Below are 114,375 nucleotides of genomic sequence, written 5' to 3' on the forward strand. Positions count from 1 at the left end.
CAAGACCAACTTTTTCAAGGAAATAGTTTGCTTTTTTCTTCGCTTCTTCTTTCCCCATCTTTTTCACTGTAACGAGCCCTTCCATTACATTTTGAAGTGCTGTTAAATGCGGGAATAGATTATGGTGCTGGAATACCATACCTGTTTGCGTACGAAGATTGACAATATCTTTCTTCGTTACTTTTTGAGAGAAGTCGAGTTCTTTATTACCGATACGAATATGACCAGCGTTTGGCGTTTCTAACACGTTAAGACAACGTAAGAATGTCGTTTTACCAGATCCAGACGGTCCGATAATAACAACAACTTCGCCCTTCTCAACTGTTAAATCTATATGCTTTAGTACGGTATTATCTCCGAAACTTTTTTGTAAGTGCTGAATTGAAATCATAAAAACAAAAACTCCTTTTGTAAAAGGATTATTTTAATGTGTAGCGTTCTGAACGCTTTTCTAACATCTGTTGTACGATTGATAATAAGAAACAAATAACCCAATAAATAAGACCTGCTTCGAAATAAACAATTAAAAACTCATAGTTCATTGCCGCAATTTCCTGCGCTTTTCGGAACATTTCTGTTACTAAAATTAACGATGCTAATGAAGTATCCTTCACTAAGCTAATAAATGTATTCGAAAGCGGCGGGATTGATACGCGCGTCGCTTGCGGTAAAATAACACGTTTTAACGCTTGTGGGTACGTCATCCCAATTGTGTAAGCTGCTTCCCACTGCCCTTTCGGAATGGAAAGGATCGAAGCACGAATAATTTCAGATGCATACGCACCAACATTTAATGAAAATCCAACAACTGCTGCTGTATATGGCTCAACTTCAATATTAAGAGTTGGAAGACCATAGAAAATAATAAATAACTGTACAAGAAGTGGCGTTCCGCGAATGATAGATACATAGATACGAGCAATCCATTGTAAAATACGACTACCTGAAATACGTGCAAGCGCCGTTAACGTCGCAAGTATAATCCCGATAATAAATGTAATAAGCGTTAATGGAATTGTCGTAAAAACAGCTTCCTTCAGCATAGGCATGAAGGAAGACTGCATAATATCTATCCAAGTAGACAATCGATCTGAAACTAATGCACTACTTAGATACATTTTCACCGAACCATTTTTTCGCTATTTTGTCATACGTACCATCTTTTTTCATATCTTCTAACGCTTTATCTACTTCTTGTACAAGCTTAGTGCTACCTTTACGGAATAAGAATCCACTTTGTGACGCTTCTTTTTCTGTATCTACAATTTTAATTTTTGCATCTTTTTTCGTTTCTAAATAGTTTAACACTGATAATTTATCATTAATTGTGAAATCAACGCGGCCAGTGTTTAATAATTCCGCCGCTTGGCTAAAGCCTTCTACATTCGTAATTTCCGCACCATTTTTCTTAGCAATATCTGCATAGTTACTTGTTAAAGATTGTGCTGCTTTTAATCCTTTTACATCAGCAAATGTAGCAGGTTTATCTTTATCTTTTGCAATAACTAATACCGCTGAAGATGAAACATACGGTTTAGAGAAGTCATATTTCTTTTGACGATCTTCACGAATACCAACTTCATTCGCAACCATATCGAAACGTTTTGCATCTAAACCAGCAAGTAAGCTATCCCATTGTGTTTCTTTAAATACAGGTTTTACTCCTAAACGTTTTGAAACTTCTTCTGCTAATTCAACGTCGAATCCAGTTAATTTATTGCTTGAATCGTGGAACGTAAATGGTGGGTATGTACCTTCTGTACCAATTACAAGTTCACCGCTTTGTTTAATCTTTTGTAACGCGTCTTGACTAGCTGTATCTTTTTTCTCTTCTTTACCGCAGCCCGCTACAATCCCGATTGCTAATGTAGTTACTGCAAGTACTGAAAATAATTTTTTCATGATGATAATCCTCCAAGTATTCTGATAGGAATTTAAAAACTATATTGATTGTATGCAATCTTGAACAATTTTTCAATGAAAATGTTCTTATTTAGTTTATCCTTTTTCTTCATAATCAAACAAAAGGGAAAAAAACGTTACATACAAAAAATAAGTAACATTTTTTAATATAGCATTTATTGTACGAAAGGTAAAATAATACTTCTTATTTAATTCCCCTGATTCATTAAAAAAAGAACTTGTGAAAATCACAAGTTCTCCGCCATACATATTAAGCGCTCTGGTTCCCTTCCATTTGCGTTTTGTACATATCGTAATAACGCCCGCGCTTTTTCATTAGTTCATCATGAGATCCTTTTTCTAAAATTGTCCCTCTATCCAGTACGATAATTTGATCTGCGCTTTTAATTGTTGAAAGTCGGTGAGCGATAATAAATGTCGTTCTTCCTTTTTTCACAACTTCTAACGCTTGTTGAATCATCGCTTCTGTTTCTGTATCGATACTAGATGTCGCTTCATCTAAAATTAAAATGGCTGGGTCAAATGCAAGTGCTCTAGCAAACGATATAAGCTGACGTTCTCCGGTTGAAAGGGTACTTCCTTTCTCCGTAATTTCTTCATTTATATTGTTTGCAAATCTTTCAGCACCAACATCACGCAAAGCTTTTACGATGCGCTCTTTTGAAATGTTTTCATTTTCTAAACTTACATTAGATGCTACTGTTCCGCTAAATAAAAACGGATCTTGCAATACGATTCCCATATGTTCACGAGTTGCTTGTTTCGGCATCTCTTTTACATCATGACCATCAATCGTAAGCTTTCCTTTTTCAAATTCGTAAAACTGAAAGAGTACATTCATAATGGAACTTTTTCCTGAGCCAGTATGACCGACAAGCGCGACTGTCTCGCCTTGTTTCGCTTCAAAAGAAATATTTTTTAACACTTCATCTTTTCCATTATAAGAAAACGACACATTATCAAACTTCACATTTCCTTGTAAGCGAGGCATACGTTCTTCTTCTACTGCTTCCCCTTTTTCCTCTAACAATTCAAAAACACGTTCTGATGCAACGCGCGATTGTTCTAAGTTAGCAAGCTGATTTACCATATTTGTAATCGGTGAGAACAATCGTGTTAAATAATCAACGAACGCATACAGTATCCCTAGAGAAATGACGCCTGTAGCACTTAATGAAGCACCACCGAAATACCAGATTACACCTGTGAAAGCGATATTTCTTAATACGGATACTAAATTATGAGAAGTTGCTGCATTTAAATTCAAAATTTTATTTTGATACTTAAAATAATCTCCATTTAATTCATCAAACTCTTTTTTCGTTTCGCGCTCTTGACGGAACGCTTGAATAATTGGCATCCCTTGAATGGATTCATTCACTGTTCCGTTAATATCAGATAAACGTGAACGCATTTTATGATTGTATACAGACGCATACTTTCTATAAAGAATTGCCCAAACGATTAATATCGGGATAATAAGTAAACATATCGTTGCTAATTTTACATCGAGTAAAAATAAAGCCGCAAATATCCCGATAATATAAATGATACTAGAGACGAATGTCGCAAGTACCGTTACATATAAATCACGAATGGCTTCCGTATCATTCGTTACACGCGATACAATTTTCCCTGCTGGTAAATGATCAAAATAACGAATCGGCAACGTTTGAATATGAGAAAAGACATCTTCCCTCATAATTTGAATAATTTTGTTCGCCGCCTTCTGTAAGAAAAACTGCTTTCCGTATGCAAACAAGGATACGACTACTAATAAAGCGAAGTATCCACCACCAAGTAATAATAGACGGTTTATTTCTGGTTTATAAAACGCAAACACTTCTTCTTTCGTCAATGCTTTCGCTTTATACACTTGCACCGCCTTACCGTTTTGAACGGTAATCATATCACCTTTTACAGTCCGTGACCCTTCCAGATTTACTTTATTCGGTACAAAGTAATATTGAAAACCGACTTGCATCACACGTACTTCTTTTCCTTTTTTCTCACCTTCCTGGAAGCGATCGCTTCGCTTATAAAAGGCGCCATTATACGAAACAGCCTCTTCACTCTTTTCTGTTTCATACCAAGGCTTCTCTATTCCAACGATATGATCGTCAATCATCGTTTTCGCGACGAAAGGACCCGCAAGCTCTGCGATGACGAAAATAAATAACATTAGCATCGCTGCAAAAATCGTCCCTTTCACCTTCATCGCATATTGAAACAATCGTTTTGAAACGCTCATATTTTCACCCCACTATCCGCACTTTCACTTTCCCCTTGTTGTCTTTCAAACTGCTCAGCATACCAGCCTCCACTCTTAACAAGCTGATCATGCGTACCTTCTTCTATTACTTGCCCGTCATCCATAACGAGAATCCAATCCGCATGTTGTACGGCAGATAAACGATGCGTCGTAATAATCGTCGTCTTTCCGCTTCTTTCTGTTCTTATATTGTCAATGATCGCAGCTTCCGTACGAGCATCAACAGCTGATAAAGAATCGTCCAAGATTAAAATTTCTGGATTTTGAATAACAGCTCGCGCAATCGAGATCCTTTGTTTTTGTCCTCCTGATAAAGAAACACCTTTCTCTCCAACGAGCGTTTCTAACCCTTCTGGTAAAAACTCTAAATCCTTTTTAAACGCCGCGATTTCAATCGCTTTCTCGAGTTCTTCTTCCGTCGCTTCCCTATTTCCGAATAAAATATTTTCTCTCGCTGTTTTTGAGAACAAAATATGTTCCTGCGGTACATATCCAATCCAGCCGAGTACATTTTCATTCGTCATTTTATCTAACCTCACATCAGAGACTGCAATATCCCCATCTCCAAGCGGATATTGACGAAGAAGCTGACGGACAAGCGTCGTCTTTCCGCTTCCTGTTTTCCCGACAACACCAAGCGTTTCTCCTTGTTTTAATGTAAACGAAACCTTCTTTAAATTTGTTTCAGTTGATGAAGGATATGAAAAGGTAACATCATCAAACTGAATATAATCCGGCTCTTGTACAACCTTTGGATGTTTCGGATCCTTTACATCTGGTTCATACGCTAACGTTTCATTTACACGGTCTAATGAAGCATTTCCTCTTTGCATAACATTGATTAATTCGCCAATTGCGAACATCGGCCAAATCATCATCCCTAAATACACGTTAAATGAAACGAGTTCCCCAAGCGTCACCTTTGATTGAAATACAAGATATGCACCGTACACTAAACCAATTAAATAACTAAGGCCAACAAGCATTTTCACAGTTGGTTGGAATAGTGCATCGATTCTTGCTACCTTCATATTCTTTTCGTAGACGTCATCTCCTAAATGATGAAATCTTTCCTGATCTGCGTTCTCTTGTACATACGCGCGAATAACGCGCACACCAGCGATCGATTCTAATACTTTATCGTTCATATCACCGAACGCATCTTGCGCAACTGTAAATCTTTCATGCAATTTCTTTCCATATATATTCATCGCATATGCCATAATCGGAAGCGGTATAAGTGCCGCAAATGTAAGCTCCCAACTAATTGTAAATCCCATCATAAAGACAATCGTAAGCATATATAAACTCGAATCCACGAGCGTTAATATACCGAAACCAGCTGTCATAGCGATTGCTTTTAAATCATTTGTCGCTCTCGCCATTAAATCGCCAGTACGATTTTTTTGATAAAAAGTCGGCGTCATCTTAAGTAAATGCCCCATGAATTTAGAACGCATCGTTTTCTCAAGTACGAATGCACCGCCAAACAATTGATGCTGCCATACGAAAGTGAGGCCATATCCAACGATCGTAACCCCAATTAAAATAAGAATAGACTGTATAATAGCTTCGTTTGATAACGTTCCTGTTTTTATATTATCAATCGTAACCCCGAGTACTTTCGGAGGAATAACTTCAACTATATTTACAATTAAAAGTGCACCAATGGCGATACTATATCTCTTCCAATGTTCTTTAAAAAACCATCTTAACTTTAGTAATACTGAAAACAATATAACCTCTCCCTTCTCATTCTCGTTTACCTCTCGTTTCTTTATCCACTATCCAGACCCATCACATTTACATTTCGTAACCCATACAATCTCATCACATTTTTCCACCTTCCAAAATTTTATTTAGTAACATGGAAAATAAACAAAAAAAAGCATACCGCCGCTTGACGATATGCACAAAAATGCATAAAAAGCGTACGTTACGATATACGCAACGTACGCTTTTTATAAGACAAAGATGCCCTATATATCCGTACGGGTTGCGTAATGATATGAATGTTTTCTGCCGTTTAACAGAGCTAAACCCATTACATTTACGATTACAATCATTACGCACACCCCCTTCATTTATTTTCCATTTATAATCTTACAACTTTATTGAGTATTCTGTCAATTACTTTTTTATAGACTGAATGAAAATATACGCTACATCTTTTTGAAATAAGGGAATATTCTGTAAGAAAGGGCATACAAAATAAAAAAGAAATAAGAAATCGTTTTCACAAACATTTCATTTGAAAAATGTTATCAAACCCCCTACAATCACCTTATACTCACTCTTACAAGTTGCTATTTTAGGAGGACTAATCATGACAACTAGCAATACGTACAAATTTTATTTAAACGGAGAATGGAGAGAAAGCTCTTCAGGAGAAACAATCGAAATTCCATCTCCATACTTACACGAAGTAATTGGACAAGTACAAGCCATTACTCGCGGAGAAGTAGATGAAGCAATTGCATCTGCAAAAGAAGCTCAAAAATCATGGGCAGAAGCTTCTCTACAAGATCGCGCAAAATATTTATATAAATGGGCTGATGAGCTCGTAAATATGCAAGATGAAATTGCCGATATCATTATGAAAGAAGTCGGTAAAGGATATAAAGATGCGAAGAAAGAAGTTGTTCGTACAGCTGACTTCATTCGTTACACAATCGAAGAAGCTTTACATATGCACGGAGAAAGCATGATGGGCGATAGCTTCCCGGGCGGTACAAAATCTAAACTTGCGATTATCCAACGCGCACCACTTGGTGTTGTATTAGCAATCGCGCCGTTTAACTACCCAGTAAACTTATCTGCTGCAAAACTCGCGCCAGCATTAATTATGGGTAACGCTGTTATTTTCAAACCGGCAACTCAAGGTGCAATTAGTGGTATTAAAATGGTGGAAGCACTTCATAAAGCTGGTCTTCCAAAAGGTCTTGTGAACGTAGCGACAGGACGCGGTTCTGTAATTGGTGACTACTTAGTAGAACACGAAGGCATCAATATGGTATCGTTCACAGGTGGTACAAACACAGGTAAACATTTAGCGAAAAAAGCTGCAATGATTCCACTTGTATTAGAACTTGGTGGTAAAGACCCTGGTATCGTTCGTGAAGATGCTGACTTACAAGATGCTGCAAACCATATCGTAAGCGGTGCATTCTCTTACTCTGGTCAACGTTGTACAGCTATTAAGCGTGTACTTGTACACGAAAACGTAGCGGACGAGCTTGTTAGCTTATTACAAGAGCAAGTAGCTAAACTATCAGTTGGATCTCCAGAACAAGACAGCACAATCGTTCCATTAATCGACGATAAGTCTGCTGACTTCGTTCAAGGTTTAGTTGACGACGCTGTAGAAAAGGGTGCAACGATCGTTATCGGTAACAAACGTGAGCGTAACTTAATTTACCCAACATTAATCGACCACGTAACAGAAGACATGAAAGTTGCTTGGGAAGAGCCATTCGGCCCAATCCTTCCAATCATCCGTGTTTCTTCAGATGAACAAGCAATTGAAATTGCTAACAAATCAGAGTTCGGTCTGCAAGCAAGTGTCTTCACTAAAGACATTAACAAAGCATTTGCAATTGCTAACAAAATCGAAACTGGTTCTGTTCAAATTAACGGACGCACAGAGCGCGGCCCTGACCACTTCCCATTCATCGGTGTAAAAGGTTCAGGTATGGGCGCACAAGGTATTCGTAAGAGCCTTGAGTCTATGACACGTGAAAAAGTAACTGTATTAAACTTAGTTTAATCTTATATGTAGAAGCTGATCTTAAATTAGATCAGCTTCTTTTTATACAGTTTAGTTCACGAGTTGTTTTTCCATAGGTAAATTCACACATTTTACAGAAATTTGATATCCTAGCCATCTCTCCGCAATATGTTCAAATGATGAAACAGAGCCTGTTGTAAAAAATCGATGCTCCGGATTCAAATTGTCAGACAGAATTCCTTTGTGCTGCAAAATTGTGCTTAACTCTATTGCTGTTTCTTCTGCAGAACTAATAATCGTTACATTCTCTCCTAGTTCCTTTTTAATATAGGACTCTAAAAGTGGATAATGCGTACATCCGAGAATTAGCGTATCTATATCTTCTTTCGTTAATGGCAGTAAAGCTTGTTTCACTTGCTCGGTTACATATGCTGTATCTTCTAATTGATTTTCTACAACTGTAGCTAAAGTCGGGCACGCATGACTATGCACTTTCAAATATGTATCAAGCTCATGCAATGCTTTTTCGTACATATTAGATTTTATCGTACCTACAGTTCCAATTACCCCGATTTTCCCTTTCTTCGTCACTTTAATTGCCGCTCTTGCTCCTGGATGTATAACGCCAATAACTGGAATAGAAAGTGCTTCTTGTAGCGCAGTCAATGCAGCAGCTGCAGCAGTATTACATGCTACAACTAGAGCTTTTAACGGAAACTGTTTGAGGAACTCAACCATTTCAAATACGAAAGATTGTACCTCTTCTACACTTCTTGGCCCATACGGACAACGCTCATTATCACCAATATAATAAATGCTCTCTTTAGGCAATTGTCTTATAATTTCGCTCGCAACTGTTAATCCCCCAACTCCCGAATCTAACACACCTATTACTGAATGTTTATGACATACAGACATATACTTCATCCCCTTTTCAATCATCTAGCGCCAATAACATTTATTATATTATGAAAATTCAATATCGCATAATAATCCCTCTTACTTTTAATAACAAACTCTTCTCTATAATCTGATTATTACTATATCCATTGACGTATAAAAATTCATTTGTTACTCTTAAATACGTTAAATTAATATTTAAATCCTCATTCGTATCTCGGTGAGGTAGAGGTTGCAGTCATTAAGAGTATCATTTCAGGAGATGTAGTGGCATTGATGAACGAATGAGAAAGGAATGATTGCCGAAGTAAGCCCGTGTCCACCATGCACGCTTGCTGGGTCTGCTATTTAATAAGTGCAGAACTGTCACAAACGTTTCGTTTGTGGAGAGCTATCGAGAGGTATGTCGTGGGTTTCTTATAAGATAGAAAGCATGTAACGGCAAATTACGTGCTTTTTTTGTTTTGTTTGGGACTTCTCTTCCTGACTCAGGAAGACATACATATCTCCTCGCTTGACTTGGTTATACTAACTTTGGAGGTATTTTCTATGCAACAAAAAAAATGGGGCTTTTGGGTACTAACAGCTTTCGTTGTCGGTAACATGGTTGGCGCTGGTATTTTCATGGTGCCAAGTACGTTGGCACAAACAGCAAGCCCTCTCGGTGTCACTTTAGCTTGGTTAACAACAGGGTTTGGTGTTTTAATGCTAGCTCTTGTTTTCGGTAATTTAGCAATTCGTCGTCCTGATTTAACGACAGGACCACAAAGTCATGCATATGCTTTATTCTCAACACCAAAAAAGAAAAAAATGGCTGGTTTCAGTATGGTATGGGGATATTGGGTTGCAAACTGGGCAAGTAACGTTGCCATCATTACATCATTTGCGGGATATTTATCTCTCTTCTTCCCGATTATGAAAGATACACGACTACTATTTTCAATCGGTTCTTTTAATGTAGAAGTCGGAAAACTAATTACATTTACGATTTGTTCCATCTTACTTTGGGGAACTCATATTATATTAACAAACGGTGTAAGCGGAGCTGGAAAGCTAAACTTCTTAGCAACAACAACGAAAGTAACTGGATTCCTATTATTCATCGTCGTTACGTTATTTGCATTCGAAGCTTCTAAGTTTGGACAATGGTACACACCGATGATCGATAAATCAGGTGTATCACATGGCCTTCTTTCACAAGTAAACTTAGCTGCTCTTACGACGCTTTGGGCATTTATCGGAATTGAATCAGCGGTTCTTTTATCAAACCGTGCCGTTTCTCCAAAAACGGTAAAACGCGCAACAGTTGCGGGATTACTTATTACAGTTGCGATTTACTTAGGAATTACAATTTTAACAATGGGTGTACTTCACATTGATAAATTACAAACTTCTGAACGTCCTTTAGCAGACGCACTAAACGCTGCAATGGGTCATGGCGGAGGGAAACTGATGGCATTACTTGCTCTTACTTCCCTATTCGGTTCCATCTTAGGCTGGATTTTATTAAGCTCAGAAGTACCGTATCAAGCAGCAAAAGAAGGTTTCTTCCCTTCCTTCTTCACAAAAACAAACAAAAAAGGAAGTCCAATTTATTCATTACGATTAACAAACATTATGTCGCAAGTGTTCTTATTCTCAACATTATCAGGAACAATTGCGGAAGCTTATACATTCGTTATTACCGTATCAACACTGGCCTACCTCATTCCATATCTCGTTTCACCAATCTTCCAGTTAAAACTAGTCGCAACTGGTGAAACGTATAAAAATGAAACGCGGGCAAGAATTACAGATGGCATAGTCGCAGTGATTGCACTTTGCTACGCACTATGGGTTATTAAAACCGGTGCAGCCGATATAAAAACATTCCTTCTCGGAATTGGTTTATTCGTAATCGGTTTTGCCTTCTATCCATTAATGAATCGTGATCAGAAAAAAAATAACGAAAAGAAAAACGGGCAAGTTGCATAACGCAATTTGCTCGTTTTTTCTTTTGTAAAACATATATAATAGAACAAAGAGGTGAAAAACATGTCAATTGAATCACTATGGAGCAGCCGCTTCCAACAACATATGCAAAATATCATTACATACTTTGCACGTATGATTAACGGTTTACTATATAGCTTTATCTTTATTTCATGCGTTGGTGCATACTACTATGCTCAGTTTCTAAAAGCATCTCCTTCTAAAGGAATATCTTTACTACTCATCACGATTGTACTTACATTCATTATAACGAGATGCCCGATCCGTACATTTATTCAAAAACCTGATGCTGTCTATTTACTAGCACTAGAAGAGAAATTAACATCTTATTTCAAAAAATCTCTTCTATATAATTACATCATTCAGCTTTTCCCATTATTATTTACATTCCTTATTCTCGTTCCACTTGCACTGCAATCATTACAAGTAACTGTACCTTTCTTATGTACAATCTTTATCGTTTTAATGATTACGAAAGCTTGGAACATGTACATACATTGGATGTGGCGTGATAGTCATGAAAACGGCATATGGTTCATTATTCGTATTACTTGTAACGCACTCATCATTTACATGCTGTTTTACTCAGCAAATGTTCTCATATTAGGCGGATTACTCTTACTACTTGCTTTCCTGCTTCTATATACGAAAAAGCAGCCTACAAAACGAATACCGTGGGATTACATAATTGAACAAGAAGAAAAAATGAACGTTCGTTTTTATCAATTTGCTAGCATCTTCACCGATGTTCCGCAACTAAATAAGCAAGTAAATAAAAGAAAATGGCTTACAACTTGGATTGAACCTTTATTACATAAAAAACGAGCAACTTTCTTCTATTTACATACACTAGCTTTTTTACGCGGGAATGATTATTTCGGTATATATATTCGTTTAGGATTGATCGGTGCCTTCGCCTTATATTTTATACCAAACATATACGTAAAAGGCGCTATCGCATATATCGTTCTATATATGATCTCTATGCAGCTCCGTTCCCTATGGAAATATTTTTCGGGAAATATTATTGCAGCATTATATCCAATTCATACTGAGAAACGAATGAATCAATTTCTTCACTTAATCTTTATATTGCTAAGCATTCAACTCATTGTATTTTCAATTGTTATACTCATTGCTACAGGTCAATTTTTACATAGCCTTATCATTATGATTATCGGGTTACTTTGGATCAAATTTATTATTGTACCAAAAACGAAGCAACGCGTTTCCTCGTTTTAACGAAAAGAATTATCTTAAAAGCTAAGGAGAGAATAAATTCTCTCCTTAGCTTTTTATTTTTCCTTCTCAAACAAGAATCACCGATACAATCGATATTTTTATGATTTTTACATAAAAAAATGATAATACATGTTTACGTCCTAATAAAAAGGGTATGTACTAAATTAACAAGGGAAACGAACTGGGGGGATTAGAAATTTAAAAGGAAATAGACAATACGACAAATTGCTCAAAGACGATTCTGGAACCGACAATATAATGTAAGGAGCGGATGAGAATGAGTAAAAAAATTGCTACTTTAATAACAGATTATTTCGAGGACACAGAATACACAGAGCCAGCAGAAGCTTTTAAACAAAAGGGATATGAATTAACAACTATTGAAACTGAAAAAGGGAAAACGGTACACGGTAAACAAGGAAAAACTGAAGTCGTAATTGATAAAGGTATCGATGATGTTTCTCCAGAGAACTTTGATGCCCTCTTCATACCAGGCGGATTTTCCCCAGATATACTTCGTGCAGATGAACGGTTTGTTCGCTTTAGCAAAGCATTTATGGATACGAAAAAACCTGTTTTTGCTATTTGTCACGGACCTCAATTACTCATCACTGCACAAACACTTGAAGGACGCGATGTGACTGGATATAAATCCATTGAGGTCGACTTGAAAAATGCCGGCGGAAATTTTCATGACAAAGAGGTTGTCGTATGCCAAAATCAGCTAGTAACAAGTAGACAACCTGAAGATATCCCAGCGTTTATTGAAGAATCATTGCGTATACTAGGATAGTTATTATAGGTTAGCCAAAATAGCTGTTTAGCTACTTTGGTTAACCTTTTTATTTGTATGAAAAATAAAAAGGAATGTCATTTTTAATGGCCTACGGATTCCCCCCTTCTTCGTCCCCAAATTTCTAATCACTTTTCATAGGCATTTCTCATATAGTGAAAATGACTATACGATTCCTATCCATAAGTTAAATAATAATTTTACACATATATAAATAAAAAAAGATGGGAGCCTTAATCATGAATAACAATCCACCTTCAACGCCCCAAGACAATTCCGAAAACAGTAGCCGTGACATTACACTGCAAACATTAAGGGTCATCGGACTCGTCGTCCTTATTAGTGGTTATATCCTCGTTGCGCTCTCTGAAGTAGGTGAGCTGAAAGTCTTATTAACAAATCCAAATAGCAATCCTGATTTAGCTGAAGTTGATCCATTTTAAAAGCCATATGAAAAGCGATTTCTAGCATCGCTTTTCATATCGTTTTATCCAATCTGAGAAACCTCGCCCTCATACTTCTCTTTCCCTATCGCTTTCATAAATAATAAAATACTGCTCATACCAACGATAAAGTACAGAGCACTCATCCCCCAAGATGCAAGAAATGAACCTAGCATAACACCTAATGCCCCGTTCATTTTTGCCACTTGAAAGACCATTCCGTTAATCGCCATATATGAACCTCTCGCCTCATTTGGCACCATATCTGCCATAATAGATTGACGTACTGGCACATACATCATCTCACCTACTGTTTGGAAAAGTCCTGCAAATAATAAAATCCATAAGCTATTGCTCGTTCCGAGTATTGTAAATCCAATTGTATAAATGAACAAACCTACATATAAGATTTTCAAATCGTTGAAGCTTTTTAGCATTTTAATAAGCAGAGCTGAACATAACACTACTAAAATTGTATTCTCTGCTGAAATCCAGCTCAGCATGCGAATACCTGTTAAATCAAACGTAACACCATTCCCGAATAAAAAGTGTACCGTTTCAAATTCCTTCTGCAAACGTACTCCTAAATAATTATTAATTTGAAACTCTAATGATAATGTACATATACTCGCTGCACAAAAAATTAAAAACGCTCTATCTTTCATTACAACTTTATAACTATCTGCCATATCTTTTAATATATTTTTCTTCTCTACTGTTTTTCTCGCTACATACACCTCTTCCATATATACAGCCATCACATATAAAGTAATAATTGCAACTACTGTTAATACGATAAACAATTGTAATCTATAGTTTTCAAATAGTAGTCCTCCAAATATCGCTCCAATTGCAATGGATAAATTAATCGCCCAGTAGTTAATGCTGTACATCACTTTTCGATTTTCCGGTGTACTCACATCAATTAACATCGCCTCTGTCGCAGGATTCATAAGTCCAGATCCTAGGCTATTCACTAGCATAAAGATAAATGTTAACCACGGTGAATCTACATAATCCGAATTCGCAACTCCCATACAAGCAATGGAAATGACTTGTATACTTTGACCGATAATCATAACCTTTTTACGCCCAAGCCGGTCTCCAACATATCCACCGTATAGACCAATTACTAATGAAGCTATGACATTAATAAGTAGTAACGCACCAGCAATCGCACTACCTAACTTTATTGAAAAATAAATCGCCATAAATGGAAAAATCATCGTGGATACAGTTCGTGTTAAAAACGAAGTTATAATTCTAATTTTTATATTTCGATGCATACTCCAAAATCCCATTGTTTCCCCCTCCTTATGCTTACTTATTTTACTTTGAAAAAAAGGAAGAAAAAGGTTAGAATATTCTAAAGAGTTTCCCCTTTTATGATAGAAGGAAGTGTATATATGAAAATTATGGACTATTACATTAGACTAAGACTACATGCACAAGATCAACAACATATGCGAAATAGCTTACAAGAATTAGCGGATGTTTTATATTGCAGTACAAAAAACGTAAAGATTTTATTAAAGAAAATGAGCGAGGAGCAATTAATTCACTGGACTCCAGGTCGAGGCCGCGGGAATAAAACGGAAATTCTATTTATACATAATTTCGTAGAAGCGATTGAGTCCTATACAGATGAACTGTTAGCTCAAGAAAAATTAAAAGATATCTTTCTTCTTTTAAAAGAACCCCTACCCCTTGCACTTCAAAAAAAGATAGAAAATAAACTACATCATCATTTTGGATACGAACCTTCAAATGATATGTACGACATATTAAAGATTCCTATATCGAGAAAGCTATTCCCATTAGATCCGGCTTTTGTAGCTGTAACTACAGAGAGCCATCTTACGGGTCAAATTTTTGACACGTTAGTCGTTTATAACGATGTTACTGAAAAAATGGAACCACACATTGCGCATACGTGGGAATTAAGTGAAGACGGGCTTACGTGGACTTTTTATTTACGAAAGGATGTATATTTTCATAACGAAACAGTTTTAACTTCTAAAGATGTACAATTTTCATTTGAAAGACTAAAAGAAGTTCACTCTCCTTTTGAATGGTTAACAGAAGAAATTGTTCAAATTGAAACGCCATCACCACTGCAAATTCGATTTCATTTAGCAAAACCAAATTTATTTTTCTTACACTATGTAAGTTCCATACAATTAGCAATTTTACCGCGTGATGTGAGTATCCAAAATCATCATTACATAGGTACTGGACCTTTCAAACTTGCTCATTACTCTGAAGACAATATCGTACTCGAAGCGTTCACCCACTATTTTAAAGAACGCGCATTATTAGACCGTATTGAATTTTGGGGTATTCCTGATCATATACAAATCGATGCTGATTATGAACTACCAAATGAGGAGAAAAATGAAAGGTATAATATACAAATAGAAGAAATAGGTTGTATTTATGCTGGCTTCAACTTTACAAAATCTGGTCCTCATCACGACATTTACTTTCGAAAGGCTTGGAGAGAACTATATGACGTTGAAACGATACTTCGTAGCATAGAAGGCAGACGGACAATTGCTGCATCAAGCTTTTTCCCTGAAAGAAGCCGCAAAAGTCCTACAAGGTCCTACTCTTTAAAAAAAGCGAAAGAGTATTTAAAAAAGAGCACCTATAATGGAGAGACGATACATATTTACTTCTTCGCATTTAAAGATAGTGCAAATGATGCATATTTTCTAAAAGAACGATGTGAAAGTTTAGGTATACAAGTAGAGCTTCACCCCTTTCTCGTTTCAGATTATATGAACCGTTCTATCGATCAACATGCCGATATTATTTTCATGGGAGAAGTATTTGCTACCGATCATGAACTTGCATTCTTAAATGTATTTAAAAATAAAAGTTGCTTCGTAAACCGGTTCATGGACCCGCACTATGAAAAACAAATTAACTGCTTACTTGATACTTTTTTATTAGAAGAAAATAAAGAGAAGCGCTATGAGCTCATGTATGAGATCGAAGAATTTTTACAAACAGAACACATCATTTTATTTAACTATCACGTTTTAAAAAGAAAAACATACCCTTCTGCTTTGAAAAACGTAACAATTGATTCATTCGGCTGGGCAAATTTTGCGAAGTTATGGATACAGCCATCCACGTATTAACATGCAAGTTTTTATAAAAGGAGAAGGTACTACATCCTTAGTAGTACCTTCTTCACATACAAATATAAACTATTATTTAATTACTTCATCTAAGTGATCTTTCAAGTTTAATAAAAACTTCTCAATATCCGGATTCTTCACCACATCATAACAAGCAAAACTCTTTAACGGACTCATTCCAAGAAACTTCTGCACGCGGTGTAAATGACTAAGCGTTGATTCTAGACTTTCCCCTTCAAAGAACTTCGTCTTATCTCCAAATGAATTTTCAGGTGCATTCCAAGTTGTAGAGAACATATACTCTTTCTCTGTTAATAAACCACCTGTTCCATATTCATCTGCACCTTTAAAGAACAAACCGTATTCATACACTTCATCCATATACGTTTTAAATAATCCTGGAACACTAAACCAATAAATCGGTGTTTGATAAATCACAACATCAGCCCATAAAAACTTCTCTTGTTCTTCTTTAATACTATAGCCATCTTGAATCGTTGTTGTTTTCACATGATGCTTCTCACTTAATACCGTTACCATATAATCAACTAACGTTCTATTTAATCGTCCTTCTTTCGTACCGTATTTTTCATGCCCATTTATAATTAATATATTTTTCATCGCTTTTCTCTCCCTTATTTTTATTCTTCAGCTATTAACCCAAGTTGCTGCTTCAGCGTAAGATTATCTTCTAAATGCCAGTCTTCTGTAATCTTTCCGTCTTTCACATGTAAAATATCAATTGCAAAAAAATCGATTTTTTTATCGTTATGCGTTCCTGTAAAAGAAAGACGAGCTGTTACTTTATCACCGACGACTAATAAATCTTCAATCTCGCAATGTATGTTAGGAACAACTTTATGAAAGTTTTGCGCCGCAAACTTTAATCCTTCCATGCCTTGTGGTCGCCCTTTCGGCAATGTATGATCGAAAAAATCTTCAGTAACAGTCTGCGGAATAAGTTCCTCTTTACCTGTATCCCAAAATGCATAAAAACGCTGCGCTGCATGAACCATTTCGGTCGCTTCCTTTTGACTTAGTGAGGGATCAATTGTCATCGCTTTTGGCTTTGGCATTTCTTTTAATAACTGGACTTCCGTTTTTTCTTCCACGCCACATGCTACAAGCACAATGCAAATGACAAAAAAACTAAGGAACGCAAACAACTTTTTTATACCCATGGAAATCACCTCCCCTACTACAAACTCTTTATATTTCTTATTGCTATTGTATATGCAATAGCTTCCCTTTCGGAAGTAGTGATATTTTTTTCATATAGTTACCAAAAAGATAGTTTTGTGATACTATAAAGCAAATTCACTCAAAAAATTTTTATAGGAGGGCTAGTTCCATGAGCAATATAGATCCGGTTATGTTAACGAAAGGTTTACCTGGAATCCCATGTCCTATCGCCAAGACACTTGACGTTATTAGTACAAAATGGACTTTTTTAATCATTCGTGACCTTCTTATCGAAGGAACATTACGCTTTAGTGATTTACAAAAGTCAATGGATGGTATTAGTCCAAAAACATTATCGCTTCGACTAAAAGAATTAGAGTCTCAAGGCATTATAACGAGAAAAGTATATCCAGAAGTTCCGCCTCGTGTAGAGTACACATTAACGGATAAAGGAAAGCAATTAGAGGGGATATTTATTGAATTAAAACGGTTTGGATTAAGCTTATAAAACAAAAACCCCTTACCGTCGTAAGGGGTTTTATTACTTCGCAAAACTTTCAGCTAGCTGTTTCTCTCTCCACATAAATGTAATAGCGAGACCAACTATTAAAACAACTCCTGAAAATGCATATGGATAATGAATGTTCATATCAAATAATATTCCGCCCATCGCCGGTCCTGCTATATTTCCTAAACTCGTATAAGTTGAGTTCATACCAGCAACGAACCCTTGCTCTTTTCCAGCTGCTTTTGATAAAAACGTCGTTAAAGCTGGACGAAGTAAATCAAATGCAAGGAAAATGAAGCACGTAACGAGAAGTACAATCCAATAATTAAAGACTACAGTTGAAACGAACGCTAATACTGCACCTACAATTAAACATATTTGAATTAACACTTTTTCACCGAATATATCAACCAATTTACCAAACATAAATACTTGCACAACTACCCCAAAGATTGAACTAATTGTAATAATTGCTGCAATATCTTTCGGTGTAAATCCAAACTTATGATCAGAAAACAGACTAAACACAGTTTCATACGCTGATAAACCAAACGCAAGTACAAATACGATAATAAATGCGATTGCATACATTGGATGTAATGATTTCTTTAAATCACCAATAAAGCTTGATTCTTTCGTATTAGAAGAAATCTCTGCAAGCTCCTCTTTCGTTAACGGTTCTTTTAAAATAAAGATCGAAATTACACATGCTATAAAAGCAATTGCTGCTGCAACGAAAAACGGCACACGTATACCGTATTCTGCAATAAATCCGCCGATTCCAGGACCTATAATAAAGCCGGTACTAATAGCAGCAGATAAATATCCCATCGCCTTTGGACGTTCCTGCATAGATGTAATATCCGCAACATATGCCGTAACACCAGGCATAATAAACGCAGCACTAATTCCGCCTAACACCCTCGCTGCATATAGCATCCATACATCTGTTCCTAATCCAAAAAGAAGCTCTGAAACACCAAAAATAAATAATCCAATGATGATCATTTTCTTCCTACCGTAAAGATCGACCCATCGGCCTGTAATAGGTGAAGCAATAAGCTGAGCCATTGCAAACACTGCAACGAGATATCCCATCGTCTTACCTGTTAAACCCATATCATTCATAAAGGACGGCATAACCGGAATGATTAATCCAATCCCTAAAAAAGCGATAAATATATTACTCAAAAGAATGACCAATACCATCTTTTGTTCTTTTATCGGTTTCTTCACTTTCAACACCTCTTCCCGTAAGCTCCCCTCAAAAAAATAATGCCCAAGAAGCTTTTTCTTTATCCTGCTATTTGTGGGCTAATCATGAGTAGAGATGCCCCTACTCGTTAGAATTTCACTGTATCCTTCCACACATACATACGCATTAGGTGAATGACTATCATTCAGTTTTCCTCAAAAATGAACCTACCTTCTCAGACAGGTTCATCTCACTATTTCTTTATATGTAATGCATGTGTTAAAAAATCTAGTACTTCTGCCTTTTGTAGCTCAACTTGCTCATCATCTTTATGATCATATAAATACACTTGTTCCGCTGCTGATTCAACAAGAGCGATAAATAACTTCGCTGTTCGCTCTGCGTGAACCGAATCACGAATTTCACCAGCTTCTTTCGCCGCATTTAAAAACTCGCTTAACCACATATAAAGAGGCTCATACACAGCTTCCCATTCTTTTATATGTTCTGTAGATGCAAGACCAGCATACATTAAAGCTTGTATTTCACGATATTCCGCTATGAAGTGAAACACCGCATCTATTACTTGCGTCACTTTACTTGAAAAAGGCGCATCGTTTTGCACTTTTTCTTTCACTGCAAGTATCATCTTCTCAACCATCACTTCTGCTATTGCAGGCATAACAGATAACTTAGAAGGAAAATATAAATAGAAAGTTCCTTGTGCAATGCCAGCTAATTTCACGATATCAGAAATCTTCGTTTTTTCAACGCCCTTTTCCTGAAACACTTCAATAGCTGCATAGACAATTTTCTCTTTTTTATTCATCATCTAAACCCTTTCACACGCGTATTGAATGACTGTCACTCATTTTATAGAATAACTAGCTATACTGTCAATTATCGTGTACTTTTTACGATAAAAATCTCCTAACGACTTGTTAGGAGATACAGTATATCTTTACGAAAGAGCCTTTAACCCTGTCACGCCACATACAATAAGAGCCACACTAATGATACGTGCTTTACTTTTCGACTCCCCAAACAGGAACATGTTTAATAAAACGGCACCTGCTGTTCCAATACCAATCCAAACCGCATACGCGACACTTACTTGTAAAAATAAGAAAGATGTATACAAGAATGCAAAAGATGTAGCAAACCCACCTATATAAAGTGCACCATTTGCTAACGTTTTATCTTTACTATACATTTTAAGACCGATCACACCGACTATTTCACTAATTGCAGCACAAAATACGAAAAACCAACCCATCTTTAAGCAGCTCCTTCCACAGTTTCTTCTTTATTATCAGCTAGTTTTAAACCGATAACGCCGGCTACAACCATCACGATAAAGAATAATTTCCCTACACTGAAACTCCCGCCGAAAAGGAATACATCCATTAAGAAAGTACCTACCGTACCAGCTCCGGCGAAAACAGCATATACAGTCCCTGTTGCAAGATGCTCACACGCTTTAGAAAGGAAGTGAAAATCAACAGCGATAACGCCTAAAATAATAATCCAATGCCACCAAGTATCGGCTGTATTAAAACCAAACACCCAAAAAATTTCAAAGATACATGTTAATATGACATATAACCAAGCTCTATTCTTCATACCTCTCACCTCTTATGACTGACTATCAGTCATTTTTGTTTTAAAAAAATATACTCTTTCATCACTACTATATAAACAACTATCATCCTCATTTACCATTTATATTTGTTCCGTTTTCAAGCAAATGGCATCCTGCTACACAAAATGACTGAATGTCATTCATAAATATTGTACATGAATATTTAAAAAACTGTCAATGCCAAAAATTTATTCCATCCGATTTGTATATTTCCTAATAACCTGTCAATACTGCTAGTAACATAATATTTTCTCCACTCCCCCTTGGAGAGATCCCTTGAATATGAACTGCACCCCAATTGTTAGACACAGTCTAACAATTGGAGGTGCAGTTTTTCTATGGCTAAATTTACAGCTGATGAAAAAATACAAATCGTTCTACGTTATTTGAAAGGAAATGAAAGTTGTCGAGAAATCGGTATAAGTAACACAATCATTCTGAATTGGGTAAACCAATATAAACAGAATGGTGTGGAAGCTTTTCTAAAACGGTGTACAAATTACACACAACAATTTAAACTAGACGTACTAAACTTTATGATTGAAAACGGTATGTCCTTATTTGAGACGGCAGCTATCTTTAACATTCCTGCCCTTCAACGATTTCTGTTTGGAAAAAACAGTTCGAAATACAAGGAATTGATGCCCTTCAATCTAAGAAAAAGGGGCGTCCATCCATGAAAAAAGATTCAAATAAACAATTAAAACAAGCGTTAGCTGAAGGGTCAGTTGAGGCACTTGAAGCACGTGTTCAACAGCTTGAAATGGAAAATGAGTACTTAAAAAAGTTGAATGCCTTAGTTCAAAACAAGGAAAAATCACGAAACAAGACAAAGCGCAAGTAGTCTATGAATTAAGGCATAAATATTCGGTGAAGGCACTCGTGGAGCTAGCTGGTATTCCACGGATTACGTATTATGATTTAGTAAAAAAAATGAATCTTCCGGATCAAGATGCCGATTTGAAAGCTGAAATTAAAGCGATTTATGAGGAAAATGAAGGTCGTTATGGCTACCGTCGCATTCGTGATGAATTAATGAATCGTGGTCAGAAAGTGAATCACAAGAAGATTCAGCGCATTATGAAAGAGCTTGGATTAAAGTGTGTTGTGCGTATGAAGAAATATAAATCCTATAAAGGAAAAGTCGGTAAAATTGCACCTAATATGTTAGAGCGTAATTTCTACACAGATGCCCCGAATCAAAAATGGGTAACGGGCATCACAGAGTTTAAATTGTTTGGAGAAAAACTGTATGTATCACCTGTATTAGACTTGTATAATGGTGAAATGATTACCTATACAATTGGTTCTAGACCGACGTATTCACTTGTTTCAGAGATGTTAGAGAAGGCATTAGAACGTTTACCTGAAAACCACCAACTACTGATGCATTCGGATCAAGGGTGGCATTATCAAATGAGACAATACGTCCGTACACTTGAATCAAGAGCGATTGTCCAGAGTATGTCTCGAAAAGGTAACTGTGACGACAACGCAGTAATAGAGAATTTCTTTGGGATTATGAAGTCGGAGTTCCTCTATATAAAAGAATTTGAAAGTGTAGAACATTTTAAAATAGAATTAAAAAAATATATCGATTATTATAATACGAAACGGATTAAGGCAAAATTAAAAATGAGCCCGGTACAATACCGGATTCCCTTTTATCAAGCTGCCTAATGAAATAACCGTGTCTAACTTTTAGGGTTCACTTCACTTTATAGCTGCTCTTTTTATTTTCATCTTTCATAATCCCAATCGCATGTTCACTTGATTCAAAATAAATATTTACTTATGCAATACTGTCACGATATTCCTCTCTATAAATTCCCAAAAAGCCATTTTGAATTCTTTTTAAATCTGATTTTCTTCGTTCTAAATCAGTAATGAGATGTGTAGCTTCTTCAGATTTCAAGCTATACATTCCTTTCTACAAAATAGCATTTTCACTCAATTATCATTTCACTTTTTTGTTCTACAATTCGATATGCAATATTTCATATTTCATTATTGCAATATCACTTTATTAACCATCTCATTATATAAACGCGTTTCTATTGTGCGTTAAATCAGCATTTGTAATTTAATTCCTTATTTAAAATATCTAGTTTTTATTTTTAAACACTATATTCGGATAATTATATTGGAATTTCTTGCTCTACACATCCAAATACATATTGTGTATTATGTAGGAGAAGAGTAATTAAAAGACTTACTCTTTGCTATTGAGGGAAGAGCCTGAGAGCCATATCAGGCTCTTCTTTGTTTATATGTCATGTATTTGAATTTTACAGTATGAAAAACTAATTGAAATTCTTAACAACATTTCATATTTGACTAAAATATAGATACCCACTATTACATAAATAATAATGGGCCCTTTTCTCCCTGAAAACTTCACCCAACATACCGAATCATCGCTACTTCATCACAATAATCTACCTTTGGACAATGCCTACAATCAATCCATACTTTCTCTGGCAATGCATCTCTATTCACAAAATCAAACCCGCACTTTTGAAAAAATTCCGTTTCATATGTTAAAGAAATAACTTTACTCACTTTTATTTTCGCTGCCTCATTTATTACATGGTTTACTAACATACGTCCAATCCCTTTCCCTGCATATGTATGCGAAACGACTAACGACCGGACTTCTGCAAGGTCCTCCCCTAACACATGTAAACCAGCAACTCCGACGATTTCCCCCTCTTCTTTCACAACATACAAACACTGTAAATATTGGTAGAGAGATAAAAGAGAACGCGGTAAAACCACTCCCTCTTTTGCGTAAATCTCAATGAGACCATAAATTTCTTTCACATCACTCGTAACCGCATTAAAGATTTTCATATTCTATCCCCTTGCCCCTAATATTAATATTTATAATTTAAAATGAATTTTAATACACAATTTTATATAATAATACATCTCTCTTTTCTCCTCGTCAATCACTTTATACAAACAAAAAAACAAGCGATCTAATCGATGCTCGGTCCCTCATTTCGTATCGGTAATACGGTCGAATATTTAATTTCACGAAGTGCTAAACTCGTCTGTATCTTTGTAATACCAAGCTTATTTAGCTTTCTAATAAACTGCTCTAATTCTTTACGATCACGATTTGCAACCTTTAATAAATAATCATACTCTCCTGTTAAGCAGTGACATTCTAACACTTCAGGCATCGCTTCTAATTCTTTTTCCAGCACTTCCAACTTGTCAAATTGATGAATATTCGTACTCATAAAAATAAAGCATAACAAATCAAAACCAAGCTTTTCTTGATTTAAAATGGCTACTTGCTTATCAATGAATCCTTCTCCATCTAATCTTTTTATTCTCGCATGCATCGCAGCTGGTGATAAATTAACACGTCGCGCAAGCTCTGCATTACTTACTTGTGACTCCTTCTGCAATATATCTAAAATTTGTACGTCCAAATCATCCAACACTTTAATAACTGACGACTCCATTACAATTCCCCCTTTTTCTTACCGATGATTATTCGAAAAAACACCTTACAACTTATATAAAACTGAATATCATTTCCAAAACACTATCTAAAACAAAACATTTTATCAACTTTTATTCATTATACAAAATAATATATTACACAATAAAGAAAAATGCTAAAATTATTTACAATTCACATTGATTACAACAAAGGGGATTTTAATATGCCTTATTTTTATGTCTTTTTACTATTACTAACGAGCTTATTATGGGGAGGAAATTTCGTCGTTGGAAAATCACTCGTTGATCACGCATCTCCAATGACACTTACAAGTTTAAGATGGATGATTGCGATCGTTTGTTTATTACCGATGGTATGGTTTAAAGAAAAGAAAATCATTCCACCTCGTGCTGCCATACTTCCTTTAATACTAATGGGGATTTCAGGGGTCGCTCTTTTTAACATCTTTCAATTTCTAGCACTAGAGAAAACATCCGCAACGAATGTAGGGCTTATTTCTACATTAAATGCGATTTCAATCGCACTATTTTCTGTCTTATTTCTAAAAGAAAAAGTAAATACACTTCAAATTTTATCTATGATTCTTTCATTCTTCGGGGTTATCCTCGTCCTATTAAAAGGTAACCTTGCACTTTTATTTTCACTACATTTTAATAGCGGTGATTTATGGATGATTGCGGCTGTTTGCATTTGGGGAATGTATTCTGTTTGTAGTAAATGGGCAACAAAAACAACGACACCACTCATGGCCACATTATACTCTGGTATTTTCGGCGTTATTTTATTACTGCCATTTAACATTGGAAGCTTCACTGTTACAAATATCAACACTTCTTTTATAACATCACTTTTATATACAGGACTCATTTCCACAGTTCTTTGTATGGTATTTTGGAATGTTGGCGTACAAAAATTAGGAGCAACTACATCTGGTATTTTTCTAAACTTTAATCCCATTTTTACCGCTATTTTAGCATTCCTGTTCCTCGGTGAAGAACTAACATGGATACAAATTGTAGGGACAATAATCGTTGTGACAGGATGTTATTTATTTTCTCATTTCAAAACAGTTGCTGTTCAGCCAACTAGAGCTTTAATAAGAAAACATTCGTAATGAAAAAACATCGTCATCTGAGTTGGCGATGTTTTTATTTATTCTTCATTTCTTTTATATACTGCTTTTCCTCTTCTGGTGATAAACGTTCTGTTGCCTTGCCAGTATCTCCACCTTGAAGGCTCCATAAAAAATTGTGCTCCTCAACAGTTTGAGAAAAATCTCCTCTTTCCCATCTATTTATAATAGAAAATAACTTCATTTTATATTGAAAACCTGTACTATTTTCAATATCTCTTTTCACATTAGAAATTTCCTTGTTTGTCATTTCTACAAAACCCCATTTTTCAGAGGATTTTACCTTTTGGTGTACCATTTTGTGCATAGTAGAAATCATTTCACCTTCACTAACTTGTGAAAATTCTTCTGCAACTTTCTTCTCTTTTTCGTTTGCCACTTGCTGGGTTTGAATATTTTTATTTTCTTTTTCCACATATGCAAGCAATTTCTTTCCGCCAACTATAGACGAGAAAATTACTATAATTGTAATGCATATACCTACGCCCCATTTAAAAAGCATTATCTCTTCATCGCTTCTCTAACAAGATGACTATCTACATACTGCTTAAACTTCACAATTTTTCCGTTCTCAAGTTGCCATACATGAACAAATTCTGCTTCAAATGATTTTCCCGTGTCTTTATAAACTCCTGAATACATACCTTCAGCAATAATTACATCTTTTCCGCTTACTTCATGATATGTATTTACACTCGCTTTATAATCATCCCATTCTGATCCTAATCGGCTAAATACATTTTCCATTATTGCTTCTACACCGATATAAGTTCCCCCGTACGGGAACCCTTCCGCCTCTGTCCATTCTACTTTTTCAGAGAGGGCTTCTGCTAAATGTTTTGCATTCGAAGAAGCTGATCCTTCATATGTACTTCGAATAATTTCTAAATTTGATTTAGGCATGTTACTTCCTCCCGTTTTATTTATTTTTTACACACAGTGTAACTACAACTGTTACACTTTGTGTAAAAAAATATTTAAATTGTTGTATTCTTACTCTACACGTTGTAATCATTATAGTTACAATAATGATTCAAGTCAACAATTTATAAATAAGTTTACTTCGTTTTCATTACTTTCTCTTTTAAGAAACGATCTACATATCCTTCTGCTTTTACAACGAATAAATACGCACCCATTGATAATAATGCAAGATCTAATTCATATCCTGGATTCTTTCCATCTCCTAATAAACCGGCTGCTCCATTTACCTTTACGATAGCTCCAGCTAAAATAAGAGCGAATAGCAATCCTACATATCGTACGCCTAAACCGATAATTAATAATATACCACCAACTAATTCAACTGTTGCTACGCCATATGCAAGACCGCCTGGTAAGCCAATGCTTGTAAACCAGCCTGCTACGTTATCGATACCTGATTGAAACTTCGCTAAACCATGTGCAAAGAACGTTACTCCTAACACGATACGAATAATTAAATTACCAATGTATTGATTCATTTTGAACTCTCCTTTTTGTTTTGTTATGGTGAACTTTTATTCACAAGTCAAAACAATACGGTATTTCATTTCATTCGTCAAATACTTTTTAAAGAAAACAAAAAACATTATCCCTTTTATGGATAATGTTTTCCTACAAAGTAGCGCTAATTCAAGCTTTTACTCTATTGCACAAAAAAGTTGAAACATTTTTCCAGCGCCAACATACGGCAATAAAGATATATCCTCTTCTACAACCATGCCAACAACGTTCACTTTCTCATCTGCAGGCAAATCATGTATAGCAACTTGCACCTCTCCAGCATATCTACCGTACAATTCATTATCAATTGTAATGCTGCCTTTCTTTCTTGCAATTGTATGCATCGGCTGTAAAATCACTTTATGTTCTTCTCGCGATTCTACTGAGCGAATAACATCACGAGCTGGATCTAATCGATTCGTATGCACTTGCTCTACCATTTTTAATACTTCTTTATCAGTTATAAACGATTTGTACCGCAGCGGAATAATCCCTCTACCCGCACTCGCTATCTCTTGTACACTTTCTAAACTCGCGCTTATATCCCCGATTAACACTTTATCGACATCACAATCTTGTACAAGTTCTAAATACGCTTCAAGCGGACGCATATTGCGGTGCTTTTCTAACGTTGGTAAGCCTTCATATAGCGGGCCCCGTTTCTCCCCATCCCCTGGAATAAATGCCATCGTTTTTATTCCGCACTCATGCAAATATTGATTTTGCTGTTGCAAGAAGGACTTCGCTAGTCCTGTTTCTGGACGCGGATAAAAATTATGCCACGCTTCTACATTCTTTACTCTTATATTTTCCGAAAGTAACTCTTTCCAAAATGAATCTGTAATTGTACTTGCATTTAAAGCTACTTTCATCTTATGAGATACGCGTGCGATTTCTTTTGGCGCAATGCCGTAGTCCATTCTTAAGCCTGTAATGCCCCAGTCCAATAGCTCCTCCACATTTTCATACGTCATCCCTAAATGGTGTAACGATTTTGGAGAAACATCGACCATTAATTCCATGTCATTTTCAAGAGCTTGCTTCCCAAGTATTTGAATTAACTCTTTATACGTACCAGGGTCATCTTCTGGTATATGAAGTGATGTAAAAATAGATGAAAACCCGTTTTTTTTCGCTACTTTTAGCCATTCTTCTTGTTTCTTTACTCGCTCTTTTGAAAGATAAATTGATACTCCTAGCATATGAATCTCCCTTTCTATGAATAAAAAAAGAGAAAGGAATCCCTTTCTCTATATGTTTTCTGCCATTTCTTCTTTAAATCCAAAGAAGTACGTAAAGATGAATCCGAACGTATATGCCACTACTAATCCAAGGAAATATAATAAATATTTATTATCAGCAATTAACGGAATTAATGATAATCCAGATACACCGATTCCGAGTGCAGCTGTTTTCATAACTGCCTGGAATGCACCGCCGACAGCTGCCCCTAAACAAGCGGTAAGAAACGGTTTCCCAAGTGGTAATGTAACCCCGTATAATAACGGTTCACCAATTCCTAAAAATCCAACTGGTAATGCCCCTTTAATTACGTTACGAAGTCGTTTATTTTTTGTTTTTACAAAAATCGCAATGGCTGCACCTACTTGACCAGCTCCAGCCATTGCGAGTACTGGTAATAAAGGTGTTACGTGCGTTTGATTAATAAACTCCATATGAATCGGTGTTAAACCGTGATGTAATCCGACCATAACGAGCGGTAAAAATGTTCCTGCAAGTACTGCTCCCGCAAACGCGCCACCAATACTTAAAATACCATTAATTCCGCTCGTAATTCCTTCAGATAAGAAACCTGCTACCGGCTGAATGGCTAACATCGTTACGATACTTACGACTAACACAGTAATAAGCGGCGTTATAATAATATCAACTGCATTTGGTACAGCTTTTCGAACTTGTCTTTCCACTACAACCATAAGCCATGCTGCAAAAATAACTGCAAATAATCCGCCCCGTCCAGGTACAAGCGCTTCACCAAATAATTTTACGTTCGCCATCGCCGGATTGAAAATTAAAATACCAGCAATTGCCCCAAGAACTGGTGTCCCGCCAAACTCTTTCGCTGTATTCCAACCGACTAAAATGCCTAAGAATGTAAAGATACCGCCGCCAATAAGTAGTAACATTTGTAGCCATGTTGCATTCGGATCAGCACCTGCGTTTTTCGCAAAGTTAGCAACCCCGTTTATAATACCTGACGCAACAAGACCCGGAATTAACGGAATGAAAATACTTCCTATTTTTCTTAAAAAGTTTTTCACCGGTGTATTATTTTTCTTCTTCATCTCTGACTTCATCTCTTGCCCAAGATCTTCAAGGTGATGATCCGCCACCTCACCAATTCGCAGTCCCGTTAAACCTTCCATCTCTGCTGCTACTTTATTTACCGTTCCCGGACCAACGACAACTTGAAGCGTCTCATCTTCAATAACGCCCATAACCCCTTCAACCTTTTTCAAATGGTCCATGTTTACTTTACTTTCATCATGAAGCGTTAATCGTAGTCTCGTCATACAATGAGCAATGCCACGAATATTTTTTACTCCCCCAAGTTGCTCTGAAATTTCTTTGGCCATTCTCTCTTCTTTCTTCATAATAGAATCCCCTCCCTATTATTTTATAGTGCCTTCTTCACAAACCCTTTTGCTTCTTTTAGTTTCTCCAGTGCTTCCCCATACTCACACTGCAACAACACCATAACAATCGCAGCTTTCACGTTACGTCCTGCTTTTTCATAATGCCCTGCTGCTACTTCATAACTAACCCCTGTTGCTTCCACAATAATTCGTTTTGATCGTTCTACTAACTTTTCATTCGTAGATTGCACATCTACCATTAAATTTTTATATACTTTTCCAACACCAATCATAGAAGCTGTTGAAATCATATTCAGTACTAATTTTTGCGCTGTACCAGCCTTCAACCGCGTTGAACCTGTTAAAATTTCTGCGCCTGTTTCTACTTCCACATTTAGTTTTGCATATTTACTTATTTCAGCATTTTTATTACAGGAGATACTAGCTGTACTCGCTCCTACGCTATTCGCGTACTTCAAACCGCCAATTACATAAGGAGTTCGACCACTTGCCGCAATTCCAATTACAGTATCTTTCTCGTTTAATCCAATACTTTTTAAATCTTCTTCTGCTAACTCTTCGCGGTCTTCGGCACCTTCCACCGCTTTAGTAAACGCTTTCAATCCACCTGCTATAAATCCTTGTACCATTTTATCATCTGTGCCAAATGTCGGGGGACATTCCACTGCGTCCAAAATACCTAAACGGCCACTCGTGCCAGCCCCAATGTAAATTAATCGGCCTCCTTCTTCAAAAGATTGAATAACAGCCCGTACAACCTTTTCAATATGTTCTATCTCTTTTTCAACTGCTAACGCAACAGTTCGATCTTCTTCATTCATACTTTGTAGAACTTCTTTTATGCTCATCTCATCTAAATTCATCGTCTTCTCATTGCGATGTTCTGTCGATAAATTTTCTAACATATTACCACCTGCTTTGAAATTTAATTTCATACTTTTATTATAACTTTAAGAAATTTAAAATCAATATTACTTTATTATTTTATGAAATTTCATTTCTCTTCATGACGAATTTATGTCCGTATGCAAAAAAAAAGATGGGGTCCCCATCTTTTCATTTTAACTTCCGTAACCGCAAAGCTTCTTCTCTTGTCTCCATAAATTGATCCAATACTTTATTACCAATACGATTAAACGTAATGACATATAAAGCATCAATCATATTCAATTGTGTCATTCTCGAAGCAATACTTGCAATACGATGATCTTGTTCTACATCTGGCATACAAAGACGAATATCCGCCTCTTTATATAACGGTGATGACTGGTCAAGCTTCGTAATCGCAATAACTGTTGCACCTTGTCTCTTCGCATATTGCGCCATTTCGAGTACATCTTTCGTACGACCAGATGTTGAAATCGCTACAAATATATCGCCCTCTTTTAAATTCGTCACAAGCGGCAACATCATATGAAAATCAGATAGCATCATTGCAGTAAATCCGAGTCTTGTAAATTTATAAGCCCCGTCCATCGCTGGAGGAGCTGATCCACCGACTCCGTAAAATATAATCTTATCCGCATTTACAATACGATCTGCAGCTTTCTCAAGTTCTTTTTTATCTATAGCCGTAACACTTGCCTCAATTGCAGCTTTATTCACATATGTAACTTTATTAAACAAGTCGTACGGTCCATCTTCCGTATTCATCACTGAAAAATCGTTAATATTATAATCAGCAATCGTTAATTCGCGAACGAGCGCGATTTTAAATGCTTTAAAACTTCCGATTCCAATCGACTTACAAAAGCGAACAACACTCGCCTCACTTGCGCCCGCATTCGTTGACACTTCTTTCGTCGTTAAGTTCGGAACAATCTCTGCATTCTCCGTTATGTACATGGCAACCTTCTTTTCAGCTGGTGAAAATTGATCCATATTACTTTCAATTTTAAATAGTAACGTTGAAGCTTTCACTATTTAACCTCCACTTCTTACGGTTGCGTTTACTTATTTTCTCTTGCTTCAAGAAGGTAAAAACCATCATCGCCAGGAGGATGAAACACATTTACAATGCGATTCCCTTTTTGGTAAACAGTTCTTTCCCCTTCTGTCCACTTCTTTTCCCAACCGTTCATCCAAATCGCAACATCAGGTAAAAAAGCAGTATATTTCAGCTTCTGGTCGTACTCACCATCTGCTTCTTCCGAGAAAATAGAAACCGGAAAATCTTTCACTTTTGATTCTTTCCATGCAGTAAATGGTATGCACAATAAAAGAAGTATAATTACACCTATAATCTTTCCCTTCGTAATCCTCAAACACATCCTTCTCCTTGTCATATCACATACATAGATTTTACCATAATTACAAACCTTTCATGCCACATGACTATTGCTTTTCCAATAAAAAAAGAGCTTACCTACATCAGATAAGCTCTTCCTCTTTACACGAAATATTTCTTTAAAAGCGGCGGCGTAATAATCGTCGTCAATATAACAACAATTACAATCGCTGTGAAATTTTCTTTCGCTAATAAATTCGCCGTAAGTCCATTTGCTGCGATAATAAGTGCTACTTCTCCACGCGACACCATTCCCGCACCGATACTAATAGAAGATTGAAGGTTGAATCCTGTTAACCTTGCTCCTAAACCTGATCCGATTAACTTTGTGAAAATCGCAATGAGCGTCATAATGATAATGAACCAAAGCTGACTTCCAATGCCTTGAAATGTAATTTCCATTCCGATACTTACGAAGAACACCGGCACAAATATCGCATAAGCAATCGGTTCGATTTTATGTTCTACTTCGTGCTTATACTCTGTTTGAGAAATGGCAATTCCAGCTGCAAATGCTCCAATAATACCTGCAATTCCCATCATTTCACTGTAATACGAAAAAGAAAAACAAATAATAAGAGCCGCGCTAATTAGCGCTTCTGTTACACGAAGCGGCACGAGCATTTTCATAATCCAAGGAACAACTTTCCATGCAATAAAAACAATACTAACAAAGAAGATAATTTTCTTTACGATAACAAGTGTTATATTCACATCTTGCGTTCCTAAAAAGCTCATAACAAACGCTAATAAAATAACGACGATGACATCATCAAATACGGCAGCACCTAAAATCGTTGTACTTTCTCTCGTATTCATTTTTCCTAAATCTCTTAGTGTTTGCACCGTAATACTAACTGACGTTGCGCAAAGTAATAATCCTAAAAAAATTGCATGAGATTGTATTAATCCAAACAGCAATCCTGTTACATAACCACCGATGAAAGGAAAAATAATTCCACCGGCCGCTACTGCAAATGATGATTTCAAATTCCGATTTAACTCTTCTAAATCTGTTTCAAGTCCAGCCATAAACATAAGTAGCAAAACACCAATCTCACTCAGTTCATCGATTAATTCAGAACTATTTATAATACCAAGTACAGCTGGACCGATAATAATACCAATAATTAATTTACCAAGTACAGAAGGCTGGCCAAGCCTCACGCTAATATCACCAGCTAATTTCGTACAAAGTAAAATGACGACAAGTTCAAAATAAAATAACATAACATCTTCTCCTACTTTAACTTTAATCAGTGGGTCGTTAACCCTCGTCCATTCCTGCAAGTAGTTTCTCCTATTCATCCGCATTTTATTTGTCATATTTTTATTTGACAAAATATTCTGAATTATATTAAGATTAATCCAGCAATTTTAAAAACTACGCACCATAACTGTACCTCGATTTCCTTACATACTCTTTTCTAGTGGGCTCATACTACATTCGCAGTTATGGAAATGAAAAACGGGGGGAGAGTCCAAAGTGAAATCATTATTACGAAAAAAGGCGATTACTACTGAATCACCACGACAACTACAAAGAACATTAACCGCACTTGATTTAACGTTTTTAGGAATTGGCGCCGTAATTGGCACAGGGATTTTTGTATTAACAGGTATTGTTGCAGCGAAACATTCTGGTCCTGGTATTATGTTATCATTTCTTATTGCTGCATTTACTTGTGCTTGTGTAGCCTTTTGTTATGCCGAATTTGCTTCTTCTATTCCTGTCTCAGGAAGTGTGTATACTTACGCATACATGACAGTCGGGGAAGTCGTCGCCTTCATCGTCGGATGGTGTTTAATGCTCGAATATTTACTGGCAGTCGCAGCAGTAGCTGTCGGTTGGTCTGGTTATTTACAGTCTTTACTACAAGGATTTAACATCCATCTGCCCGCCATAATCGCCTCGGCACCTGGCGTAGGAAAAGGTGGTCTCATTGATTTACCAGCTGTTTGTATTTTACTCATCATTACTGGTCTTTTAAGTTTTGGTATACGTGAAAGCGCACGCATTAATAATATTATGGTTCTGATCAAGTTAGCCGTTATTATCGCCTTTATCGTAGCAGGTGCAAAATATGTAAAACCTGAAAATTGGACACCGTTCATCCCATTCGGATACGACGGTATTATTACTGGAGCTGCTACTGTATTCTTCGCCTTCTTAGGCTTTGATGCAATCGCAACCGCTGCGGAAGAAACGAAAAAACCACAGCGTGATTTACCAATTGGCATTATCGGTTCCCTTCTTATTTGTACTGTTTTATACATGATTGTATCTTTCGTTTTAACAGGTATGGTTCCGTATACACAATTAGATGTTTCTGATCCAGTTGCGTTTGCTTTGCATTTCGTTGGTGAAGATACGATTGCAGGACTACTCGCTGTTGGAGCGATGACTGGAATGACAACTGTTCTCTTAGTCGTTATGTATGGACAAGTTCGCGTTTCATATGCGATGAGCCGCGATGGCCTACTTCCAAAAGCGTTAGCACGTGTAAATAAAAGAGTGAAAATCCCTTTATTAAATACGTGGATTACTGGTGTTGTTGCCGCTTTATTAGCAGGACTTTTAGATCTGCACGTATTAGCGAATTTAGTAAATATCGGTACATTAACAGCCTTCACATTCGTTTGCTGCGCAGTACTTATTTTACGAAAAACACACCCTGACTTGAAACGCGGATTCCGTACACCTTTCGTACCTGTATTACCAGTTGTCGCTATTCTTTGCTGTTTATATTTAATGGCTAATTTATCTAAAACGACATGGATTAGCTTTATAGCTTGGCTTATAGTCGGTTTATGCTTCTATTTCTTCTACTCTAGAAAACATAGTCATTTAGCTACTGAAAAAGCAAACGATGAACAGAAAAAAGCATAACAAAATAGCTCGCCAATAAAACGGCGAGCTATCTTTCTGTATTATTATATTTTTTCGTTAACGATTGTAAAATGAAAAATATGCCGATGCAAGCTGTAAACGATGCCCAATTTCCTATCGGTGTTGAGTATTTAAAAACGCCAATACCTACAAGCAATAGAAAAATAATCACCTGATATATAAGCTTCCACTTTTGCATATATTCCCTCCTTTACTTCGTTCCCTTCTTTTTCTTCTTCCATGCATTTAAACTATCAAAGAAGAAGTTAATAAATAACGTGCCTAAACCCGCTAATAAGAACGTCATTAAAAATAGAACCCATATACTTTTTTCTTTTAAGAAATAATATCCTACAAGGAGCACAACCGCGATCCATACATATTCAAGAATTCTTTTTAACTTTTTCTCTTCCAAATTATTCGCTCCTTCATTCTATGCTACTTTTAGTATAACAAAAAAGAAGCCTATCATGATAAGCTTCTTTCTCTTCTCTCTTATTTGTTTATGCTTTTTTCAACGAGTGAAATCGCATATTCCATCGTACGATTCATCGTTTCTACTTGTGTATCTTTTACTTTCGCATCTTTTAACACAGATTCTGCCACTGTAATTTTTTGACTCAATGATTTCACTGAACCGTCTGTTACATTTGCAGCTTGTGCTTTTTTCACTACTGCTTTTGCAGATTCAATATTCATTTGTAATTTTTCTTTCAATGTTTTCGGTTGTTCTACTACTTTAGATTGTATAAATGTTTGATTTGCAGTTTTTAATTCATTATATGCTTGAACAATTTGTTCTCCCGTACTCGCTACATTTTCAAACACTTGTTTTGCATTATTATAGCTTTTCTCTAATTCTTGAAATGCTTCCTTTGAATATTGACCTGGCTTATCCCCAAACTCATACGTACCAGCTAACACTTCTTTTACTTTTCCAAGTTCTTCAAATAACGCATTTACTTGCTCTAACTTCGTACGGTTATAAAACTCATTGTACGCTGCTAATACTTCTGAAGAACTTAACGCTTTACTATATAATTTCGCAAGCGCGATTTGTCCATTTAACGGAATGCCACCATTTCCATTGCTATCAGGATCCGCTCCAAGTGCAAATGGTACATTTGGATGATACACTTTCCCTGTAGCTGGTTGGCTATTTACTTTTTTACCATCGACATAAATAGCTACTTCACTTCCGTTATACGTTCCTGTTAAATGGTACGTTTTATTTGCCGCTAATTGAACGCCAACACGCTTATAGCTACCGCCAATATGAGCCCATAATTCAACATATCCACTTCCTGTAGATTCAAAACCAATTCCACCGCTCTCTGTATTTTGTAAAATACCTTGTCCGCGGATTTCATTCATTGAAAATACAGTTTCTAACGTAAACGTATTTGCTACTTTCTCTTTTTGTGCTGCTGAAAACGGAAGATATCCAAATGTATTTGCTTTTCCGTTTAGCTTCATAACATTCTTTTTCAATGCTTTATCATATTCAATAGTCACATTGCCCTTAACATCACCTTTTGTACCAAATGATGAATTGTCTTTAAATGTACCATCTGCAAAGTTCACATCAAAAACATCCGCTTTTGGTACTTTCACATTCGGGTCAATATTATCTTTTTTCGTAGTAATTTCTGCTGTTAACGGCTGTACACTCTCATTGCCAAATGAATCAATCGCAACGACTTCTAGTGTATATGCTTTCCCGCCATCTAGTCCTGCAAGTGTAAATGTCAGTTCTTTCGGCACTGGATCACGATAAAACTCTGAGAATGCTAACAATTTATTCTTTATTTCACCTGTTTGCTTATCTCTAGCTTGTACACGGTAAGAATGAACAAGAAGGTTGTCCAATGCTTGTTGGAATGTTACTGTTGCTGCATTTTCTGTTACATTTGATACCGATAACTTCGCATCTTTTGCAAAATAAGGCTTTTCTTTATCACGATCTTCTACATGTGTAAATGTTTCTTTCTTTGATGGTAACTGAATTTTCCACGGTTCGCCTGTCCAAGAATTTGTATGGAAATCGCGGCGATTAATTGTTACCTCTTTATCATCCACTTCTACTAATAAACCTTGACTTAACGTGCTAGCTCCTGGCGGGATAGTCCCTTGTACTTTACCACCTTCAACTTCCATATAACTTACAGAAGATGTACCAACTGATGTAAAGTCTTTTTGATGAATCGATCTCGGATCATCTAACGGATAGTGTGAATGGCCAGAAAACGTAATAACTTGTGGGTATTGTTTTAATACCTCATTAATTTTTGCACTATCTTGCGTTCCCCATTCTTGGCTACCGTATACTGTATCTTTAATATGTTGGTGTAAAAATACGAAAATTGGTTTTTCTGGATCATCCTTTTGTGCCTTTACCATTTCTTGTTTTAACCAATTAATTTGCTTGTCTGAATAATATCCGTGAGTTGTCCCATCCTCTGGAGACATAACTAGGAAGTGATACCCTTTCACCACTTTATGATAGTAAATCGATTCCATACCTGTTTTTTCTAAGAAACGCTTCTGTGCTCCCTCTACAGATAAACCGTTCCAATAATCATGGTTTCCTAGAGAATTCATTCGTACTGCATCTTTATTTGCATTTTCATTATATACTTGCATGAAACGATCATATTGCTGCACTGATCCTGTATCTGTGAAATCACCTACGATAACAAACGCATCTTGCTTTGGTGCAAGCGTATTGAACTGTTCAATCGCTCGTTTCCAGCGAAACGTATCATCCGTTCCACTATTTTTAATATGTACATCACTTACAACTGGAAAAACTATCTTCTTTTCACTTGGTGCCGCCTTTTCTTGCTTCTTCTCTTCCGCTTTGACTGATGTACTCCACGGAAATGATACGAATGCTAATACAAAAACCATTAATAATCCAATAAGACCTTTTACTTTTCGTAAAGCTGTTCTTTCCACATGAATCCTCCTCATATAATAAATTAATTACACTGGTTATTGTATCGAACATATATTAACTTCATTTAAACTAAAAATGTATTTTATTTAAATTTTGTAAATATACAGTCAATTTTATTTTAAATGCCACATTTACATAAAACAAGTACTTTTTGTCTAATAGAATTCTTTATTATGAGTTGGAAGCCTATTAAACAAACTTTCATAAAATTTTTGCCCCTTTATTTAACACAACTATCGTTTTACAACATTTAATAGTAATAAAAAGAAACTATGAAGGGAGGAGCTATTAATGGCTTGTAAAAAAATATCGGCTGTTATGCCCCTTTATCTATCATTTGCCCTCCCTATGATCCACCTACTCCCCCTGACCCACCATCTTGTGAATTAGTCAACAATGAATTCGCTGGTAATTTCTTTATAACAAAAGAAATTCCACCGCCTTCTGAAAGTTCTACATTAATCTTATGGGAAGGAGATGGTATACTTAAAATATCGGGTAATATTTCTGTGTATAATAGCACTAGTAGTACTGAAGCGGTTACGGTTCAAATTATTGGACAGGTGACAAATACTTTTACTGTCTATCCTGGCAACACAATGTCATATACAGGTCAATCATTACAATCTGTGGCAATTATTAATCTCCCAAATAATCCAATTCGGTATATAGAAGGAAAATATTGTTGTCAATTCTCATTTTGCTTTTAAAGTGATTTATGACCTCAACTTACAAACTATAAGAAAAAGCATACCATTTTGGTATGCTTTTTCTTATGAAATTGGATAACGTACTGTTAGACATAATTGCCCTTGACTTACTCCCGTTCCCGTTGTTACGATTTGAATTGTAGTAAAGTATCTTACTGTAAATGACCCACTACTTTGTGGTTGTACAGTAATTGTATTCACTACTGTCGTACCTACTAGAAAGTTTACTGTAACTGGATTTACACCTACATCATATTTTACATATCCAGATGCATATAAATCTTGTGTAATGTTATTCGTATACACTGTTTCAGTTACCGCGCCAGTAGCAGCCCAATCTATACATACCTGATCTTGAACAAGTGTTTTACTGGAACAGCATGATAAGTTAGAATTGCACATCTTAGCCCTCTCCTTTTCTATTATGAAAGTGGATAACGTGTAGTTATACAAAACTCTCCTTGATATGTTCCAGCTGTTGCAGCAGGTAAAGTGACTTCAATTGTCACGAAACGACGGTACGTAAAAGCTATACTTGTTCCTGGGTTTAATGTTTGTGTATCAATTGTAGCTCCTGCTGCATCTAAAATTGTCAGTGTGATTGGAGCAGGTCCGACGTCATATCGAACAAACCCTGTTCCAATCATATTTTGATTAATATTATTGTTGTACAGTACATTCGTAATAGCAGTTGCTACTACAGTTCCTGACCACGGACTACACACTTTATCTTGCACATAATTTTTATCTGGACAACAAGTTAAAGCTGACCCTGAGCACTCACAAGACATAGTTGTTTCCCCTCTCTCTTTTATATTCCCTATATGTGTATGTCCCCCAGAGTCTTTTGCCTGTACTATTCGTCTATTTTCAAAAAATATTCATGTGACTAGATAGATTCCGTTTTGTTTCTTTTTTTCATAAATTTATAGATAAATATACCACCGACAACAATAATCACGACTAATAATATCGGTAGCATATATTGTCCAACAATATCCGCAGCCTTTTCCCAATGTGGACCTAATTTCATTCCAAAATAGACATATAAAGTCGTTAACGGGAACATTGCTACAAATGTATAAATACTAAATTTCCATATATTCATTTTTGCCATACCACATGGAACAGAAATAAGTGTTCGAACTCCCGGTACAAAGCGTCCAACAAATGCTACAACTGGTCCATATCTCTCAAAGAAATCATCTGCTTTTTGAATTTGTTCTTCTTTAATCAAGAAGTATTTCCCATATTTTATTAATAGAGGACGACCACCGTAATAACCGAGTGCATATAACGTTAATGGTCCTGTCGTTCCCCCAAGTGTTCCAGCTAATACAGCTAGCCAAAAATTCATATCGCCCTCGTACACCCAATACCCAACCATAGGCAAAACTACCTCTGCTGGAATAAATTCAAACGTTAAAGCCAATACAACTCCAAAATAAGAAAACTGCTTTAAAAACTCGATTATATCTAAAATCATTTGCTCCATATTTTCTACTCCAACTCCTATCCTACGTTTACGTTATGCTTTTCTTGTAATTGAACTGGCGCCATCTTTACAATTCGGTTCAGAATAAATAACACAATTCCAATATCATCTAAAATACCGATAAACGGTAAGAAGTCTGGAATTAAATCGAGCGGCATCGCTACATAACCAACTAAAAAAGCAATGGATAAGATTTTCTTCTTTATTGAAACCTCTTTTGAAGTAAAAAAGTCAAATAGGAATGGAACAAATCGACGAACATGAAATACAACTCTTAATCTACTAATCAGTTTTTTCATTTTTATTTCTCCTCTCTTTGTATACAAAAAGGCCCCTACCAAATATGGTAAGGGTCCTAAAAAAGACAATAAGGGGCCTTTACCATTGCTGGTAAAGGTCTCACTAACAACGAAACGTTGCCAATAAAGCCGAGGGTTTCTCCCTGTAATGACGACTTTACTGTAATAAGTTACTCCCCTTTATATACACAATTTTATACAATCACATTAAAATATTTTGGAGGGCTTGTCAATATATTTTATATCCCAATCCCTTCCGTAAAAAACAAAAAACGTATAGGAAATTTCTTACTATCTCATAATATACATAATCATTTTTGAACGAAAGGAGATGTTTCATTTGCATACCGTCTGGAAAGGTGCACTTTCACTTGGACTATTAAATATAGGAATTAAACTATATAGTGCCGTAAAAGAAAACGATATAAAATTTTTAAGTCTCCATAAAGAGTGCTTGACACCTATTAAATATAAAAAATTTGCTCCTGATTGTACGGATGAAGAAATTGATGATAAAGATATTGTAAAAGCCTATGAATACGCACCTCATAAATACATTATTATGGATGAAAAAGAATTAGCTGCGTTGCAAAAAGCTCACGAACCACGATCCATTCGTATTATATCTTTTGTCCAAAATGACGAAATCGATTCTGTTCTTTATGACCGCTCTTATTTTATAGGCCCTACCCCAGGACATGAAAAATCATATTTGTTATTAAAAGAAGCTCTTGAACGTACAAATAAACTTGGGCTTATTCATATTGCTATTAGAAAAAAACAACATTTAGCTATTATCCGTAACTTTGAAGATGGACTTATGTTGCAAACCATTCACTACCCTAATGAAATTCGCGATATAACAAATACACCTAACTTACCAAGTAACGAAAATTATCCGATTCAAAAACAAGAACTCACCGCAGCAATTAATTTAATCCATCACCTTACAAACCCTTTCGAACAAGAGTTATATACAGACGAATATAAAGAAGCTCTTACCGAATTAATCGAAAATAAAATTGAACAACAGGAAAAAACGGAAACAATCTCTCCTGCCCCAAACATCATCAATATTATGGAGACATTACAGGCAAGTATTGAACAAGCAAAAATAAAAAGAAACAATAAAACAGAAAAAGAGGCCAAATAAAATTGACCTCTTTTTCTTTAAAGCGGATTACATTTTGGCATTTCAAGTCCAGACGATTGAGCCAATTTTAATAAGTAATAACATTCCTCTCTTGCCATATGGTCTGCCATTCTAGCTGATAATGTACTTAATACTTCATTTGATAACTCCAATTCTTCAACTTCATGTAAAAAATGTGAAAATAATTTCAATTCAAGTGAAACATCTTTTGTAAACTTCTTTAATGCTGGAAAATGATGAAGCTCCGTTCGTAAATATCCAGTCATCTCAACCGCCTTTAAGTAAAATTGTTCAAAATGCTTCGTAAATTCTTCGCTTTTCTCTTTTAATCTTTTTTCAACAAGATCTAGCCCACCAGAAATAGAACCCGCATGACCAGCCGCATCCGTTAACCAAACGAGATGATAGTGCAGTTCATGAAAAACAGGCGGAACTTCCCCTTTCTTTAAAAACTCTAAAACCGTTATATACTCTTCCACTTCGTTTACCATATGATTAATAAAAGTTGGCGTAAAATGAATTGTAATTTTCCCTTCCAACTGTTTCTGTATAATATTTAATTTAAACATTCGTATTTCCTTAGCTGCTTGTTCTGCTTCTTTTGAGAATTCCACCAGATTTACATTCCGAACTTTATTTAACAAATTCGTAAATAGCTCAACAAAAGAAGTAGCTTTTTTTATATCCTCTTTTTCCTTTGGAGCTAACGCATCAAGTAAAAATTGCGCATGATCACTCAGCACTTTTAGCCAAAATTGATGCTCAAATAACGCACTTTCTTCATAATTTCTCTCCACTAAATCCCCTCCTTTTATTCACCCTTCTCTACTACTTGAAGTTTATATCCATCTGGGTCTTGTACTACAATACTCCTCGCACATTCATTTTCTGTATATAAAATTTCATAAAACGCTAGCTTCTTTTTCAATTTCTCTATGTTAGAAATCGTAAATGTTAAAGCCTCACATGAATCTGTAATACTTTTTTCCCGTCCACCTAACATGCGATTCATAACAAAACTAATTCTCGTTGAATCAGCATCATACCAAACCCCCGTTACATCTAATTGCGGTCTTTCTAAACTAGGTTTAATTCCTAAAATCCCTTCGTAAAAATACAACGTTTCCTTTAAATTTTTCACTTCCAATACAATGAATTGTTTCACAGTCTCCACATTCATTCCCCCCGTACCTATTACTTTTTTATATGTGTCATAAATGCCTATTATGTCTGAATACAATACGTAGTAATGAACATGTAAGGAGGTTTATTCGTGAATAAATATATGAGATCATTCGTGCCCTATCATAGTCCTCTCGATCCTTGTCCTCCGATCGGAAAAAAATATTATTCTACTCCTCCTAATTTATTTTTAGGCTTTCAACCGCCAAACTTACCACAATTCACACCAAAAGAAGCACTACAAAAAGGGACTTTATGGCCTGTTTTTTATGACTATTATGAAAATCCTTATAAAAAAGGGCGGTGACTACTGACGTGAATCAATCGCTACCAGAAGAATACTATCAGCTTTTACTGGAGCTCCAAGAACTAGACTTTGTACTAGTTGAACTCACTCTTTATTTAGATACACATCCAGATGACACCGCTGCAATTAATCAATTTAATGACTTTTCCTATAAACGAAGAGTATTAAAACAAAAGATGGAAGAAAAATACGGGCCACTCCAACAGTTTGGAAATAGCTATTCTAATGCCCCTTGGGAATGGAGCAAAGGTCCTTGGCCATGGCAAATATAAAGGAGAGAAACTATGTGGATTTATGAAAAAAAATTACAATACCCTGTTAAAGTAGGAACTTGCAATCCAGCACTTGCAAAATTATTAATTGAGCAATATGGCGGTGCAGATGGAGAATTAGCTGCTGCACTCCGTTACTTAAATCAACGTTATACAATTCCTGATAAAGTCATTGGTCTCCTTACCGATATTGGTACAGAAGAATTTGCTCACCTTGAAATGATTGCTACAATGGTTTATAAGCTGACGAAAGATGCGACTCCTGAACAAATGAAAGCTGCTGGTCTTGACCCTCATTACGCTGATCATGATAGTGCACTCCACTACCATAACGCTGCTGGTGTTCCATTTACTGCAACCTATATACAAGCTAAAGGTGATCCAATTGCCGACCTATACGAGGATATTGCGGCTGAAGAAAAAGCACGCGCAACATATCAATGGCTTATTAACTTATCAGATGATCCAGATATAAATGACAGCCTACGCTTCTTACGTGAACGAGAAATCGTCCATTCACAACGTTTCAGAGAAGCGGTTGAAATTTTAAAAGAAGAACGTGATAAAAAAATATTTTTTTAAAACACGTATCCTAAGGATATGTGTTTTTTTACGTTATAAGTTAAATCCTTCCTATTAAACATATAAATAGTATATTTATTCGATTTAATGCATTATTTTTTAATTTTTTCAAAATTCCCTATTGCTTTCTAGTCATCAGACCTTTAAAATAATAACAGTTACTCGACAAATTGTTTGAATTTTCGACAAAAACACTCAGTAGGAGGATTTTCTTTATATGCGTACAACTTTAAAACCAGCGCAAATACTTTCGATTAGTTTATTACTATTCGCAGTTTTCTTCGGTGCTGGTAATATGATTTTCCCGCCACTCCTTGGACTTTCTTCTGGAGAGAACATGTGGATCTCCATTACAGGATTTATTATTACAGACGTCGGTTTATCTTTACTAGCTATCGTTGCTGTTGCCCTTGCCGGTGGTAGTTTTAACACGTTAGCAAGCCGTGTTCATCCAAAATTCGCAGCAGTATTCGCTATCATTATTTATCTTTCAATCGGCCCACTATTTGTTATTCCACGAACTGGATCTGTATCTTACGAAATTGGGATTGCACCACTTTTCCCAGACCAATGGTACTCTATGTTAGTTTTTAGTGCGATTTTCTTTACAGTCGTCTACTTCTTATCATTAAATCCATCAAAATTAGTAGATCATATCGGAAAAATATTAACGCCCATTTTACTTGGAATTATTGCAATTATGGCAACAAAAGCAATTCTTTCACCAGGAACGTTTGCAGAACCTGTTGGTGACTATAAAGAAATTCCATTTTTCAAAGGATTTCTTGAAGGGTTTTTAACGTTAGATGCAATCGGTGCTCTCGTACTATCAACAATCGTTGTAAATGCAATTCGTCAAAACGGTATACAAGAGAAGAAATCTATCGCAAAATATACAATCATTTGCGGAAGCATCGCTGCTCTATTCTTAACAATTGTTTACTTCTTACTCGGTTATATCGGAGCTTCAAACGGAAACTTAGGGCAATTCGAAAACGGTGGTCAACTATTAGCTACTGTTATGTATCACTTCTTTGGGACAAGCGGTAATGTTTTATTAAGTATCGCCATTATCTTCGCTTGTTTAACGACAGCAATCGGTGTTGTAAGTGCATTTGCAAACTATTTCGCAACAGTACTAACAAATGTTTCTTACAAAAAGCTTGTACTATACGTTTGTATCTTTAGCTTCGTGATTTCAAACTTAGGTTTAAGTTTATTAATCAAAATTACATTACCTGTATTAATTATTTTATATCCAATTACAATCATTTTAATTTTCGTATCATTTATTGATAAATATACGAAACGTAAACCTTCTGTCTACATCGGAGCAATGATCGCAGCATTCATTATTAGCTGTATTCACGCACTTGATAATGTGGAAATGATACCAAGTTTTATTGCGAATATCGTACACACCATTCCTTTTTATAACTTAGGAATTGGCTGGATTATTCCAGCAATCATCGGTGGTATAATCGGTTACTATATTCCCCAATCAGAAGCTGAAGGTGAAGTTTCTACAAAATAAAGAAAAGAAGCAAGCATGAAATACATGCTTGCTTCTTTTCACATCGTATGTTTAAATGTAAACAGCTCTTCTTTTGACTGCACAGCAGATTGTTCCTCTTCTGCAACATCCTTCTTTAGCTCTCCTCCTAACCTTACTTTCATCATCGCCTCTTCTATGCTTTTTACAATCATATTTCCTGAAAAAATAGTAAGTCCAAAAAATGTAATCGGAACGAGAGGGATCCACGGATTCACTGTTAATGACCTAAAGTATACTCCAATTAAACCTGACCATTCATGCGTATAAGATTCCACCTCTTTTATTTGTCCACCAAACATTACAGTCCCACCAAAGAACACTTCAAGTAATCCTAAGTGCAGTAAAATAGTAAGAGTCTGCGTAAACTGCTGAAGAAATACGAGTATAAACGTCATATAGAGGTGCGGAAAAAGATGTTTTATAACAATATGTCTTCTCGATCCACCTAATATGCGTGCGGCATCAACAAATTCTTCCGTTCGCAATTTACGAACTTCCTTCGCAACATACAGTGCAATAACTGGCATTACAAGCAGTACAAGTAATACCACTTGAAACGAAGCCCTTTCAAAAAAGGTTGTTGTCTCCTCTCCGCTTCCAAATGTATTTGCAGATTGAAGAAAAAAATACGCAATCATAACTGTCGGAATAACTGTAAAACTATCAAAGAAAGCCTCAATTTTTGAAAATCCTCTTTTTATGTACGTTCCGAGGACGACACCGAAAAACACACCTATTACCATTCGAAGTGCCGCAATTAAAATAGATATACCAATCGTCCACTTTGCGCCTTCAATGACTAAATGTAACAGGTCGTACCCTTTCCGGTCTGTCCCGAGTAAAAATTGTAATGAAGGTGAAAACGGTGGTACTTGCGGATTTTCATCCGCATCATATTGCAATGTAACTTGTCTAATATGTCCATCATTCCATATCGTATTTCCGATGCTCAAAAGAACTAATAGGAGAAGAAACCCAATGCTTATCCAAAATCTTTTATCACGTTTTATATACGTCCACATATTATAATCTCTCCTTCATCGCAGCCGGAATGAGATAATGAAACAATTTAAATAAAATAAAAATCGGAATATATATAAGAAGCACACTAACAATGAAAACCTCAACTCTAATACCGAAATACGATTTCAAAAACATAAAAATACCACCCGTATTAAAAATCCATTCTATAATATATAAATTAGATAACATAAAAAAGATATTCGTTTTCGCAAAGAATAATGTACTAAGCAACACATTTCGTAAAATATGACGATTTAAAATATGAAAGCGCCCCAGCCCTTTCGCCTTAGCAAATAGTACATAATCTTTTTCTAGTTCATTTTCAAAACGAAGCACGATCATTTTTACAAACATAATCGTAGTCGGGATGCTCAAACACAATATTGGCAACCCCCTAATCGACTCGCCTCCAATTGAAGCAATTTGAAAAGGTAAAAAACCTGTTTGTTTAAAAAACCATACAACTAAAATTTGTGATACTAAAATAAGAAGGATATCTGGAATGGATTCTAGGAAGATAAGAAATGATTTAATTCGATGTTGTATACGCGGTGAACTACTCATAATGACATAAACAATACAAAATGCTACAAATAATGAAATAAAAAAAGCAGCTAAAAAAATAATAATCGTTTCTTTATAATGGACGAACAGCTGCGGAAATAAAAATTTATCTCCCACATATTTAAAATTGGAGATGTCCATTAAATTCACAAACACTTCTTGTAAACTCTGTATGTACTGTGATGCATGCAGCTCAAATCCATAAAATAGTTTCGGCAATGTTCCTAAACAAATAATACCCAAAATTGAAATAAGAAATTGAAACGTCACTTCCATCCCATTCAAAAATACTTTTTTGACCATTTTCGCCCTTCTCTCTCTATAATTTACCCCTTAATTTTATTCTTAATTTTCTGAATTGTAAATATTTAATATATAAAAAATCGCTAGGTTATGACCCTAACGATTCTTTGTGTAACTGTTTTTCTCTTTTCGCAAATGGCATATATAAAATAAAACACCCAATAAGCGCTGCGAGTTCTAATGAAATAATATAGTAAGGATGTGGTCCTAACATATCAAGTAATGAAGCTGTTTCTGGCTTATGAGCTAAAAACATATAATTACCACCTGTTTTGTAATTTACAAACGAAACAATCGGAATCAATATGTTTAAAAATATCATTGTGCGTTTAATAGATTGTACTGTCGGACGATATCCTTCCACCCAAGTCATAAAGAGTGGCGCCCAAATGAGCAATATATGCGCGATAAAATATTCAATGAACCGAAAATGCGGAAAAGCATACTGCAAGTTTGGCGTTAAAATGGCTTGTGATGCACCAATAATTCCTGTAAAAAATACAATCTCATATATACGGTAACTTTTCGTTATGATCATAATTGACGCTAACAACAAACTAATCGTACATAACTCAAACGGTAATGAAGTGGCTAGCTCAAAAATCCCTGCTTTCCACTCCCACATATGAAGTCCAATTTCACTCCCTATAAATAGAAATGCAATCGCATATCGAACCGTTATATTCCACTCATTTTGACGTAATACATCTTGGTATTGATATAAAAAAACGATTCCCACCAACAGAATAAATAATATAATGGCATGTTGCCTTGAGTAGGGAATAAACGGTTTTAATGGATGCGCACTAAAATAAGCTTCCATCTTCCTTCCTCCTCTCCTTCATACAATATTATTGTAAGAAAAAAAACACGCGTCAATTCATTTGCTTACACTGGGACAAGCTCTACCTTACATTTACATATTCATACCTTACAAAACTGTAAGGTTATTGTAAGCTAAAACGATTTGTCAGATTCTTTACCTCTTCTATACTTAATGTAGATACTAAAACGAACGAAAAGGTGATAAATAGATGAAGAAGAAAAATAAAGTGTTAATTACTAGTGTAGTAGCAATCGGAATTGCAGCTGGATCATACTTTGCATTTGCTGGTGGCGGTTCAGAAGTAGCAATGGCATATAGCGGATATAAAGTAACAGAAAAACAGATTGAAAACGCGCAAAAATTTGGCGGTGAAGTCATTCCAAACGGAATTGAAACAATTTCATTTGATCCAACAAAAGGTACGTATGAATTAGCTGTAAAAAAAGGTGATGAAGTGAAAAAAGGGCAACTCCTTTTTAAATATAATGACCCTACTGCGAAACAAGGTGTAACAGAAGCAGAAATGCAAAAGAAAATCGCACAAAAAGAAGTAACATTGTTCCAAAAGCAAATTGATGCTGCGAAACAAAAATTGCAAAAAGATAAAAATGCAGGCCTTCCTGCTGAAGCATTAAAAGCATCAGAAATTGAAGTACAGCAATTAGAATCACAACTTGAAATGAAGAAATTTGAAGTGGAAAAAGCTGATGAGATGATTAAAGCAGCAAAAGAGAAAGTAAACACACTTTCAGTAACGAGCCCTGCCGATGGCGTAATTGATGATATCGTAAAAATCGCTGATGAAAAAACAGGTATGAGCGGCATTACACTTCGTCACGCTGGCCCATTTAAAGTAAAAGGTCAACTTTCTGAATATGAGCTTGCTAGTATGAAAGTTGGGCAAGAAGTAACTGTTTCATCAAAAACGGTCGCTGGTAAGACTTGGACAGGAAAAGTAACAGAAATTGGTTCTACACCATTAAAGAGTATGGATGAAAACAAAACAGTTTCTAACTATCAATTCACTGTCACATTAGATAATAGTGAAGAATTACAAAACGGCTTCCACGTTTACGTAACAAGTAAATCTGGCGAAGCAACTGGCACAATTGTTCCAAAAAGCAGCATCGTGAAAAAAGGTGACAAAAATGTTGTCTTCGTCGTAAAAGACGGTAAAGCGAAAGAACAAGCAGTTACTGTTGAATTCGAAACTGATAGTGAAGCAAAAGTTTCTGGAGTGAAAAAAGGAGAGGAAATTATCTCTAAACCGGAAAAAGACTTAAAAGATGGTATGGAGGTTGTCGCCCAGTGATTAACTTAAAAGGCATCACGAAATCCTTCCAAAACGGTGCAGAATCCGTTCAAATATTACACGGTATTGACGTAACACTGAACCAAGGAGAATTCACCTCTATTATGGGACCATCTGGTTCTGGTAAATCAACATTAATGAACATTATCGGTTGTTTAGATAAACCGACGACAGGTACGTACGAACTAGCCGGTCAAAATATTTCAAACATGTCTGAAACAGAACTTGCACACGTACGTAATAAGGAGATCGGATTCGTATTCCAAAACTTCATGTTATTACCGAGACTTACAGCGCTTCAAAATGTAGAACTACCTCTTATTTACGCTGGAGTCGATAAAAAAGAAAGACGCGAGCGCTCATTAGCTGCTTTAACAAAAGTCGGTTTAGCTGATCGCGCTACTCACTTACCGAACGAATTATCAGGTGGACAAAAGCAGCGTGTCGCTGTTGCACGTGCAATCGTAAATAATCCAAAGTTCATTTTAGCCGATGAACCGACAGGCGCACTTGATACGAAAACGAGTACACAAATTATGGATCTCTTTTACGAATTAAACAAACAAGGCTCAACAATCATTATGATTACCCACGATCGTGAAATCGGGGAAGCTGCAGCACGTCAAATTGTAATTCGTGACGGAAATATCGTCCAAGATTGGAGAGGTTAATTTTGAACACGAGTGAAAATATACGCATGGCCCTTTCCTCTATCTTTGCCCATAAAATGCGTTCTATCTTAACGATGCTAGGAATTATTATCGGTATTAGTGCCATTATTACTATCATTTCAATGGGTGATGGTACAAATGCAAAGTTTAAAGAAGAATTAGGCCAAGGAAAAGATAATGAAGTAACCATTTACTACAAAAATCCCGATTACGGAACAGATAGTGCAAAAATCACACCTGATATGCTAAACCGTCTGCAAACTGTGTCAGGAGTTAAAGATGTGTATCCAGATGTAAGTATGAAAGTGAAAGCATCTGCCGGTTCAAAAGATGTAAATCTTGATTTAAAAGGTGGAACAGGCGCCTTTATGACAGATTCAAAAATAAAATTAGTTCACGGTCGTGAATTAAACGACAGCGAATTAAACCAAGCAATCCCTGCTGTTATATTAAATGAAGAAGCTTTCAATAAATTGTTTAATGGTTGGGAATCAAATTTATACACAGATATAAAAGGAAAGCCGTATAAAATAGTCGGTGTATACGAAACAAAAAACGAATTTGGAATGGCTATGCCTGAAGGTTATACATCACTTGAAAACGCTCCTGTCATTTCAGGAGTAACTGAGTATGACTCTGTAAGATTAACAATGACCTCTCCGACAGAACGTAAAAATGTAGAAAAACAAGCCGTTTCTGTTTTAAACGAAATGAAAGCTCCTAAATTTGAGCACAAATTCGAAGCACAAGACTTAGGTGAATTTACGAAGCAATTAGATGAGTCAATCGGTATGATGAAAATGGTATTCGGTGGTATTGCCGCTATCTCCTTACTTGTTGGTGGTATCGGTGTAATGAACATTATGCTTGTATCTGTAACAGAGCGTACACGTGAGATTGGTATTCGTAAAGCTCTTGGTGCAACGCGTGGTAAAGTATTAACACAATTCTTAATTGAATCTTGTATTTTAACAGGACTCGGTGGTTTTATCGGATTCATGCTCGGCATCTTCTTCGCTTGGATCGTCTCCATCTTTGCTGGATGGCCACTCGTTGTCTCAAAAGAACTTGGACTTCTTGCAGTAGGTATCTCCATGTTAATCGGTATTATATTCGGTTTACTGCCAGCTAACAAAGCTGCCAAACTGGATCCAATTGAATGTTTACGATATGAATAAACAAAAACGTAGGAGTTTACACTCCTACGTTTTTTATTTATCCCGCTTTAATGGGCAGTAAGACCCCCACCTCAAAATTCAGTGAAAGCAAAGAAGTTAGGTGGGGGTCGGGCTGCCCATTAAAGTCCGATTGGTTCAACTAATAATCAGTGGAAGCCCCCCACCGATTAAAGTTTCACTTTATCTATTAAATCGTGTTTCTTCTATTATATATATTTCACGTTATCAACACTTTTAATTATTTCAACCTACTAAAGCTATTATAGAATCCTATTATTGCAAAAATACTATGTGATAAACCAAAATCAAGGCGTAATTTTTTCCATACCTCGACTTATTTTGTAACAATTATAGCGATTTTTTATTAAATTTCACCTTATTTCTATTTCTCCACAACTGAAATAGTTATTTTTACATAACTAGTTACCTGCTCCAACAACAAAATACGCATTTTTTGTAATGTATACGAAACAATTATGTAACACCTAGGAAACATTATTAATCTATTAGAAATTGAAATACTCTTTATTTTATGTATCACATGCTCAAACCTCCCCTGAAAACTATAAGAAAGCGCTTTTAGGATATTACTGGAATTATTACAGAATATTAATGAGCCGTTACGAAAGCTTTGTAATTCTATGTTTTTCGCAAATAAGAAAATAATGGTTGCTATAATGAGGTCAACGAAAACAAATGCAATGGAGGCTATTATGAAAAAATTTATGGGTATAGCAACAGCAGCGGTTTTTGGTCTTGGGATTTTCACAACATCTGCTAAAGCAGAAACAATCGTAACGACTGATGTACTAAATGTACGAGAAAACCCAACTACTGAATCAAAAGTTGTAGGAAAATTATTAGATGGATATAAAGTTAACGTTTTACATACAGAAAACGGATGGTCAAAAGTGAAATTGAATAGCGGTAAAGAAGCTTTCATTAGCGCTGACTACACAAAAGACACTTACTACGTAACAGCTAACGTATTAAACGTACGTGCTGGTGCAAACACAGACTCAGAGATTCTTGGTAAATTGAAACAAGATGACGTAATCGAAACAACACACCAAGTTGAAAATGGTTGGATCCAATTTGAATATAACGGAAAAACAGCTTATGTTCACGTTCCTTACTTAACAGGTAAAGCTCCAGTTAAAGTTCAACCAGTAGTTAAAGCTGAAAAAACAACTACAGTTCAAGATACAGCTAAAGCCGTGGCAACAACTAAAGCTCGTGAAGTAGCTGAAACTCAAGCAAAAGCTAAAGCGGAGGAAGCAACTAAAGCTCGCGAAGCAGCTGAAGCTCAAGCAGCGGCTAAAGCTCGTGAAGCAGCTAAGGCTCAAGAGGCAGCTAAAGCTCAGGCAGAAGCTAAAGCTCAAGAAGAAGCTGAAGCTCAAGCAGCAGTTAAAGCTCAGGAAGCAGCTAAAGCTCGTGAAGCAGCTAAAGCTCAGGCAGAAGCTGAAGCTCAAGCAGCAGCTAAAGCTCAAGAGGCAGCTAAAGCTCGTGAAGCAGCTAAAGCTCAAGAGGCAGCTAAAGCTCGTGAAGCAGCTAAAGCTCAAGAAGAAGCTGAAGCTCAAGAGGCAGCTAAAGCTCGTGAAGCGGCTAAAGCTCAAAAACCAGCTACACAACAACCTGTCGCAAAAGAAACTGAAACAAGTGCACCATCATCTTCTCGTGAACTACGTGTTGTAGCAACAGCTTATACAGCAGATCCACTTGAAAATGGTTATAAAGCAGGCGACCAAGTAAAATCAGCTTTAGGTCACAACTTAACAGCTAATCCAAACATGAAACTAATCGCGGTTGATCCAAGTGTCATTCCATTAGGTTCAAAAGTATGGGTTGAAGGTTACGGAGTAGCAATCGCTGGTGATACTGGTGGGGCTATTAAAGGAAATAAAATTGATGTTTTAATGCCTGATAAAGGTACATCAAGTAACTGGGGACGTAAAACAGTTACAGTTAAAGTATTAAACTAGTTCGTATAAAAAAGAGTCGGTCTCAATGAGGCTGACTCTTTTTTTATGATTCTTACATTCTTTCTCCTTCACTCCCGTCCGATTCTATATACGATAGACTACCATTTCAACAGAAAAAAGAGGATGCCACAGCATCCTCTCCTTCTCTCCCCTATTCCACACAAGTAAACTGCGTCCAAGCTCCTACATAATCTAGTAAGAATAACTCTTCTTCTGCAATTGTACCTACAATATTTTTCCGTTCATCTATCGGCATTTCTTTTAGAATGATTTGTAGTTCACCTTTATACTTACCAAATGAATTGTTTCCAATTACAACTTGCCCTCTTTCCTGTCGTACACTTTCGCGCACCGGGAAGTCATAGTCTTTGTATTTCTTACGTACTTCTGTAGAACGTACCATATATTCTGTTATATCGCCGCGTCTTACATGTAATTCTTGTAGCGTGGCTCTCTTCTCTACTTCAGTCGCCTCGTCTACAAAGTGTACCTTTAACTGTAACATGTAACGATTTAAGTTTCCTAGTTTCTCTAACTCTTCTTCACTTGCATAAGCATTTCCGATAATAACGTCATCAATAAGCCCTGTCGCCCATAAATGTTTCGCTTGTACTTCAATCGGTAAGTTACGATGCTCTTCTAATGTACATAATCCGTCGTTAATATCCCATGGACCGATGTTAGCTGCATGTGACGTAATAAACGCTGCCGTGCGAATACCATGTTTTTTAAAGCGTTCACTACAGCGAATGAAATATTCGTATGGAAGTCCAGTAAATTTTTGCGGATAAAAGTTATGACAACCAATTAAAGCTGACTTATTTGCCTGATGCGAAAGAATATTTTCTAAGTACGCAATATCGTTACTTACGTTTAGCTCAATTTTTAAGCCATACGGGTTATTCGTCATTTTCGCTTCAGTTAATCCGTCAAACCCTAAATCTAATCGAATACCGTCTGCACCTAACTCTGCGAAAAATGATAGATCACTATAACTAATACCAAGCTGATCAAAGACAGCCGGAGCTACATCTAAAATAACTTCCATATTATTATCTTTTGCATGATGAATAATTTCTTTAAATTCAGCTACAATTTCTTCTTTCGGACGATTCACAGACAATAGGCATGTGAATATTCTTGAAAAACCGTGGCGTGCCGCTGCCGAAATGTATGCCATATCTTTTTCCTTCGTTGAATGCTCTGGATAAAGTGAAATTCCTAATTTACGCTCCATGCTTTTGCATCTCCTTCACACGTTGTATTAATGCCATGCTCGTAAATCTATATTTTGCAGATAAACATGTTGCACATAAAATCGTTGGTACAATAATTACGTACGGTGATTGTAAGCTTAGCATTACATAGGCACCCATTGAACTACCGATAAATACAATTGATACTAGTAGTAAAACTAATAAAGATTTACTTTGTACCCATTTTGAATAATGTGCAATACACTGCCCCGCTACAAATGTAATTAAGATGATAATTGCTCCGAGCATTTTTCTTTCTCCTCTCCTGCTAATTGTTGTTTCTCATACATTTTGAAGAACGGATAGTAAATAACGAATGAGATAACAAAGTTAACAAGTACAAGTACACCAGCCATAATTGTCCAGTCCGTACTAATAACCGCTGCAATTGGCGCTAACATCGTAAATGGCAATTTCGCCATCATCATCGGAATCATACCTGAAACAACTGCGAAATATGATACTGTCGTTGTCACTAACGGTGTAATTACGAACGGAATAATTAAGATTGGGTTCATTACAATTGGTGCCCCGAAAATAATTGGTTCATTAATATTGAATAAGCCTGGCACGAATGATAATCTACCTAACTCTTTTAAGAACTTAGATTTAGAGAACATAAACATAATAACTAAAGCTAACGTTGATCCTGATCCACCGATCCATACGAACCATTGAATAAATTGCTCTGTAAATAAGTTTGGTAATTGATGTGCATTTCCTGTAGCTGTGAATACTTCCATATTTTCAAGAATTGCTGAATCCCACATTGGACGAATGATCGGTCCTAAAATCGCAGGCCCATGTATACCGAATGACCAGAAGAATACGATTAAGAATACTGTTAATAAACCGCCGAATAAATTATTTCCTACTAATACTGATTTTAGTGGCGCGATTAAATATGTGATTGTTGTATTTACATCAAATTTCAAACCGTAACGAATGCCCCAGAATAAAAGAATAACTGCTAACGTTGGAATTAATGCTGCAAACGAATTTGAAACTGCTGGTGGTACACTATCTGGTAATTTAATCGAGATATTATGCTTAATCATAAAGTGATAAATTTCTACTGCAATTAAAGCTGTAACAATTGCGCCGAATAAAGATGTTGCACTTAATGTTCCTACTGAAATGTATCTACCTGCATCAATAACACCTGGTACGGCTTTCGTAATTTGAATTGGTTCAACTGATGCTAGTAAAAAGGCGAGTACAGATAATAACCCTGCACTTAACTGATTGAGCTGATAAAAGTTCGCGAGTGAAGCCCCTACCCCAAATGCTGCGTATAACGCCATTAGTCCTACTGTAAATCGGAATGGAATATCTAAAATATGGCGAAACGGTGCAATCCACTCCATATATGCATCAATTGGTAAGTTTAAAAAGATAACGAAAAATGATCCGACAATCGTTAACGGCAATGTAGAAATAACTCCGTTTCGAATTGCTAATAAATGTCGCTGTCCGGCAATCTTTTGTGTTGTTGGCATAATCTTTTGTTCCATAAAACTCATAAAACCATTCATCAAAACCCCTCCTCTTTCTCTTTTCTATGAAAGGATGAAATAAAGTTATAACATTATAATGTTTATATTTAAAAAAATATAATTATGCTAAAACTAATTGTTCTGCTTGTTTCAGTACTTTCAAACCATCACACATGCCATAATCTCGTTGGTCTATAATCGCAACTGGTATATTGTATGAGTTTGCAAGAAACTGTACCGCTGGAAATAAATATTTCACTTGCGGACCAATTAAAACAACATCAGCATTTTTTATTTCCAGTTTCACAAGTTCTGAATCAACTGCTTTAATTTTATAATTCTTCCCTTGTTTCATTGCCTCTTCTTGCATTTTTCTTACAACCATACTCGTTGACATGCCTGCTGCACAACATAATAAAATGTACATCTTATACTGTCACTTTCTCTTCTACTCGTTTATGAAGAGTGATAAATTCTTCAGCAAGTTCTTTCACTGTAATTGCATTCATTAAATGATCTTGTGCATGCACTAACAGTAAACTGATTTCTGCATGATTTCCTCTTGCTTCTTCTTGAATTAAGTCTGTTTGAATACGATGAGCTGCTGAAATTTCTTCCCTAGCAAGTGTCATCTTTTCACTCGCATTCTCAAAATCTCCTTGTCTTGCAAAAGCAATTGCTTCAAGTGACGCGCTTCTCGCGTTGCCACCATGTAAAATTAACGCAAATGGAGTTTGCATATCAGTCATTTTAAATTCCCCCAAGCCATCTTTTTTCTATATTGTTATCTTATTATGAAAACGCATACAATTAAACATAAAAAACTTCCGTTGTGTAACGGAAGTTTTTATATACTTCTCTTATAACGATAATAATATCTCTTGAAAATCTTCAACCACTTCAGCCTGAGCTAATTTCTCTATCGTATTTTGATTAGACATAATATCATATAAAAAATCATAAAGCTTTTGTAAATCTTCATTATTATTGCGCTTTACACTAAATAAAATAATAACTTGTACTTTCTTATCTCCCCAGTCAACCGCTTTATCAAGTGTACAAAACATCAAAAATGTTTTCTCACTTAATAACTGCATCGGATGTGGAATCGCAACTAAATTCCCAACTGCTGTAGGGGATGTATTCTCTCTTTCCATAACAGAGTCATAAAAGCTTTCTGGTACATAGTTTTTCTCAGCAGCTTTCTCACATAAAAATTGGATAACCTCTTCCTTTGTAGAAGCACTGTGATTTAAAAAGATTAAATCTTCCTTCATATATTGCTGCACACTAGTATTCACATGCGCAAATAACTGCTGACCAATTGACTTAATCTCTTTATCATCAAATATTGAGTTTACTTTTATAACAGGCACAGGTAAACCACTTGGTATATGAATCGTACTAATAATACAATCTATCTTTTCTTTGTAGAGATCTTCTACTTTCAATTGATAATAGCCTGTAATCCCTACAATCTCTAATTTATCTCGGAACTGTGATAGAATTTTATATTTCAATAGTTGAGCACTTCCTTGACCAGTCGCACAAACTAATAAACATCTTTTCTTTTGATTCTGTTCCTGTAAACGACTCATCGCTCCGCCGAAGTGAATCGCAATATAACCAATTTCACTTTCCGGAATCGATTCTCCCGTATATTCACCAATTATATCTCCAACAAGAACCGCAATTTCAAAAGCATACGGATAATTCTTTTTCACTTCTGCCAAAAGAGGATTTCTCGTATTTAACTTATACTTCAAACGGTTTAATAACGTTTTTAAATGAACACCAAACCCGAATAATAATTCTTCATCATAATAAAAAATAAGATTCCGTTCTTCCGCTACTTTAAAAAGAATATGTTGCATGAATGCATATAGATCTTTTCCTAATAGTTCTTCCACATTTTCATAACGATTTTTCGCTGTAACAGCAGTACTTAATAAATGCATCGTCACATATAAAACTTCTTCTTCGGGAAATGAAAGATGCAACTCTTTCTCTAAATCCCCTAAAATCTCTTTCGCAATTGTATATTCTTTCTTTATTATAAGTTCAGCTTGCTCTGTATGTAGTCCTTTCATATAATGTTGATCTTCACAACGCTTTAATGCAATTGCAATATGAATGACTAAATTATCAATTTCTATATCTGATAAATATATCGCTCCTCCTTCGATATACTTTAATATAATCGAACGGATAAGCGGTATATGAGGTAACGATAAATATGTATCATTCTGCTCAAATTGCTCATGAAACGGAGTATGGTCATAACGCGGTAAACCATATTGTGATAAACAAGAACGAATATGAAACTCCTCTCCGACAATACGTATACCATAATATGGTCTCTTTTCAATTTGTAATTGATAGCGACCACATATATCTGTCACATCTTTCATAATTAAATTTACAGTCGATTTACTTACATAAATCTCCTCTGCTAGCTGTGAAAGCTTCACATACCCATCTGTCGTTAAAATACGTTGCAGAATGTAAGCTATCCTTTCTTCATAAGAAGTCGGGATTTTTTCTGTCTGTTTTTGAAATAGACTCACGCAAAACTCTTCAAACTTCTTCGCTTGTATAATTTCTAGTTCGTATCCAGTCCCTCTTTGCGATTCAATTTTCGCTCCGTTTTCTTCCAATATATCATTTAATAATTTTATATCTTTTTGAATCGTCTTCGTTGATACATGTAAACGGCTCGCTAAAAAAGCTCGATTTAACATCGATTTCTCTTCTAAAAACTCCTCTAAAATAGAAACTAATCGCTGATGCACCTTTGTCATAGCTCTTCCTCTCGCAATTTATATATAAAAAGGAAAAAGCTGCTGAGGTCAGTAGTTTTTTCCTTTTTTAATTTATCTATTTCTTTAATGTAAATCCGAATTTATCCCATGCTTGTAAATAGTCTAGTAAGAAAATCTCTTCTTCTACAATTCGACCAACTACATTTGTTTTTCCTGTATTCACCATATCTTTTAATGCAATTTGCAATTCACCTTTATATTGGCCATATTGCTCATTATCAATTAAAAGATCGCCGCGCTTAATTTCACGTGTATTATGAGGTTTAAACTCTTCTTTTTTATATTTCACACGGCTTTGTGTCGAACGAATCATATATTCAGATACATCCCCGCGATAAAAATGAGGTTCGTCTAATACGATAATTCTTTCTAATTCTGTCGTTGTATCATATAACTCTATATCAAATGTTTGTTTCTCTTTATTTAATGCACCTAGTGCTTGTAATTCTTCTTCTGATGCATAAGCGTTCGCAATAATAACATCATCAATTAATTCTGTCGCAAATAAATGCTTCGCCTGTGTTGTCATTGGTAGTTCACGATGCTGTTCTAACGTACATAATCCTTCTGTTACGGGCCAAGGTCCATATGTTGCATCAAATGATGAAATAAAAGCAGCCGTTCTCATACCGTAATCTTTAAATTGTTTCGAGCATGTAATGAAATGATCGTATGATAATCCAGAATAACGATGCGGATAAAAATTATGGCAACCAATTAAATTTTCACGATTTGGTCTATGGCTCATAATATTATCTACATACTTCGTACCGTTACTCATATTAATCTCAATTTTTAAGCCATACGGATTGTAAGTCATAATTGATTCTTCTAATCCTGAGAAACCAACATCTAAACGAATACCGTACGCACCTAGTTCATGGAAGAATGATAAATCATTATATGAAATACCTAGTTGTTCAAAAACAGCTGGACTAATATCAACTAATACTTGGAACCCTAATGCATTTGCATGAGAGATCGTTTCTTTAAACTCTTCTATAATTTTCTCTTTTTCTCCATCTACAGACAATAAGCATGTGAATACACGTGTAAATCCGTATTTACTTGCTAATGTTAAATATTCCTTATCTTTCTCTACTGTTGAATGTTCTGGATAAATAGAAATACCTAATCGTCTCATATGTACACGCCTCTTTCTTCATTGTTTTGTAAACCTTTTCAAATATATGTAGTGAAAAAGTATATATCCCCTTCTCATTCACTACTTTTTGAATCCGCTTTCTTTAAAGAAAAAATAGTTTCTATCATTCATACCAACTACAAGTCTATACATCTATACTTTACAACTTTTTTTCATAGTTGTGTAGCTTTTACACAAATTTGTCAGTTTTTCACCTCGAAAATTGTTGTACGTTTTCAAGGCACCTTCCTTGACTGTTACATTGGCCAATACATATACTCGAAAGAAAAGAGAAATTTTTTATATAGGGGATGAATACATGGGAGAAGCAATACTCGTAAAACGAGAACCGTTATGGACGAAAGAATTTGTCGCGCTAATTCTAGCAAACTTATGTATGTTTTTAGGATTTCAAATGTTAATTCCTACTTTACCCGTTTATGTGAAAGAAATTGGAGGTACAAGTTCCAATATCGGATTCGTTGTCGGCATGTTTACTGTTGCGGCACTTTTTGTTAGACCGCTAACTGGAAATGCCTTGCAAAAATTTAGCAAAAAAATCATTTTAATGATCGGTACTGCTATTTGTTTACTCGCTATGGGTAGTTACCTTTTCGCTTCAACTGTTTTCCTATTGCTTGCCGTTCGAATTTTACACGGAGCTGGTTTTGGTATTACAACGACTACATATGGAACTGTCGTTTCAGATTTAATTCCGCAAGCTCGCCGTGGTGAAGGCATGGGATATTTCGGTCTTTCTGGAACGATTGCAATGGCGCTCGGTCCACTTATCGGACTTTGGCTTATGCAAACATATAACTTCACGATTCTTTTTTTATGTGCACTTTCCTGTACAATTGTTTCATTAATATTAACGAAACTACTTCAAATCAAAAAATCGCCGCAATCACCACAGCAAACATCTGGTACCTTCCTTGATGGATTTATTGAACGTAAAGCTTTACTTCCTTCATTATTAATATTATGTATTACATTAATGTACGGAGGAATTGGGAGCTTTATTACATTATTTGCTACGGAAGTCGGAATTGCTGATATAAGCCTCTTCTTCTTATTTAATGCACTTGCAATCGCCGTCACTCGGCCGTTTTCTGGAAAATTATATGATGCGAAAGGTCATACATTCGTTATTATTCCAGGAGTTATTATTACGTTTATAGGTATTATTTTATTGTCGTATACAACTACAATTCCAAGTTTAATTATTGCGGCAGCATGCTACGGAAGTGGATTTGGAGCGATTCAACCTGCTCTACAAGCATGGATGATCGACCGAGTAGCACCTCACCGCCGAGGAGTTGCAACAGCTACATTCTTCTCAGCATTTGACCTAGGAATTGGTGCTGGCGCAATTATTTTTGGATTCATTGCACATTTTACAAACTACGCAACTGTATATCGTTATTCCTCTCTACTACTTATTGCTTTCCTGTTCATTTACATCACAAGTGTAAAAAAACAAAAGCACGGAAATAAAAACAGAGAAAAAGCTGCTGGATAATTTCAGTGGCTTTTTTCGTATTTTTGATGTTATAAAACTACATGCATTTTCCTACATATTTTTTTTACTTTCATCAAAAAATATACGATGAACTCGCAGACGCTTTCCTTCATATTCAACCGAACAATACTATTCTAAAAAGTGTGATTTCTTTACAAAATTAAGATTTATACAAGATAAAAACCAATAAAATACAGCCATTTCTTTAAGGAATTGTAAACTTTTCTTCCCTTTGTAAATTTAGTGTAAATTTTACGGATAAACCGTTTACAGTGCCTCAAGGTTCAGTTAATAATTACATCGTACATGAAATTTAAGGAGTGGAATGCGTGGAATATAATGTTCAAGATATGATCTTCCAGTTCATTGGTGGATTAGGTATTTTCTTATTCGGGATTAAATACATGGGCGATGGACTGCAACAAGCTGCTGGAGATCGTCTTCGCGATATTCTAGATCGCTTTACAACAAACCCACTAATGGGTGTACTAGCAGGTATGCTAGTTACTGTATTAATCCAATCAAGTTCAGGAACAACCGCTTTAACAGTCGGACTCGTAAGTGCTGGATTTATGACATTAAGACAAGCAATCGGTGTTATTATGGGTGCGAACATCGGTACGACAGTTACTGCATTTATTATCGGAATTAAAATCGGAGAATATGCTCTTCCAATTATGGCAGTTGGAGCTATCTTACTATTCTTCTTTAAAAATAAAAAAGTACATTCTTTAGGTCAAGTTATATTCGGTTTTGGTATGTTATTCTTCGGTTTAGAACTAATGAGCACAGGTATGAAGCCTCTTCGTTCTTTAGAGTCGTTCCAAGAATTAACAGTTAGCATGAGCGACAATCCAATTCTAGGTATTGTTGTTGGTACAGTCTTCACTTTAATTGTACAAAGTTCAAGTGCAACAATCGGTATTTTACAAGAACTATTCGGTCAAGGTGCAATCGATTTACACGCTGCCCTTCCTGTATTATTCGGTGATAATATCGGTACAACAATTACAGCAGTATTAGCAGCAATCGGTACTTCAATTGCTGCAAGACGTGCAGCATTGGTTCACGTTATCTTTAATATTGTCGGTACAATCATCTTTACGATTTTATTAATACCTTTTACAAATTTAATTCAATATTTCCAAACGTCATTAAACTTAAATCCAGAAATGACAATTGCATTTGCACACGGAACATTTAACGTAACGAATACAATCATTCAGTTCCCATTCATCGCTGTATTAGCATGGATTGTAACGAAAATTATTCGTGGTGAAGATGCTGCTATTGATTTCAAACCGCAACATTTAAATCCAATCTTTATTGAACAATCTCCAGCTATTGCTTTAACAGAAGCACAAAAAGAAATTATTCGTATGGCTGAGTTTTCATTACATGGATTAAAAGAAGCAAACCAATTTTTAAACACACAAGACAAAAAACACGCTGACATGGCTACTCAATTAGAAGGAGCTATTAACAATTTAGATAAAAAGATTACCGAGTATTTAGTTTTACTCTCAGAAAAACCACTTTCACCGACAGACTCTGAGAAGCATTCAGTTCTAGCAGGTGTTGTTGGAGATATTGAACGTGTCGGTGATCATGTAGAAAACCTTGTAGAACTTGTAGATTTCCAAATCTCAAACCGTGTTTCCCTATCAGACGAGGCACTAACTGAACTAAATGAAATGCTTGAGTTAACGATTTCAACATTACAAGACGCAGTTGAAGCTTTAACAAACTTCGATACTGAACTAGCTCAAACTGTTATTGCAAAAGAACGTAAAATCGATCAAATGGAACGTGTTCTTCGTAAACGTCACGTATTACGTCTAAACGAACGTAGCTGTTCAGGTGATGCAAGTATCATCTTCGTTGATATGGTAAGTAACTTAGAGCGTATTGGCGATCACGCTGTAAATATCGCTGATGGTGTTTTAGGTGAACAAGGTAAAGTCAATTTAAAACAATCATTATAATAAAAAAGAGACGCTAACGTGAGCGTCTCTTTTTTTATTTCATATTTACAACCGTTCTTCCTTTTAACTTTCCTTGCAATATAAGTGTAAATTTCTCATCTAATTCTTCTAATGTACATTCTTCTGTATAAGGTCGTAACTCTTTATTTCCCCATTCATTGGCTAGGAGCGTCCACACATCTCTTCTCACATCCACTGGGCATTGCACTGAATCTATCCCTAACAGGCTGATACCTCGTAAAATAAACGGATATACCGTTGTTTGTAATTGCTGGCCTGCCACATTACCGCATGTCGTTACGCACCCGCCATACTTTACCGTTTTTAAAGCTGTTTCTAACATATGTCCACCTACAGTATCGATAACCCCGGCGTATATTCCTTTTAACATTGGTCTTCCTGATTCATCATTCAATTCCGCGCGATACATCACTTTTTTCGCTCCTAGACGTAGTAGCATCTGTTCCTCTTCCATTTTTCCTGTCGCTCCTACTACGCTAAACCCTAACTTACTTAAAATACTAACAGCTACACTTCCTACACCGCCTGTAGCACCCGTTACTAAAACATCCCCCATACTAGGCGTTACTCCTGCTCTAATAAGCTTATATACTGATAAAGCGGCTGTAAAACCTGCTGTCCCGTACATCATACTTTCCTTTAATGACATTCCCTCTGGTAAAGGGACAATCCAAGATGCCGGCACGCGAATATATTCTCCAAAACCACCAGAAGTATTCATCCCTAAGTCATATCCTGTTACAATGACTTGATCCCCTACCTTAATGGTAACATCTTCACTACTCACAACCACTCCTGCTGCATCAATTCCTGGCGTATGAGGATATGTTCTCGTAACACCTTTATTACCTGTAGCTGAAAGAGCATCTTTATAATTTAGTGAAGAATAATGAACCTTTATTAATACGTCTCCCTCAGGTAAACTACTTACTTCTCTCTCGACAACGTTTCTTACAAACTGCTTACTTTCTGTTTCGTTCACAACAATTGCTCGGAATGATGTATGATTCATTATGCCCTCTCCTTTATCCGTAAATTTCTTCTTTATTATATAGAAGAAATAATTAAACCTACTCATTTCTTCATGGCTATATTTCAACAAATCTTACTTCTCTATTACTTTCTCACAATACATATTTTCATTTCCACTAAAACAACTTATACTTATTCTACATCTCAAAAATAAAATATAAAAAATCTGACTTTTTATAAATAAATTGAATTTTTACGAAATGTAAATGTTTTGTAATGTTTTTTTTCGTCAAATTTCATTATAATAAGTGGATATGAGTGTCGTATTTCAATCCAAATGAAGGAGTACAGGAAATGGAGCAAAACCCATCTTTGCAAGAAAATACACGCAGTAAACCGAAAAAAAGTAAGAAAAAAACAAAAATTATTATAAGCGTTATTCTATTCTTTTTAATAGTAGGTGGCGGTTATACTTGGTTTTTAGTAAATAAAGCATCTTCTGCTGTTCGAAATGCCGCACACGATTTAGCACGCGGTGATAAATCTGATTTACGTGATAAAGTTGTAAAACCTATTACAAACAATGTCTCTGTCTTAGTAATGGGTGTCGATGAAAGCGATGTCCGAGGAAAAGAATATGGTGAAGCTATAAGAACGGATGCACTATTACTTGCAACGTTTAATAAAGATAGCAAAACTGTAAAACTATTAAGTATTCCACGAGATACATATACGTATATTCCAGTGGAAAAGAAAAAAGATAAAATTACACACGCTCATGCATACGGTTCTACTAAAAACGGAAAAGATGGTGGACCACAAGCAAGTATTGATGCAGTTGAAAAATTACTAAATGTTCCTGTTGATTACTTTGTAAAGTTTAACTTCAAATCATTTATGAAAATTGTCGACGATTTAGGCGGCATTGAAGTTGATGTACCAGTTGAATTTACGGAACAAGATAGTAATGATAATGCTGATGCAATTCACCTGAAGAAAGGTGTTCAAAAGCTAAATAGTGAAGAAGCTCTTGCTCTTGCTAGAACACGCCACATCGATAGTGATGCAATGCGTGGGCAACGTCAACAGCTCGTTATTGAAGCAATTTTAAAGAAACTAACAAGCGTTGGATCTGTAACAAAAGTTGGTAACATCATTGATGATATTAACGGACAGTTCGTTACAAACTTAACATTCGATGATATGCTTTCATTCTATAAGTACGGATCGGATTCAGAAATTGAAAAATTACAAATTCAAGGTGAAGACTGCTACATGGCAAAAGGTGATGATACTTGTAGCCAATCTGCTGGTGGCGGCCGAACGTATTACTACAATCCAGATAAAAAAGAATTAGCAAAAGTTACAAATGATCTTCGTACTCATCTTGGATTACCTGCATATACAAAAACAGACTCTGATTCGAAAAAAACAAGTACAGAGAAAACAAAAGAATCTAAGTCTGAAAATTCAAGTGAACGCGAATCAAGTAACAATGAAGTGAAAAATAAAAATAGCAATGAAGATACAGAAACATCGTCTAACGACAATGAATAATAAAGAAGCAGTTCTCTATGGAGGTAGAGTACTGCTTCTTTTTATTCCGTCACAATCAAAAATCAGAACTTTCTAACTATCTTTTTTAATATTTTTAAATTATAATAAATAGTAGCAATCTATTCCAATTATCAGGGGGCTCATACATATGAAAGCTGCAGTAAAACATAACATCTCAGATTTTAAAGACTACTTAAAGTCAAACGATATATACATGGAAGAAAATATAGATGAAAATGATGGTTCTGTTCATTTTTCAGTAGGGTTAGAGACAGAAGCTGGCGCAAAAATTCAACTTATCGCTGCTTTCCAAAACGAACATCCTACTGTAGATATATACTGCTTCAATGTTGCTCATGTACCTGATGCAACAGCAACAAATGATATTTTGCACGTTATTAATGAATTAAACACATCTTATCGCTTTGCAAAATTCACATTAAACAAGCAAAATGCAATTGACATTTCAACATCTCTTGCATTCTCAGAACCAAACTTTAATCCAGCACTTGTCTTTGAACATACGAGAATGCTATATAAATTAGCAAATGACGAATATAAAAACTTAATGAAAGTGATTTGGGCGTAAATGAAAGGATGGGCTGCAAGCAGCGCCATCCTTTTATTTCGATATCATATCAACCCACATCTTAATAGCAGTTCCTACAATCAAAATCGATAACATATATTGCAGTGCTTTTTGATTGATCCTCTTCCCAACTCGCGCTCCAAGCGGCGCAGCAAAGATACTTGCAATCGCAACAATAAGGGCTGGAACTACAACTACTTGCCCAGTTATCACTTTTCCAGTCGTAATCCCTACTGAGGAAATGAACGTAATAGCGATAGAGGTTGCTATCGTTGTACGTATCGGCAATTTTAAAATAACTAGCATAATCGGAACTAAAAGGAACGAACCTCCAGCACCTATAATGCCTGATGCTCCGCCTACAATAAATGCTAACAAACTTGCTAACCATTTATTATATTTTACTTCATCACCATTATTTCGTTTCGGTACGAACATCATAATAGCAGCTATTGTTGCTAAAGCTGCATAAACAACATTGACCGTATGTTCCTCTAATATGTTAGCACCAAAACTACCTATGAAACTTCCTATTAATATACTAGCTCCCATATATACAACTAGCGTTTTATCCATCTCATTACTTTTCCGATAGGCCCATGCCCCTGCAAAAGTTGCAAAGAATACTTGCACCGCTGTAATACCACTTACTTCATGTGCAGTATAGCCAGTAAATCCTAGCAATACCGGAATGTATAAGATCATCGGATAATTAATAATCGCACCGCCAATTCCAACCATTCCTGATATAAACGATCCTATAAACCCAATTATAAAGAGTAATACGACTAAACTCACCTTATATCCCCCGCCTTCTAAAAAGAAGGTGATTTAAATGAATAAGTTCACATTTCCATCCGAAGCATCTGCTAAATAAGCTCCTACTCCTGCAAACTCTATCCCTTCCATAATCTCTTCCTCTTTTAACCCTAATAAATCTACTGTCATTTGACAAGCTACAAGTTTAATCCCCTGTTCTTTCGCCAAATCTATTAAATCTGGTAAAGGCATCGCATTATGTTTTTTCATAATACCTTTAATCATCTTTGGCCCCATACCGGCAAAATTCATTTTCGATAATCCCATTTTGTCAGCACCACGCGGCATCATCTTTCCAAATACTTTTTCGATGAAAGTTTTCTTTACCTTCACATGCTCATCTTTCCTTAAAGCATTTAATCCCCAAAAAGTATGAAATATAGTTACCTCTTGATCATACGCCGCTGCACCATTTGCAATAATATAAGCAGCCATCGCTTTATCGTAATCTCCGCTAAATAAAACGATTGTTGTTTTCTTCTGTTGTTCCATGTTGTTCTCCCTCCAATTACCTATAGGGGTATTTTTATTGTTATAAAAAATCGTTTCACCCTATTCTACTTTCCCTTCCCACGCTAACATACCACCTACCATATTGATTGCTTGAAAACCGTAGCTCTCTAAAAATTGAACTGCTCGTGCACTTCTTCCGCCAGAACGACAAACGATGATATACTCTTTCTTTTTATCCAACTCATGCATACGAAACTCCAATAGTCCTAGTGGAATATTACACGCTTCTGGAATTTTCCCTTCAGCTACTTCTTCTACTTCACGTACATCTACGATATTTACTGTTTCTTTACGCAACAATTTTTCTTCTAATTCTTTTGCTGTCATTTCTTTCATTTTACATTTCCTCCTCACAAACCATTCATCCCGCCTGAAACATTGATAACGTGCTGAAACCCTAATTTCTTTAATACTTTTGCTGCTTGCTTACTTCTCATCCCGCTCTGACAAATAACGATTACTTCCTTATTTTTATCTAACTGACTTGCTCTACTAGCTAACTCATTTAAAGGGATATTTTGAAATCCTTTCATATGATTTCCTCTATATTCACTTACTGTACGAACATCGATAAGTTGTTTCCCCTTTTTTCCCGCTATATTCTTTAATTGTTTTCCACTTATATTTTGAACACCTTTAACTGGTAAAAAACGCGACATAACAACTACTACAGCAAATACAATGAAAAGCGTACTTAGTATTGTATTCATATAACCAACCTCTCTATATTTATAAAACTACTACGCCTTCTTAATCCAAAACTTCAGCACATCATCTTCTTCTACATGCTTTACAATGTCATGACCACTTTTATTTGCCCATGCTGGAATATCCTTAATAGACCCTTTATCCGTTACATGTACTTCTAACACTTCTCCCGTTTGTAAAGTATCCATCGCTTTCTTCGTTCTTACAATCGGCATTGGACACGCTAAACCTGTCGCATCTAATACTTGTTTTACATTCATCATCTATTCCTCCATTTTTTATTTATTTCATTATTCGTGCACTGCACAACGATTTGGACCAATCTCCATTTCACGCTCTTTATCCACACTTGGGTGAATTTTACCCATATTGGTTTGACGGATTTCTTCATATGCATTTGGCTGAGGTGGTAAGTTTTCTGTTACAGTTTTACGGAACTCTACCTCATCCTCAATATTTAACCCTGCATTATTCGCAAACAAATCTTTTAATTTTGCGCTAACAATACCACTTTTGGTCATTTCACTTACTTTTGAATAATGAGCTGGTAACACAACTAAATTTTGAGATAGCTCTTTATATCGGCTATACAAAGTATTACGTAAATCACTTACCCAATCTTCAGCCTTCCCAGCAAGATCTGGACGCCCGATTGAATCCACAAATAAAATATCGCCTGATAATAAATAGGAATCATCTACAATAAATGATGTACTTCCAATCGTATGCCCCGGTGAGTATAATGCGTCAATTCTAATTTTAGTACCCCCCACCGTAATAACAGTTCCTTCAACAAGCGGTTCGTATGAGAAAACAACTTCCTCCGCATCTTTTGGCGGTAACCAATACGTACCACCGACTTTTTCCGCTAGCTTATGTCCTCCAGAAATATGGTCTGCATGTAAATGCGTATCCATTACATTCGTAATCGTAACACCATGCTCTTTCGCAAATTCTTCATACGCTTCAACTGTTCTTACTGCATCAATAACTGCTGCTTCACCGTTTGAAACGACCATATAAGATAAACAACCTTTTCCAAGGCGGTTAAACTGATACATACTTCCGCCATTTTTTAAATCTCCAACTTTTATAGGCTTTACATATTCACTCCAAGCCTTCATACCACCAGCTAAATAATAAATATTTTCTAACCCATCCTCTGTTAACTGCTCTGCCACAAATATAGAAGATCCTTCTTTTGCACATACTACTAAAACATCTTTATCTTTAGGCAATTCACTTGCAATATGATCTACACCCTCTAATAAATCAAAGTACGGCACATTCATTGAAGTAACTTCTTTTCCTTCAATTTTCCAATCTTCATAATCCGCCTCATTACGAACATCTAAAATAAACAACTCTCCGAATAAAACTTTCTCTGCAACATCTTTCGCTTGTAACGGTTTAACATTCATTCAATTACCCCCATAGGTATATTTTTATTTAAAAAATTTTAATTCTTTATATTCCCTTGCCACTCTAACATGCCTGGAATGACATTCTTCACATTTACATAACCTTTCTCTTTCAACATGTGGCAAGCTACATCACTACGGTTACCAGTTCGGCAAACAACATAAATTTGCTTCGTCTGATCTAAAGCTGCACTGTCTAAATCTCCTAACGGCACGGAAACAGCCGATGGTATATGACCAAAAGCGAATTCCGCTGCTTCTCGAACATCTAATACAATACACTCTTCATCACTTAATAATATCTCTTCCAACTCCGTATTCGTAATTGTAAGAGGATACTTCGCTACTTCATTCAATTCATGTTCATGTGCTTTTCTAACGTAATGCCTCAAAACATCGCCCTCTTGTTTCGTCCCGATATATTGATGCCCTACTTTATTCGCCCAGCTTTGTATGTCTACTGTAGACCCTTTATCTGTTGCCTCAATCTCAATCACTTGTCCTGACGTCAATCCTTCCATCGCCTTCTTTGTTTTCACAATCGGCATCGGACAAGCCAAACCTTTACAATCTAAACTCATATCCACTTTTATACTCATAGTCGATTCCTCCACAATTTATATACATATACCTGTAGGGGTATGTTAAATGTTTTTGAAAATCTGTCAACTCTTACGTTTGACAGATTATCGGCTTTTTACAAGTAATTGAACAGCTTCTTTAATTAACTCTTCATTTGAACCATTACCTTTTTCAAACTGCTCACGTAAACATTGCTCTAGATTTGTTCCAACAACAAGTCCAATTGTACGATCAAGTGCAGAACGAGATGCCGTTAACTGTGTAATAACCTCTCGGCAATCTTTTCCTTCTTCCATCATACGAAGCACACCACGAACTTGGCCTTCAATACGTTTTAATCTATTTTTCATATCTTGATTGTATTCCACTATAGACCACCTCCGTAATTATAACTATATTATACATTACTTTGTAACTTTGTATAATATCATATACCCTTAAGGGTATATTGTAAAGCGTTTTATTTTTTGAAACCTTCTAAGGTATAGTAAAAATGCAAAAGCTACTGATTGTATTAGCTTTTGCATTTCTCAACTACACTGCATTATTATCTTACTTCTTATAAACTCTTGTTAAAAATATAATCCATTTCTCCACCTAACGCTGCCGCTGTATCACCCGTTTTTCTAAAATCATGTGTATATATTTCTTCAAATGTACCGAAATCTACTTGCTTATAAAATTCAAAACAAGGGAATCCATCATGCTCTCCTTGAACATCGATAGTACCATCCTTTTTCACACAGACATGTAATACATAATCTACAGGAGGTGCATATACATTTAATGGATTACTTGCACTCGCACTCATTTTAAATTGTACGCCACCGGAATTCCATACGATATCAGTACACACAATATTTTCCGTACTCGCTTTTCCAGTTCTTTTATTCACCGAACCATCTGGATTCGTAACCTTCTCTGTCGTAATACCCGTATTCGCATATGAAAACACTTCTTCTTTATAAAAATCCACTACTACCTCTTGCTCCACTCTAGAGCGCATCGTATTTACCGCATGTGGTGTAAATTCACGTGAATCACCTTCAAATTGGATTACTTGTCCTGTTTCCATATCCTTCTTAGCTTCAGTCCAAGACATTGGAATAAATACACTGGCTCTAATTTTTACGATATTAGTCATAAGAAACACCTCTATAATTCTAATTTTATATACTGCATTATTTAATAAAAAATCCACCATTTCAGCTACATAATTAAAGCCTTTCTCTTTTATGTTGGCTACTTCCTTCATAAAAATGGTGCTATATTTTCGTTTTAAAGTTATATTCCATTTCTCCAGCTAGTGCTGCTGGAGTATCATTTGTTTCTCTGAAATCATGTGTATATATTGATTCAAACGAACCAAAATCTACTTGTTTATAAAATTCATAGCAAGGGAAACCATCATGTACACCTTCAACATGCAAAGTACCACTTTTATTAACTCGTATAGCCAACAAATAATCAGCTGCGGGTGCCGCCGCATTTAACGGATTACTTGCACTTGCTCTCATTTCAAATGAAACTTCATCTTCACTCCATACAATATTAGTACATGCGATGTTTTCTGTACTTGTTTCTCCCTTTTGATACTCAATTGAGCCATCTGGATTTGTAATTTTTACAGTAACGATGCAAGCATCTGCATATGTGAAAATTTCTCTTTTATAAAAATCAACAATCACTTCTTGTTCCAATCTTGAACGCTTTGTATTTACAGCGTACGGTGTAAATCCACGTGCATCTCCAGCGTATTCAAACACTCTTCCTGTTGCAGCATCCTTAATAGGCTTCAGCAATGCATACGGTGCAAATACACTCCCTCTAATTTTTACGATATTAACCATGTGAAACCTCCATTGATTCTATATTATATAAATCATTATTTGTTCTACAACATAATATAGTCAATTTGATTGACTATATTATGCATAGTACAATAAGTATCATATATAGTCAACTTAATTGACTACAAATACGGAGGTTATATACATGGATCAAACATTTAACGAGTTAGATCTTACATCGCTTTTATCATTATCATTTAGCACATTAATTACTGAACTACATGACAAATTAAATGAATTGGGATTTGAAGATATTAGGCCAGCACATGGTTTTATGTTCAAACGCATTCTACCTAATGGAGCAACGGGTATAGAACTAGCTGAATATTTAGGGGTTTCAAAACAAGCTGTAAGTAAAATGGTGGATTCTCTTGAGAAGAGTGGCTACGTTACACGCAAAACACATCCTACTGATAAAAGAGGGAAAATCATTGTTTTAACCGAACGTGGTTTGTCAGTATTGAAAGCAAAAGAAAAAATAGTAGCTGAAATAGAGCAACAATGGATTGAAAACATAGGTGCTGAACGAATGCAAATGCTCAAAGAAGATTTAACAACATTCGTTACGAAAGAAAATACAGGAAAATTATCATCAAATATACGACCTGTCTGGTAAACAAAAACTCCATATAAAAACGAATCCATTTTGATTATTCTTTTTCAAAATGGATTCGTTTTCTACAATAATATATTTATTACTCTCGTTTCATCTCTATCATTAACCCTAACTATTTGCGTCTCACTATTTGGTAAAAATACGATATAATTTCCCTTCCTCACATTCTTCCAAATAACTTTCCCTTCTTCATCCGTTTTCCCTATTGAAATCCCAATTTCTTTACTCGGCTCAGGTGATTCATCTTTCATAAGTATAATTTCAAAATCTTTTATTGGCTGTTTTTCTTTATTTTTCACGTGAAAAGTTACAGAATTAACAATCTTACTAAACTTCTTTTCATTATTTGCTATAGAACTAGACATTATGATAATGACCAATATACAACATAAAATCCATATAAACTTATTATATTTATTCAGACCATTTTTTAAGATTATTAAAAACATCATCTGTCACCCGATTTCCAGAATTCCAAGAATTCCTTCCTACTGTATGGGTAGCTATTATTGTTACACCCGTACGAGAATAGTCATGATATACAGGTGCTCCACTTTGACATCCATAAGTGTCCATCTTATATGTTAAAATTCTAGGACTAGTTCCTTCAATTGGTCCATAATCTGTCCACATAGTATATTTTTCATTTCCTACTTTATCACACGGATACCCTGGAACTACTGCAAGTAACCCCTTTGGAGACTCTACATTAGTAGTTCTATATCCTAACCAACCTGTATAATCTCCAGGAGATCCATTTAATTTAATGGCTCCATAATCAAATTCCGAATCTCCATCATCAGTCCATCCACTTACTGAATAAAGCTTTGTCCAACTATAAGGCAAATACGGTGCTTGGTTTCCATTTCTACCAGGAGTCACAATAACATTTTTTGCCCATCCACCAAGCTTTTTATTGTAAACACAGTGCCCAGCTGTAAATACTGTATCTTTACTAATTAGCGCTCCTGTACACCCATAAACCTCTTGTCCATTAAATTGAATTACTAAGTGTACTATAGCCCTATAAGGATACAAAGTTGTATCAGTAACTCTAATTCGATCATGTCTTCCTATTATAGAATGTGTAAGGATATTAGATGAATAATTAAAATTACTGTCTCTTAATAAGTATCCCCAATCTTCCCCACCATGTTTACGCCCTTCAAATGAAGGTGAAACAAGATCTTCTCCCCTTCGATCATTACTATACAAAGATTGTTCTTGAAAAAGTACACGTTCTCCCTCATTGGAAACTGATGTCCACGGTACATCTTCTGCATACACCTTTTGATTCACTAAAAATACTGTACAAAAAAAGATAAAAAGAACACCAAAACTATAAAGAGCCAACCTACATCTTATAGAAATAAAGCTATCCAACATAACTTACCTCCTATACAAATGATAGCGAACAATTGAAGATCCCTTTATAAATTCTAGTTTTTCTTTTTTTAGAAGTCAATGTAATTAATAATGATAATCATTATTAATTACATTGACTTAACAAAATCACACAATTAGTCATATTCTTTACTCTGCGTTCAAAAATCTGTCTCATTAAAGGTTTACTTTATTACATAAACCCGTAACCTTCTTCACAATCAGCTCCGCAGTATTTTCCTCCAGTGGCATCAATAAATTCGTAACCGGTCCATACACTACAGGGCTTAATTCCACTTCATATCCACCATATGCGAATTCTTCTTTCGTTGGTAAGTAACCAATATATCCGTTCGTATATCCACCAAAGAAAGCTAGTTCATTTTGAAGACTCTCTTTCATTTCTAACGCAGTCTCTGAAAAAGGTTCCATCGGTATACCAGAGAATATACCATCATTAATTTGAAACAGTTGCACTTCTAAATCAATACGTAACTGCCGAATACCTTGCTTATATTTTTCTAAAACGATAGTAAGCCATTCATCCGTATTCACGCCCCACTGTTTCTCTGCTAATTGAGCCATGCTTCGTATCTCATTTATTCCAGGAATATCTTTCAACTTCATTTGCATCGTACTCGAAACTGTTCTTAAATTTACAATTGGGCTGTATGTAACTGTTGGCAACATCGTTAATACATGTCCACTAAGCGTGTAAACCATTTGTTTTAACGCTTCCTTTGAACCTCTATACTTCGCATTCACATTACCAGCAGCTCCTTGCACAATCATAACAGGACAGTTTACGATTTTCTCAAGAATCTCTCTCGTCATTCCAGGATAATCTGCTGATAATACATCACTATCACCTTTTAAAACATTCGGATGCGCAGTACAAAATACTACAATACCAGATAGCTCCTTCGTTTCAGCATTTCTTATTGCTAACATGCCAATACGTTTATCTACAACACCATCTATATTTGTTCCCATCTTTGCTCTTCCATCAGATGTTCTCTCTCTTCTGTTTACCCCAATATCACCTGTCGTAACACCCCAGCCAACTTCACATAGCTTCAAGTTGTTATTCGCAGTAACCGCACCGTGCACTACATTATTTACTAAAATCGTTTTATACGACTGTACGAGCGGATTATCACCGACCGTCTCTGGACCGGAATGCGTATGAGTATAAACAACCGTTATTCGCTCAAACGGCACATGAAGTTCACTCGCTACTTGCTCACGAATCATATTCGTATCTTCTACTAACATCCCAATATTATCAATACTTATAAACACAGTTTTCATTTCACCTTTTTCAAATACAAAAACCGTCCCATAAATACGTTCTTCAATATTATTTATTCCTGTCTCTCTATGATATCCGACAAAATCAATACCTATAGGCGGCGTAATATCCACCTTGCATACCCCTATTCTGCTCATTTGAATCGCTCCATTTCTCTATGTAACTCCCTTTTTCAAGAATAGCATATTTGAAAATTTGTTCCAGATGAAAAAGACCGGATATCTATGTCGGGCCTTCCCCAAGGTCTATCATATTAATAGGAAGGCACCGTTAATCAGCTATATATTCACTTCTACCAAATCTATAACAAACCTATACCCCAGGAGGTTAAATATACACTATAAAAACTTATAGTATATCTTACGATTGCACTACATGCATTGCTTTACAATGTAGCTTTTCGTTTCACTTAACATCAAAATATTACAATTTTAGATAGAGAAAGCATTTTCATTGTGATATTATGAATCCATATTATTGAAATTAACGGGAGGATACTATGAAAAATCGCTATTTAAATACTTTATTATTGGGGATTATTGCTGTACTCATCGCAATATTTGTTTTAGGCTATTTTAATATCATTTCTTTACCCCAAAAGAAATCTGTTGTTACAAAACAAATTGATTCAACAAAAGAAACGAATCAACAAAATTCCAACAAGGAAAAGCAAGAGTCCAAAAAGAACAATGAGTTGGCTATAGACGAAACAGAGGTTTCTTTACTAACTAAGAATACAAAAGGAGAAACTATACCACTAGGAAAATCAGATTTAGGCACAGCACTTGACTACGAAATTTCGCCTAGCGGAGATAAAATAATTTTGAATAGCCGTGTATTAGCTGATGAGCCAGGTAAGTTATCCTTGTATGATTTTAAGGCAGACAAACAGACAGTAGTGAAAATAGATTCCAAATTAAATAACTCACAGACTTGTAAGAGCGTTACATGGATTGATAATAATCACTTATTGCTTGTAATAGGTGGAGCTGCAGGAAGTGCTAACCACGGTGGGGATTTATACACTTATAACGTACAAACAAAGGAATTCAAACTCTTTAAAGAACGTCCTAAAAACATTAGTTATACAAAAGTAGTTGGGGATATGGATTCTTTCTATTTTATCGGTATTCAGTACACAGATGACAATTATAATGAATATACTGGTTATGTTGAAACCGTTTCTACAAACGAAATCAAAAATTCTTTATAGTAAATGTGTGCAACAACTTGAATGTGAGTAAGGATTTTTAAGTTTATAGATTTACTAGTATTCTAGTTGTTGGTATAAAAAACACATAATGAAAAACAGATCAAAAAAGCCACTATATACATAGTGGCTTTCCTTATCACACATACTTCCGATGCACCATCTTCCCATCATAAGAAAACACAACACCCTTACTCTCTACGATCGACTCCATATGCACCGTTCTTCCCCATAGCTGATGAAGATATGGCAATACCTTTTCTAAGTATTTTAAATCGAGCTCAATTCCTTCGTAATTATGTTTAATGTACAATTCTCCATTCTTTAAGTAGTCCCCGTCTTCTACTACTAAGTACGGGAAACCACCATTTGTCCGCATATTTACGAGCTGATCACGTACATGCTCCCACTCTTTATCTATTACTTTATATTCTTTTCCTTGACGCTGGAATAAGTACATATCTTCTCTCATTACGAGATCTTTATTTAAGTAGTTTCTTAAAAACGATACGTCCCATTCGATTTCGCGTACTTCAAAGATTTTGTCACGACCAGATCCTGGTTTGACACCTCGTCTTTTCATTTCTTCTGTCGGGTTGTTGTAGCGCTCCTCAATATCTTCAAACATTTTAATACCGAGGTAGTATGGATTAATGCTTGTTTTGGATGGCTGAACGACGCCCGCATTTAATTTCGCAAATTCAATTGCTTCATCAGATGTTAAGTCCATTTCGCGAAGTATGCGTTGATGCCAGTATGATGCCCAGCCTTCGTTCATGATCTTCGTTTCAAGCTGTGGCCAGAAATATAACATTTCTTCACGCATCATCGTTAATATATCTCGCTGCCAATCTTCTAGCTCACGGCTATATTCTTCAATAAAGAGGAGTAAGTCTTTCTCCGGTTGTGGTGGGATTTTCTTCTTTTTACGCACATTGGAGCGTTCCCGCTTTTTATTTCGATTATCTAAATTCCATAAGTCATCGTATTGCGATACCTTTTTCTTTTCTACTTCTTCCTCTTCTAAATCATCAATACTCCATGCAAGTTTTGGACGCATGAGCGACGGATCAATATGCTCTTGAATGGCAAGTACGGCATCTAAAAATGTTTCTACCTCTTCTTTTCCGTACTTATGCTCATACGCTTTCACCCGTTCAGCTGTCGCTGACATACTTTCTACCATATCTCGCTTCGTATTTGAAAAACGAATATTATTTTTAAAGAAATCACAGTGCGCTAACACGTGCGCTACGATTAATTTATTTTGAATTAACGAGTTCGTATCTAATAAAAAGGCATAACATGGATCAGAGTTAATAACGAGTTCGTATATTTTACTAAGACCTAAATCGTATTGTAATTTCATTCTGAAAAACTGTTTCCCAAAACTCCAATGTGAAAACCGCGTCGGCATCCCATATGCACCAAATGTATAAATAATTTCCGCTGGACATATTTCATAACGCATCGGATAAAAATCAAGCCCAAATCCAGTCGCAATTTCCGTAATTTCCGCAATCGCATATTGCAGTGCTTTATCGTCACTTGCTCTCATTATTTTCCCTCCTTACACTTTCCCTTAAGAAAGTGTATGATTGAGAACAAGCTTTCATGAGGATTGATTACATAATAAAAAGACACCCTCGCAAAAACGAGAATGTCTCATCTATTAACCTTCAATAATCTCCATCTTCTCCGTAATCGGTGTACGAGCTTTTCCTTCTGGCGCTTTATCGAAATAGCCAAGGTGAAGAATTCCAACGATGCGTTGACCTCTTGTTAAACCAAGTCCTTCTATAAATAATGGATTGTAGTTTAATCCACCTGATTTCCAAACACAACCTAATCCACGTTCCCAAGCAAGAAGTTGGAAGTTTTGCATAAATGCACATGTTGCAGCGTAATCTTCGTCACGTTGAATTTGACGTGGGTCTTCATTTATATATACAACAATTTGTGCTGGCGTGCTTAAGAAACGATCAGATAAAATTTTACCTCGTTTCGCTCTTTCTTCTTCTGTGAAAGAGTTTAATACTGCATCTACTAATTTCTGACGGCCGTCTCCAATGTATAATTTACAATTCCATGGTTCACGATGTTTATGATTCGGTGCCCACGTTGCGTCGTTTAATAGTTCAATTAACAACTCTTTGTCTACTGCTTTATCTGTAAATGTACGAACAGAACGTCTTTCTTTAATCACATTTGCGATGGAAGTATATGTAGTCATATTTTTCTCTCCCTTATTTTTATCTATATGTATACGTTTATTATTGATATTGATTTTCAATTTCGATTATACCTTAGTTTTTTACTATTAATCAATGTTTTATGTTGGAAAACTCCCAAAAACTTCATTTCATACTGTGAATAAAAAAACTTGATTTGTTCACAAGTATTTCACATTTTATGGAAATGATATGTGTACAGTTTTCCACATCATCTATCTAGGAGGAGTTTATATGTACAAAAAAATCGCAGTAAGTATGACTATGGCAGCATTATTATTCGGTACAACCGTCTTCCCCACTTTCGCTGCTACGCCAAAAGAAGTAACATTGCATCATCATAAACCAATTTCAGAAGAAGAAATGCAATCGCTCGAAAAACTCGGTTATAACAAACATGAAATTTGGAAAGCTGCCCACATTGCAAGAATGAGTAAAAAAAAAATTAAGGACGTTTTAGCTTACTATAAGCAAAATAAATCTTGGGAGAAAACAGCTGAGCATTTCGGGGTAGATCCAAGTAAGTTGAAAAAGCATCATATGAATAAAGAAACGAAAAAGGCACTGCTGCAAGAATTAGCAAATATGCAAAAATCTACACCAGACGGGCTACAACAAAAAATGAAAGAATATAATATCGGATTACGTCAGCTCACGATATTAACAATCATCTCTCAAAAAAGTAATACTCCCCTTGATGATGTGCTAAAAATGAAAAAAGACGGAATGGATATGAAACAAATTGCCGAAAAATTAAACGTAAAAAAAGAAGATATACGAGCAGAAATGATTAAATTAGTAAAGTCTATTAAGGAAAAGAAAACAAATTAATACGCCAAAAAGGAAGAGTTTTTCAATACTCTTCCTTTTCTTTATGAACTTTCAATTTTCAAGTATAAATTCCCGCCTTTCCCAAAAACTAACACAAGTAAATGATATATGTTAGGGGTGAGAAAATGTTCGGTTTATCATCTAAGAAATCCAACAAGACTAATCCAAAAACACTTTGTTCTATTCCAGAATTTATACAAAGCATGAAAGAATCTAGCGATTTTGTCTCTTATAACGTACTTGAAAATGAAACATTATGCTTGTTTTATTATAAATCTGTCGTGGAAGCACTTATTATTAAACAATTTATTTTAACTCCTCTAAAAAAGGAATCGGATCGAATCCAAAACATCTCTGATTTATGTAATATCGTCTCTATTGAAGATATTATTACCTACCCTTCTATTGAAGATATTCGTGAGAAATTATTAGGTGGATATATATTAATACGTTTAAAAAACAATTCGAATTCCGATCAATATGCTTTAATTCGTGCCGAAAGTACTGTTTTAGGAATACGATTAAATAACGATACAGAAAATGAATATAGCGTAATTGGACCTAAAATCGGTTTCGTTGAAAACCTTGATACAAATATACACTTGTTACGCCGAAATATCGTCACGGAGCAACTCATATTTAAAGAAGTTACCGCGTCGGATCTATGTCAAAAACGAAAGTAGCTGTTGCTTATATAGAAGGCGTTACAAATGAACAATTTATCAACACCGCAATACAACGGCTAGAAGACATTGACTTTGATGTCCCATTTGACGCAACTATGATTGAACAATTTATTAGTGATAATAGCAATTCACCTTTTCCTGTTCTATTACCTACAGAACGATTAGATCGAGCTGTATTTGCCTTAATTAACGGGGAAGTTTTAATTTTAACAGATGGCTCTCCATATGCTTTATCAGGACCAACAACGTTACTAGATTTTTTCATTTCACCAGAAGATTATTATTTACCTTGGATGATTGGATCGTTCTTTCGTATTATTCGTTTTTTCGGAGCTATATTTTCTCTTTTTTCCTCCGCCATTTATACAGCGGCTTTAACATATCATTATCAAATGATTCCAGCTGATTTACTAGGTCCTATTATTTTCTCGAGAGCTAACGTACCTTTCCCTCCTATTCTAGAAGCACTTTTTTTAGAAATTACAATTGAATTGCTTCGTGAAGCGGGAGCGCGTTTACCGACAAAAGTCGGACAAACGATTGGTATTGTTGGTGGGATTGTAATTGGACAGGCATCTGTTGAAGCAGCTTTAACGAGTACAATTTTATTAATTGCAGTTGCTTTATCCGCCCTTGCATCTTTCACAACACCGACTGTAAAAATGTCTTCTACTATCCGGTTGTTACGATTTCCGCTTATTCTTTTAGCTGGTGCATTTGGTGGATTGGGTCTTATTGTCGGGTTTGTATTTATTTTAGCTCATTTAATTAAATTAAAATCACTTGGATCCCCTTATTTATTACCTTTATATCCATTTCGGGGTTTAGGTACAGCGGAAGGTTTTCTTCGATTACCATTTAGTCAAACAGCACAAAGACCTTCTTTCCTTAGACCAAAATCAAAATGGCGCTATAATCCGAACAAAGTGAAGCAAAAACGTGATGGTGATAATGAATGAAAAAACTCTTATTGTACATTATTATTATCTTTTTCATTCTACAAACTGGCTGTACACAAACGTATATAGTAGATACGCAGCGTATTATTCATATTGCTGGATTTGATATCACAAAAAACAAAAGATTCCAAGGAACTATCTTATTCCCAGAATACACGCATGGTGTAAAGTCTAAGCCAGAGACGCAATCAACATCTGCTCGTTCACTTGAAACAATCGCGTCAAGATTAAATGCAAAATCTCCTCACAATGTTGTTGTAGGTCAAATGCGTGTCGTCCTATTTGGAAAGACTCTAGGAGAACGTGGAATGGGAGAAATTATTACTAACTTACAACGTGATCCAAATATAGGACGTGATGTACAACTAGCAATTGTAGATGGATCGGCCGAAGAGCTTTTAAATTACGGAAAAAACAATGGTTCATTATATATTGCTGATTTACTCGAGCAAAATATAAGAAATGAGAACATCCCACAAACCGAATTAAACATTTTTTTATATAATTATTACTCTTCTGTATGTGATGCCTATGTTCCTTATATTAAAATGGACGATAATCATTCTGTCGCTGTCAAAGGACTTGCCTTTTTAAAAGGCGATAAAGTCGTCATGTATACGGATAAAAGACATTCTGTTTTAGCAAAATTACTTATTAATCCTACAAAAAATGGCCGTTACGAAGCAGCAATAACAAAGGATAAACATAAAGGTATGGTCGTTATACAAAACTTAGCTGGGAAAAATAAATATGATATAGATCAAACTGGCGACATACCAAAAGTAAAAATCCATTTAAAATTAAATGGTTTAATTAAAAACTCTCCTAATTGGATTGATTTGAGAAAAGAAACAAATATCAACTATATAAAGAAACAAATTGAACGCAATGTTGAAAAAGACTGTGAAGATTTAATAAAACAATTTCAAGAAAAGGGAATCGACCCTTTAGGAATACGAGATGAAATTAGAAGCCATACGAGAAAATGGAGTATAAAACAAATTCGAAATATGTATAAAAATGTAGCGGTGGATATAAATTTAGATCTTAATATTGTACAATCTGGAATCGGGGAATAGTGAGGTGAAATAAGCAATGAATACAATGAATAAATCAAAAACAGTCTCTCCATACTTTGCCTTTATATTATTACATTCACTTCAAATTGGAATAGGAGTTCTTGGGTATCAACGTGTAATTTTAAAAAACGCTGGTTATGATGCCTGGATTTCTCTTATTATTGCAGGGATTGCAACCCATATTGTACTGTTTTGTATGCTAAAAATGTTAGAAAAAGATGGAGATTTAATCAGCATTCATACAACAAGTTTCGGAAAATGGTTTGGCTCTATATTTTCTGTCATTTTCACTCTTTATTGCTTATTGTTTTGCCTTACTGTTCTTCGTACATATATGGAAGTGATACAAGTTTGGATTTTCCCTACCATTAAGTTATGGAAACTGACGCTTATGTTTTTATTAGTCACTTACTACATTATAAAAGGCGGTTTCCGTTCTGTGACAGGGATATGCTTTTGGGGTATTGTACTTCCTATTTTCGTTGTATTCTTTTTGATCTATCCAATGAAATATGCTCATTTCCGTAACATTTTACCTATTTTTACACATTCACCTGTTGATATGCTTATATCTGCAAAACAATCTGCATTAGAGTTTCTCGGCTTTGAAACAATTCTTATCTTCTATCCATTTATTGAAAAAGGAAAATCCTTAAAGAGATGGGCTCATGCGGGAATTTTTTTTAGCACTCTAATTTATGTAGTTTTAGCTATTGTATCTTTTATGTATTATAGTGAAGGACAATTAAATCATACTATTTGGCCTACTTTAACGATGTTAAAAATAATTAAAGTTCCTTTCATTCAACGGTTTGAATACATTATTATTTTTGTTTGGTTTTTAATTATTTTGCCGAATCTTTGTTTAACTATTTGGTCATCATGCCAAACGATGAAGCGTTCCTTTCATATTTCATTTAAATTTACATTACCGTTTTTCATTTTCATCATTTTTACAGCTTCTCTATTCTTTAAAAACCGTGAAAGTATAAACACATTAAACACAGTACTATCTCAAGCTGGTTTATATATTGTATACGCTTATATCCCTATTTTATTTCTATTTCATTCAGTGCGATGGCGCTTCAAAAATCATTCAAAAAAATCTTCAACCGATACACCGTAATCTCTGATACAATTTGATTAATACATTTGTAAAGGGGACAAGCGTATGAAGAAATATGTATTTTCTTTACTTGCAGTACTGAGTTTAATCCTTGCTGGATGCGGAAGTAGTGGTACAAATGAAAAAAAATCATCTGAATCAAAAGAAGAGCACGACCACGCATCGCACACTCAGCAAGCTGACATTCAAGAGAAAACAAAAGGAATCGACACACTTCCTACCTTCCTAGACAAGCTTGATCCACAAATGAAAGACATCTACACTGTCGCTGGACAAAATGCAGAGCTATTAGATTGGATTCCATGTTACTGCGGTTGCGGTGAAAGTGTAGGACATAAAAATAATAAAAACTGCTTTATTCGTGAAATTAAAAAGAATGGTGAAGTTGTTTGGGATTCCCATGCAACGACTTGCGTCAATTGCCTAGAAATCGCAGTTGAATCTGCTTCGATGAAACAAAAAGGAAAATCAACACTTGAAATTCGTAACTATATCGATAATAAATACAAAGAAGGCTATGGCAAACCAACACCTACGCCAATGCCAAAAGCTTAAAAAACGAGGAAACACCTCGTTTTTTTTCATTCACTTTTTTTCTTAACAAATTCTTTCAAGTGTATTTCTCCTTACTTATCACACACTATATATAACTCTCGGTAAGGAGGGTACACAGTGCAAACATATAACGATTATGATAAAGCTCTCTATTACACGTATTGCTGTAATTGGGATAAATTACTCGTTCTCATGGTTCAAACGAACGATCAATTATTTTCTAAGCGTATTGAGCATTTTTTACACGCTTATCAATACAGTAAAGAACTGCCAGAAGTTGATAAACAATTGCAGCTCCTATTTCAATATATTGACCACGCATCCCAAAAGTCACATATAGAAGAAGTAGAGCAAATTCAAATGTAAACTATAGCGCTATTCTCTTCTGGAGAATAGCGCTTTTTTAAAATGTTCATATCAATAAAAGTTTCCCCTTATAAAACTTTTATTGATAAACATATTTTTTCTTTCTTTTCTGTACCACTTCATACTATAATTTAGTATGTAACTATTATAAGAGAGGTATAAAATATGGGACGAGAAAAAAAGCAAGAATATGCTTTATTTACCGCGTGGGGAGCTTCTTTTATCGCTACACTAGGAAGTCTATACTTTTCCGAAATCATGAAATTTGAACCTTGTGTCCTTTGTTGGTATCAACGTATTTTCATGTATCCATTCGTTTTATGGCTCGGTATCGCTGTAGTAAAAAAAGACTATCGCATCGCAAATTATTCTTTACCAATCGCAAGTATTGGTGCTTGTATTTCTTTATATCACTATGCAATTCAAAAAGTCGCAGCATTTTCGGCTGCAGGGGCAGCTTGCGGCCGTGTACCATGTACGGGAGAATACATAAACTGGTTCGGCTTTGTGACAATCCCGTTTTTAGCACTTATCGGCTTTATTACAATCGCTGTTTGTAGCTTTATTGTCATCAAAAACAAATAAGGAGATGAAAGAATGAAAAAAATGCTTATATTTGGCGGTATTATTATCGTCTTATTTGCGGCAATCTTTGCTGTAACTCAAATGGAGAAGAAAAACGCATCGACAGATGAAAAAGGTTACTACTCAAATAAAATTTCTCTTGAAGATCTCAATAAAAATATAGAAGATAAAAAAGAACAAACGATTTACTTCTATCAAACCTCTTGCGTTCATTGCCAAAAGGTCTCTCCTATTGTTGTACCTTTAGCGAAAGATTTAAATGTTGATATGAAAGTAATTGATATTGAAAATTTAAACGAGCCTTGGGATAAATACAATATCCAAGGAACACCGACAATTATTCATTTTAAAGATGGTAAAGAAGTAAGCCGTATTAGCGGAGAACAGTCAAAAGAAAAGTTTAAAGAATGGTTTGAACAAACGAAAAAATAACGAGAAAAGGAAACTCCTTCTACACATGAAATGGACGTAAAATTCCAAACTAATGTATAAGGAGGGGGTTTTATGCCAGAAGTAAGATGCTCTGTTTCCAATTGCTCATTTTGGGGACAAGGTAACTTTTGTCAAGCAAGTGCGATTATCGTTCAGCCAGATGCGGATGAAACGGGTCAAACTGAAAATGAATCGTATACAAGTGCAGTTTTAACGAACGAAACGCTAGAAAGTTCTGTAGCAACAAGTGTAGAGACTTGTTGTCATACATTTAAGCCAAAATATTAAACATAAAAAGCATACGACTAATCGTATGCTTTTTTACATTCCTCTCCAAAAATCATGCATCATAAAAAAATACAAAATAACAAGAACGGCCGTCCCGCATAACGTAATGCGCCGATATATACTCTTCTCTCCTTCCCTCGCTTTCACAAAGGCTAAAATAAATCCGAAGAACAATATTAAATCAACATATGGAACATAAAAAGAAAAAACGAGAAACGCATACAAATACACGATAAATAAACAGGTCGTTACTAAGAAAACTTTAAACGCAAATTCACTTTTCATAATGTAACCGCCCCCTATCTGTACTGTATTATATTCAGCAAAATACAATAGTTGCAGTTAAACTCGAAGTAGAAATAAGCTACCGTCTATCATACGGTAGCCTATTACGGAACATTATATTTCCGTTTATATATATTACTTAAAGCTGAAGAAGGAATTTGCTCATAACGAATTTTTTCTCCTGTTTCATCCACTATATACAAATTGTTTCCTATATAATATATTCCATCTTTTCGTTTTGAGTACACTGCATACCTTTCGTTTGGCAATACCATTTTCACTTTCGTTAGCTGTCCATTCGGTTCTTGCCAATATATATCCACGCGATCTACTAACGTAAGCATACCAATTTGCTCTTCTTCTACTTTACGACCATTCCAGCTCACAACACGATAACCAAGCTTATTCGCTTCATATTCCGGGCTCGTATGAAACCGAGAAATGATTACTTTCGTCTGTAATTGAACTCGGTCATATAACCACTGTATATCCCTGTCATGCATACGAATACAGCCATTTGATTCCCTACTTCCAATTGTCCATTCCCGATTTGTCCCATGAATCGCATATTCATTTTTATCTAGTCCAAGCCATCTCGTACCAAGAGGATTATTCGGTGCACCACCAGCTATTTTCTTTCGATGATATTCTTTATTTTTAAATTTAGTTATAATACAAAAATTACCTTCAGGTGTAGGAGTACGATCTCTTCCAGTTGTTACGGGGAATGTTTTTGTATAATTTCCATTTTCAAAAAAAGATAATTGGTTTGTCGTAAGGTTCACTAATATTAGATGATCTGTATTAGCAAAGGCACTAACCGGTAGGATGAAAAATAATAGTATGACAAAACATAATTTTTTCATCTATATCCCTCCCCTAGCGCCACTATAATAAGTGGAATTAACTTTACTTTGCTCTTATAAATGAAAACTATCCATTTACAATAACGCCCCCATTTACATGTATCATTTGCCCAGTAACATAGGATGAATCATCAGACGCTAAATATACGTATGCTGGTGCTAATTCATATGGCTGGCCCGGTCTTTGCATCGGAACATTGCTTCCAAACTGTGATACTTTTTTCTCATCAAAGCTCGATGGAATAAGTGGTGTCCAAATCGGTCCTGGCGCAACACCATTTACACGAATCCCTTTTTGCACTAATGACTGAGAAAGTGATCTTGTGAAAGCAACGATTGCCCCTTTCGTTGCGGAATAATCAATTAACGTTTCATTTCCTTCGTATGCAACGATAGACGCTGTATTTATAATGACATCCCCTTGCTTTAAATGAGAAAGTGCAGCTTTCGCAACGTGAAAATAAGAAAAAATATTAATACGAAAAGTCTTTTCTAGCTGTTCTGCTGTAATATACTCTAGTCCTTGCTGCGGATATTGCTGCGCGACATTATTTACCAAGACCTGCAAACTACCTAACTGCTGGACGGTCTCTTGAACAACATCTTTACAATGCCGTTCATCACTTAAATCACCTGGTAACAACACACACTTTACACCTTCTTGTTCCACACGTTGCTTCGTCTCATTTGCATCTCCATCTTCATCTAAATACGCAATCGCAATATTTGCTCCCTCTTTCGCAAAAGCGATAGAAACAGCTCGTCCAATTCCACTATCTCCCCCTGTAATTAATACATTCTTTCCTTTTAACTTTTCGCTACCTTTATAATTTGGATCTTCAAACTGTGGTAGAGGATTCATTAATGATTCAATACCAGGTTGTTTATTTTGATGTTGCGCTGGCATTGTTATAAAGTTTTTTTGCTGTGGCATAGCTTCTTTCAACTCCTTTTTCTTATAATGTGCATAATAAAAACTGAAATTCACACATCAAGTTACGATTAATATTCGAATTTAAGACACAAAATATGAATTGTTGTAAACTTTTTATGCAAAACTATTGCAAAATAGATAAAAAACGAATATTATATATAACTGTTGTGAAAATTATTCGTAAACAGAAAGGATGTTTATATGTTTAACCTTTCAAAACATAAAACTTCTATTAAAACTGAAATTATGGCAGGTATTATTACCTTCTTAACAATGGCATATATCATTGTCGTAAACCCAGTTATCCTTGGGGATGCAGGTGTTCCATTTGAACAAGCATTTACAGCAACAATTATCGCTGCTGTTGTCGGAACATTATTTATGGCGATCTTTACAAACTTACCAATCGCAATTGCACCAGGTATGGGATTAAATGCTTACTTCTCTTACTCTGTTGTAAAAGCTCATGAAGGCATGACTTTCGCAATTGCATTCTCTGCTGTATTCGTAGCAGGTATGATTTTAATTTTGTTATCATTCACATCTTTCCGTACAAAATTAATGGAAGCAATTCCTGAAAACTTAAAACATGCAATTACTGCTGGTATCGGCCTTTTCATCGCCTTTATCGGTTTACGTTTAACAGGTATCGTTACAAAAAATGAAGCAAATTTAGTTGGACTTGGTGATCTTCACTCTGCTCCAGTACTACTCGCATTAGCTGGACTTGGAATTACAATTGTCCTTATGTCTTTAAATGTAAATGGCGCACTATTTATCGGTATGCTATTAACTGGTATTATCGCTTTCTTCACGGGACAATTATCATTCTCAAACGGTGTTACATCAATGCCTGGATTACCAGAAGGCATTATCGTTTCAAATCCAATTACTGCTGTATCTGATGTAATTAACTACGGATTATACGGCGTTGTATTCTCATTCTTCCTTGTTACATTATTCGATACAACAGGTACATTACTTGGCGTTGCTCAACAAGGTGGATTTATGAAAGATGGAAAGCTTCCAAAAGCTGGACGAGCTCTTCTATCTGACTCATTCTCAGCAACAATCGGTTCTATGTTCGGAACAACACCATCAACAGCTTACATTGAATCATCTGCTGGTGTTGCAGCTGGTGGTCGTACTGGTTTAACAACTGTTACAGTAGCTGTTTTATTCGCACTAGCAGCATTCTTCGGACCATTAGTAAGTGCCGTTTCTGGTGTATCCGCTATTACTGCACCATCATTAATTATCGTTGGTAGTCTTATGATGGGCTCAGTTCGCCACATCGATTGGGACGCATTTGATGAAGCATTCCCAGCATTCTTAGTAATCTTAAGCATGCCACTTACATCAAGTATCGCAACAGGTATCGCACTTGGATTTATTTCATACCCACTTATGAAAGTGGCAAAAGGTAAGTTCCGTGCTGTTCACCCGCTTGTGTATGTATTTGGAATCTTGTTCGCTTATCAATTGATTTTCTTACCACATTAAAAAAGTAGAGCATCGAAATTCGATGCTCTACTTTTCTTTTATAACAATCATTCAAACTATAACAGTCCCTCCAAAATATGAAGGAGCTTATAACCATTTAATACTTTTCTTCTACCTGTAATTCTTTACTGCACTTTTGAATGAAAACTGATGAAATAATCATTACTATGCCCACACTAAAACCAATAAGTTGATCTAATAACATTTCATCATGAATAAACCAGCGAAGTAAAAATACACCACCAAAAATAAGCATCATGATAAATCCAGTATGTCTAAGCCCTTTATATACATTTTTCATATGTATCACCTCTCCACATACCTTTATCCATATTATACCATAATATAAAAAACGTGTATAACCAACATTCGGTATCGAAACCAATAATAAAAAAGACTGCAGAGAATCCCATCTCCACAGCCTAATCATTATTTTTGCAAAAACGCCTGCAAATCAGCAAACTGTCTCTTTGCATCTTCATAGCCTTGCTCGTATAAATTTTGTAATTTTGCTGTATCTTTTTCCATACGATCTACTTGAAGCGGTACTTCTGGACGAATAACAAATAAATTACCTGCTTGTTCTTCTTTTTCAATGTAGTGAAGTGTTTCATTATACACTTCATAACGATTTAGCATCGTGTTAACAAGATTCGGATATTTTTTATAAGCTTTCGCAGCAATCCACCCAAATCTTGATTTTTTCTTTGCGTAACCGTGATTTCTTGTTAAAATTACGACTGATTTTTTAAATCCATCTTCCTGTGCTTTACGAACTGGAATTGGATCTGAAATCCCGCCATCTAATAATTGTTTACCTCGGTAATTTACTACTGGTGCAATGAAAGGTAATGAACTAGAAGCTTGTAATAAATTTAGTGCATCATCATTCGTTCCTTCTTTTTCAAAATAAACAGACTGTCCTGTTTCACAATCCGTCGTTCCTACAAGAAAACGCTCGGGGCTATTAAAGTATGTTTCAAAATCGAACGGCACATGCTTTTCTGGAATTTCATGAAAAATAAAATCCATATCAAATAGCTGACGTTTTCTCCATAAGTTTTTATACGATAAATATTTCGGATGTGATGCATAATCAATATTTACTGTTTTATTTCTATTTCTTTGTCTGGAAAGATACGACGCTGCATGACAAGCACCAGCTGATACACCGATTACATATGGAAAATATAAATCTTGTTCCATAAAGTATTCTAATATCCCACCCGTATATACACCACGCATACCGCCGCCTTCTAATACTAACCCTGTATTTTCAAGCATGTTACTCTCTCCTCTATATATATTGACCCTTTAATTATTCACTATGTTAAGTATCTGTTTCTATTATATATGAGTTCTTTCAGAAATTATATTTAAAAGACTTGAGAAAACGGAATTTTTTCTTCCAATTATATTTCCAAATGATCGGAAACATCCTTGACGAACCTTTGAATAAAATCTTGTTCTTCTTTCGTATATCTATCTAAAAGTAACAGCCACTTTTCTTCAGCTTGTTTATGCAATTTATCATGAGCTTTATATATTTCATTTCCGCTTTCCGTTAAGCGGAAGAAAATTTCTTTTTGATTGTCTAACATTTGCATCTTCTCAACGAATTTCTTTTGGAACAACTTTGTACAAACTTTAGAGATTGCGCCCTTCGTCATTCCCATTTCTATCGTAATTGCCGTTACATTCATCAGACCATTTTTCCCGATACACTCGATTACATGTAACTCAGATAAAGACATAGCACTTACACCTGTCTCACGAAGAAACTTCTCATTTTGTCCTTTCAAATGTTCTTCTCTTTTATGCAAAAGTGTACGAATGTCCGAAAGTATTTCCATTTGTTTCGTTGTATAATCCAATCTATTCGCCCCCTAAGTTTCCAAAGAAACGATTTAACTATATACCATTTTAAAATTATTTTTTCATATTTACAAGTTAGAAAAACATGTTAAAATAAATTTAGTTTCCAAGGAAACCAAAAAGAAGGAGGTTAACACAATGAAAAAATCCAAACTACATTTCATTTTATATGTTGTCTGTATTAGTGCCTTACTCGGTTCCTTCGCTCAAAATATTTACACACCTATCTTGCCCATGATTCAAGGTTCTTTTCATACTTCTCCTTATCTTGTAAATGTCACAGTTTCACTTTTCACATTCATTCTTGCAATTATGCAGCTCGTATATGGACCTTTCATTGATACAAAAGGAAGAAAACCTGTCCTTATCCCTAGTTTAGTCATTAGTACAATTGGTTCAATCGGATGTGCTTTTTCGGCAAACATTTATTTATTTCTCTTTTTTAGAGCTGTTCAAGCTATAGGAATAGCGGCTATACCTGTAGTTTCAGCAACGATTATCGGCGATTTATTTGAAGGAAAAGAACGAGGAGAAGCAATGAGCCTATACCAAATGTTACTTGCCCTCGCACCTGCGATTGGTCCTCTCATTGGTGGTTATCTCGGCAGTATAAATGGCCACTTATCCGTATTTCTCTTTTTATCTATACTTGGCATTCTCTTATTAATGATAAACATTTCACTACTTCCAGAAACAAAACCAACTGTAAGTAAGCAACCACAATCAAAAAAGAATTACTGGTTTATCTTAAAAAATAAAACTGGATTTTCTATTACTCTTATTGGCTTTATTCAATTTTGTATTTACTTTTGCTTCCTCGTTTTTTTACCGAGCATTTTAACAAATTTATTTCACCTAACTGCAAGTGAAATTGGTCTTATGTTTGTACCGATGTCCCTTTCTATTATGTTAGGAAGTTCTTGCTACAAATTTTTGCAAAAACAATTCACAACAAAGCAAGCTTTATTCACCACTAGTTTCTTCAATATTATATGTGTCACTTTATTCTCTTTCACATATAGCATTAATATCCCATTTATCATTATCGTTACATCATTGTACGGTTTTAGTATGGGACTTTCTATGCCAACTCACACTACTTTATTAACGGAAGAATTCGTACAAGAACGCGCAACTGCTATCGGTATGTACAACTTCATCCGCTATCTTGGTATGGGCACAGGGCCACTTATAGGTGGATTTCTTTTATTTAATCAAAATTACTTTTGGATTTTCTTCATAGGTGCAATTACATTTCTACTTATCATTTTATATGCAATGAAAATGATACATTTTCATGCTTTACAAAAAGCAAAATAGAGCCCCCGAAAGGTCGGCTCTATTTTAAACTCGTTGATCCGCAACAATATGAATATCAATATGCTTCGTCTGTCTCATAATTTCATTCACAATCGAACCTTTTCGAATTTCTTCCCATCGCGTTCTCGCTGATTGCCCAAGTAAAATTTGCGTTACTTGTAATCTTTTTGCAACTTCAATAATAACATCCGCTGGCTTTCTTCCTTTCGCTTCTTCTAATACAAAACTTGCGTCAAATTGATTCGTGAGCGCCTTCCACTCTTCAATTGTCTGCTTTTTTCCAACTGAAAGAGAATCTATATTTTCTCTTTCAACATTTAATACATACAATTCAGCGTTTAACCGATCAGCCATGCGCCAGCCCCGTCGTATTAATTTCTCTGCTGTTGAACTGTACTGTACACAAACGAGAATTTTTTCTTTCACGCCAATTGGTTCTATCACTGTTTGACTAATTTTCTCGTCCATATCGTCAGCGACTTCACGAAGCGATAATTCTCTTAGTGCTCCTAAATTATTAAGCGTAAAGAAATTTTGTAAGCTTTGCTGAATTTTTTCTTCTTTATATATCTTTCCGTCTATTAACCTCTTCCGAAGTACTTCCGGCGTTGCATCGACAAGCTGAATTTCATTTGCTTTTTGTAAAATAAAATCTGGAATTCGTTCTCTTACTTTTACATTCGTAATTTGAGCTACAATATCATGAACACTTTCTAAATGTTGAATATTAAACGCTGACAATACGGATATACCAGCCTCTAACAATTCTTGTACATCCATATAACGCTTCTTATTTTTAGAACTGGGAATATTACTATGTGCAAGTTCATCCACAACAACGACTTGCGGTGCACGCTTTATAATTCCTTCCACATCAAGTTCATAAAACACTTTCCCTTTATACTCTATTTCTTTTAAAGGAACCTTTTCTAAATCAGCAATTGCGTCTTCCGTCTCTTTTCTCCCATGCGTTTCAATTAAACCAATTACAATATCCATACCGTCCTTTTTCATCTCTCTAGCATCCAGTAGCATTTTATAACTTTTCCCTACGCCTGGAGCTGCTCCTACATATAGCTTTAACTGTCCCCGATTTTGCTGACGAATATATTCTAAATATTCCTCTGGTGTTCGCCTTTGAAACGTCGGTTTATAGTCATCCGCATACAAAACACTCACAACCTTTCTTTTGAAACAACGCTACCTCAATCCGTTAGATTGAGGTAGCACTGTTACTATTTCATTAGTTTCTGTAATTCTAAATTTAACTTTAAAACGTTTACGCGGGTCTCTCCAAATAAGCCAAGTGCCGCGCCTTCTGTTTGATCCTTAATCAATTGATTTAACGTTTCTTTCGAAATATTCGTTATTTTAGAGATGCGCTCTACCTGCACGGAAGCTGCCTTCGGACTAATGTCAGGATCAAGCCCTGAACCTGAATTTGTCACTAAATCGATTGGCACTTCTGTAACTGGTACGGTGGGATTTTGTTTCTTCCACTCTTCAATACTTTTCTCTACTCGTTTCTCTAAATCTGGATTAGACGGTGCATAGTTATTTGAACCAGATGCCTCTGCTTTATATTCAATACTAGAAACACGCCCATGAAAATAACGTGGATCTGTGAAATTTTGACCGATTAATTTCGAACCAATCACTTCATTTTTATCATTATATATTAGACTTCCATCCGCATTATCCTTCATGACTGCTTGTGCAATACCAGTAATAATAAGTGGATATACAAGTCCGCACAACACTAAAAATGTAAAAGTAATACGGATGATTGGTGATAGTATACTTTGTTTCTTCGCCATCTTTTTCCCCTCTTCCTTATATGAACAAGCCGACAATTATATCAATTACTTTAATTCCAATGAACGGTACAATCACTCCGCCCAGCCCATAAATAAGTAGGTTTCGGCCAAGTAGTGCATTCGAACTCATCGGTTTATATGCGATACCTTTCATCGCCAATGGAATGAGTAATGGAATAATAACTGCATTAAATATTAATGCTGATAAAATCGCTGACAGTGGTGATGTTAGTTTCATAATGTTCAATGCTTCCATTTGCGGAATCGCAAGTGTAAACATCGCTGGAATGATTGCAAAATATTTTGCGATATCATTTGCAATACTAAACGTCGTTAACGCACCGCGTGTCATTAACAATTGCTTACCGATTCCTACTACCTCAATAATCTTCGTTGGATTCGAATCTAAATCAATCATATTCGCTGCTTCTTTCGCAGCTGTTGTACCACTATTCATCGCTAATCCAACGTCAGCCTGCGCTAATGCCGGCGCATCATTTGTACCATCACCTGTCATCGCTACGAGTTTCCCTTTATCTTGCTCCGCTTTAATAACTGCAATTTTATCCTCTGGTTTGCACTCAGCAACAAACTCATCTACTCCTGCTTCTTTTGCAATGGTTGCTGCTGTTAATGGGTTATCCCCTGTACACATAACCGTTTTAATCCCCATTTGACACAACTGTTCAAAACGTTCACGCATACCAGGTTTTACTGTATCTTTTAAATAGATTAAACCGTAAATACGATTATCTACTGCAACTACAAGTGGTGTTCCGCCCTCTTTTGAAATGAAATCTGCTTTTTGATTTACATCTTTCGGAATTGTTCCACCTTGTGACTGAACCCATTCAATCACGCTACCGACAGCACCTTTTCTCACTTTCGTTCCATCCTGTAAATCAACACCACTCATTCTCGTTTCTGCTTTAAATGGAACAAACTCACCTTGTTCTGCAAGTTCTCTATTATATGATATAGATTTCGCTTGCACATACTCGATAACTGATCGACCTTCTGGTGTTTCATCTAAAACTGAGCTAATCGCAGCCCACTTTCCAACTTGCTCAATCGTTTCATTTCCTACAGGTAATAATGTATGAGCCATTCTGTTCCCGAAAGTAATCGTACCCGTTTTATCTAAAATAATTGTATTAATATCGCCAGCAGCTTCTACTGCTTTACCCGACATCGCTAACACATTAAACTTTGTCACGCGGTCCATCCCGGCAATACCAATCGCTGATAATAATCCACCAATTGTCGTTGGAATTAAACAAACTAACAATGCTACAAGTACAGCTGTATCAATTTGAAACCCTAAATAATTTGTGAAAATCGGCAGCGTCACAACAACGATTAAGAAAATAAGCGTTAAACTCGTTAATACTGTATTTAAAGCAATTTCATTCGGCGTTTTTTGACGCGCAGCTCCTTCTACTAACGAAATCATTTTATCAATAAATGATTCACCAGGATTACTCGTAATGACAATCGTAATCTCATCGCTTACAACCATCGTACCGCCTGTCAGGGAACAAAAATCACCGCCTGCTTCTTTTATTACAGGAGCTGATTCCCCTGTAATCGCAGATTCATCAACAGATGCTAACCCTTTTATTACTTCTCCATCACTTGGAATCATTTCTCCTTGTTTTACAATAACAACGTCACCTTTTCTTAGATCAGTTGCTGAAACTTGGACGATGTCTCCATTTTCTTTTACAACATTTGCAAACACATCTTTCTTCGATTGTTTTAAAGAATCAGCTTGCGCTTTCCCCCGTCCTTCCGCTAATGCTTCTGCAAAGTTAGCAAATAAAACTGTAAATAATAGAATGAGGGAAACTGTTATATTAAACCATCCTGGTACACTACTAGAACGACTTGGAAGAAACGATAAAATGAACGTAATGATAAATCCAATCTCCACAACGAACATAATCGGATTTTTTATCATAACTTTCGGATTCAATTTCGCAAAGGATTGTTTCATCGCATGTTTCACGATATCACGATCCATCGTTTTCGCTTGTCTAACCTCATCTTCTACTGCATGTATGTGTGACTCATTTACTCTTTTTTCTTTTACTACTACCGGTCTCATCATTTACCCTCCATTACTTCAATGTAAGAAATTCTGCAATTGGGCCGAGTACTAACATCGGGAAGAATGTTAATGCACCGACAATTACAATTGTTCCGATGAAAATGCCGCCAAATAAACTATTATCCGTACGGAACGTTCCGACTGTTTCTGGCACAACCGTCTTCTCTTTCAATGAAGCTGCAACAGCTAGCATCGTAATTAAACTAAAATAGCGTCCTAAAAACATAACTAAACCAGTTGTAATATTCCAAAACGGTGTATTATCTGCTAACCCTTCAAATCCAGATCCGTTATTCGCAGCTGATGACGTATACTCATAAACAACTTGTGTTAAACCGTGGAAGCCCGAGTTAGAAATCGCTTCTGTTCCTAAATGTGTAGAAAGAGCCAATGCCGAAAATCCTAAAATAAGCAGTGGATGAAATAGTATCGTTACCGCAATTAATTTCATTTCCTTCCCTTCAATTTTCTTACCTAAAAACTCCGGTGTCCGTCCAACCATCAATCCAGATATAAAAACTGCAATAATCGCATACATAATAATGTTCACAAAGCCTGCTCCAACGCCGCCGTATACTGTGTTTAACATCATATTTACGAGTGGTACTAACCCGCCAATTGGTGTTAACGTATCATGCATCGTATTCACCGCTCCGGTTTCAGCAGCTGTCGTTACTGTTGCGTATAGTGAAGAAAATACTGTTCCGAACCTTACTTCTTTTCCTTCTGAACTTCCTTGTACATGTTCGATACCCATTCCATTTAAAGCTGGATTTCCATGTAATTCAGATGTCGTAATCGTTATAAACCCTAGTAAAAAGACCATGAATAGTGAAACGAAAAGGATGCGACCTTGCTTTTTATTGCCCACCATTCGTCCATACGTAAATGGAAGTGCTGTTGGCAATAACATCATAAGCATCATTTGCAAAATATTACTCATTTGTCCTGGATTTTCGAAAGGATGTGTAGAGTTTGCTCCGAAAAATCCACCGCCGTTATTTCCAAGTTCCTTAATAGAAACGAATGATGCAACTGGCCCGCGTAATATGCTTTGCTTTGCCCCATCAATTGTTTGTGCTGTAACGGCACCGTCTAACGTTTGTGGTACGCCAAGTGCAACAAAGACTAGTGCCGCCATAAATGCGATAGGAAGAAATACTCTCGTTAATGCTCTCGTAAAATCAACGAAAAAGTTACCGAGTTCTTTTCCAGCAAGCCCTCTTATAAATGCCATAACGAGCGCTAAAGTCGTTGCCGGTGCTGCAAACATTAAGAATGTAATTCCGATTAATTGTGATAAATAAGATAAACCATTTTCACCGCTATAATGCTGTAAGTTCGTATCAGCCATAAAACTAATTGCTGTATTAAAAGCGAGCGTAGGCTCCATTCCTTCAATGTGTGCTGGATTTAATGGCAATACTCCTTGTAGTCTGAAAATGAAATATACGACAACAATCATAAATCCATTTAATAAAACTAATGATAATGCGTACTGTTTCCACGTTTGATTATATTCTTTTACACCCGTAATTTTAAAAATAAGTTTTTCAAAAGGCCCGAATACTTTATCCAGCTTTTTACTCCCTTGAAAGGCTTTCTCTAAATAAATTCCCGTTGGCTTTGCCACAAGAATAAACAATAGCATTGTAATAACGACTGCAACCCAGATCATAATGAATGACTCCCCCTAATTAAAACTTTTCCGGATTTAATAATGCATACACTAAGTACACCGTAATTGCTGCAACAATAATTGATAAGGCAATCATCATGATTGCTTCCCTTCTTTCACAACTTTATCTGACCAACTTGCAAGACTTGCCATCGATGCGACTAACACAACAAAAATTCCGATCATTACAACATCTAACATAGCTACCCTCTCACCTTTCTGTAAAAATTTACCATTAAAATATTAAAAAAGAACACTGAGCTCTACTCAGTGTTCAAAAAATGAACAACAAAAAGTAAACCTCCTCTCTAAACGCTTACGAGGTTAGCTGTCGGATTCGGGCCTAAAGAGTAGCCCTACTTTCAAAACTGAAAGATTCACCCCAAGTGACAATGCACAAAATTGGTTCCCCCGCTCCATTTCTGGAACTCAGCGATTTTAGGTTTTTTTGGAAATTTTATGAATGATTTATGAGAGTAAATATACTCCTCTATTTTTCACTTGTAAAGAGCTAAATTACTGAAAATAAGAAAATATCCATCTATTTAAACGCTTACATTGAGTGTTATTAATATTTTTTCATCTGTTTTCTCGTCTTTTCTTTCTTTTTCACATAAATGATCTTTTAAATACGAAATAAAAAGAGCGAATGACATGAAGTGCATAGCTTGTTGCACTTAGCATTCGCTCTTTTTTCATTCACTATTTATTCTCCTCGTAAAAAAGCACGTAAATTTCTCCCGCGAATATAAACTTGTGACAATTCTGCATGTAGCTGCTCATATTCGATAACATCTGTTTTTAAATATAAAGCGTCTTTTGATGGCAATATGATATAGGGCCTTGGAAAAATAGGATCAAGTACGACCAATTCTTGAACTCGCTCTACCGATACCGCCCAACGATTCGCTATATCTCCTAGTAACAACACCTTCATCTTCTTCTCCCCCGCCCTATTCAAAAAATAAAAAAGAAATATTATCACAATTCGTAAACACGACAAATGTAGCTCCAATTGTTTCATAGAGCCTCGCTGGATACCGTTTATTCCTTGTAACAACAGTAATAGGCGCTTGAAAAGAAAAGCGAATGTGTTCTGTAAAGAAGCTAACGATTGGAAGCTCATCCCCTAGTAAAATCACCTTCTTAATACACTCATAAATACTAGTAAAATCCTGCTCCTTACTACAACTATACGTCCAATCAAATCCACAATTCCTCACTTCAGCCGCTATCTCTTCATTTGCTGTAAAAATAATTAACTCATGTTGAAAGGCTACTAAATCTATTAAACTATTTATCTTGCTTTCTTCTCCAACACAAATAAGTGTTAGTTCCATGTACCTCATCCTCCTTAGCATAAAAGAATTCAAACATAGATTGATATTCCCCTATACTAATCAGATCGATGAAGTGATGTATCCATCATGGCACCGTCCTCTCTCAAGACGCTTACGAAGTTAGCTGTCGGATTCGGACTTTGAGAGTAGCCCTACTTTCAAAATTGAAAGATTCACCCCTAGTGACACTGCACAAATTGGTTCCTCCGCTCCATATAATTGGACTCAGCGTATTACAAAAAATATATTCTGGCTGATATATTACTCCTGTATTTGGAAAAAGTAAACAGAAAAAAAGTCAGTTATACAACTGACTTTTTTTCTACTTATACATGTGATTTATTTAATTTATACGCAAAATGATTCGTCGGTCCATGACCACTTCCAATATGCAGCGGCTCTTCAATTGCTATACTAATAAATTGTTTTGCTTCTTGAACTGCCTCTTCAATTGAGTATCCTTTCGCAAGTCCTGCTGTAACCGCTGAAGCAAATGTACAACCGCTTCCATGCGTTTGCTTTGAAGGAATTCGTTCACTTCTAAATTCAATAAACTTTTCTCCATCAAAAAGTAAATCAATTACTTCATTACCTTGATATTCTGCATGTCCGCCCTTCATAAGTACATATTTCGCACCTAATTCATGCAGTACTTTTGCAGCCTCTTTACTATCTTCAACGTTATGGATTTCCAACCCAGTTAACACTTCTGCCTCAGGAACATTCGGCGTTACAACTGTTGCTACTGGTAATAAATATTCTTTTAATGCTTGTACTGCTTCTTGTTGTAATAATGATGCACCGCCTTTAGCAATCATAACAGGATCTAGTACAATATTATTCCAGCCAAATTTATTAATATGTTCTGCTACAATTTGAATAATTTCGCTGCTAAATAACATTCCTAATTTCACAGCATCTGGTGTTAAATCCGTACCAATTGAATTCAACTGTTCCGTAATACCTTCTAATGGAACTGGATATACCCCTTGAACGCCAAGCGTATTTTGAGCAGTAATTGCCGTAATAGCCGTCATCCCATACACACCAAGCTCTTGGAATGTTTTTAAATCTGCTTGAATGCCGGCACCGCCGCCACTATCAGATCCTGCAATTGTTAAAGCTTTATTTACTTTCATCCCACTCATCCTTTTCTATCCAAAATAGCGATGATAAATCGTCTTTGCTTCGCTTATATCTTTCGTTCCATGTACAAGTACACGACCATCTTTAAAAGCAACTAATCTCTTTTCTTCCACAGAAAATGATAATAAATATGGATTTACATTTAAATCATGCACACGATCATTCAGCAGCTCTTTATATCGTTCAAAATCTATTTCCTCTTTATGAGGTGGTCTAATTTGAACTGTATTTCTCCCGCATAACACTGCTGTTTTCAATGTATTATCTTTATTTAAATACGGATACAAGGCATTCTCTCCGCACGAAGGACAATTGTGCTTACGAAGCTTTTGCACATTCATACATGAATATTCATTCTTCCATACATCAAACGATACAAGTCCATCTCGAAGCGATTCGTAATCTTCTACTAACAGTTTAAGAGCTTCCGTTACTTGATGAGAAACGACGAGAGATACAGCAGGTGATATAATCCCCGCTGTATCACATGTCGCCCCGCCAAGCGGAATCGATTGTAATAAACAAGATAAACATGGCGTTTTACTAGGAAGAATTGTGTAAGAAAGGCCGTAACTCCCTACACATGCTCCGTAAATCCATGGAATAGAATATTTTTGCGCTATATCATTCACAATGAAACGCGTTTCGAAATTATCAGTTGCATCAATCATTACATTAACGTTTGTAACAAGCTCTTCTAATTCCTCAGCTGTTACATCTTGAACGAGCGCTTCTACTCTTACTTCACTATTAATCTCTTCTAGACGCTTCTTCGCTGCTACAGCTTTCGGAAGATTATTTTTCACATCACTCTCTGCATACAATTGCTGCCTTTGTAAATTACTCCAATCGACATAATCTCGATCAACAATCGTTACTGTACCAACACCAGCTCTTACAAACATTTCTGCATTTGCACTACCTAATGCACCTGCGCCGATAATAAGCACATGCTTTTCCCTTATCTTTTGCTGTCCTTCTTCTCCAATTGGAGAAAATAGTTCTTGGCGAGAATATCGATTATTCAACTACGCTCATTCCTTCTAAAGGACTACTTGCCGTTGCACAACGCTTACGTGCAATACGACCTGCTTCAAATCCTAAACGGCCTGCCTCAATACTTAATTTCATTGCTTGTGCCATTTTAATAGGATCTTTTGCTCCTGATACAGCTGTGTTTAATAACACGCCATCTGCTCCTAATTCCATCGCAAATGCCGCATCAGCCGGGCTACCGATACCAGCATCAACGATAACTGGTACTGTCGCTTGTTCAATAATGAAGCTCAAATTCAATGGATTTACAATACCAAGTCCTGATCCAATTGGAGATGCTCCTGGCATAATCGCATGCACGCCAAGTTCTTGTAATTTACGTGCTAATACAACATCATCAGATGTGTACGGAAGTACGATAAATCCTTCTTCTAGTAACATTTCAGATGCCTTTAACGTCTCTACCGGATCAGGTAATAACGTTCTATCATCACCAATAACTTCTAACTTTATCATGTCGCAAAGCCCTGAAGCTTTTGATAATTTTGCAATACGAACAGCTTCTTCAGCATTTTTTGCTCCGGCTGTATTCGGTAATAACGTATATTTTTTCACATCAAGTTTCTCTAATAAATTAGGCTGCTTTGCATCAAATATATCCATACGACGTACTGCGAACGTTAAAACTTCAGCCTCAGATACATCAATTGCCTTTTGCTGCACATCAAAATCAGGGAATTTTCCTGTTCCTAATAAAAGTCTAGAATGAAATGAAAATGGTCCAATGTTTAACATAATCAACCGCCTCCTACGAAAGTTACAATCTCAATTTGGTCTCCATCAAAAACAGATGTATCTGTATGATCATCTTTTTGTAAAATATCTTTATTACGCTCTACTACAACAATTCTGTTATCTAACTCTAAATGTGTAAGTAGCTCAGCTACTGTTTTCACACTCTCTGGCACTTCAATTTGATTACCATTAATTTTTAAATTCAAACTTCCATCCCCTTTCTAAACTGTTTTAGAAAGCAATGAATCTAGCAAGTGAGTCTCCTGCTTTCCCTCTATTAAATCAGCCATATATTGACCAGAAACAGGACTTAATAAAATGCCGTTTCGATAATGGCCTGTGCAAGCATATAAACCTTTTATTTCTTCATGCTCTCCCATATAAGGAGCTTCATGATTCGACTGTGGTCTTAATCCTGCCCATGCACTTTCCCATTCAGCTTCTTTTAAAGCAGGCAATATTGTATACGCGCGCTCTAATATAGAAGTAATACTTTCTGGTTGCACAGTTTTATTGAACGTACGAGGCTTCATCGTTGCTCCAATTACGTAACGTCCGCCGCGCTTTGGTGCAATGTAAAATCTTTCTTGGAAAATAGGCGCCTTTAAAAGTGGTTTTCTACTTCTTACCGCTACTACTTCTCCTTTAACCGGATATGTACCCCATTCGCGGTGAAAATAACCTAGTAACTTCGTGCTCCATGAGCCACCTGCAATAACAACTTTCTCGCAAGTGATCATACCTTCGCTTGTCACAATTCCAGTCACTTTATTATTTTCAATACGAATATCAAACACTTCTGTCTGTTCATATATATCAGCGCCCGAAAATGATGCGGAATGTGCGAATGCTTTCGTAAGCTCTGGTGCAATAACATGACCATCTTTTGGATAATATACAGCCCCTATAATTGACTCAGATAGATACGGCTCTTTCTCTCGCAAACGATCTCCCGCCAGAAAGTAAGAATCTTCACCGGTTTTCTGCTGCCAATCCATAATGTGAAGAATTCTTTCCTTCTCCTCTTCATTTTGAGCAATGCGATAAATGCCTTTCTCTTCATACCCAATATCGATGCCTGTTTTTTCACGTAAAACTTCTGCAAGTTGTGGAAATATAGCACGGCTTTCTCTAGCAAGTTCAAATAGCGGGTCATATTCATCCCATTCTGCCTGCACCCCAAGTAAACCAGCGGCTGCTTTCGAGGCTTCAGATGCAATCTGTTGCTTCTCTACAATCGCTACTTTATGTCCTCTTTCTGCTAGAAAATGTGCAACTGAACTACCAATTACACCACCGCCAATTATCGCTACATCATACTTCTTACACATGTTTTTCCGCCCACTTTCTTATTGATTCCTTATAAGACTTCGCTTTGCTATACGGGTTACTACTACTTATAATCCCAGACATAACAGCAATACCACTGACGCCGTTAGTAAGAACATCTCCAGTGTTTTCCGGAGTGATTCCTCCAATTGCTGTAATCGGTATGGATAAACACTTTGCAATGTCTGAAATTTCTTCAAGCCCTCTCGCTGGCACACCTTTTTTACAATCTGTCGGAAATACATGACCATAGACGAGTGAATCCGCGCCATTCTTAAATGCATCAATCGCCTCTTCTAAAGAATGTACAGAATAACCGACATGCAAATAAGAAAACTTTTCTTTCACTGACCTTACATCTGCGCTTCGATATCCTAGCTGCACGCGCGGAATGTTTAATAAAATAGCAATATCAATTCGATCATTTATCACTATTTTTGATGCTGGAAAGCCTTTCTTCAAAAGACTTTCCACACCTTCATACAATTCCTTCGTGCTTTTCTCACGCTCACGAATATGCAAATAATCAATTTCACTTTCAATTTGCATCGCTACATTCACTAACTCTTCGAATGACATGTGACCATTTGAGATTACATGAAGCTCATTTTTCATATTCATTCGCCTACTTTAAAATGTTTTCGAATAACTCATCTGCCGGAACGATTTCTTTCGTCATTCCTTTATCTTTCAACCATTTATTTTGTTTCTCCCATGACTCTTTTGAATCTGATAAAAATGGTTCATCCTTCGTTTCCATTTTCTCTAATAAAATTTTCATACTTTCTTTTTCAACTTCTGGTACAAGTGGGAAGTTTTCTTTTTCCTGATGATTTAATAAAATATTTAATGCTTCATCTGGATTTTTCTTCATGAAATCATAACCTTTTTTCGTACCACGTAAGAAAGCTTGCAACGCTTCTTTATCTTTTTTCAACGTTTTATCACCTGTTACAAATACGAGCTCATGATAATTCGGTACACCGTAATCTGCTGGATTAAAGTATGCTGGTTCATGACCTTCATGACGCATAACAGGTACTTCATGGTTAATGTATGCCCCTGTTACCGCATCCACTTTTTTTGTAATTAATGCTGGTACTAAATCAAAACCAACATCGACTACTTTCACTGTATCTGGATTACCACCAGCTTCTTTTACCATCGTTTTTAAATACATCTCACTTAAAGGTGTTCCAGAATATCCAACTGTTTTACCCTCTAAATCTTTTGGCGATTGAATGCCTACAGACTTCAGCGATACAACATGATTTAATGGTGAACGTACAACAGCCCCAATTGATTTCACTGGAATTTGTTCATTTGCTTTTGCCATGACAACATCTGGCTGATAATATAAGCCCACTGTTACTTTTCCTGCAGCTGCTAACGTTAATGGGTCAGTCGGATTAGAAGGGAATTTAATATTTACCTTTACTCCTTCTTCTTTAAAGTAACCTTTTTCAATTGCCGCATAAATAAAGCTATGTACCGCATTTGGGTACCAATCAAGCATGACCGTTATTTCTTTCTCTTTTTTACTTTTTTCTGATGCTGAATTACTCGAACATCCAGCAATCATTGCAACTAATAATGTAAACACAAAGATGCGCTTTAAAAATTTCATGAATGCTTCCTCCAACTAATGAATTTTTTTTCTACTAACGAAATAAGTATGACGAAGAGAATAGCTAATAATGATAACAATACAATGGGTGCAAATACACCTGCCCCGTCTAACTGCGTCATCATTCTCTTACTGAAATATCCTAGCCCCGCTTGTGCACCGAGCCATTCACCAATTGCCGCCCCAATTACACTAAGCGGTACTGCAATTTTTAAAGCTGAGAAAAAATAAGGAAGAGCAGACGGCAATTTTAATTTAAGAAAAACATCTTTTTTCGTTGCCCCATACGTAACTAAAAGCTCTTCCCATTCTTTTTTCGTACTGCGCAGTCCATCATACGTATTAACCGCAATTGGGAAAAACGTAATTAAAACCGTAACAACAACCTTACTCCAAATCGTATATCCAAACCATAAAACAAATAGCGGAGCAAGCGCTGTAATAGGAATCGTTTGCGAGGCAACTAATAATGGATAAAATGCTCTCTCCATCCATGTACTCGCATTCATTAACATCGCTAGCCCTACCCCAAGTACGATAGAAATAGCCACCCCTATTAAAACGACATATAATGTTGCTGGCAAATGAACTGTAAATAATATGTCTTTTAGTTTCCATATCTTCATTACAATCGCAGACGGTGACGGTAAAATGTACATTTCATCTACAATTCTTGCGCCTACTTCCCAAAGAGCAAGTAAAATACTAGAAAGTGTAAGAGCAGGTAATAGCTCCTTCAACCGGTTCATCATACGAGTACCTGCCTTTGCAACATACTAAGAAGCTCATCTTTCAGCGCTAATACTTCTGGTTTATATAAATCTTTTCTTGTCCGATTATGATCAAGCGGTACAATCCTCTCGGTTAAAGTAGTTATCGGTTGCTGCTCTACTACTAAAATTCGATTAGAAAGAAACAATGCTTCTTCCACATCATGAGTGATAAATAAAATTGTTTTTTCCCACTCTTTCCATTGTTCAAACAACCATTCTTGCAAAGAGGCCTTCGTTAAAGCATCCAACGCGCTAAACGGTTCATCTAACAGCAATATCTCCCCACCTGTTAATAAAGTTCGAATAAAGGATACACGTTGTCTCATACCACCAGATAAATCTTTCGGATATTTTGTCTCATACCCTTGTAAGCCAAATTTATGCAATAGTTCCTTCGCCTTTATTTGTGCTTCTTTCTTCTGTACACCTTGGCACTCTAACGGCAGGGCAGCATTCTCAATAATCGTTCTCCACGGCAAGAGCATATCTTTTTGGGGCATATATCCTACAGGATGGCTCTTTGTCTCTGTCAGCTCTATCTGTCCCGTACTTGCTTCTTCTAAACCTGTAATAAGGCGAAATAAAGTACTTTTCCCGCATCCACTCGGTCCGATAATGCTTACAAACTCTTTATCTTGTATAGAAGCATTTAATTCATTAATGATTGGCTTCTCATCATAATGAAAAGAAACATTATGAAACTGTAGTATGTTCTTGCTCCTCAAATCCCCACATCTCCTTACGGTAGGACATATCCCAGAATAAATATTCAAATCGACTGGAATATAGGAAAATCTCCTCTAATCGATCTAGCTCTTTTTCAGACTTTCCAACTGCCATTTCATTTAATAAATCGATTAACCAAACACAAAGGTTGCCATATTCTTCAGAGCTATAGCCTTGAATCCACTCACCAAAGAACTCATGATCTCTTGCTCCAGGAATATCATTTAAACGCTTTCCAATCTCCCAGTAGCTCCACATACATGGAAGAAGTGCTGCTATTAATTCCGCAAGTGTGCCATTTTGAGATACAGACATCATGTAATTTGTATAAGCTAAATTTTTAGCAGATGGCTTTGCAGACTCTATCTCCTCTATAGAAATTCCAAGTCTTTTTGCATACTGTTTATGAATGGTCATTTCTCCATTTAATATCCCATCAATTTGTTCAGCAAATTTCCCCATAACTTGTGGATTTGTTGCCTTTACAACACCGATCGCATATAACTTTGCATAATCTAACAAGTATAAATAATCTTGAATAATATAATACTGAAACTTATCTTTTTCTAACGTACCATCCCCCATACCTACAACAAATGGATGATTATGACTCATCTCCCAAACTGGTTGTACAGTTTCTAATAATCTATCGCAAAATTTCATTTCTCTATCCCCTTTCAATTTATATATCTAAATAAAAAACCACTTCTAAATAAGAAGTGGTTACAGCAAATAAAATTATAATTTATTCGTTGCTCCACTTCCCTTCGCTAGTATTACCTAGATCAGGTCTGTAAGGGTTAAGGATTATTCCTCTCTCAGCACAACAAGCACCCCTAGTGGTTTCAATATGAAATTTTCAAATAAAAAAGCCCCGTTTCTATACGCAAAGAAACGGGGACTCATTATTAGTGTCCGAATTGCTTCCCTACGCTAGCATAATCTAGATCAGGTAATAAAAAGGATCAAAGACTTAAGGCCTTACTCTCAGCTGGCAACACCAGCTCTCCTAGCAAACTATAAAATTATCACTGTCAGTATAACATCGTAATAAGACATCATCAACTGTTTTAATTTTCTCAATTGTCAACAAAATAACAAAACCATATAATACTTATATTCTATCTTAGAAATTATTATCCTAATGAATTGGATAAAAAGGAATCATTATCCTCAAAAAATTTATTTTTATATTGATTTCATATTACATTTATGTGAATACACCCACTATATTATATCTTTATACTATAATAAAATTACAACTATACAACTAGAGGAGGTCTCTATTATATGAATATGAAAGCTACTGCTTTAACAGCAACTACTGTCGCAATTGCTTCTTTACTTCCTTCTATGGGAGAAACAAATGTACAAACAGCCAACGCTGAACAATTATCTAATGTGAAAACTGGATATGTCAAAGTCGATCAAGTAGCCTTACATACAAAAGATAACGCAAATAGCTCATCAATTGATACAATTCGCTTTAATACGAAAGTGAATATACTTGAAACAACTAATGGCTGGTATAAAGTATCTGTTAATAATAAAGTAGGTTACGTACAAAAAGATTCTATTCTACTAAAAAACAAACTTCAATCTAATAATCAATATATCGTCAATGCCAATGCATTAAACGTTCGTTCTGAACCTAATTTAGAATCTTCAATTTTAGATGTATTACCAAATGGAAAATTCGTTACTATTCAAGAAGAACAAGGTGAATGGTATAAAATTTTACATAATGGCAAAACAGGTTACGTACAAAAGGCATTCGTATCTAATGGTTCACAGCCTTTAGTAAAAGGCATCACAGTTCAAAATAATACGAAATACACAGTTGCAACACCTAAACTTAATGTGCGTAGCAACGCTAGTACAAGTAGTGCACTACTTGGTTCATTACAAAATGGTACACAATTACAAGTAGTGGAAACTGTAGGAACTTGGTATAAAATTCGTTTTGGCACAGGATACGGATACGTGGCAAAGCATTATGTAGTGCAAAATCAATCACAAGCTCAAACGGCTCAACCTACTTCCATTCCAGCAGTTTTCAAATTCCCTACTCAAGGAAAAATTAGCTCAACCTTTGATATGCGCTGGGAACAAATGCATTATGGTATAGATATCGCAGCTCAGGGTAATGTCTCTATCCAGGCGGCGGCTGCAGGTAAAGTCGTGAAATCATATTATTCAGCTAGCTATGGCAATGTTGTGTTCATCGCCCATCAAATAAACGGGAAATTATATACAACAGTCTATGCTCACATGAAAGATCGCACTGTACAAGCTGGTGATCAAGTACAAGCTGGACAATTAGTAGGTCATATGGGCAACACAGGTCATTCATACGGGCAACATCTTCATTTTGAATTGCACAATGGAGAATGGAATTTTGAAAAAACAAATGCAGTAAACCCACTGCCATATTTAGTTAGGTAAATTGTATGCCACGCAATATACCTCTCTTAATTGAATACTTAGCCTTTTTAGGCTTAATCTGTTGCTTAGTAATTTATAATACAAATACTGTATTTCTATCTATTATCATTGCTTTTGTTGCTTTAGAAATTATGATGGAAGCTTTTCAAGTTCAACTAAAACAAAAAATTGCCCATATTTATAATGCCATCTTTCTATTAAGTGCTTTAATAACAAATATTATTAGTAATGGTTTTTATTTATCTACCGTATTCCCCGTATTTTTTATGGCTGTTTTATTATTCATAGCTAGATACATTCATGTCCCTAATAACAAAAAACACGAACAAGAAGCTTAGAAAGAGGAGACACTGTGTACCAATCTTTCAAAGATAATCCAATAAAATATATATTGAATTTATACAAAAAAACAAATACTTTTTTTGGTATACAAGGAAGCTATACGGCACAATTTCTCCTTTATGGAATGTTATTTCTCGTCTTAATTACATTCTCCTTGCTTTACTAATAACAAAAGGATCTCACAATTGAGATCCTTTTTAATTTATATAGAAAATGCTCTTTACCCGCAAGCATATTTTTCATAAATAAAGCTAAGGTTATATTTTTTCTCTAAGCTCATTCTTTGTTCATCATCACACCAATAGAACAAAATATCATGAATCGTTGCATAACGCTTATTTTTAAGAAACAGTTTAAAGAAAGATGGTAAACAGTCATGTAATTGTATAAATATATAATTGCGTAATATTTCTTCTTTATATTTAATGCCCTTACAAATATACAATAATTCTTCACAATAATATGCATGTTGTGGAACTTGGATCATTTCGAAAAATGGCACATATGATAATAACTTTCCAATAAAATGATCATATCGATCCATTATCCCTATCGTCATATGCTCCATCATATCTTTCATTACATATAAATAATCATCTACATGAGTAGTCTTGAGTGGGTCTAATCGATCTGAAATTTGAGAAAGTACAGCCCTTTGGCAAGCTAACACCGCTTGACTAGGTCCATAATATGATAGAAAGTCTGTACACTTACGATACTTTCGTAATAAATCATATGTATATAAGTCATAAACAAAAGTATTACAATACATCGCTAAACTCATCATATCACTATTTAATTGCTCTTTTGATAGTGACTTAGCTCTCTTACACATATAAAAAAATGTAAATTCTAATACTTCTTTATGGGATAATAAATGTTTACAGTCTGTTATACATTTCTCATTAAATTTAACTCTATCCCAAATTTCTACATCTCCATCAGTTAATTCACCAATACGATATTTAATTATTAAATAGTTTAAAGCAACCGCCTGCGTCAAAAGGTCCCACGTTTCATATTCCAATGAAGTATGAACAAACTCAGCTAGCCCTTGAGTTACCATAAAAGTATTCGCTTCTTCATACCAACCAATTTCTTGGCATAAGCGAAGAATACGTACTAAAGTTGGAATTTCGTCTTTATGAAATTGCGGTAAATTTTTTGCTTTATTCATTCCATATACGATAAATGCCGCTAAATTTTCTTCTTTATAAAATTCTTTTTCTTTCCACACTAATATAGTTCGTTCTTTCCCTTCACCTTTTGGATGACAAGGTACAAGCAAAGAAAATAATTCAGCGAAATTATTTGGCTCTATATATGTATCTGTAACCAAATTCCAATTTGGATCGCGCTGTACAGCCTTCATATAATTCCCCTTCCCTTTTATCTACATAGGAAATATTAATACATTATCACATCATTAACAATAAATATTGTTATATTCGAAATCAATCATAATACTTATATCTATCAGTATATCATTTTTTCTCTTATTTATAATTAGGAATGACAAATTTAAATAAACTGTCGAAATTACTAACTGTATACTTATTATATAATGGCTCAGATACATCATGCTAACATATTAGCTTAACCCTATATACTAGAATAATGTATCTGATTTTTATACGTAACGTATTACACTAATTAAAGTCTCACTTCATTCCGTATGCTCTGATATTTCACTTAAAGCAAATCCCGCTTGCTCATCTGCCGATTCTTTTATAGCTAAATCTCCTAGTGCTAACATCCCAACGAGTTGACCACTCTCAACTACTGGCAATCGTCTAATTTGATACTGCGCCATTAACTCTGTAGCCTTTTCAATAGGATCATCTGGAGAAACTGAAACAATGTTTGTTGTCATTACATTTGTAATTTTATTAGATCCAGGATGTTTTTCAGCAATCCCTCGAACAACTAAATCCCGGTCCGTAACAAGACCAACAACTTGTTCATTTTCAACAACCGGAATCAATCCAATCGATTCTTCTTTCATCTTTACAGCAGCTTCATATACATTGTCTAACGGTGTACACTGTACAATATGAGTGCTCATCAAGTCTCTCACTCGTGTCATTTGTATCTCCTCCTTTTTATACATACCATAGCTTTTCCTAAATCCCTTTATTTATTTCAGGAAAATCAGTTGATAAAGGAGAATGAACGCACAATAAAAAAGAGTCAGCATATTGCTGACTCTTTTTTTTATGACCCGTACGGGATTCGAACCCGTGTTACCGCCGTGAAAGGGCGGTGTCTTAACCACTTGACCAACGGGCCATGGCTCCGCAGGTAGGACTCGAACCTACGACCGATCGGTTAACAGCCGATAGCTCTACCACTGAGCTACTGCGGAATAATATATGGTGGGCCTAAATGGACTCGAACCATCGACCTCACGCTTATCAGGCGTGCGCTCTAACCAGCTGAGCTATAGGCCCATATACTTTACAGGGGCAGTAGGAATCGAACCCACACTGGAGGTTTTGGAGACCTCAGTTCTACCTTTAAACTATGCCCCTAAAGGATGCCGACTAGAGGACTTGAACCCCCAACCTACTGATTACAAGTCAGTTGCTCTACCAATTGAGCTAAGTCGGCATAAAAAAATGGTGGCTCGGGACGGAATCGAACCGCCGACACGAGGATTTTCAGTCCTCTGCTCTACCGACTGAGCTACCGAGCCAAACATAAATGGCGGTCCCGACCGGGGTCGAACCGGCGATCTCCTGCGTGACAGGCAGGCATGTTAACCACTACACCACGGGACCATTTGGTTGCGGGGACAGGATTTGAACCTGCGACCTTCGGGTTATGAGCCCGACGAGCTACCGTGCTGCTCCACCCCGCGATGATAAAATATTTACTTTAGAAAAAATGGAGGAGGTAGAGGGATTCGAACCCCCGCGCGACTCTCGCCGCCTGTCGGTTTTCAAGACCGATCCCTTCAGCCGAACTTGGGTATACCTCCATGAAGGAAAAAATATTTTATTATTTATGTCTAAACCATTTTAAAAGAAAATGGAGGAGGTAGAGGGATTCGAACCCCCGCGCGATTCTCACCGCCTGTCGGTTTTCAAGACCGATCCCTTCAGCCGAACTTGGGTATACCTCCGAGACATATAATAAATAAAGTGGAGCCTAGCGGGATCGAACCGCTGACCTCCTGCGTGCAAGGCAGGCGCTCTCCCAGCTGAGCTAAGGCCCCATGTTTTTGGGAATATCGGGAAGACAGGATTTGAACCTGCGACCCCCTGGTCCCAAACCAGGTGCTCTACCAAGCTGAGCCACTTCCCGTTATTAAAAGCGCGCCCGAGAGGAGTCGAACCCCTAACCTCTTGATCCGTAGTCAAACGCTCTATCCAATTGAGCTACGGGCGCATATGGTGCCGAGGGCGGGGGTCGAACCCGCACGGTGGTCACCCACCGCAGGATTTTAAGTCCTGTGCGTCTGCCTGTTCCGCCACCCCGGCATGTCATATTGAAAATTGGAGCGGAAGACGGGATTCGAACCCGCGACCCCAACCTTGGCAAGGTTGTATTCTACCACTGAACTACTTCCGCAAGACATGTATGATTTATTTTATTAAAAGTGCGGGTGAAGGGAGTCGAACCCCCACGCCAAAGGCGCTAGATCCTAAGTCTAGTGCGTCTGCCAATTCCGCCACACCCGCATATTTTGTTAAAATGGTGAGCCATGAAGGACTCGAACCTTCGACCCTCTGATTAAAAGTCAGATGCTCTACCAACTGAGCTAATGGCTCTTAATGGCTGGGCTAGCTGGATTCGAACCAGCGCATGACGGAGTCAAAGTCCGTTGCCTTACCGCTTGGCTATAGCCCATTAATTAAGAATGGTGGAGGGGGGCAGATTCGAACTGCCGAACCCGAAGGAGCGGATTTACAGTCCGCCGCGTTTAGCCACTTCGCTACCCCTCCGACATATATGGTGGAGGATGACGGGATCGAACCGCCGACCCCCTGCTTGTAAGGCAGGTGCTCTCCCAGCTGAGCTAATCCTCCATTTTGCCTGGCAACGTCCTACTCTCACAGGGACAAGGTCCCAACTACCATCGGCGCTAGAGAGCTTAACTTCCGTGTTCGGTATGGGAACGGGTGTGACCTCTCTGCCATCATTACCAGACTGTATTCATTTAAGACAAGAATCATTGTAACTCATTTAACTTTTAAAGTCAACAAGTTTTTTTATGTTCTCTCAAAACTAGATAACATTGCTTCATATTATATGGTTAAGTCCTCGATCTATTAGTATTCGTCAGCTCCACATGTCACCATGCTTCCACCTCGAACCTATC

General features: G+C 36.0%; 123 protein-coding genes, 20 tRNA genes, 2 rRNA genes, 2 pseudogenes and 5 riboswitches (2 of these 152 running past the window's edge). Of the genes and pseudogenes, 39 read left to right on the forward strand and 108 right to left on the reverse strand.

The features are described 5' to 3' along the window. From LMD38_RS21715 to LMD38_RS21735, 5 genes are all read right to left on the reverse strand, one after another. Positions 1 to 391, reverse strand: the 5' portion of a protein-coding gene (locus LMD38_RS21715; protein WP_061183551.1) for an amino acid ABC transporter ATP-binding protein. It extends 344 nt beyond the left edge of the window; only the first 391 of its 735 coding nucleotides appear in the window; it begins with the start codon at positions 389 to 391; the stop codon falls past the left edge of the window. A gap of 28 nt (positions 392 to 419) precedes the next feature. Continuing rightward, positions 420 to 1,118 carry an amino acid ABC transporter permease gene (locus LMD38_RS21720; RefSeq protein ID WP_000281496.1) on the reverse strand — a complete coding sequence of 233 codons (699 nt, stop codon included), beginning with the start codon at positions 1,116 to 1,118 and terminating at the stop codon, positions 420 to 422. Beyond that, the gene (locus tag LMD38_RS21725; protein WP_062821572.1) at positions 1,105 to 1,902 is read right to left on the reverse strand and encodes an amino acid ABC transporter substrate-binding protein; all 798 of its coding nucleotides are present in this window, start codon (positions 1,900 to 1,902) and stop codon (positions 1,105 to 1,107) included. The genes LMD38_RS21720 and LMD38_RS21725 overlap by 14 nt, the downstream gene beginning before the upstream one ends. Before the next feature lie 271 nt (positions 1,903 to 2,173). After that, positions 2,174 to 4,174 carry an ABC transporter ATP-binding protein gene (locus LMD38_RS21730; RefSeq protein ID WP_061183550.1) on the reverse strand — a complete coding sequence of 667 codons (2,001 nt, stop codon included), beginning with the start codon at positions 4,172 to 4,174 and terminating at the stop codon, positions 2,174 to 2,176. Continuing rightward, positions 4,171 to 5,931: an ABC transporter ATP-binding protein gene (locus LMD38_RS21735; RefSeq protein ID WP_000493207.1), complete on the reverse strand. Its 1,761-nt coding sequence runs from the start codon at positions 5,929 to 5,931 to the stop codon at positions 4,171 to 4,173. Before LMD38_RS21735 ends, LMD38_RS21730 begins: the two co-directional genes overlap by 4 nt. Positions 5,932 to 6,521: 590 nt before the next feature. Here LMD38_RS21735 and gapN point away from each other — a divergent pair. Then, positions 6,522 to 7,961, forward strand: coding sequence for an NADP-dependent glyceraldehyde-3-phosphate dehydrogenase (gene gapN / locus LMD38_RS21740; RefSeq protein ID WP_062821571.1), 1,440 nt, complete (start codon positions 6,522 to 6,524; stop codon positions 7,959 to 7,961). Positions 7,962 to 8,012: 51 nt separating this feature from the next. On the opposite strand, the gene racE is transcribed toward gapN, so the two are convergent. Continuing rightward, entirely contained in the window at positions 8,013 to 8,840 is an 828-nt protein-coding gene (gene racE, locus LMD38_RS21745; protein ID WP_062821570.1) for a glutamate racemase, read from the reverse strand. A 200-nt stretch (positions 8,841 to 9,040) separates the two neighbouring features. Continuing rightward, positions 9,041 to 9,224, forward strand: a riboswitch (Lysine riboswitch). A gap of 147 nt (positions 9,225 to 9,371) precedes the next feature. On the opposite strand from racE, the gene LMD38_RS21750 reads away from it, so the two are divergent. From LMD38_RS21750 to LMD38_RS21765, 4 genes are all read left to right on the forward strand, one after another. Beyond that, positions 9,372 to 10,796: an amino acid permease gene (locus LMD38_RS21750; RefSeq protein ID WP_016716570.1), complete on the forward strand. Its 1,425-nt coding sequence runs from the start codon at positions 9,372 to 9,374 to the stop codon at positions 10,794 to 10,796. A gap of 60 nt (positions 10,797 to 10,856) precedes the next feature. Then, positions 10,857 to 12,056 carry an ABC transporter permease gene (locus LMD38_RS21755; RefSeq protein ID WP_016716569.1) on the forward strand — a complete coding sequence of 400 codons (1,200 nt, stop codon included), beginning with the start codon at positions 10,857 to 10,859 and terminating at the stop codon, positions 12,054 to 12,056. A 277-nt stretch (positions 12,057 to 12,333) separates the two neighbouring features. Continuing rightward, on the forward strand, positions 12,334 to 12,849 hold the full coding sequence (locus LMD38_RS21760) for a type 1 glutamine amidotransferase domain-containing protein (protein WP_016716568.1): 516 nt from the start codon (positions 12,334 to 12,336) through the stop codon (positions 12,847 to 12,849). A gap of 239 nt (positions 12,850 to 13,088) precedes the next feature. After that, positions 13,089 to 13,292, forward strand: coding sequence for a hypothetical protein (locus tag LMD38_RS21765; protein ID WP_062821569.1), 204 nt, complete (start codon positions 13,089 to 13,091; stop codon positions 13,290 to 13,292). A 44-nt stretch (positions 13,293 to 13,336) separates the two neighbouring features. Here the strand turns inward: LMD38_RS21765 and LMD38_RS21770 are convergent, their stop codons facing one another. Continuing rightward, complete coding sequence (locus LMD38_RS21770) at positions 13,337 to 14,593, reverse strand: MDR family MFS transporter (protein ID WP_062821568.1); 1,257 nt, start codon at positions 14,591 to 14,593, stop codon at positions 13,337 to 13,339. Positions 14,594 to 14,677: 84 nt separating this feature from the next. On the opposite strand from LMD38_RS21770, the gene LMD38_RS21775 reads away from it, so the two are divergent. Beyond that, a complete protein-coding gene (locus LMD38_RS21775; RefSeq protein WP_140168505.1) occupies positions 14,678 to 16,438 on the forward strand; it encodes an SgrR family transcriptional regulator in 1,761 nt (586 codons plus the stop codon). 72 nt (positions 16,439 to 16,510) lie between these two features. Here LMD38_RS21775 and LMD38_RS21780 read toward each other — a convergent pair whose 3' ends face one another. Further along, positions 16,511 to 17,059 (reverse strand): NAD(P)H-dependent oxidoreductase, encoded by a 549-nt coding sequence (locus tag LMD38_RS21780; RefSeq protein WP_062821566.1) that lies wholly within the window; start codon positions 17,057 to 17,059, stop codon positions 16,511 to 16,513. Positions 17,060 to 17,079: 20 nt separating this feature from the next. After that, positions 17,080 to 17,619 (reverse strand): ester cyclase, encoded by a 540-nt coding sequence (locus tag LMD38_RS21785; protein ID WP_062821565.1) that lies wholly within the window; start codon positions 17,617 to 17,619, stop codon positions 17,080 to 17,082. Positions 17,620 to 17,789: 170 nt separating this feature from the next. Between LMD38_RS21785 and LMD38_RS21790 the strand changes: the two genes are divergently transcribed. Continuing rightward, on the forward strand, positions 17,790 to 18,128 hold the full coding sequence (locus LMD38_RS21790) for a winged helix-turn-helix transcriptional regulator (RefSeq protein WP_062821564.1): 339 nt from the start codon (positions 17,790 to 17,792) through the stop codon (positions 18,126 to 18,128). 33 nt (positions 18,129 to 18,161) lie between these two features. Here LMD38_RS21790 and LMD38_RS21795 read toward each other — a convergent pair whose 3' ends face one another. From LMD38_RS21795 to LMD38_RS21810, 4 genes are all read right to left on the reverse strand, one after another. Beyond that, positions 18,162 to 19,364 carry an MFS transporter gene (locus tag LMD38_RS21795; RefSeq protein WP_048554199.1) on the reverse strand — a complete coding sequence of 401 codons (1,203 nt, stop codon included), beginning with the start codon at positions 19,362 to 19,364 and terminating at the stop codon, positions 18,162 to 18,164. A gap of 212 nt (positions 19,365 to 19,576) precedes the next feature. After that, positions 19,577 to 20,155 (reverse strand): TetR/AcrR family transcriptional regulator, encoded by a 579-nt coding sequence (locus tag LMD38_RS21800; RefSeq protein WP_062821563.1) that lies wholly within the window; start codon positions 20,153 to 20,155, stop codon positions 19,577 to 19,579. Between the two features lie 129 nt (positions 20,156 to 20,284). Further along, the gene (locus LMD38_RS21805) at positions 20,285 to 20,599 is read right to left on the reverse strand and encodes a DMT family transporter (protein WP_000539674.1); all 315 of its coding nucleotides are present in this window, start codon (positions 20,597 to 20,599) and stop codon (positions 20,285 to 20,287) included. A 2-nt stretch (positions 20,600 to 20,601) separates the two neighbouring features. After that, positions 20,602 to 20,946 carry a DMT family transporter gene (locus LMD38_RS21810; protein ID WP_000796016.1) on the reverse strand — a complete coding sequence of 115 codons (345 nt, stop codon included), beginning with the start codon at positions 20,944 to 20,946 and terminating at the stop codon, positions 20,602 to 20,604. Positions 20,947 to 21,303: 357 nt separating this feature from the next. Here LMD38_RS21810 and LMD38_RS21815 point away from each other — a divergent pair. Next, positions 21,304 to 22,645, forward strand: a pseudogene (locus tag LMD38_RS21815) (IS3 family transposase). A 112-nt stretch (positions 22,646 to 22,757) separates the two neighbouring features. Here LMD38_RS21815 and LMD38_RS28665 read toward each other — a convergent pair. From LMD38_RS28665 to LMD38_RS21825, 3 genes are all read right to left on the reverse strand, one after another. Next, positions 22,758 to 22,880, reverse strand: a complete 123-nt coding sequence (locus LMD38_RS28665) for a hypothetical protein (RefSeq protein ID WP_016716560.1) — start codon at positions 22,878 to 22,880, stop codon at positions 22,758 to 22,760. A gap of 482 nt (positions 22,881 to 23,362) precedes the next feature. Next, the gene (locus LMD38_RS21820; RefSeq protein WP_061183540.1) at positions 23,363 to 23,818 is read right to left on the reverse strand and encodes an N-acetyltransferase; all 456 of its coding nucleotides are present in this window, start codon (positions 23,816 to 23,818) and stop codon (positions 23,363 to 23,365) included. A 128-nt stretch (positions 23,819 to 23,946) separates the two neighbouring features. Then, positions 23,947 to 24,441: an Lrp/AsnC family transcriptional regulator gene (locus LMD38_RS21825; RefSeq protein ID WP_000446093.1), complete on the reverse strand. Its 495-nt coding sequence runs from the start codon at positions 24,439 to 24,441 to the stop codon at positions 23,947 to 23,949. Between the two features lie 204 nt (positions 24,442 to 24,645). Between LMD38_RS21825 and LMD38_RS21830 the strand changes: the two genes are divergently transcribed. After that, positions 24,646 to 25,557, forward strand: coding sequence for a DMT family transporter (locus tag LMD38_RS21830; protein ID WP_062821561.1), 912 nt, complete (start codon positions 24,646 to 24,648; stop codon positions 25,555 to 25,557). Positions 25,558 to 25,591: 34 nt separating this feature from the next. On the opposite strand, the gene LMD38_RS21835 is transcribed toward LMD38_RS21830, so the two are convergent. The 9 genes from LMD38_RS21835 to LMD38_RS21875 all read right to left on the reverse strand — a co-directional run bounded on the left by LMD38_RS21835 (position 25,592) and on the right by LMD38_RS21875 (position 33,291). Then, positions 25,592 to 26,077, reverse strand: a complete 486-nt coding sequence (locus tag LMD38_RS21835; protein ID WP_062821560.1) for a PRK06770 family protein — start codon at positions 26,075 to 26,077, stop codon at positions 25,592 to 25,594. Beyond that, positions 26,077 to 26,478, reverse strand: a complete 402-nt coding sequence (locus LMD38_RS21840; protein WP_014893280.1) for a nuclear transport factor 2 family protein — start codon at positions 26,476 to 26,478, stop codon at positions 26,077 to 26,079. The genes LMD38_RS21835 and LMD38_RS21840 overlap by 1 nt, the downstream gene beginning before the upstream one ends. Positions 26,479 to 26,633: 155 nt before the next feature. Then, positions 26,634 to 27,038, reverse strand: coding sequence for a DoxX family protein (locus LMD38_RS21845; protein ID WP_001077751.1), 405 nt, complete (start codon positions 27,036 to 27,038; stop codon positions 26,634 to 26,636). A gap of 159 nt (positions 27,039 to 27,197) precedes the next feature. Then, a complete protein-coding gene (locus LMD38_RS21850) occupies positions 27,198 to 28,262 on the reverse strand; it encodes a DUF871 domain-containing protein (protein ID WP_062821559.1) in 1,065 nt (354 codons plus the stop codon). Positions 28,263 to 28,310: 48 nt separating this feature from the next. Beyond that, positions 28,311 to 29,675 carry a PTS transporter subunit EIIC gene (locus LMD38_RS21855; protein ID WP_062821558.1) on the reverse strand — a complete coding sequence of 455 codons (1,365 nt, stop codon included), beginning with the start codon at positions 29,673 to 29,675 and terminating at the stop codon, positions 28,311 to 28,313. Between the two features lie 23 nt (positions 29,676 to 29,698). After that, entirely contained in the window at positions 29,699 to 30,583 is an 885-nt protein-coding gene (gene murQ / locus LMD38_RS21860) for an N-acetylmuramic acid 6-phosphate etherase (RefSeq protein WP_062821557.1), read from the reverse strand. Positions 30,584 to 30,734: 151 nt separating this feature from the next. After that, a complete protein-coding gene (locus tag LMD38_RS21865; protein ID WP_062821556.1) occupies positions 30,735 to 31,598 on the reverse strand; it encodes a MurR/RpiR family transcriptional regulator in 864 nt (287 codons plus the stop codon). Positions 31,599 to 31,627: 29 nt separating this feature from the next. Further along, positions 31,628 to 31,942, reverse strand: a complete 315-nt coding sequence (locus LMD38_RS21870) for a hypothetical protein (protein WP_001223243.1) — start codon at positions 31,940 to 31,942, stop codon at positions 31,628 to 31,630. A 125-nt stretch (positions 31,943 to 32,067) separates the two neighbouring features. After that, positions 32,068 to 33,291 (reverse strand): cation:proton antiporter, encoded by a 1,224-nt coding sequence (locus tag LMD38_RS21875; protein WP_370530089.1) that lies wholly within the window; start codon positions 33,289 to 33,291, stop codon positions 32,068 to 32,070. Between the two features lie 160 nt (positions 33,292 to 33,451). Here LMD38_RS21875 and LMD38_RS21880 point away from each other — a divergent pair, with 160 nt between their 5' ends. Next, a complete protein-coding gene (locus tag LMD38_RS21880; protein ID WP_000838699.1) occupies positions 33,452 to 34,855 on the forward strand; it encodes a branched-chain amino acid transporter BcaP in 1,404 nt (467 codons plus the stop codon). 28 nt (positions 34,856 to 34,883) lie between these two features. Here LMD38_RS21880 and LMD38_RS21885 read toward each other — a convergent pair whose 3' ends face one another. The 3 genes from LMD38_RS21885 to LMD38_RS21895 form a co-directional block, all read right to left on the reverse strand. Next, complete coding sequence (locus LMD38_RS21885; RefSeq protein ID WP_016716549.1) at positions 34,884 to 35,054, reverse strand: hypothetical protein; 171 nt, start codon at positions 35,052 to 35,054, stop codon at positions 34,884 to 34,886. A gap of 12 nt (positions 35,055 to 35,066) precedes the next feature. Beyond that, the gene (locus LMD38_RS21890) at positions 35,067 to 35,270 is read right to left on the reverse strand and encodes a hypothetical protein (protein WP_000391504.1); all 204 of its coding nucleotides are present in this window, start codon (positions 35,268 to 35,270) and stop codon (positions 35,067 to 35,069) included. An 80-nt stretch (positions 35,271 to 35,350) separates the two neighbouring features. Next, positions 35,351 to 37,813, reverse strand: coding sequence for a LamG-like jellyroll fold domain-containing protein (locus LMD38_RS21895; protein ID WP_062821555.1), 2,463 nt, complete (start codon positions 37,811 to 37,813; stop codon positions 35,351 to 35,353). A 309-nt stretch (positions 37,814 to 38,122) separates the two neighbouring features. Here LMD38_RS21895 and LMD38_RS21900 point away from each other — a divergent pair, with 309 nt between their 5' ends. Continuing rightward, positions 38,123 to 38,524, forward strand: a complete 402-nt coding sequence (locus LMD38_RS21900) for an S-Ena type endospore appendage (RefSeq protein ID WP_228920380.1) — start codon at positions 38,123 to 38,125, stop codon at positions 38,522 to 38,524. A 63-nt stretch (positions 38,525 to 38,587) separates the two neighbouring features. Here LMD38_RS21900 and LMD38_RS21905 read toward each other — a convergent pair whose 3' ends face one another. The 4 genes from LMD38_RS21905 to LMD38_RS21920 form a co-directional block, all read right to left on the reverse strand. Continuing rightward, positions 38,588 to 38,926: a DUF3992 domain-containing protein gene (locus tag LMD38_RS21905; protein ID WP_062821553.1), complete on the reverse strand. Its 339-nt coding sequence runs from the start codon at positions 38,924 to 38,926 to the stop codon at positions 38,588 to 38,590. Between the two features lie 20 nt (positions 38,927 to 38,946). Next, positions 38,947 to 39,315, reverse strand: a complete 369-nt coding sequence (locus LMD38_RS21910) for a DUF3992 domain-containing protein (RefSeq protein WP_042515701.1) — start codon at positions 39,313 to 39,315, stop codon at positions 38,947 to 38,949. Between the two features lie 98 nt (positions 39,316 to 39,413). Next, a complete protein-coding gene (locus LMD38_RS21915) occupies positions 39,414 to 40,019 on the reverse strand; it encodes a DedA family protein (protein ID WP_061183532.1) in 606 nt (201 codons plus the stop codon). A gap of 17 nt (positions 40,020 to 40,036) precedes the next feature. Then, positions 40,037 to 40,318, reverse strand: a complete 282-nt coding sequence (locus LMD38_RS21920) for a YkvA family protein (RefSeq protein ID WP_000733844.1) — start codon at positions 40,316 to 40,318, stop codon at positions 40,037 to 40,039. Between the two features lie 340 nt (positions 40,319 to 40,658). Here LMD38_RS21920 and ku point away from each other — a divergent pair, with 340 nt between their 5' ends. Next, positions 40,659 to 41,471 carry a non-homologous end joining protein Ku gene (ku, locus tag LMD38_RS21925; RefSeq protein WP_062821552.1) on the forward strand — a complete coding sequence of 271 codons (813 nt, stop codon included), beginning with the start codon at positions 40,659 to 40,661 and terminating at the stop codon, positions 41,469 to 41,471. A 17-nt stretch (positions 41,472 to 41,488) separates the two neighbouring features. Here ku and LMD38_RS21930 read toward each other — a convergent pair whose 3' ends face one another. Together LMD38_RS21930 and LMD38_RS21935 are read right to left on the reverse strand one after the other, a co-directional pair. After that, entirely contained in the window at positions 41,489 to 42,268 is a 780-nt protein-coding gene (locus LMD38_RS21930) for a DUF2935 domain-containing protein (protein WP_062821551.1), read from the reverse strand. A 14-nt stretch (positions 42,269 to 42,282) separates the two neighbouring features. Further along, the gene (locus tag LMD38_RS21935; RefSeq protein WP_134198098.1) at positions 42,283 to 42,711 is read right to left on the reverse strand and encodes a VOC family protein; all 429 of its coding nucleotides are present in this window, start codon (positions 42,709 to 42,711) and stop codon (positions 42,283 to 42,285) included. A 33-nt stretch (positions 42,712 to 42,744) separates the two neighbouring features. Here LMD38_RS21935 and LMD38_RS21940 point away from each other — a divergent pair, with 33 nt between their 5' ends. From LMD38_RS21940 to brnQ2, 4 genes are all read left to right on the forward strand, one after another. Further along, entirely contained in the window at positions 42,745 to 42,960 is a 216-nt protein-coding gene (locus LMD38_RS21940) for a spore coat associated protein CotJA (protein ID WP_001046257.1), read from the forward strand. Positions 42,961 to 42,968: 8 nt separating this feature from the next. Then, positions 42,969 to 43,232: a spore coat protein CotJB gene (locus LMD38_RS21945; RefSeq protein ID WP_001076510.1), complete on the forward strand. Its 264-nt coding sequence runs from the start codon at positions 42,969 to 42,971 to the stop codon at positions 43,230 to 43,232. Between the two features lie 12 nt (positions 43,233 to 43,244). Beyond that, complete coding sequence (cotJC, locus tag LMD38_RS21950) at positions 43,245 to 43,814, forward strand: spore coat protein CotJC (protein ID WP_000265273.1); 570 nt, start codon at positions 43,245 to 43,247, stop codon at positions 43,812 to 43,814. Positions 43,815 to 44,031: 217 nt separating this feature from the next. After that, a complete protein-coding gene (brnQ2, locus tag LMD38_RS21955; protein WP_016716543.1) occupies positions 44,032 to 45,348 on the forward strand; it encodes a branched-chain amino acid transport system II carrier protein BrnQ2 in 1,317 nt (438 codons plus the stop codon). A gap of 38 nt (positions 45,349 to 45,386) precedes the next feature. Here the strand turns inward: brnQ2 and LMD38_RS21960 are convergent, their stop codons facing one another. The 3 genes from LMD38_RS21960 to LMD38_RS21970 form a co-directional block, all read right to left on the reverse strand. After that, on the reverse strand, positions 45,387 to 46,391 hold the full coding sequence (locus LMD38_RS21960) for an ABC transporter permease subunit (protein ID WP_062821550.1): 1,005 nt from the start codon (positions 46,389 to 46,391) through the stop codon (positions 45,387 to 45,389). A 1-nt stretch (position 46,392) separates the two neighbouring features. Then, on the reverse strand, positions 46,393 to 47,259 hold the full coding sequence (locus LMD38_RS21965) for an ABC transporter permease subunit (RefSeq protein WP_048554252.1): 867 nt from the start codon (positions 47,257 to 47,259) through the stop codon (positions 46,393 to 46,395). 88 nt (positions 47,260 to 47,347) lie between these two features. Further along, complete coding sequence (locus tag LMD38_RS21970; protein WP_061131360.1) at positions 47,348 to 48,082, reverse strand: YwaF family protein; 735 nt, start codon at positions 48,080 to 48,082, stop codon at positions 47,348 to 47,350. Positions 48,083 to 48,293: 211 nt separating this feature from the next. On the opposite strand from LMD38_RS21970, the gene LMD38_RS21975 reads away from it, so the two are divergent. The 4 genes from LMD38_RS21975 to entC all read left to right on the forward strand — a co-directional run bounded on the left by LMD38_RS21975 (position 48,294) and on the right by entC (position 53,228). Continuing rightward, positions 48,294 to 49,397: an efflux RND transporter periplasmic adaptor subunit gene (locus LMD38_RS21975; RefSeq protein WP_000728817.1), complete on the forward strand. Its 1,104-nt coding sequence runs from the start codon at positions 48,294 to 48,296 to the stop codon at positions 49,395 to 49,397. Beyond that, positions 49,394 to 50,068 carry an ABC transporter ATP-binding protein gene (locus LMD38_RS21980; RefSeq protein ID WP_000609100.1) on the forward strand — a complete coding sequence of 225 codons (675 nt, stop codon included), beginning with the start codon at positions 49,394 to 49,396 and terminating at the stop codon, positions 50,066 to 50,068. Before LMD38_RS21975 ends, LMD38_RS21980 begins: the two co-directional genes overlap by 4 nt. Positions 50,069 to 50,094: 26 nt before the next feature. Continuing rightward, positions 50,095 to 51,246, forward strand: coding sequence for an ABC transporter permease (locus LMD38_RS21985; protein ID WP_404841256.1), 1,152 nt, complete (start codon positions 50,095 to 50,097; stop codon positions 51,244 to 51,246). A gap of 590 nt (positions 51,247 to 51,836) precedes the next feature. Beyond that, positions 51,837 to 53,228, forward strand: a complete 1,392-nt coding sequence (entC, locus tag LMD38_RS21990; RefSeq protein WP_142238264.1) for a cell wall-binding protein EntC — start codon at positions 51,837 to 51,839, stop codon at positions 53,226 to 53,228. Between the two features lie 151 nt (positions 53,229 to 53,379). Here the strand turns inward: entC and LMD38_RS21995 are convergent, their stop codons facing one another. The 7 genes from LMD38_RS21995 to LMD38_RS22025 all read right to left on the reverse strand — a co-directional run bounded on the left by LMD38_RS21995 (position 53,380) and on the right by LMD38_RS22025 (position 59,946). After that, positions 53,380 to 54,465 carry a DUF871 domain-containing protein gene (locus tag LMD38_RS21995; protein ID WP_016716537.1) on the reverse strand — a complete coding sequence of 362 codons (1,086 nt, stop codon included), beginning with the start codon at positions 54,463 to 54,465 and terminating at the stop codon, positions 53,380 to 53,382. Beyond that, the gene (locus LMD38_RS22000; protein ID WP_000900037.1) at positions 54,455 to 54,733 is read right to left on the reverse strand and encodes a hypothetical protein; all 279 of its coding nucleotides are present in this window, start codon (positions 54,731 to 54,733) and stop codon (positions 54,455 to 54,457) included. Before LMD38_RS22000 ends, LMD38_RS21995 begins: the two co-directional genes overlap by 11 nt. After that, positions 54,709 to 56,019, reverse strand: a complete 1,311-nt coding sequence (locus LMD38_RS22005; RefSeq protein ID WP_001013055.1) for a PTS sugar transporter subunit IIC — start codon at positions 56,017 to 56,019, stop codon at positions 54,709 to 54,711. The genes LMD38_RS22000 and LMD38_RS22005 overlap by 25 nt, the downstream gene beginning before the upstream one ends. 82 nt (positions 56,020 to 56,101) lie before the next feature. Next, positions 56,102 to 56,407 (reverse strand): PTS sugar transporter subunit IIB, encoded by a 306-nt coding sequence (locus LMD38_RS22010; RefSeq protein ID WP_016716536.1) that lies wholly within the window; start codon positions 56,405 to 56,407, stop codon positions 56,102 to 56,104. A 1-nt stretch (position 56,408) separates the two neighbouring features. After that, on the reverse strand, positions 56,409 to 56,729 hold the full coding sequence (locus LMD38_RS22015; protein ID WP_000131337.1) for a PTS lactose/cellobiose transporter subunit IIA: 321 nt from the start codon (positions 56,727 to 56,729) through the stop codon (positions 56,409 to 56,411). Between the two features lie 111 nt (positions 56,730 to 56,840). Further along, the gene (locus LMD38_RS22020; RefSeq protein ID WP_016716535.1) at positions 56,841 to 58,781 is read right to left on the reverse strand and encodes a BglG family transcription antiterminator; all 1,941 of its coding nucleotides are present in this window, start codon (positions 58,779 to 58,781) and stop codon (positions 56,841 to 56,843) included. Between the two features lie 76 nt (positions 58,782 to 58,857). Next, positions 58,858 to 59,946, reverse strand: coding sequence for a DUF871 domain-containing protein (locus tag LMD38_RS22025; RefSeq protein WP_001253342.1), 1,089 nt, complete (start codon positions 59,944 to 59,946; stop codon positions 58,858 to 58,860). A 319-nt stretch (positions 59,947 to 60,265) separates the two neighbouring features. On the opposite strand from LMD38_RS22025, the gene LMD38_RS22030 reads away from it, so the two are divergent. Beyond that, positions 60,266 to 61,468, forward strand: coding sequence for an MFS transporter (locus LMD38_RS22030; protein WP_016716534.1), 1,203 nt, complete (start codon positions 60,266 to 60,268; stop codon positions 61,466 to 61,468). A gap of 329 nt (positions 61,469 to 61,797) precedes the next feature. Beyond that, positions 61,798 to 63,453 carry a Na/Pi cotransporter family protein gene (locus LMD38_RS22035; RefSeq protein ID WP_061183489.1) on the forward strand — a complete coding sequence of 552 codons (1,656 nt, stop codon included), beginning with the start codon at positions 61,798 to 61,800 and terminating at the stop codon, positions 63,451 to 63,453. 34 nt (positions 63,454 to 63,487) lie between these two features. Here the strand turns inward: LMD38_RS22035 and LMD38_RS22040 are convergent, their stop codons facing one another. Next, positions 63,488 to 64,486, reverse strand: coding sequence for a YhdH/YhfP family quinone oxidoreductase (locus LMD38_RS22040; RefSeq protein ID WP_062821547.1), 999 nt, complete (start codon positions 64,484 to 64,486; stop codon positions 63,488 to 63,490). Positions 64,487 to 64,800: 314 nt separating this feature from the next. On the opposite strand from LMD38_RS22040, the gene LMD38_RS22045 reads away from it, so the two are divergent. Together LMD38_RS22045 and LMD38_RS22050 are read left to right on the forward strand one after the other, a co-directional pair. Beyond that, positions 64,801 to 66,003, forward strand: coding sequence for an LCP family protein (locus tag LMD38_RS22045; protein WP_016716532.1), 1,203 nt, complete (start codon positions 64,801 to 64,803; stop codon positions 66,001 to 66,003). A 148-nt stretch (positions 66,004 to 66,151) separates the two neighbouring features. Next, a complete protein-coding gene (locus LMD38_RS22050) occupies positions 66,152 to 66,592 on the forward strand; it encodes a hypothetical protein (RefSeq protein ID WP_000642359.1) in 441 nt (146 codons plus the stop codon). A 33-nt stretch (positions 66,593 to 66,625) separates the two neighbouring features. Here LMD38_RS22050 and LMD38_RS22055 read toward each other — a convergent pair whose 3' ends face one another. The 10 genes from LMD38_RS22055 to LMD38_RS22100 all read right to left on the reverse strand — a co-directional run bounded on the left by LMD38_RS22055 (position 66,626) and on the right by LMD38_RS22100 (position 72,485). After that, complete coding sequence (locus tag LMD38_RS22055) at positions 66,626 to 67,390, reverse strand: sulfite exporter TauE/SafE family protein (protein ID WP_016716530.1); 765 nt, start codon at positions 67,388 to 67,390, stop codon at positions 66,626 to 66,628. Between the two features lie 33 nt (positions 67,391 to 67,423). After that, complete coding sequence (locus LMD38_RS22060) at positions 67,424 to 67,903, reverse strand: DsrE/DsrF/DrsH-like family protein (protein WP_016716529.1); 480 nt, start codon at positions 67,901 to 67,903, stop codon at positions 67,424 to 67,426. Positions 67,904 to 67,963: 60 nt separating this feature from the next. Beyond that, the gene (locus LMD38_RS22065; RefSeq protein WP_029141061.1) at positions 67,964 to 68,260 is read right to left on the reverse strand and encodes a rhodanese-like domain-containing protein; all 297 of its coding nucleotides are present in this window, start codon (positions 68,258 to 68,260) and stop codon (positions 67,964 to 67,966) included. Between the two features lie 14 nt (positions 68,261 to 68,274). Next, positions 68,275 to 68,634 (reverse strand): rhodanese-like domain-containing protein, encoded by a 360-nt coding sequence (locus LMD38_RS22070; protein WP_016716527.1) that lies wholly within the window; start codon positions 68,632 to 68,634, stop codon positions 68,275 to 68,277. A 30-nt stretch (positions 68,635 to 68,664) separates the two neighbouring features. Beyond that, on the reverse strand, positions 68,665 to 68,895 hold the full coding sequence (locus LMD38_RS22075; protein WP_016716526.1) for a sulfurtransferase TusA family protein: 231 nt from the start codon (positions 68,893 to 68,895) through the stop codon (positions 68,665 to 68,667). Between the two features lie 27 nt (positions 68,896 to 68,922). Next, the gene (locus LMD38_RS22080; protein ID WP_016716525.1) at positions 68,923 to 70,053 is read right to left on the reverse strand and encodes an MBL fold metallo-hydrolase; all 1,131 of its coding nucleotides are present in this window, start codon (positions 70,051 to 70,053) and stop codon (positions 68,923 to 68,925) included. Positions 70,054 to 70,091: 38 nt separating this feature from the next. Next, the gene (locus LMD38_RS22085; RefSeq protein WP_016716524.1) at positions 70,092 to 70,652 is read right to left on the reverse strand and encodes a sulfurtransferase TusA family protein; all 561 of its coding nucleotides are present in this window, start codon (positions 70,650 to 70,652) and stop codon (positions 70,092 to 70,094) included. 87 nt (positions 70,653 to 70,739) lie between these two features. Further along, positions 70,740 to 71,003, reverse strand: coding sequence for a metal-sensitive transcriptional regulator (locus tag LMD38_RS22090; RefSeq protein ID WP_000456204.1), 264 nt, complete (start codon positions 71,001 to 71,003; stop codon positions 70,740 to 70,742). A 191-nt stretch (positions 71,004 to 71,194) separates the two neighbouring features. Continuing rightward, entirely contained in the window at positions 71,195 to 71,779 is a 585-nt protein-coding gene (locus LMD38_RS22095) for a DUF3238 domain-containing protein (protein ID WP_029141060.1), read from the reverse strand. A 121-nt stretch (positions 71,780 to 71,900) separates the two neighbouring features. Next, positions 71,901 to 72,485: a DUF3238 domain-containing protein gene (locus LMD38_RS22100; RefSeq protein WP_016716522.1), complete on the reverse strand. Its 585-nt coding sequence runs from the start codon at positions 72,483 to 72,485 to the stop codon at positions 71,901 to 71,903. Between the two features lie 145 nt (positions 72,486 to 72,630). On the opposite strand from LMD38_RS22100, the gene LMD38_RS22105 reads away from it, so the two are divergent. Then, positions 72,631 to 73,101, forward strand: a complete 471-nt coding sequence (locus LMD38_RS22105) for a MarR family winged helix-turn-helix transcriptional regulator (RefSeq protein WP_000372889.1) — start codon at positions 72,631 to 72,633, stop codon at positions 73,099 to 73,101. Between the two features lie 62 nt (positions 73,102 to 73,163). On the opposite strand, the gene LMD38_RS22110 is transcribed toward LMD38_RS22105, so the two are convergent. The 3 genes from LMD38_RS22110 to LMD38_RS22120 form a co-directional block, all read right to left on the reverse strand. Then, entirely contained in the window at positions 73,164 to 73,550 is a 387-nt protein-coding gene (locus LMD38_RS22110; protein WP_000478580.1) for a DUF2606 family protein, read from the reverse strand. Then, a complete protein-coding gene (locus LMD38_RS22115; protein WP_062821545.1) occupies positions 73,516 to 74,487 on the reverse strand; it encodes a trypsin-like serine peptidase in 972 nt (323 codons plus the stop codon). Before LMD38_RS22115 ends, LMD38_RS22110 begins: the two co-directional genes overlap by 35 nt. 174 nt (positions 74,488 to 74,661) lie before the next feature. Continuing rightward, entirely contained in the window at positions 74,662 to 75,933 is a 1,272-nt protein-coding gene (locus LMD38_RS22120; RefSeq protein WP_029141059.1) for a neutral/alkaline non-lysosomal ceramidase N-terminal domain-containing protein, read from the reverse strand. Between the two features lie 362 nt (positions 75,934 to 76,295). Between LMD38_RS22120 and LMD38_RS22125 the strand changes: the two genes are divergently transcribed. Further along, on the forward strand, positions 76,296 to 77,009 hold the full coding sequence (locus LMD38_RS22125) for a DUF4652 domain-containing protein (RefSeq protein ID WP_016716520.1): 714 nt from the start codon (positions 76,296 to 76,298) through the stop codon (positions 77,007 to 77,009). A gap of 136 nt (positions 77,010 to 77,145) precedes the next feature. Here LMD38_RS22125 and spoVR read toward each other — a convergent pair whose 3' ends face one another. Together spoVR and LMD38_RS22135 are read right to left on the reverse strand one after the other, a co-directional pair. Next, positions 77,146 to 78,564: a stage V sporulation protein SpoVR gene (spoVR, locus tag LMD38_RS22130; protein WP_016716519.1), complete on the reverse strand. Its 1,419-nt coding sequence runs from the start codon at positions 78,562 to 78,564 to the stop codon at positions 77,146 to 77,148. A gap of 114 nt (positions 78,565 to 78,678) precedes the next feature. Further along, positions 78,679 to 79,239, reverse strand: coding sequence for a nitroreductase family protein (locus tag LMD38_RS22135; RefSeq protein ID WP_000214805.1), 561 nt, complete (start codon positions 79,237 to 79,239; stop codon positions 78,679 to 78,681). Positions 79,240 to 79,471: 232 nt separating this feature from the next. On the opposite strand from LMD38_RS22135, the gene LMD38_RS22140 reads away from it, so the two are divergent. From LMD38_RS22140 to LMD38_RS22180, 9 genes and pseudogenes are all read left to right on the forward strand, one after another. Beyond that, positions 79,472 to 80,068, forward strand: a complete 597-nt coding sequence (locus tag LMD38_RS22140) for a hypothetical protein (protein ID WP_062821527.1) — start codon at positions 79,472 to 79,474, stop codon at positions 80,066 to 80,068. Between the two features lie 125 nt (positions 80,069 to 80,193). Next, positions 80,194 to 81,713, forward strand: a pseudogene (locus tag LMD38_RS22145) (spore germination protein). After that, entirely contained in the window at positions 81,710 to 82,792 is a 1,083-nt protein-coding gene (locus tag LMD38_RS22150; RefSeq protein WP_016716517.1) for a Ger(x)C family spore germination protein, read from the forward strand. The pseudogene LMD38_RS22145 and the gene LMD38_RS22150 overlap by 4 nt, the downstream one beginning before the upstream one ends. Positions 82,793 to 82,808: 16 nt before the next feature. Next, positions 82,809 to 83,918: a GerAB/ArcD/ProY family transporter gene (locus LMD38_RS22155; protein ID WP_062821525.1), complete on the forward strand. Its 1,110-nt coding sequence runs from the start codon at positions 82,809 to 82,811 to the stop codon at positions 83,916 to 83,918. Positions 83,919 to 83,963: 45 nt separating this feature from the next. After that, on the forward strand, positions 83,964 to 84,473 hold the full coding sequence (locus tag LMD38_RS22160) for a PCYCGC domain-containing protein (protein ID WP_062821524.1): 510 nt from the start codon (positions 83,964 to 83,966) through the stop codon (positions 84,471 to 84,473). Between the two features lie 117 nt (positions 84,474 to 84,590). After that, entirely contained in the window at positions 84,591 to 84,839 is a 249-nt protein-coding gene (locus LMD38_RS22165) for a YhdB family protein (protein WP_001195458.1), read from the forward strand. A 165-nt stretch (positions 84,840 to 85,004) separates the two neighbouring features. After that, positions 85,005 to 85,424: a disulfide formation protein C gene (locus LMD38_RS22170; protein WP_000532255.1), complete on the forward strand. Its 420-nt coding sequence runs from the start codon at positions 85,005 to 85,007 to the stop codon at positions 85,422 to 85,424. Positions 85,425 to 85,436: 12 nt separating this feature from the next. Beyond that, positions 85,437 to 85,856, forward strand: a complete 420-nt coding sequence (locus LMD38_RS22175) for a thioredoxin family protein (RefSeq protein ID WP_000738460.1) — start codon at positions 85,437 to 85,439, stop codon at positions 85,854 to 85,856. Between the two features lie 72 nt (positions 85,857 to 85,928). After that, positions 85,929 to 86,144 (forward strand): DUF1540 domain-containing protein, encoded by a 216-nt coding sequence (locus LMD38_RS22180; protein WP_001115486.1) that lies wholly within the window; start codon positions 85,929 to 85,931, stop codon positions 86,142 to 86,144. Between the two features lie 33 nt (positions 86,145 to 86,177). Here LMD38_RS22180 and LMD38_RS22185 read toward each other — a convergent pair whose 3' ends face one another. The 3 genes from LMD38_RS22185 to LMD38_RS22195 form a co-directional block, all read right to left on the reverse strand. Then, entirely contained in the window at positions 86,178 to 86,429 is a 252-nt protein-coding gene (locus LMD38_RS22185; RefSeq protein WP_016716515.1) for a hypothetical protein, read from the reverse strand. Between the two features lie 104 nt (positions 86,430 to 86,533). Further along, positions 86,534 to 87,295 (reverse strand): L,D-transpeptidase, encoded by a 762-nt coding sequence (locus LMD38_RS22190; protein WP_000732021.1) that lies wholly within the window; start codon positions 87,293 to 87,295, stop codon positions 86,534 to 86,536. A gap of 67 nt (positions 87,296 to 87,362) precedes the next feature. Then, entirely contained in the window at positions 87,363 to 88,229 is an 867-nt protein-coding gene (locus tag LMD38_RS22195; protein WP_016716514.1) for an SDR family oxidoreductase, read from the reverse strand. 201 nt (positions 88,230 to 88,430) lie between these two features. Between LMD38_RS22195 and LMD38_RS22200 the strand changes: the two genes are divergently transcribed. After that, positions 88,431 to 89,732 carry an NCS2 family permease gene (locus LMD38_RS22200; protein ID WP_000482726.1) on the forward strand — a complete coding sequence of 434 codons (1,302 nt, stop codon included), beginning with the start codon at positions 88,431 to 88,433 and terminating at the stop codon, positions 89,730 to 89,732. Between the two features lie 97 nt (positions 89,733 to 89,829). Here the strand turns inward: LMD38_RS22200 and LMD38_RS22205 are convergent, their stop codons facing one another. From LMD38_RS22205 to LMD38_RS22215, 3 genes are all read right to left on the reverse strand, one after another. Further along, entirely contained in the window at positions 89,830 to 90,033 is a 204-nt protein-coding gene (locus LMD38_RS22205; RefSeq protein ID WP_049113661.1) for a hypothetical protein, read from the reverse strand. A gap of 128 nt (positions 90,034 to 90,161) precedes the next feature. Continuing rightward, positions 90,162 to 91,016 (reverse strand): patatin-like phospholipase family protein, encoded by an 855-nt coding sequence (locus LMD38_RS22210; protein WP_000892679.1) that lies wholly within the window; start codon positions 91,014 to 91,016, stop codon positions 90,162 to 90,164. A 128-nt stretch (positions 91,017 to 91,144) separates the two neighbouring features. Further along, a complete protein-coding gene (locus LMD38_RS22215; protein WP_016716503.1) occupies positions 91,145 to 91,606 on the reverse strand; it encodes a MarR family transcriptional regulator in 462 nt (153 codons plus the stop codon). 139 nt (positions 91,607 to 91,745) lie between these two features. Between LMD38_RS22215 and LMD38_RS22220 the strand changes: the two genes are divergently transcribed. Beyond that, on the forward strand, positions 91,746 to 92,927 hold the full coding sequence (locus tag LMD38_RS22220; RefSeq protein ID WP_061183498.1) for an MFS transporter: 1,182 nt from the start codon (positions 91,746 to 91,748) through the stop codon (positions 92,925 to 92,927). A gap of 24 nt (positions 92,928 to 92,951) precedes the next feature. On the opposite strand, the gene kdpDN is transcribed toward LMD38_RS22220, so the two are convergent. From kdpDN to tenA, 18 genes are all read right to left on the reverse strand, one after another. After that, positions 92,952 to 94,106 (reverse strand): KdpD-like non-kinase potassium sensor, encoded by a 1,155-nt coding sequence (gene kdpDN, locus LMD38_RS22225; RefSeq protein ID WP_073529809.1) that lies wholly within the window; start codon positions 94,104 to 94,106, stop codon positions 92,952 to 92,954. 56 nt (positions 94,107 to 94,162) lie between these two features. Continuing rightward, positions 94,163 to 94,744, reverse strand: coding sequence for a K(+)-transporting ATPase subunit C (gene kdpC / locus LMD38_RS22230; RefSeq protein WP_016716500.1), 582 nt, complete (start codon positions 94,742 to 94,744; stop codon positions 94,163 to 94,165). Between the two features lie 16 nt (positions 94,745 to 94,760). Next, positions 94,761 to 96,851, reverse strand: coding sequence for a potassium-transporting ATPase subunit KdpB (kdpB, locus tag LMD38_RS22235; RefSeq protein WP_228920382.1), 2,091 nt, complete (start codon positions 96,849 to 96,851; stop codon positions 94,761 to 94,763). Positions 96,852 to 96,864: 13 nt separating this feature from the next. Next, on the reverse strand, positions 96,865 to 98,532 hold the full coding sequence (gene kdpA / locus LMD38_RS22240) for a potassium-transporting ATPase subunit KdpA (RefSeq protein WP_016716498.1): 1,668 nt from the start codon (positions 98,530 to 98,532) through the stop codon (positions 96,865 to 96,867). A gap of 19 nt (positions 98,533 to 98,551) precedes the next feature. Then, positions 98,552 to 98,632 carry a K(+)-transporting ATPase subunit F gene (kdpF, locus tag LMD38_RS22245; RefSeq protein ID WP_000972376.1) on the reverse strand — a complete coding sequence of 27 codons (81 nt, stop codon included), beginning with the start codon at positions 98,630 to 98,632 and terminating at the stop codon, positions 98,552 to 98,554. Next, positions 98,629 to 98,733 (reverse strand): SipW-dependent-type signal peptide-containing protein, encoded by a 105-nt coding sequence (locus LMD38_RS22250; protein ID WP_000887889.1) that lies wholly within the window; start codon positions 98,731 to 98,733, stop codon positions 98,629 to 98,631. Before LMD38_RS22250 ends, kdpF begins: the two co-directional genes overlap by 4 nt. 98 nt (positions 98,734 to 98,831) lie before the next feature. Further along, a riboswitch (cyclic di-AMP (ydaO/yuaA leader) is annotated at positions 98,832 to 98,977 on the reverse strand. A 261-nt stretch (positions 98,978 to 99,238) separates the two neighbouring features. Then, complete coding sequence (locus tag LMD38_RS22255) at positions 99,239 to 99,469, reverse strand: hypothetical protein (protein WP_000866315.1); 231 nt, start codon at positions 99,467 to 99,469, stop codon at positions 99,239 to 99,241. Positions 99,470 to 99,485: 16 nt separating this feature from the next. Continuing rightward, positions 99,486 to 99,872, reverse strand: a complete 387-nt coding sequence (locus tag LMD38_RS22260) for a hypothetical protein (protein WP_061183500.1) — start codon at positions 99,870 to 99,872, stop codon at positions 99,486 to 99,488. Between the two features lie 93 nt (positions 99,873 to 99,965). Beyond that, a riboswitch (cyclic di-AMP (ydaO/yuaA leader) is annotated at positions 99,966 to 100,113 on the reverse strand. Between the two features lie 85 nt (positions 100,114 to 100,198). Continuing rightward, positions 100,199 to 101,020, reverse strand: coding sequence for a bifunctional hydroxymethylpyrimidine kinase/phosphomethylpyrimidine kinase (gene thiD, locus LMD38_RS22265; protein ID WP_016716497.1), 822 nt, complete (start codon positions 101,018 to 101,020; stop codon positions 100,199 to 100,201). Between the two features lie 6 nt (positions 101,021 to 101,026). Further along, a complete protein-coding gene (thiF, locus tag LMD38_RS22270) occupies positions 101,027 to 102,046 on the reverse strand; it encodes a thiazole biosynthesis adenylyltransferase ThiF (RefSeq protein ID WP_062821522.1) in 1,020 nt (339 codons plus the stop codon). Beyond that, positions 102,039 to 102,809, reverse strand: a complete 771-nt coding sequence (thiG, locus tag LMD38_RS22275) for a thiazole synthase (RefSeq protein ID WP_062821521.1) — start codon at positions 102,807 to 102,809, stop codon at positions 102,039 to 102,041. The genes thiF and thiG overlap by 8 nt, the downstream gene beginning before the upstream one ends. Before the next feature lie 2 nt (positions 102,810 to 102,811). Then, positions 102,812 to 103,015, reverse strand: coding sequence for a sulfur carrier protein ThiS (gene thiS, locus LMD38_RS22280; protein WP_001049505.1), 204 nt, complete (start codon positions 103,013 to 103,015; stop codon positions 102,812 to 102,814). A gap of 15 nt (positions 103,016 to 103,030) precedes the next feature. Next, complete coding sequence (gene thiO, locus LMD38_RS22285) at positions 103,031 to 104,140, reverse strand: glycine oxidase ThiO (protein WP_016716494.1); 1,110 nt, start codon at positions 104,138 to 104,140, stop codon at positions 103,031 to 103,033. Continuing rightward, entirely contained in the window at positions 104,133 to 104,753 is a 621-nt protein-coding gene (gene tenI / locus LMD38_RS22290) for a thiazole tautomerase TenI (RefSeq protein ID WP_000787179.1), read from the reverse strand. The genes thiO and tenI overlap by 8 nt, the downstream gene beginning before the upstream one ends. 10 nt (positions 104,754 to 104,763) lie before the next feature. Then, on the reverse strand, positions 104,764 to 105,765 hold the full coding sequence (locus LMD38_RS22295; RefSeq protein ID WP_016716492.1) for an ABC transporter substrate-binding protein: 1,002 nt from the start codon (positions 105,763 to 105,765) through the stop codon (positions 104,764 to 104,766). Next, positions 105,762 to 106,514: an ABC transporter permease gene (locus LMD38_RS22300; RefSeq protein ID WP_011040017.1), complete on the reverse strand. Its 753-nt coding sequence runs from the start codon at positions 106,512 to 106,514 to the stop codon at positions 105,762 to 105,764. Before LMD38_RS22300 ends, LMD38_RS22295 begins: the two co-directional genes overlap by 4 nt. Next, the gene (locus tag LMD38_RS22305) at positions 106,514 to 107,263 is read right to left on the reverse strand and encodes an ABC transporter ATP-binding protein (protein WP_001256806.1); all 750 of its coding nucleotides are present in this window, start codon (positions 107,261 to 107,263) and stop codon (positions 106,514 to 106,516) included. Before LMD38_RS22305 ends, LMD38_RS22300 begins: the two co-directional genes overlap by 1 nt. Continuing rightward, positions 107,232 to 107,927, reverse strand: coding sequence for a thiaminase II (gene tenA, locus LMD38_RS22310; RefSeq protein ID WP_000666831.1), 696 nt, complete (start codon positions 107,925 to 107,927; stop codon positions 107,232 to 107,234). The genes LMD38_RS22305 and tenA overlap by 32 nt, the downstream gene beginning before the upstream one ends. 82 nt (positions 107,928 to 108,009) lie before the next feature. Beyond that, a riboswitch (TPP riboswitch) is annotated at positions 108,010 to 108,112 on the reverse strand. A 60-nt stretch (positions 108,113 to 108,172) separates the two neighbouring features. Then, positions 108,173 to 108,285, reverse strand: a riboswitch (TPP riboswitch). Between the two features lie 269 nt (positions 108,286 to 108,554). Between tenA and LMD38_RS22315 the strand changes: the two genes are divergently transcribed. Both LMD38_RS22315 and LMD38_RS22320 read left to right on the forward strand, forming a co-directional pair. Next, a complete protein-coding gene (locus LMD38_RS22315) occupies positions 108,555 to 109,709 on the forward strand; it encodes an SH3 domain-containing protein (RefSeq protein ID WP_001056060.1) in 1,155 nt (384 codons plus the stop codon). Between the two features lie 5 nt (positions 109,710 to 109,714). Continuing rightward, the gene (locus LMD38_RS22320) at positions 109,715 to 110,047 is read left to right on the forward strand and encodes a hypothetical protein (protein ID WP_061183502.1); all 333 of its coding nucleotides are present in this window, start codon (positions 109,715 to 109,717) and stop codon (positions 110,045 to 110,047) included. Between the two features lie 224 nt (positions 110,048 to 110,271). Here the strand turns inward: LMD38_RS22320 and LMD38_RS22325 are convergent, their stop codons facing one another. The 24 genes from LMD38_RS22325 to LMD38_RS22440 all read right to left on the reverse strand — a co-directional run. Further along, on the reverse strand, positions 110,272 to 111,423 hold the full coding sequence (locus tag LMD38_RS22325; protein ID WP_000648924.1) for a DUF3965 domain-containing protein: 1,152 nt from the start codon (positions 111,421 to 111,423) through the stop codon (positions 110,272 to 110,274). Between the two features lie 294 nt (positions 111,424 to 111,717). After that, positions 111,718 to 112,137 (reverse strand): CBS domain-containing protein, encoded by a 420-nt coding sequence (locus LMD38_RS22330; protein ID WP_016716489.1) that lies wholly within the window; start codon positions 112,135 to 112,137, stop codon positions 111,718 to 111,720. Positions 112,138 to 112,268: 131 nt separating this feature from the next. After that, positions 112,269 to 112,340: transfer RNA gene (locus LMD38_RS22335), tRNA-Glu, on the reverse strand. A gap of 1 nt (position 112,341) precedes the next feature. Next, a tRNA-Asn gene (locus LMD38_RS22340) sits at positions 112,342 to 112,416 on the reverse strand. Positions 112,417 to 112,424: 8 nt separating this feature from the next. Continuing rightward, positions 112,425 to 112,501: transfer RNA gene (locus tag LMD38_RS22345), tRNA-Ile, on the reverse strand. A 10-nt stretch (positions 112,502 to 112,511) separates the two neighbouring features. Then, positions 112,512 to 112,582, reverse strand: a tRNA-Trp gene (locus LMD38_RS22350). Positions 112,583 to 112,588: 6 nt separating this feature from the next. Further along, positions 112,589 to 112,661 (reverse strand) — tRNA-Thr (locus tag LMD38_RS22355). A gap of 9 nt (positions 112,662 to 112,670) precedes the next feature. Beyond that, positions 112,671 to 112,746 (reverse strand) — tRNA-Phe (locus LMD38_RS22360). Between the two features lie 9 nt (positions 112,747 to 112,755). Continuing rightward, a tRNA-Asp gene (locus LMD38_RS22365) sits at positions 112,756 to 112,831 on the reverse strand. A 3-nt stretch (positions 112,832 to 112,834) separates the two neighbouring features. Continuing rightward, positions 112,835 to 112,911 (reverse strand) — tRNA-Met (locus LMD38_RS22370). 27 nt (positions 112,912 to 112,938) lie between these two features. Continuing rightward, positions 112,939 to 113,031 (reverse strand) — tRNA-Ser (locus tag LMD38_RS22375). 51 nt (positions 113,032 to 113,082) lie between these two features. After that, a tRNA-Ser gene (locus tag LMD38_RS22380) sits at positions 113,083 to 113,175 on the reverse strand. Positions 113,176 to 113,195: 20 nt separating this feature from the next. Then, positions 113,196 to 113,268: transfer RNA gene (locus tag LMD38_RS22385), tRNA-Ala, on the reverse strand. Between the two features lie 15 nt (positions 113,269 to 113,283). Beyond that, positions 113,284 to 113,357: transfer RNA gene (locus LMD38_RS22390), tRNA-Pro, on the reverse strand. 10 nt (positions 113,358 to 113,367) lie between these two features. After that, positions 113,368 to 113,441 (reverse strand) — tRNA-Arg (locus LMD38_RS22395). A gap of 3 nt (positions 113,442 to 113,444) precedes the next feature. Continuing rightward, positions 113,445 to 113,533 (reverse strand) — tRNA-Leu (locus LMD38_RS22400). 16 nt (positions 113,534 to 113,549) lie between these two features. Continuing rightward, positions 113,550 to 113,624, reverse strand: a tRNA-Gly gene (locus LMD38_RS22405). A gap of 29 nt (positions 113,625 to 113,653) precedes the next feature. Next, positions 113,654 to 113,734, reverse strand: a tRNA-Leu gene (locus LMD38_RS22410). Between the two features lie 14 nt (positions 113,735 to 113,748). After that, positions 113,749 to 113,824 (reverse strand) — tRNA-Lys (locus tag LMD38_RS22415). 4 nt (positions 113,825 to 113,828) lie between these two features. Continuing rightward, a tRNA-Gln gene (locus LMD38_RS22420) sits at positions 113,829 to 113,903 on the reverse strand. 11 nt (positions 113,904 to 113,914) lie between these two features. Then, positions 113,915 to 113,998 (reverse strand) — tRNA-Tyr (locus LMD38_RS22425). A gap of 8 nt (positions 113,999 to 114,006) precedes the next feature. After that, positions 114,007 to 114,082 (reverse strand) — tRNA-Val (locus LMD38_RS22430). A 5-nt stretch (positions 114,083 to 114,087) separates the two neighbouring features. Next, positions 114,088 to 114,203 (reverse strand): 5S ribosomal RNA (rrf, locus tag LMD38_RS22435). Between the two features lie 102 nt (positions 114,204 to 114,305). Then, positions 114,306 to 114,375, reverse strand: a 23S ribosomal RNA gene (locus tag LMD38_RS22440) (it continues 2,852 nt past the right edge of the window).

This window comes from Bacillus pacificus, assembly GCF_020861345.1.
In the GTDB taxonomy this organism is placed as follows: Bacteria; Bacillota; Bacilli; order Bacillales; family Bacillaceae_G; genus Bacillus_A; species Bacillus_A pacificus.

Coding starts and splice junctions, on each gene's coding strand:
- thiO (WP_016716494.1), bottom strand. CDS start 104,140: ATGTGTAAGAAGTATGATGTAGCGATAATTGGCGGTGGTGTAATTGGT.
- LMD38_RS22300 (WP_011040017.1), bottom strand. CDS start 106,514: ATGAACCGGTTGAAGGAGCTATTACCTGCTCTTACACTTTCTAGTATT.
- racE (WP_062821570.1), bottom strand. CDS start 8,840: ATGTCTGTATGTCATAAACATTCAGTAATAGGTGTGTTAGATTCGGGA.
- LMD38_RS22075 (WP_016716526.1), bottom strand. CDS start 68,895: ATGATGAATGTAAAACAAGTATTAGATGCGACAGGTTTAGCGTGTCCA.
- LMD38_RS21730 (WP_061183550.1), bottom strand. CDS start 4,174: ATGAGCGTTTCAAAACGATTGTTTCAATATGCGATGAAGGTGAAAGGG.
- LMD38_RS22065 (WP_029141061.1), bottom strand. CDS start 68,260: ATGAAAGAAATGACAGCAAAAGAATTAGAAGAAAAATTGTTGCGTAAA.
- LMD38_RS21790 (WP_062821564.1), top strand. CDS start 17,790: ATGAGCAATATAGATCCGGTTATGTTAACGAAAGGTTTACCTGGAATC.
- LMD38_RS22200 (WP_000482726.1), top strand. CDS start 88,431: ATGTTTAACCTTTCAAAACATAAAACTTCTATTAAAACTGAAATTATG.
- LMD38_RS21775 (WP_140168505.1), top strand. CDS start 14,678: ATGATAGAAGGAAGTGTATATATGAAAATTATGGACTATTACATTAGA.
- LMD38_RS21960 (WP_062821550.1), bottom strand. CDS start 46,391: ATGTGGACGTATATAAAACGTGATAAAAGATTTTGGATAAGCATTGGG.
- LMD38_RS21780 (WP_062821566.1), bottom strand. CDS start 17,059: ATGAAAAATATATTAATTATAAATGGGCATGAAAAATACGGTACGAAA.
- LMD38_RS22210 (WP_000892679.1), bottom strand. CDS start 91,016: ATGCTTGAAAATACAGGGTTAGTATTAGAAGGCGGCGGTATGCGTGGT.
- LMD38_RS21785 (WP_062821565.1), bottom strand. CDS start 17,619: ATGGGTATAAAAAAGTTGTTTGCGTTCCTTAGTTTTTTTGTCATTTGC.
- LMD38_RS21830 (WP_062821561.1), top strand. CDS start 24,646: ATGCCTTATTTTTATGTCTTTTTACTATTACTAACGAGCTTATTATGG.
- LMD38_RS21725 (WP_062821572.1), bottom strand. CDS start 1,902: ATGAAAAAATTATTTTCAGTACTTGCAGTAACTACATTAGCAATCGGG.
- LMD38_RS21915 (WP_061183532.1), bottom strand. CDS start 40,019: ATGGAGCAAATGATTTTAGATATAATCGAGTTTTTAAAGCAGTTTTCT.
- LMD38_RS22220 (WP_061183498.1), top strand. CDS start 91,746: ATGAAAAAATCCAAACTACATTTCATTTTATATGTTGTCTGTATTAGT.
- LMD38_RS22160 (WP_062821524.1), top strand. CDS start 83,964: ATGAAGAAATATGTATTTTCTTTACTTGCAGTACTGAGTTTAATCCTT.
- LMD38_RS22150 (WP_016716517.1), top strand. CDS start 81,710: ATGAAAAAACTCTTATTGTACATTATTATTATCTTTTTCATTCTACAA.
- spoVR (WP_016716519.1), bottom strand. CDS start 78,564: ATGAGAGCAAGTGACGATAAAGCACTGCAATATGCGATTGCGGAAATT.
- LMD38_RS21995 (WP_016716537.1), bottom strand. CDS start 54,465: ATGGAGCGTAAATTAGGAATTTCACTTTATCCAGAGCATTCAACGAAG.
- LMD38_RS22060 (WP_016716529.1), bottom strand. CDS start 67,903: ATGGAACAACAGAAGAAAACAACAATCGTTTTATTTAGCGGAGATTAC.
- LMD38_RS22105 (WP_000372889.1), top strand. CDS start 72,631: ATGGATCAAACATTTAACGAGTTAGATCTTACATCGCTTTTATCATTA.
- LMD38_RS22325 (WP_000648924.1), bottom strand. CDS start 111,423: ATGAAGGCTGTACAGCGCGATCCAAATTGGAATTTGGTTACAGATACA.
- LMD38_RS22120 (WP_029141059.1), bottom strand. CDS start 75,933: ATGAGCAGAATAGGGGTATGCAAGGTGGATATTACGCCGCCTATAGGT.
- LMD38_RS21800 (WP_062821563.1), bottom strand. CDS start 20,155: ATGATGAATAAAAAAGAGAAAATTGTCTATGCAGCTATTGAAGTGTTT.
- LMD38_RS21825 (WP_000446093.1), bottom strand. CDS start 24,441: ATGGAGTCGTCAGTTATTAAAGTGTTGGATGATTTGGACGTACAAATT.
- LMD38_RS21970 (WP_061131360.1), bottom strand. CDS start 48,082: ATGGAAGCTTATTTTAGTGCGCATCCATTAAAACCGTTTATTCCCTAC.
- LMD38_RS21805 (WP_000539674.1), bottom strand. CDS start 20,599: ATGGGTTGGTTTTTCGTATTTTGTGCTGCAATTAGTGAAATAGTCGGT.
- LMD38_RS21855 (WP_062821558.1), bottom strand. CDS start 29,675: ATGAAGAAAGAAGAGAGAATGGCCAAAGAAATTTCAGAGCAACTTGGG.
- LMD38_RS22125 (WP_016716520.1), top strand. CDS start 76,296: ATGAAAAATCGCTATTTAAATACTTTATTATTGGGGATTATTGCTGTA.
- LMD38_RS22330 (WP_016716489.1), bottom strand. CDS start 112,137: ATGACACGAGTGAGAGACTTGATGAGCACTCATATTGTACAGTGTACA.
- thiD (WP_016716497.1), bottom strand. CDS start 101,020: ATGAGTGGGATGAAAGTAAATAAAGCTTTAACAATTGCAGGATCTGAT.
- LMD38_RS22250 (WP_000887889.1), bottom strand. CDS start 98,733: ATGTTAGATGTTGTAATGATCGGAATTTTTGTTGTGTTAGTCGCATCG.
- brnQ2 (WP_016716543.1), top strand. CDS start 44,032: ATGCGTACAACTTTAAAACCAGCGCAAATACTTTCGATTAGTTTATTA.
- LMD38_RS22135 (WP_000214805.1), bottom strand. CDS start 79,239: ATGACTACATATACTTCCATCGCAAATGTGATTAAAGAAAGACGTTCT.
- LMD38_RS22040 (WP_062821547.1), bottom strand. CDS start 64,486: ATGAATCATACATCATTCCGAGCAATTGTTGTGAACGAAACAGAAAGT.
- LMD38_RS22010 (WP_016716536.1), bottom strand. CDS start 56,407: ATGTACATTTTATTATGTTGTGCAGCAGGCATGTCAACGAGTATGGTT.
- LMD38_RS22320 (WP_061183502.1), top strand. CDS start 109,715: ATGCCACGCAATATACCTCTCTTAATTGAATACTTAGCCTTTTTAGGC.
- LMD38_RS22260 (WP_061183500.1), bottom strand. CDS start 99,872: ATGGAACTAACACTTATTTGTGTTGGAGAAGAAAGCAAGATAAATAGT.
- LMD38_RS22110 (WP_000478580.1), bottom strand. CDS start 73,550: ATGTTTTTAATAATCTTAAAAAATGGTCTGAATAAATATAATAAGTTT.
- LMD38_RS22080 (WP_016716525.1), bottom strand. CDS start 70,053: ATGAATGTTAAACCGTTACAAGCGAAAGATGTTGCAGAGAAAGTTTTA.
- LMD38_RS22170 (WP_000532255.1), top strand. CDS start 85,005: ATGGGACGAGAAAAAAAGCAAGAATATGCTTTATTTACCGCGTGGGGA.
- gapN (WP_062821571.1), top strand. CDS start 6,522: ATGACAACTAGCAATACGTACAAATTTTATTTAAACGGAGAATGGAGA.
- LMD38_RS21875 (WP_370530089.1), bottom strand. CDS start 33,291: ATGACAAATAAAATGCGGATGAATAGGAGAAACTACTTGCAGGAATGG.
- LMD38_RS22015 (WP_000131337.1), bottom strand. CDS start 56,729: ATGACTGATATGCAAACTCCATTTGCGTTAATTTTACATGGTGGCAAC.
- LMD38_RS22315 (WP_001056060.1), top strand. CDS start 108,555: ATGAATATGAAAGCTACTGCTTTAACAGCAACTACTGTCGCAATTGCT.
- LMD38_RS22180 (WP_001115486.1), top strand. CDS start 85,929: ATGCCAGAAGTAAGATGCTCTGTTTCCAATTGCTCATTTTGGGGACAA.
- LMD38_RS21765 (WP_062821569.1), top strand. CDS start 13,089: ATGAATAACAATCCACCTTCAACGCCCCAAGACAATTCCGAAAACAGT.
- LMD38_RS21720 (WP_000281496.1), bottom strand. CDS start 1,118: ATGTATCTAAGTAGTGCATTAGTTTCAGATCGATTGTCTACTTGGATA.
- LMD38_RS21910 (WP_042515701.1), bottom strand. CDS start 39,315: ATGTCTTGTGAGTGCTCAGGGTCAGCTTTAACTTGTTGTCCAGATAAA.
- LMD38_RS22295 (WP_016716492.1), bottom strand. CDS start 105,765: ATGAAATTTTTAAAGCGCATCTTTGTGTTTACATTATTAGTTGCAATG.
- LMD38_RS21985 (WP_404841256.1), top strand. CDS start 50,095: ATGGCCCTTTCCTCTATCTTTGCCCATAAAATGCGTTCTATCTTAACG.
- LMD38_RS22050 (WP_000642359.1), top strand. CDS start 66,152: ATGAAAGCTGCAGTAAAACATAACATCTCAGATTTTAAAGACTACTTA.
- tenA (WP_000666831.1), bottom strand. CDS start 107,927: ATGAAATTTTGCGATAGATTATTAGAAACTGTACAACCAGTTTGGGAG.
- LMD38_RS21770 (WP_062821568.1), bottom strand. CDS start 14,593: ATGGGATTTTGGAGTATGCATCGAAATATAAAAATTAGAATTATAACT.
- LMD38_RS22140 (WP_062821527.1), top strand. CDS start 79,472: ATGTACAAAAAAATCGCAGTAAGTATGACTATGGCAGCATTATTATTC.
- LMD38_RS22100 (WP_016716522.1), bottom strand. CDS start 72,485: ATGGTTAATATCGTAAAAATTAGAGGGAGTGTATTTGCACCGTATGCA.
- LMD38_RS21810 (WP_000796016.1), bottom strand. CDS start 20,946: ATGAAGAATAGAGCTTGGTTATATGTCATATTAACATGTATCTTTGAA.
- kdpA (WP_016716498.1), bottom strand. CDS start 98,532: ATGATCTGGGTTGCAGTCGTTATTACAATGCTATTGTTTATTCTTGTG.
- LMD38_RS22195 (WP_016716514.1), bottom strand. CDS start 88,229: ATGCCACAGCAAAAAAACTTTATAACAATGCCAGCGCAACATCAAAAT.
- LMD38_RS21905 (WP_062821553.1), bottom strand. CDS start 38,926: ATGTGCAATTCTAACTTATCATGCTGTTCCAGTAAAACACTTGTTCAA.
- LMD38_RS21920 (WP_000733844.1), bottom strand. CDS start 40,318: ATGAAAAAACTGATTAGTAGATTAAGAGTTGTATTTCATGTTCGTCGA.
- LMD38_RS22095 (WP_029141060.1), bottom strand. CDS start 71,779: ATGACTAATATCGTAAAAATTAGAGCCAGTGTATTTATTCCAATGTCT.
- thiG (WP_062821521.1), bottom strand. CDS start 102,809: ATGTTAAACATTGGACCATTTTCATTTCATTCTAGACTTTTATTAGGA.
- LMD38_RS22205 (WP_049113661.1), bottom strand. CDS start 90,033: ATGAAAAATGTATATAAAGGGCTTAGACATACTGGATTTATCATGATG.
- LMD38_RS21885 (WP_016716549.1), bottom strand. CDS start 35,054: ATGCAAAAGTGGAAGCTTATATATCAGGTGATTATTTTTCTATTGCTT.
- tenI (WP_000787179.1), bottom strand. CDS start 104,753: ATGAAAAATGAGCTTCATGTAATCTCAAATGGTCACATGTCATTCGAA.
- LMD38_RS22115 (WP_062821545.1), bottom strand. CDS start 74,487: ATGTTGGATAGCTTTATTTCTATAAGATGTAGGTTGGCTCTTTATAGT.
- LMD38_RS21845 (WP_001077751.1), bottom strand. CDS start 27,038: ATGAATCAATACATTGGTAATTTAATTATTCGTATCGTGTTAGGAGTA.
- LMD38_RS22085 (WP_016716524.1), bottom strand. CDS start 70,652: ATGAGTATAAAAGTGGATATGAGTTTAGATTGTAAAGGTTTGGCTTGT.
- LMD38_RS21755 (WP_016716569.1), top strand. CDS start 10,857: ATGTCAATTGAATCACTATGGAGCAGCCGCTTCCAACAACATATGCAA.
- LMD38_RS22045 (WP_016716532.1), top strand. CDS start 64,801: ATGGAGCAAAACCCATCTTTGCAAGAAAATACACGCAGTAAACCGAAA.
- cotJC (WP_000265273.1), top strand. CDS start 43,245: ATGTGGATTTATGAAAAAAAATTACAATACCCTGTTAAAGTAGGAACT.
- LMD38_RS21820 (WP_061183540.1), bottom strand. CDS start 23,818: ATGAAAATCTTTAATGCGGTTACGAGTGATGTGAAAGAAATTTATGGT.
- LMD38_RS22070 (WP_016716527.1), bottom strand. CDS start 68,634: ATGAATACAATACTAAGTACGCTTTTCATTGTATTTGCTGTAGTAGTT.
- LMD38_RS22255 (WP_000866315.1), bottom strand. CDS start 99,469: ATGAAGGTGTTGTTACTAGGAGATATAGCGAATCGTTGGGCGGTATCG.
- LMD38_RS22000 (WP_000900037.1), bottom strand. CDS start 54,733: ATGCTCGGAGCAATTATCATCTTAATTACATTTGTAGCGGGGCAGTGT.
- LMD38_RS22005 (WP_001013055.1), bottom strand. CDS start 56,019: ATGAATGGTTTTATGAGTTTTATGGAACAAAAGATTATGCCAACAACA.
- LMD38_RS21835 (WP_062821560.1), bottom strand. CDS start 26,077: ATGCTTTTTAAATGGGGCGTAGGTATATGCATTACAATTATAGTAATT.
- kdpF (WP_000972376.1), bottom strand. CDS start 98,632: ATGATGATTGCCTTATCAATTATTGTTGCAGCAATTACGGTGTACTTA.
- LMD38_RS22020 (WP_016716535.1), bottom strand. CDS start 58,781: ATGACAAAGGTGCATCAGCGATTAGTTTCTATTTTAGAGGAGTTTTTA.
- kdpC (WP_016716500.1), bottom strand. CDS start 94,744: ATGGCGAAGAAACAAAGTATACTATCACCAATCATCCGTATTACTTTT.
- LMD38_RS21965 (WP_048554252.1), bottom strand. CDS start 47,259: ATGGTCAAAAAAGTATTTTTGAATGGGATGGAAGTGACGTTTCAATTT.
- LMD38_RS22025 (WP_001253342.1), bottom strand. CDS start 59,946: ATGAGACGATTAGGTATTTCTATTTATCCAGAACATTCAACAGTAGAG.
- LMD38_RS22175 (WP_000738460.1), top strand. CDS start 85,437: ATGAAAAAAATGCTTATATTTGGCGGTATTATTATCGTCTTATTTGCG.
- LMD38_RS21850 (WP_062821559.1), bottom strand. CDS start 28,262: ATGCTAGGAGTATCAATTTATCTTTCAAAAGAGCGAGTAAAGAAACAA.
- LMD38_RS22185 (WP_016716515.1), bottom strand. CDS start 86,429: ATGAAAAGTGAATTTGCGTTTAAAGTTTTCTTAGTAACGACCTGTTTA.
- murQ (WP_062821557.1), bottom strand. CDS start 30,583: ATGTTAGAAAATTTATCGACAGAACATCGCAATGAGAAGACGATGAAT.
- kdpB (WP_228920382.1), bottom strand. CDS start 96,851: ATGAGACCGGTAGTAGTAAAAGAAAAAAGAGTAAATGAGTCACACATA.
- LMD38_RS22030 (WP_016716534.1), top strand. CDS start 60,266: ATGGGAGAAGCAATACTCGTAAAACGAGAACCGTTATGGACGAAAGAA.
- LMD38_RS21840 (WP_014893280.1), bottom strand. CDS start 26,478: ATGCCTAAATCAAATTTAGAAATTATTCGAAGTACATATGAAGGATCA.
- LMD38_RS22190 (WP_000732021.1), bottom strand. CDS start 87,295: ATGAAAAAATTATGTTTTGTCATACTATTATTTTTCATCCTACCGGTT.
- LMD38_RS21750 (WP_016716570.1), top strand. CDS start 9,372: ATGCAACAAAAAAAATGGGGCTTTTGGGTACTAACAGCTTTCGTTGTC.
- LMD38_RS21975 (WP_000728817.1), top strand. CDS start 48,294: ATGAAGAAGAAAAATAAAGTGTTAATTACTAGTGTAGTAGCAATCGGA.
- LMD38_RS21760 (WP_016716568.1), top strand. CDS start 12,334: ATGAGTAAAAAAATTGCTACTTTAATAACAGATTATTTCGAGGACACA.
- LMD38_RS22155 (WP_062821525.1), top strand. CDS start 82,809: ATGAATACAATGAATAAATCAAAAACAGTCTCTCCATACTTTGCCTTT.